Genomic DNA, 113,399 nt, shown 5'->3' with positions numbered 1-113,399 from the left:
TCAGGAATATTGGCATCGAACCACCGGGCAACCGGGGCCAGAACGGGATGCGCCAGATCTCGCTCCATCGCAGCCCAAACGCGCGGGATCATGGAAAGGTAATGCGGTTTCCCATCACGTTGTGACAAGCGCGTGAAAATGCCGACAATCTTGGCATTACGCTGCGCACCGAGGCGGGCGTAATCGCCTTCAAATTCGGTATCGCAATCGATGCCGGACCGATAATGTTCCAGCATCTTTCCTTCCAGTTCCTCGGAAACTTCCCTCCGCGCATCCTGCAGAAGCGACACCAGATCATAAGCACGATGGCCGACCAATGCGTCCTGAAAATCTATCAGGCCCTGTTCTCCGCGATACTCGCCTGCCGGACTGAGCAGCATGATGTTTTCTGCATGATAGTCCCGCAAAACCGTTACACCGGGTTGCTGGCGCATCAACAGCGGGCCAAGCGCCTCGCGCCATGCAGCCAGAAAACCCATCGAATCTACCTGAAGCCCTGCAGCGGGGCAGAACCAATCGGAAAAGAGGGAAACCTCACGCAAGTAAGTTTCAAGCGAATAGGGATCGAACGGCCCAGGCGGGCTCTGGTGCAATTGCACGAGTGCATCAATTGCATCGGCATAGGCCCGCTGTTCTTCGGCTGGATGATCATCCAGCCAGTCGCGCATGCGATCATTGCCGAAATCCTCGATCAGTACGAGGCCGCTCTGCGCATCCTCTGCATAAATCTTTGGCGCGCGAAGACCGTGTTCAGCGAGCCATTTCCCCACATGAATGAAGGGACGAGGGTCCTCATGCGGAGGCGGGGCATCCATCAACATGGCTTTTTGGCCATCGCGGCGGATGCGAAAATAGCGCCGGAAACTGGCGTCGCCCGCCAGCGGCTCGATCTGCGCCGCGCCCCAACCTGCATTTTCGAGGAATTCATTCAGCCCGGCGGGCATTTCACGTGTCATGGCAACCGCTCTAACCAGTCCTTGCCCGCAGTGACAATTGCCTTCCGGCCATCTTCCGCAATTTCCAGCGCAATTTGAAGGCATCCCGCCTCATGCGCGAAGCCGCCAGCGTGATCCGGCCACTCTGCGATCAATACGGCACCCTCGCGGTAGTCATCCAAACCAAGTTGCTCGACCTCGGACGGGTCTGCAAGCCTGTAGAAATCTGCATGTGCAACGGGCGGATCAAGCGCGTCATAAGTTTCAATTATGGTGAAAGTCGGCGACGGCACTTCGCCCTCATGGCCAAGAGCCCTGAGAATTGCACGGGCCAGCGTCGTCTTGCCTGTGCCCAAACCGCCAGACAGAGCTATCACATCACCTGGGCGAAGCTGTACTGCGATGCGCGCTCCGAAGTCTGACATGGACGCAAGGTCAGGCAGCTTCACGGAAGCATCACCGTTGCCGTCGTGCCTACACCCTTTTCGGACTGGATTTCCAATCGTCCGCCATGCGCCTCAATCAATTGCCGCGCCAATGGCAGGCCAAGCCCGCGCTTGCCGTCCCTGCCGTCGCTACCGGCAAGGCGATAACCGTCCAGCGCGCGTGCCAGTTCACTGGGCTTCATGCCATCACCATTATCCGAAATGATGATCCGCGCACCAGATTTGCGCCGCGACAGCGCCACAAGAATGCGCCCGCCATCAGGCGTTGCACCAATGGCATTGTCGAGCAGATTTCCTACCGCCCTGCCCAATTGCCGGCGGTCTGCATTCACACTGCCTGCACTCTTGTCGCCGCGTAGATCAAGAGTTAGCTTCTTGGCTTCGAGAGCTTCTTCACGGCTACGCGCAACATGGGTGGTGAATTCAAGCAGATCGACGGCTTCCGTTGCAATAGGTAGTAATCCGGCCTCGCTCTGCGTCAGGTCCAAAACACTTTCGATTTGGGTCGAGAGGCGTTCCACCGAAGAAAGGATTGCATCGACATATTCGCTGCCTTGCGGCGTCAATTCACCGGCAATGCCGGATTGCAGCAGCTCCGCAAAACCTCCGATAGAAGTTAGCGGCGTGCGGAATTCGTAAGACATGTTGGCAAGGAACCTGGTCTTCACCGCGTCCGCCTCTTCCAGTGCGGAGGCACGTTCCCGCAGCGCCTCTTCGGCCTTGGTCGAATCGGTTACGTCCATAACAGTCAGCAGGCCATTGCCGTCAGGCAACGGAACTCCGGCAAATTCCAGCGTGCGCCCATCGGATAGAACCACGCGCCCGCCCTGCCCTTTCCGGTCCAGCGTTGCAGCGCGCACAACTTCACCAATAGCCTTGCGCTGGCCGGGGCGGGCAAGACGATTCGATATCCGGTCGAGCAATTGATCGACGTGCGGGTGCTCGTCAAAAAACTCTTCTGGAACGCCCCAGATCGCGGGAAAGCTGCGGTTCCACAGCTGCATACGGCCATCGGGAGCAAATACCCCCAGCGATTCAAACAGCGAGTCAAACGTCGCTGTCCGGGTGCGGAGCAAAGTGTCGCGTGTGGCCGACAGGGCAAGCTGTTCGGAGCGGTCTTCTGCAACAAGAACAAGGCCACCATCAGGCATAGGCTGAGCGACGATACGCAAATGGGTGCTGTCCGGCAGAGGCCAGGATTCCTCGATCGGAGCGCTCGCCTGGAACCATCCGGCTAGTTCCTCCCGCCACTCCGGGAAATCGCGAACTTCGGGCAGCCGCGATGCGTCACGGGCCATATCGAGGAAACGTTCGAAGCGCGGAGATTCCAGTTGTGCAGAATTTGGTAGTTTGAATATCCGTCGGAAAGGCTGGTTGGCGAATGTCAGACGCCGCTCTTCATCAAATTGCGCCACGCCTACGGAAAGTTGATCCAGCATGGATCGCTGTGCAGCGCGGAACGCACGAAACGCCCGGGTTTCTTCTTCCAATTCCTCGATATCAATGCCGTAACCGCCAACACCCTCTGTCCCCAAAGGCAGATCGCTGACTCGCAATGTCCTGCGCTGGCTGCCGACCGTCGCCTGCACGATCCGCTCTATCGGCATGTCATGATCGAGCGCCTGCTTCGCAATTTGCGCAGCGGAAAGGCCATCCACGACCTCCACCAGCTCAACCTGCTTTTCTACCACCTCCGCAGCGCTTTTCGCACCCACGGCTTCTACATAGGCGGAATTGACGAGGCGCAGGCTCATATCCTGACCACGGAACCACATCGGCATCGGCGCCGCCTCGATCAGGCCAACCAAAGCCGCAAAATCATTCCGTGCTCTGGCAGTCTCGGATCTGAGCCGTGACAGCTCGCCCTGGCTTTCGGAAAAATCGAACCACCAGATCATAACCGCGCCGCCCGCGGCAACCGCTGCATTGGCGAGTTGCCCGCGCAGCGCGAGGCTCTTTTCAGATCCGCGCGGGGTGATCATCATCCGGAACGGTGCAGCGGTTTTCTGGGTGCGACGTACAGCATCGCGCAGCTGTTCCAGATCGCCCTCGCTCAACCCGGCCTTGCCGGTATCGAGTTCGGAGAGGAAGCCCGGTAGACTGTCCAGTCCAAGCCAGGCAGCCAGCCTGTCCGGTCCTTCTATCTTGCCATCAGCCTTTACCAGCAGCGGTATTGCTGGCGAATCGTCTATCATGCGGGAAAGGCGGCGGACCGTACTGCGGGCATTTCGCGCCGCACGTGCGCGCCGTAGTGAGCCGATAACCAGCCACACTGCCCCCGCTGTCCAAGCAGCTAGCAAGAGGCCCAGCAAGGCCAACGCGGTGGGCGACATTTCCATTGCTTTGTCAGCTATGTGAGCGCGCGCCGGGATGCAATGGGCGCGGTATGAATAGCCCCTCCCAATTACGGGAGGGGCCAATCAGATTAGTAGCGGTAATGCTCGGGCTTGAACGGGCCTTCTTGCGGCACGCCGATGTAATCGGCTTGCTGCTTGCTCAGTTTGGTCAGCTTCACGCCAAGCTTTTCGAGATGGAGCGCAGCGACCTTCTCGTCGAGATGCTTGGGCAGAACATAAACGTCGTTCTTATAGCTGTCGGCGTTGTCCCACAGTTCCATCTGCGCCATCACCTGATTGGTGAAGGAACAGCTCATCACAAAGCTGGGGTGGCCAGTTGCGCAAGCAAGGTTCACCAGGCGACCCTTGGCGAGCACGATGATCTGCTTGCCATCGGGGAACTTCACCAGATCCGTACCCGGCTTCAGTTCGGTCCACTCGTAATTGCTGAGCGCGCCGATCTGGATTTCGGAATCGAAGTGGCCGATGTTGCACACGATGCTCATGGGCTTCATCGCCTTCATGTGATCGGCGGTGATGACATCTTCGTTGCCCGTCGTGGTCACGAAGATATCAGCGCGGGTCACAGCGTCTTCCAACGTGGTGACTTCATAACCTTCCATCGCCGCCTGCAAGGCGCAGATCGGATCGATTTCGCTGACCAGAACACGAGCGCCGCCGTCGCGCAGCGATTGTGCGGAACCCTTGCCGACATCGCCGTATCCGGCAACGAAAGCGACCTTGCCGCTCAACATCACATCGGTAGCGCGGCGGATGGCATCGACGAGCGATTCACGGCAGCCGTAAAGGTTGTCGAACTTCGACTTGGTCACGCTGTCGTTCACATTGATCGCCGGGAAAGGCAGCTTGCCCGCCTTTGAAAGCGAGTAGAGGCGGTGGACGCCCGTAGTGGTTTCTTCCGAAACACCCTTCAGGTTCTTCACCGTGGCCGTGAGGTAGCCCGGCTTCTTTTTCAGGAACGCCTTCAGCGCGCGCTGCATTTCGATTTCTTCGTCATTGGTCGGATCCGGCATTTCTTCGCCAGCTTCGATGCGGGCACCCCAAAGCGCGAACGCGGTCGCATCGCCGCCATCGTCCAGGATGAGGTTGGCGGTCGTGCCATCGCCATCATTTTCCCAATCGAAAATATTGCCGACATAATCCCAATAATCGGCAAGGCTTTCACCCTTCACCGCGAAAATCGGAATTTCGCCAGCGGCCATTGCGGCGGCAGCGTGATCCTGTGTCGAAAAGATGTTGCAGGTTGCCCAGCGTACTTCTGCACCCAGAGCGGTGAGTGTTTCGATCAGTACCGCAGTCTGGATCGTCATGTGCAGCGAACCGGTGATCCGCGCGCCGGACAGCGGCTTGGTTTCGCCAAATTCCTCACGCGTGGCCATCAGCCCCGGCATTTCGGTTTCGGCAATGTTGATTTCAGCACGGCCATAATCAGCCAGAGTGATATCCTTGATGATATAGTCGTTGAATGCAGCGTCAGCCACGGGCACTTCTCCTGTCTATTCGGATGAAGCGTCGCCGGGGCTCCGTGCAACGCCGATATACTGCGGGCCATAGTCGGGGCGGATCAAACCGTAAACCCCCACTTTTGTGCGGTGCAACGGGCACTATCCTTGCGTAACATCGTTCCACGCTTATCTGAGCAACACCAATGATGTGGAGGAACACACAGTATGACGATTTCAAAAGGCGACAAGCTGCCCGTAGTAGACTTGGTGAAGGCCACCGCTGAAGGCCCGCAAAAGGTCAGTTCGGCTGAGTTTTTCGCTGGCCGCAAGGTTGCGCTGTTTGCCGTACCCGGCGCTTTCACACCGACGTGTTCGGCCAAGCACCTGCCTGGCTATGTCGATCATGCTGCTGATCTGAAGGCCAAGGGCGTAGACGAAATCGCCTGCACCGCGGTGAACGATGCTTTCGTGATGAACGCATGGAAGGAATCCAACAGCGCAGGCGACATTACGATGCTTGCAGATGGCAGCGCAGATTTCGCCAAGGCGCTCGGCCTCGATGCCGATTTCTCCGCCTACGGCATGGGTACACGTTCGAACCGTTATTCGATGATCGTCGATGACGGTGTCGTGAGCGAGATCAATGTCGAAGGCCCCGGCGAATTCAGCGTTTCCAACGCGGAAACGATGCTCGGCCAGCTCTGATCAAGCAACGAACGATAATAGAAAAGGCCCGCACGGAACAATCCTTGCGGGCCTTTTTCATGCGCGAAACAGATTACTCAGCCCTCGCGGAGCGAGACAATCGTTACGTCACCGTTCTCGTCATTGGTTGATAGCCATGTGCCATCCTCGTTCAGGGCGCTATTTGTGAAGCAGCCATCTGCCGCGCTTCCGCTTTCGACAGTGTAGCAATACTTGCCCGTTCCCGGCATTTCGAACGTGCCAGTCGAAGTCTCGTCACCCATTGTGAATGAGAAGCTGCCATCGCCGGTCAAGGTGATTTCGCCAATCGAACCGTCAGCATACACAAGATCATATGTGCCAGCTGATTCCTCCGCTGTAGAAAGTGCGGCTGGATCGAAAGCCACTTCTTCTACCGCGATTTCTTCTTGCGCCGCAGGTTCGGCCGCCTCTTCAGATCCCGAACAGGCCGCAAGCGAAGCAATGCAAGCAAATGCAAGAATTCTCTTCATAACTATTCCCCCTATTGTTTTGGAGGAGTACGAATATCCACTTAAGTAAAAATACTCAAGGCTCACCAATCACCTGCCAAATTGGCGCAGCAAAAGAGGAATGCAAATCTCTGCAATTGCAGTAATTTAGATCGCGCCTTAGTCCTCCCACCGGACATCGACGCCCAAACTGTCGATATTGTCGACAAAGTTTGGGTGCGCGCGGCGGATCGGGTCTGCGTCAAGGATGGTGGACTCGCCATCGATGGATGCAGCCACCATCAGCATCGCGATCGCAACCCGGATGATATACGGGCTGGTCACAGTTGCCGGGACCAGCTTGTCCCCGCCGAAGGTAATCAGGCGATGCGGGTCGCAAAGCAAAGTGTGCGCGCCGAACAGGCTGAGTTCCGTGTGCCATGTCAGCCCGCCCTCATACACCTTGTTCCAGAACATCGTCTGTCCGCGTGCTTTCACACCCAGTGCAATAAAAATCGGCAGCAAATCGGCAGGGATATATGGCCAAGGCGCGGCCTCCACCTTGGTTGTGATGTGGCTGGTAAAGTTTTGCTGCACAACCAGCTGTTCCGGCGCATCAAGTCGCGACCAGCCATCCTTATGCTCCACATGCGCGCCGAATTTCTCGAACGTGCGGTCGATCAGCATGAAATCCTCTGGCCGCGTATTACGCACGGATATATCGCCTCCAGTCACCGCCGCCAGCGCCATGAATGTAGCAATTTCGTGGAAATCCTCGACGAAAGTGTAATCGACCGGCTTGAATTCCTTACAGCCGTCGATGGACACCATTGAAGTGCCCTTGCCCCGGATCACCGCGCCCATCGCTTCCAGGAAGGTGCACATTTCCTGCACGTGCGGCTCACACGCAGCGTTCACGATCTGGCTGGTGCCATTTGCCGTCAACGCGCTGATGATGAAGTTTTCGGTCGTGGTGACAGAAGCGTATTCCAGCCACATGCGTGTGCCATCGCCGCGCCGTGCATTGCTGAAGACGATGTCTTTCTGTTCGTAGGACACTTCAGCACCAAAGGCCTTGAACACGGCGACGTGCGGGTCGATCTCGCGCGCGCCGAGTGTGCAGCCCTTCACTTCATGTTCCAGCCGCGCCTCGCCCAAGCGCGACAGCAGGCCGGGGATCATCATGATCGAAGCGCGCATCGCCTGCGGCAATTTGGCCTTCGCGCCCGAAGGTATGGTCGAGTGATCGATCCTGAACGTTTTTGCGTCCTTGTCCCACTCTACCGTGCTGCCAAGATCGCTGAAAAACGCATGGATACGCGTAACGTCGGTGATCTCCGGTACGTTGCGCAGCATTATCGGCGCATCGCTCAAAAGTGTGGAGCACAAAACGGGCAAGACGGCATTCTTGTTTGCCGATGGCTCAATCTTGCCTTTGAGCTTCTGCCCACCCCTTACGTACAAAGCGGTCATGTATGTTCCTTCAATTCTAAATCTTTACGCCAGAAGAAGTTACTCTCAATAGCCCATCAGGCTGAGCACTTCCTTGCGGCTCCGGTGGTCTTCCAGGAAACAGCCGTGCAGGCGGCTGGTGATCATACCCACCCCGGGCGTGCGAACTCCGCGGCCGGTCATGCAGCCATGCTGCGCCTCGATCACTACGGCAACACCATGAGGCTGGAGGTTATCCCAGATGCACTGCGCCACTTCGGCGGTCAGTCTTTCCTGGATTTGCAAACGCCGTGCATAGCCGTTCAGCACCCGCGCCAGTTTGGAAATGCCCACAACCTTGTCTTTCGGCAAATAGGCGATGGCAGCCTTGCCGGTGATCGGCGCCATGTGATGTTCACAGTGGCTTTGAAAAGGAATGTCCTTGAGCAGGACGACTTCGTCATAGCCACCCACTTCATTGAACACGCGGGACAGATGAACAGCGGGATCTTCCTGATAGCCCTGACAATACTCCAGCCAAGCCCTTGCAACCCGCTTTGGCGTATCGATCAGGCCTTCACGTTCGGGGTCATCGCCAGACCAACTGATGAGGGTGCGGATCGCGTCCTGCACATGCTCTGGTACCGGCGACTTGCCGCGCGCTTCATCGCTGTTGGGGTCCACAACATTTGTCATTTCAGCGCTTAGACTTTCTGCTCAATTTCGTACGGGCTTTTGCCAATAGGCTGCCGGCACGAAAAAGGCCATGGCGAGGCTTGCGGATTTCAAACAGCTCTTCCGGCTCTTCCGGATCAAAGGTCTGGCGCCCTGCCAGATCAGCCATAAAGCCTTCGTCCACATGCGGGTGAAACGGCTCCAGATGTCGGTGAGCCCTATCACCGGCAGCCTCAATCATCGCCGCCATCGATCCATATCGTTCTACCAGCTCCGGCACGGTTTCTTCGCGAATTCCCAGGTGTTCGGCGAGCAAGGAATGCCGCAGCATGGTTATCGTCGGCTGGGCGTTGTCGTTGCCCGGCCGGTCACAATCAATGAATACATCGCATTCGCTATCCAGCCCCATAGACCGGTTGTTCATATTCGCAGAACCAATCCGCAGCACGCGGTCATCGATTATGGTCAGCTTGGCATGAACGTATATCGGCGTTTCTTTGGAGTACGGCACATAAAGGTGAAAGCAATCTTTGGAATCGAGTTCTTCCAGGGCCTGCACCAGCTGCGCACGCGCCGGTGACATGGCCTGTTCTTCCAACCAGCCTTCGGCAGCTTTCGGCATGACGAAGATGAACTCCGGCGGATCTTCCTCCTGCAAGCGCTTCGCAATTGCCTCACATATCGTTCGCGAAGTCAGATACTGGTTTTCTGCATAAACAAACTGCTTCGCTGCAGCGATCTGTTTGACAAAAAGCTGCTCCACTTCGTCTATCTTGGGCATCCCGTCATGCGCAGCGCGAGTGCGGGCAATACCGACTTCGATATTCTCGAAATGCGGCTCCAGTCCATCCGGCCAAGCACTGCCCGGATCGGATTCAGGAGGCTTCAAGGCTTCACCTCCGGCAGCAATCCAGCGCTGCCGGCCAAGCTGATCAAGCGCGCCTGCCACGTCGCCCTCCATCATCATCGTCACATCGTGCCAGGGATCATACGGGGCTTTGTTCGGATGTTTCCGGCGCCGATCATTATCCTGGTGCTCACGCGTGTCCCAGCGTCCGCCAGTCAGATCGATTCCGCCGCACACTGCGAAATCATCATCGATCACTACGATCTTCTGATGGTGGGAGCAGCCAACGGGATGATTGGTATCGAATTTGAAATCGATCTTCCGGTGCGGCCACCACCGCGCGAGATCAATCATCATGGAGCCACGCCCGAGGAACTTCAGGACGCCATAGCTCCATTTCAGAATCCGGATTTCCAGATCGGGGCGATGACGGTTGAGCCAGAGGATGAAGCTGCCAAGGCGAGAGGGATAATCCCGCTTCCAGCCCTTTTGCCACCAGCGGCGGCCACGACTGAGGTGGATGCGGGTGTCGAAATCCCACCCGATCAGCAGTATTCGCTGGCGCGCCTTCAACATGGCCTGCTGGATCAGATCGAAATAGTCTTCCCCGTCGATCACCACACGAACGCGGCGGGCGTGAGCATACCGCCACACGCCCGCCTCTGTCGATTCATCGTCGAACCCTTCGACCCGGTCTGCGATTTCGTTCAAACGCCCCTCCGGACCGATAATTCAAACACGCGAAGGATCAGTCCTTGGCGTCTTCCATCTTTTCTGGCGTCATTTCGGCATCTGCCTTTTCCGCCTTTTTTCTGCGATCGAAGACACTGCGCATGTGCTCACGGTCTTCGTCGGTCAAGAGCTTGTCGAAGTCGGGAAAGTGGTCTTCCTCTTCTTCGTTGATGTGGTGGCGGTAGTCATGGTCTAGTGTCTTGAACTTCGCCATCCATGCGGGCGACGACATATCCGTCGCAGCCAGATCATTCAGCAGTTCTTCCAGTTCATGATGCTCTGCGACAGAATGCCGCGTGTCATCTGTCGATTTGGGCTTGCGGAGCATTGTCGAATACAGCGCCTGCTCCTCTGCAGCGGCATGGCCTTTTACTTCCAGCGTAAACTTCTCGAACAGCTCGCGCCGCTCTTCAGTGTCGCCGCTGGTTTCGGCAAGCTTGTCCAGAATTGCGCGGTGTTTTTCGTGATCTTCCTTGAGGCGGGAAAAAATGTCGGTGCTCATAAAATTCTCCTGATCTGTGTTTGGCTAACCAACGGGTTTGCCCGCACCAAAGTTCCATACGCTGGGAATTTACAGACCGAAGCCGACAGGATCAGGGAATATCTGCTTGGCAGAACCAATAAAGGCCACCCTTCTGGCGAAGGATGGCCTTTATTGGTGCGCCCGGAAGGATTCGAACCTCCGGCCCCCTGATTCGTAGTCAGGTACTCTATCCAGCTGAGCTACGGGCGCACTTGAGAGGCGGGCACATAAGGGGGGCCGCTATGCTTGGCAAGGCCCTATGGTGCGAAAGCCGCGATTTGTCGTAGCAATGCCCGGTCCATCGGAGCCAAATCGAGCTGTTCGGCCTTGGCTGGCGCAAACCAACCCCAGTTCTGTCCGTCATGTGCAACAGGATCACCGCACAGCTGGCGCGACGTGTAAAGAAACAGGACAATGTGCCGATCGCCCACTTCTTCCGCGAATGGGCCTGGTTGGAGCAGCGCTGGACTCAACGAAAGTGCCAGCTCCTCTTCAATCTCCCGCACCAGCGCGGACCGCGGAGTTTCGCCGCTTTCCACCTTCCCTCCCGGGAATTCCCATCGCCCGCCGTGATGCCGATCAATAGGTCTCTGCTGCATCAGCATGCGCCCCGCCTCGTCAAATAAAGCCAGGGCGACGACTGCCATCCATGTCGGATTATTTTCCACTTCCATGCTCCGCATCAACCAATTCTTAACCCCTAGCCATGCAATTCGGCATCATCGCGCTCTACCAATAGGGGACAATCCTGTGTCGGCTAAGAATTTCCTGAAGCAGCTATTGCAAGATGATCTGGGCGCGACGGCTGTCGAATACGGTCTCATCGCTGCATTGATCGTGATTGCCATGATTACGGCTCTTCAGGGACTCGCAACCGAAACGATTGCGATGTGGGAATTTGTTTCGACCAAAGTAAGCGATCCAAAATCTTGAGGCCGAATTAGGACTTTCTCAAGGAATGTCCCTTAATTGGGGAGATGTTCAATCTGGGAAACCAGGCGAACCGGGTACCGAAGACTTTAACCAGGAGACTATAAATGACTTTCTTCAAGAACATGATCCGTGACGAGCAGGGTGCAACCGCCATCGAGTATGGCCTGATTGCCGCTCTTATCGCTGTTGCCGCCATCACCGCAATGCAGAGCCTCGGTGAAGAACTCAGCACAACCTTCAACAACGTGAAGACCGAGCTGACCGAAGCGAACACTGCCAACGCCGACGCAGCAGCCTAATCGCTTCGCCTCACGGCAAGAAAAGAAGGGCGGCAGGGAAACCTGTCGCCCTTTCTTTTTGTCTGCAGCGCACACGCAGACATGGTCATTTTAGCCAATGTTTTGGCACGACTGATCCGCCGCAAACAATGCGAGGTGCGTTAGGAATTTTTCAAGGAAAAACCCTTAGTCGGGTTGCGTCGAATAAATACACCTAGTCGAAATGGGTATTGAAGACCAAAATCAGGAGACGACAAATGGCTTTCTTCAAATCTATCATCCGTGACGAGCAAGGCGCGACCGCTATTGAGTATGGCCTGATTGCTGCCCTTATCGCCGTTGCTGCTATCACCGCATTGCAGAGCCTCGGCGAAGAACTCAGCACAACCTTCAACAACGTGAAGACCGAGCTGACCGAAGCGAACACTGCCAACGCCGACGCAGCAGGCTAATCGCTTCGCCTCACGGCAAGAAAAAAGGGCGGCAGGGAAACCTGTCGCCCTTTTCTGTGTCCGCTATTTACAGACAGGCTGCAGATACGAGAAGGGCCACCCGGTAAAGAGCAGCCCTCCTGTAGTTCATCAAGGCGCGAATCCGCCGTCAGTTGGCGCGAACAACAATCTTGTATTGCTGTCCCGGCACAATCTGCCCCCCCGAACCGAGCCCGTTCAGCACGCGGAAACGTGCCTCCTGCCCATCGGTGTAAGCCATTCTGCGTGCCAGAGACGCGACAGTATCGCTTCGCGCTGCGGTGATGATGTCGATCCGGCGCGGAATTACGCTGCCAGCTTCGCTTGCCGTGATGCGGCGCATCGAATTAAACAGCGAATTGAACGTCCCGGCCTGTCCCGCAGGCGTAATTGCCTGGAAATGGAAGGCCTGGTTTGGTGAAAACTCGTATGCAAATACGGTCACATCCACTTGCTGCTGCCCATTGTTGACCGTTGCCGTGCCATAGGCTGCAGGCAGTCCGTTAATCGTCGTCCGCTGCACATTTGCCGGGGCAAGTTGCTGCTGATCACCGCCAATCGACTGAAAAACCGACCGCAAATAGCTATTCAAATCATTGTTATACGGGCCGGTCGTCAACTGCGCCCTGCCTGCATCGCCATTGATCGATACTGCACGGGTCCCGTTGACCATGTAGAAGCCCTGCGGTGCCGTGAAGCTAAGACGCAGCTCAGGGTGAATGAACTGCCGGCCCTCGATGACGCCTTGCGCAGGATCATCGCCGTAGACCATACCGTCAATGCGGCTGAGGAAAGTTTCGCGATTGGTTACGCCGGTGGCATTGCCGGCCAGTTGCGCCGCACTTTGCACGCGGCTGGCTGGATCGGGGTGCGTTGATGCCCATTCCGGGATTGTCGCATTGTCGCGGCCCTGCAATTGCGCATCGAGCTGATTTTGTGCGGCAAGACTTTGCAACAGCGTTGCCATTGCGCGCGGATCATATCCTGCACGGTTCAGATACTGGATGCCGAGCTGATCGGCCTCGAGTTCCTGGTTGCGCGAGTAACTCAGCGTGGCGAGCTGCGAACCCTGTAACGAAAGCTGCGAGAGCTGTTGGCCAAGCGGGTTGTTACCACCAAGCAAGACTGACGAGAGGATCGCCCCGCCAACACCAAGGATCTGGTTGCGCTGCGCGGCTGCCTGACGGCGGGCGGAATGACGTGCGGCGACATGGCCGACTTCGTGGCCCAACACGGCTGCAAGTTCTGCCTCGTTATTCATCAGATTGACGAGCTGGCGCGTGGCATACACATACCCGCCGGGAACGGCGAAGGCATTGTTAACGCTGGAATTCAGCAGGGTCACGTCAAAAGCATCACGGCTGTTCGCAAGTCCGGACTGGACGGCCACGTTGGCGCCGACCTGCTGGACATAGCTGGCATAAGGTCCGGTCATTTCGCCGCCAAATTCGGCCACAAATTGCGGGTGATACTGCGCGCCCTGCGCGGCTTCTTCTGCCGTTATCGGCGATCCTGGTGCAACGTTGGCACCGGGCACCGTGGCACAAGCAGAAAGCGCGAGCGATGCGGCGCCAGCAAAAGCGGCGGCCTTGATTTTGCGAGACAATGGATGCGGCATAGGTATTTCCTCCAACCCTTTCATATCGAACATGCTTTATGCCCGATGATCAGAGTGTGAACCCATCAGTCCCGTTCAATGTTCCCAATACAATTTGCAATCCTGCGTTTGCAGGTCAATTTGGCAAATCGCGCCCGATGGCCAGGAAGCGGTCCTCGCGCTGCCGGCGAAGCTGTTCCGCCGGAAGCACGCACAGCGCCTCCAACTCGTCATCAATGGCATCTGCAAGGCTAGCCACAGCAGCGGCGGGATCACGATGTGCACCGCCAATCGGTTCCTGAACGATCCGGTCTATCACCTTGAGATCAAGCAGGTTTTGCGCCGTCAGCTTCATCGCCTCTGCCGCTTGTGGAGCTTTTTCCGCCGTGCGCCATAGTATCGACGCACACCCTTCCGGAGAGATTACCGAATAGACCGCATATTGGAACATCAGCACACGTTCCGCGCTGGCAAGTGCCACTGCCCCGCCGGAACCGCCCTCGCCCACAATGGCCGCCACCATAGGAACACCAAGGCCAAGACAGGCTTCCGTGGAGCGCGCAATCGCCTCAGCCTGTCCGCGTTCTTCCGCTTCGATTCCTGGAAACGCACCAGACGTATCCACCAGGGTCACAACCGGCAGGCCGAATCGGTCCGCCAATTCCATCAGGCGAATCGCCTTGCGATAGCCTTCCGGCTTGCCCATGCCGAAATTGTGCCGGATGCGGCTTTCGGTATCATTGCCTTTTTCATGGCCGATCAGAACGACCTTGCGGCCCCTCAACGTTGCCAAACCGCCCATGATCGCCTGATCGTCGCCATAGAGACGATCCCCGCCAAGCGGCATGAAATGATCAAAGCCCAATGCCACGTAATCGTGAAAATGCGGCCGACTGGAATGCCGGGCAACCTGCGTTTTCTGCCACGGTGACAGATTGGCATAGGTGGATTCCAGCAGCCGCGCGCTTTTCAGCTCGAGCCGCTGCAGTTCGTTGGAAATATCGACATCGCCATCTTCACCAGCGGCAGATCGCAGATCAGCGATCTTCGCTTCAAGTTCGGCGACCGGTTTCTCGAATTCAAGGAATGAAGCCATTTCCTGCCGCTACCCCCCCGCGCCCTTGCCTGCAAGAGGATGTCGCTCGTTCACCAGCGCAACCAGCCGCGCGGAATCGACATGCGTGTAGATTTGCGTCGTCGCAATATCGGCATGACCGAGCAATGTTTGCAGCACGCGCAGGTCTGCGCCGCCTTCCAGCAAATGCGTGGCAAAGGCGTGACGCAAGACGTGCGGACTGACTTTGGCAGGATCAAGATCGGCGCGCGCGGCCAGTTCTTTCACCAGTTGATACAGGCGAATACGGCTGATGTGCCCTTTGCGAGATGGAAAGAGCTGCGGCGAGCCATCCTCCGCCCGTACGGCCATCCACCGGGCCATGGCCGACTGCGCGCGGCGGGACACAGGGACCATGCGCTGCTGCCCACCCTTGCCCGTAATCGTCAGAAACGGCGCATCACGCGGGACTGCGCTGACCGGGAGCGTAACCAGTTCACTCGCGCGCAAGCCCGAACCATAAAGCAATTCCAGCAGTGCCAGCGTCCGCACCGCTGCCGGTCGATCGCCAGCAGCCTCTTCCTCGGCGCGAATGAACATGCGTCCGACATCATCATGCGAGAGAATTTTCGGCAAGGGCCGCCGCGCTTGCGGGCGCGAAAGCGCGGTCGAAGGATCGTCATCGCGCAAACCTTCATCCGCGCAAAAGCCATAAAACTGACGTAAGGCCGAAATCTTGCGGGCGACAGTCGAGGGGGCCAGATCGGCCCATGCCCGGGTAAGCCCGGACAAATCGTCACGCGAAGCTGTCAAAAGATCGCCCACAACATTTTCGCTGCCATCAAGGTCACGCCGGTAAGCCTGCAAGGTATTGGCCGCCGCGCCGCGTTCGGCAGCGAGCATCGCCAGAAAGCTGTCTATTGTGGAAGGCATTGCGCGCACGCCCGGCTCTACCCGCGCGAAACAGCCTCTGCGGCGATCATGCGCGCTTCGGCTGAAAGACCCACCCGGGTAAGAGCGGACACGATGTGATAGAGTTGGCGCGGGGTCATCTGATCCCAGCTTGTGCCCTGCATCCCCACACCGGCGAGCAGCGCGACCAGCGCCTGATTATCGACCTGGGCCGCGCGACCAATCTTGTCACTCCAGGCGCTCGACCGCGAATAGTTCACGCCCAAATCATCGGCGAGATCCGCAAAGTCATCTGCTTCGAGCCGTCCAAGACCAGCAAGGCCTGCCACCAGAAATGCAGATTTGCGCTGCCCTTCGCTCAGGTCATCGCTGATAAAATCACTGACCGCGCCAGAGCTTACGGGGCCGCTGCGTTCTGGCTGCGCAATCGCAAGCAAGGCCCAGCCTTCGGTGCCCTCGGATACTACAGAACCCCATCGCATTGCACTGCGATCGAGACCGGCGGACAACATGGAGGCGATCAGCGGAGCGGCATCTTCGACCAGGTCCTGCCTCACCGGGAGGCGCGCTGCGGCATAGGCCGTCAACACGTGCCGCCCAAAAGTCTCATCGCCTTCCCACAGCTCACGCATTGCGGCGACGCGCGCGGTTACTGTTCTGGCAGCATAGGCCTGGCGTAGCAGCCCCGCCGCGATCTTGTCTTCCTGGGAATATTCATCACTGGCCCAGAACTGCGCGTAAAGATCGACCATTGCAGCAGATGACATAAGCCCTTGCCCACCAGCACGATCCGATGCCGCCACACGGTCCAGCAATGGAGACGCGGGGATCAAAACTTCGCTGTAATCCAGCATGGCGGAACCGCTGCTGCGCAATCCAGCGGGAATTTCCACCCCGAGCGCACGCGACAGAGCGAACCGCCATGGGGTGAGCTCTTCAACGCCGTCCCATTCGATATTGACCGCGCGGCCGCCTTCGCCAGCTGCGCCTGCAAAACGCTGTGCCAGTCGAACATCGATTTCCGGTGCAATGCCATTGCCCAGCGCCCTGCCCAATCTGCGATCTGCACCGCGCGCTTCACCCAGATAGGCAGAGCATATTGCCAGCATCAATTCCCACTCGCCATCGTCACGCTGGCTGGGTTGCAACCGCGCAACCGGACACATGCCGAGCAGGTCCGCTGAGGCGACATAGGAATTGAAGGCCGCATTGGTCAGCGCGTTGTTGTAATTGCCGCCATCGACATCCTGCACCAGCGCGCGGGCCACAACGGCCTCGCCCATACCGTTCAAGGCGCGTGCGCGAAGAGCAGCAAAATCGACAGGATCAAGACCCCGTGGCGTGTCCAACCGGCTCGCCAGGACGCGGCGCAACAGAATGTGGCCCCAGCGCGACACAACAGGACCATCACTGGCTCTGAGTGCAGCAAGCACCAGCCGCGCAGGCTGCCCGGCAAGCGAACCCGCCGCAAAACCGCCCTCGGCTTCCGAAATTACCCCGACCTCGGCCGCAGAACGCCGCGCGGCAGCGGGAATATCAAATTTGGGACGCAGGCCGAGGACCTCGTTGATCTCGTCCGCCTCCATCGATTCCAGCTCCCTCAGGCTCGGGAAACTGCTCGGCAAGGGCGAATCTCCGGAAGATTCACTTGAGCTGCCGCTGGTGCTGCTTCCGGTGGAAGGGACAGACTGCACGACGGGCGTGGACGTTGACCCTGCTGCCGGCGCCGACGGCGTAGCGGGCCGCGCAGCAGAAGCCGTAGGGGTTGGCGCGGGTGCAGGCGCAGGACTCGGCGTTGATCTTGGTTGCGGAGGCGGATTGCGAAAAGCGGGCGGCAAAAGGTCTTCCGGCCCAGTAGCCAGTGTACCGGTCGCCAACGCGCCAGCCGCCAAAGGAACGGTGGCGGTCAGCGCAAGCGCTGCACTACCCAGCAGAAATGTAATTCGCTTCACAGATTATTCTCCGGCACGCTTACAGGCTCCACAATTTGCCGCTGTTCCACGCGTCCGCCATCCAGCCAAGCTACCACTAGCAGCAAAAACAGCAAACCGCCGAAGGCAATCAGAATGAACAACAGGCGTTTCGACACCGTGTAACCGCTTCCCTATTTTCACATCGCCATCCGGACAAAATTCGGGACGACCTTGCCAGCGCGGTTAGCCCAACTATAGGCCATGCGGCAATGACCATTGCCCGTGATCTGCCTGATGAGACTTTGATCAGCTCCGTCCGTGCGCGCCTGCGCGGGCCGTTGGTGCTGGTTGGTATGATGGGTGTGGGCAAATCTACCGTCGGCCGCAAGCTGGCTGCGACGATGGGAATGGATTTCACTGATGCGGACGACGAGATCGTCGAAGCCGCCAATATGTCCGTCGCCGAAGTATTCGACAAATTCGGAGAGGATTACTTTCGCGATGGAGAACGCCGCGTGATCGCGCGGCTGATGGAGGAAAGCGGCAGTGGCAGCGTGATCGCAACTGGCGGCGGTGCCTTTCTGCAACCCGAAACGCGTGACCTTATCCTTCAGCAGGGCGTCGCTATATGGCTTGATGCGGAACTTGAAACCCTGGTCGAACGGGTCAGTCGGAATGATCGCAGGCCCCTGCTGCGCACCGGAGATATTCCCGCCAAGGTCGCCAAGATGAAGGCGGAGCGAGAGCACGCCTATTCGCAGGCGCCTATTCATGTGAAAAGCGATACCGGCCCGCATCACGTGGCTGTCGCGAGAATTGTGGAAAGTCTTGATCAATGGCTGACGTAAAAGTCCATCTCGCCGGTCGCAGCTATATGGTGCGGGTGGATGATGGCTTGCTGGACGACACAGTCGTGCAAGCTGGTGAATTCATCGAACGCTATCACGCAGGTGGATATGACAGCCGGCGCAAGATCCCCTTTGTAACCGACCAGAATGCGTTCGCGCATCACGGCGAAATTGTTGCCCATTCGCTCGCATCTGACGGTTACGAAATCGACTGGTTCATCACCGAGCCGGGCGAAGGTGCGAAAAGCTGGGAGGTGTTGCAAGAATTGATCGACTGGCTGCTCGAACGCGGCGTTGAGCGCGGTGATACAATTTTCGCGCTTGGCGGAGGCGTGATCGGTGACCTCACCGGATTTGCTGCATCGATCCTGAAACGCGGCTGCAAATTCGTGCAGTTGCCAACCACCTTGCTGGCACAGGTCGATTCGAGCGTTGGCGGCAAGACCGCGATCAATGTGGCGGCGGGCAAGAATCTTGTCGGCGCATTTCATCAGCCTTCTTTGGTGCTGGCCGATACTTCCGCCTTGCGAACCCTGCCCCTTCGCGAACTGCGCTGCGGTTACGCGGAGGTTATCAAATACGGCATTCTCGGCGATGCAGATTTTTTCGCATGGTGCGAGGAAAACGGCGCCAAGGTGCTGGATCATGACCGCGAGGCCGTGAAGTACGCTGTAACCTCCAGCATCGCCGCCAAAGCGCGGATTGTGGCGGAGGATGAGCGGGAGACCTCGGGCGCCCGGGCGCTGCTGAACCTTGGCCATACCTTCGGCCACGCGCTGGAGGCGGAGACCGGATATTCGGACCGCTTGCTGCACGGCGAAGCAGTGGCAATGGGGATGGTGCTGGCCGCACGATATTCGGCGCAGCGCGGGTTTCTGTCTGAAAATGATGCGGCGCGGATTACCTCTGCAATAGCTGCAGCGGGCCTCGCTACGGAAATTTCTTCGCTTGGGATGACATGCGACGGACAGGCGCTGGCCGATCACATGCTGCATGACAAGAAAATGGACGGCGGCACATTGCCCTTCATCCTGCTGCGCGGAATTGGCGACGCTTTCCTCGACCGCGAAGTTTCACTGTCAGACGTTGCTGCATTTCTGTCAGAACAGCTTGCAGCCGCTTAGGCCCCGCTCAGTCCTCGTCCGAAAAAATGCCGATTTCGTTCACGCCGTTGCTGTCGGCGCGGCCACGATACATGCCTGAGGTGTTGAAGGAAAACGCCGTCTCCCCCTGCGCCGACACGACAATTACGCCGCCACTGCCGCCAAGTTCTGCAACTTCAGCCATCAGATTATCGCCCGCTTCACGCGGTCCCATGCCTGAAAGGCGCATCAGATCGCAGATGGATTTCGCAACCACGGCACGGATGAAATACTCTCCTGTACCCGTCGCTGAAACAGCGCAGGCACGGTTATCGGCGTAGGTGCCAGCGCCAATGATCGGGGCATCACCGATCCTGTCCCAGCGCTTGCCTGTCATCCCGCCGGTGGAAGTGCCTGCCGCCAGATTACCTGCGCGATCACGCGCTACTGCGCCGACCGTACCAAAGCGGTGTTCATCATCAATCGCAGCCACTGCACGCGCGCGGTAACGCTCCAACGCTTCGAGACGGGGGACCGTGACAAACCACTCGCTTTCAGCTCGCTCAAGGCGGGTGCCATCGGCAAACTCTTCTGCCCCGTCGCCGCTCAGCATGACATGCCTGCCATCCTGCATCACCGCCTGGGCAAGCAGTATGGGGTGGCGCACGGTGGATATGCCCGCGATTGCACCCGCACTGCGATCAGCGCCGAGCATGAGCGAAGCATCGTGTGAAATCCCGCCATCCCAGGTCAGCACTGCGCCCCGGCCAGCGTTGAAAAGGGGATCGTCCTCAAGTGCGGTGATGACGGCCAGCACCGCGTCTTCCGATGTGCCGCCATCACGCAGGATCGCGGCGCCCGCATCCAGCGCCGTCTGGAGAGAGGCAGTGTACTGCGCTTCCCGCTCTGGCGTCATGGCCGCGCGGTCCAGCGTTCCTGCCCCGCCATGAATTGCAATCGACCATTCCGCCTCCACCGGATCATGCGCGGCAACGCTGACAGGAAGCGCCAAGGCTAAAAGGGGCAACAGGAAGCGACAAAAACATGCGCGGAGTAACATGGAAGTTCCTCTCTCCAATTCTCTTATTGCCGTCCTTCTGCGGGCAAGCGGCAGAGGATTCAAGTATGATGCGAGGCGCAATGCCAGCACCCCGCTTCACGCGTACGAAAGCGCGTTCATTCAATCCCCGGTGGCGGTGCGCGATCAGGTGCCTCGCGCAGGTGGGGGTAGATCACATACAATCTCTCATTGGCTTCGGGATTGCCGACGCCCTCCACTTCGAATTCGCCGCATGCTTCGCGATAGGCAATTATTTGCGGATTATCCTGATCAAGCGGGTTTGGCCCGGCCCAGGTCATGGTTTCGCCAAGGCGAGCGGCAATCTCGCCACTCACCCGGTTGATAAGAACAAAATATCCCTCTGCATCGACATCGAGACCCGTCTCTGCATGGAACCACGCCAGCTTTTCCGGATCGCCGTCGCGAAAGCCCTGCATGAACACGCATCCATCGCGCAAGAATATCCGGCCCGAAAATGCCGCCTCCATTTGCCACCCCGTACGGGTTTCCGTGGCAGGCCAAACGCGGACTCCCGCAAGCGCCGCTTCGCTTACTGACGGTGCAATCAACGGCTGCTGGAAGTACCAGCGGATATGCGGCGGAGCGGTCCAGACATTATCCGCAAGCCAAGTGTCAAATTCTTCGGCAGTCAGTAGCGTGTCGATGCTTTGGATAGGCGAGTCTTCGTCCTTGCCTGCAAGGCCAGAGCCCATCAGAGCACCGCGCTCTTCCAGCCGGGCAACCCACAAATCGCCAAGCTCCTTCGCGTCTGCAGGCTGGGGCGCAGTCGGTTCGCGAAGGGATTCGGCCTGCACCGACTGCGGTCTATTGGACAGCAAGGCAGCATAGTCCGGACTGGGCGCTTCCGCTTGTGTCGGATACTGGCGAATATCCGAACCCGGCTTGTTGCCATTACCAGCACTGCAGGCAGCAATCGCAATCAGTGGTAAAAGCATGATCTGGCGCATGAGTATCTCCATGCGCGATCATTCCATTTTGCGAATTGCGAAGGCCTGAATGTGCCGTTCAGCGCATAAGAACCAGCTCTTCCGCCATAGTCGGATGGATCGCGACTGTCGCGTCGAAGTCGGCCTTTGTCAGGCCAGCTTTCACGGCAATAGCCGCTGCCTGCATCATTTCCGGAGCTTCGGGCGCGATCATGTGGATGCCCACGATGCGGCCGCTATCGCCATCGCATATCATCTTGAAGAGTGATCGTTCGTTACGGCCTGCCAGCACGTTTTTCATCGGCCGGAAATCGGACAGATAGACTTTCACAGATCCGAGCGCGTTCTTCGCTTCGCCTTCCGTCATTCCTACAGCCGCAATTGGCGGATGGCTGAACACAGCACTTGGAACACAGGAATGGTCTACTGCCACAGGTTCCAGCCCGCCAAAAACAGTGTCTGCAAAGGCCTGTCCTTCGCGGATTGCAACAGGCGTCAACTGCACGCGGTCTGTTACGTCGCCGACGGCATAGATGTGATCGACGTTGGTCTTGCTGAACCGGTCGACCTTGATTTCGCCGCCCTCGCCTACTTCGATCCCGGCTTTGTCCAACCCGAGGCCTTCAATGTTGGGTACGCGTCCCACCGCCCACATCACTTGATCGACACGTTCTTCATCGCAATCAGACATTTTGACCAGGAAGCCGCCGTCATCGCACGGTTTGACGGTTTCGAACACGGTGTTGAATTTGAAGTCGATGCCCTTGGTCATAGAGATTTGCAGCAGACGGTCACGCACCGCCTCATCATAACTGCGTAGCAATGTGTCGCCGCGATTGACCAAGGTAACCTTGCAACCGAATTCATTGAAAATACCGGCAAATTCATTGGCGATATAACCGCCGCCCGCGATGACGATCCGCTCTGGCAACTTATCCAGGTGAAATGCCTCGTTGGATGTAATGCCGTGGTTCGCGCCCTGACATTCGGGCAGGCGGGGCCTCGCGCCGGTAGCGATCAGGATATATTTCGCCGTGACGACCTTGCCGCTAGCCAGCGTGATTTCGTGCGGTCCGGTAAGCTCTGCGCGTTCTTTGAAGATGGTGACATCGTGGTTGTCCAGCGTTTCCGTGTATGCACCCTCGATCCGCTTCACATCATCCAGTACGTTGTCGCGGAGCACTTTCCAGTCGAAGCTGCGCTCGCCAATCTCCCAGCCAAACCGCTTACAGTCTTCCAGGTCTTCCGCGAAATGGGCGCCGTAGACGAGCATCTTCTTCGGCACACAGCCACGGATGACGCATGTGCCGCCAACACGGTGCTCCTCTGCGATTGCAACCTTTGCGCCGTGCGCAGCAGATACGCGGCTGGCGCGAACGCCCCCCGATCCGGCACCGATGGTGAAAAGGTCGAAGTCGTAAGTGTCGGACATGCAAGCTGGCTCCTTTGGCGCGAGGTTTGCGCTATGGTCCAACACTATACGTCCCGCAACCGGGCATGGTTTCTAACTTTCCAGGAAAGGCGCGTAATCGCGCATCAATTGCCACGCGCGAAGGTCCTCCAGTGTGATGAGGCTTTCATCCTTGATCCCTGCCTGCCGCTTGAGCAGCCGCATCACAGCGTTGCGCTCCGTCGCGCTGGCTCCCGGCATGGTGACCAGGACATCGGGATTGTGTTCGAACGGCGCATCGAAAAGCATCGCACAGTTCATCGCATCAAAGCCAAAGCCGAGAAATACAAGCCGCTTGCCCTGTACCACTTCGCCCAGAACATGCCGCTTGAAACCGCGCTGTTCAGCGCGTTCCGTAGCGGTGTGAAGCTGTTCCACGACAGATGGGAAGTCTTCCGGTGCAACCTCGCCCCAATCGGCAATGGGCATTTCGTCCGTCTGCCATTCAAGTTTGCCGGGGACACCATAGACATGGATTATCCGCAGCTTTTCCGCGACCAGCGCGCGTGCTTCGGTCAGGCTCATGCCAAAAGCCATATGCATCGCCCACGGCAGATAATTTTCGACTGACCGGTCGTAGTTGAACGAAATGACGGAGAGATTGTCGAAGCAGCTTTCCGCCTTTGCACGGGGCACGCCGTTGAAAATCGCGCGGGATAGCTGGAACAGCCAGTTTTCGGTGCCACGCACGGGCAGATCGCCGGGATCGCGCGGCTCACTGCCCAGCGGAGATGCCGCCTCCGCCCCAAGAATGTAGTGCGCAATGGCGAGTTTGCCGACCGCCAACACCATTGGATTGTCGCCGTGCTGTTCAAGGATTGCGTCGATGGAATGGGAAATGCGCGCGGCAGATCGGATCACTTGCCCTGCTTCGAGCAAGTCATTCTTCTTTACGCGGGCCTTTTTGGCAATAGCGCCGATCTGCGCGTCCATGGCGGCGATATCTTCGCTTTCAAGACCGCCGCCAAGGCGCTGGAAGTCAAATCCCGCAGCAATACGTGCCAGCAATTCGCGGCCATCAGGGAATTGCAATTCACAACTGGCGCCCGCGCCGACAACCAACGTGGTCTTGGTTCTGATCATAACGCCAAAAGCTCCCCGGCATGAAACATGACGGGAAGCCTTGGGCTTCGATGCTTAATATTTGGCTATGATAGCGATCTGGGTCCGGAAAGCGCAAATTAACCAATTTAGGCCAATCACGTGGAATGGATACTCGGGTGTTTTTTGGCTTATTTCTCGCGCTCCACCTCGGCTTCGCGGTGGTCACACCGTCGTTTGACCTGGGCGGGGTTATTTACGCCGTATATCTGCAGTCATTATTGCTTGTGTGGCTCTTCCTGATTGCTGCTACCTTGCTGTTCTTGCGAGTTGCAGGCAAGCGCATGCAGCGGCCAACGGCAATCATTTTGCGTACCCTGAGAATGAACCGCGCCCACCTTGTGGAGGGCGCTTTGTTCCTCGTCGCGCTCAGCCTCATGATGCAGGTGTACATGGTCCTGAAGGTGTCCATTCCGGCCCTGATCCCATTTTACGCCGATCCATGGCTGGCCGATGCGGATGCATTGCTGTTCGGCAAGGACCCATGGCGTATTACCCATGCGCTTCTGGGTGAAAATGCTACGCGATTCCTGGATATGTTCTATGTCACACCTTGTATGGTCGTGACGGTTGGAATGACCCTGTGGGTGTGCTTTTCAAAGGATAGGGCGTTCAGCAGACGATCCACGCTGGCAATCATGATGTGCTGGTTCGTCATCGGAATTTGGGCCGCATTGCTTCTTTCCTCGGCCGGGCCGGTTTACATGCAGCATTTCTATGGCGATCCCCGTTTCGCCGATCTTACAGCAATACTACCGCCCGATCTGATAGCTGCACGCACGCAGGAGTACCTGCTCGAGAGTTTCGGCTCACCCGGATTTGGAAAGGGCATCAGTGCAATGCCGTCTATGCACAACGCCCTTTATCTGTTGCTGATCTGGATGGTGCATGACCGCTTCGGAAACGGCTGGCAGCTCTGGATTGCCATCGCATTCGAAGGTCTTGTCTTCGTAGCTTCGGTGCATCTTGGGTGGCACTATGCGCTAGACGCGATTGTGGCGTTGGTTCTGGTTGTACCTATCTGGCATATCGCAGGCCGGATCGAAAAGCTTCCGATGCCCGCCTTGCGGGTTTCAACAATCCGCGCTGGCGCAAGGGCAGCTACCTAGCGGGGCAAGGCGCCTAAGCCTTGCAGAGCAACCTTGCGCCCCGCCAAGTGACATAAAGCTGCTTCGCTCAGCCTTGTGATCGGCCGCGACCGCCCCCGCCGCCGCCACCGGGACGACCGCCACCGCCGCCGCCACTGCGACGACGATTGCCGCCCTGACCACCCTGACCACCGCTGCGCTGGCCACCCTGACCACCGCTGCGGCCGCCCTGCGGACGTCCACCGCCACCGGCGCTGGCACCGGAATGGCGACTACGTTCGGATGAACCACCGCGCGGCTTGGGCTTTACGCGCTGCTGTTGCTGCTTGGCGGCAGGCTTTGTCGGGCCGACACCTTCGACAACTGCGCGGAAGTTTTCCGGCAAGTCCAAACGTTCGAACTCGGCGTCGGTGTTGCGGCAGATATCCTTCAGATACTGACGCTCATCCTCTGCACAGAATGCGATGGCGATACCATCGGCACCAGCGCGCGCGGTCCGGCCAATGCGGTGAACATATTGCTCCGGCACATTGGGCAGTTCGTAATTGATCACGTGGCTAACGCCGGGAATGTCGATCCCGCGCGCGGCCACATCGGTCGCAATAAGGATCGGGGTTTTCGCCCGCTTGAATTCATCCAGGGCGCGCACACGCTGCGGCTGGCTCTTGTTGCCGTGGATTGCATTGGCGGGGATGTTGGCAGTCGCCAGCTTCTTCACCAACCGGTCTGCACCGTGCTTCGTGCGGGTAAAAATCAGCACCCGTTCGAACTTGCCGGGCGTGGGATGACGTTCGAGCAGGATCATTTCGAGCAGCGCCTGCTTTTCGTCCTGCTGGACCATATACAGATACTGGTCGATCCGCTCTGCGGTGGAGGCAGCCGGGGTTACCGAAACGGTGACCGGGTTTTTGCAATATTTGCTGACCAGTTCCTTGATCTGCTTCGGCATGGTGGCGCTGAAGAACAGGGTCTGGCGGCTATCAGGGACCAGCTCGCTAATGCGGCGCAGGGCGTGAATAAAGCCGAGGTCAAGCATCTGGTCGGCTTCGTCCAATACCAGCACTTCCACGCCGGAAAGGTTCAATGCCTTCTGGTCGATCAGATCGAGCAGACGGCCCGGTGTCGCCACCAGAATATCCGTGCCGCGGTGCAGCTTGTTGCGATCCTTGCCGACGGAGGTTCCGCCAACGATTGAATGGACCTTCATACCGGCAAGTGCGCCATAATCCTTGGCGGATTCGGCAATCTGCCCGGCCAGTTCACGCGTCGGGGCGAGAACAAGCATACGGCAGCTCTTGAAAGGAATCTGGTTGTCGGACTTGCGCAGATTATCGATGCTGGGAAGCATGAAAGCAGCGGTCTTGCCGGTGCCCGTTTGCGCAATACCCAAAAGGTCACGGCCCTGAAGAACCGCCGGAATGGCCTGCGCCTGAATTGGCGTAGGCTCTTTATAGCCCTTCATATCCAGCGCTTGCAGGATGGGCTGCGACAGACCGAGGTCTGTGAATTGAATAGTCATGTTGTGTAGTAAACTCGCATAATATGCGGCGCGCAGAGCAACAGCTCTCGCGGCGCGGGTGTCAAACGACCCGCGTGAAAAGGGAAGTCCATTAGAAGAACCGAAGGGCTGCTGGGGACTGTAGCTTTCTCACTACTGCCGCTTCACGCTAGCGCACGCCTCGATGCCGCCCATGTGGTGCAGCGCAGCATGAATGTCAAAGCATTTCGCGTGTCAGGTGTTAACAGGTCCGCCGAAAGGCTTGTTCAGCTGCACGATTTTCCAGTTCAGGATCGTCGCAAAGCTGACCCACACCAGATACGGCACGATCAGCCAGCTGGCGAGCACATCCCACTGGCGCAGGAACACCGTAAGCGCGAGGACGGAGAGCCACAGGAACGGCACTTCCCACAATGCCCAATCAGGCCGCCTTAGAGTGAAGAACACCGGTGACCACACGAAATTGGCGATGCCATTGATAACATAGAGCGTGATGAGGAAGCTGGCCTCACCCGCCGCCTCTGCCGCAGGATAGCTGCGCACGAAGGCCCAGCCGGAAAGCAGGAAGATCGTGGTCCACGCAGGGCCAAACAGCCAGTCAGGCGGCTGCCAGCTTGGCTTATTGAGGTCGAAATACCACTGCTCGATTTTCGTAAGCAGCCCTCCCCCGATAGCCAGAATGATGGCCCAGACGATGGCAAAGGTGAGTTGGAAGGTCATTTGGGAGGCTTAGGTGGTGTTGAGACCGGTGGCAAATGTAACGTCACGCCCCTCCAGCCGTTCGCCCTTCAACAAGCTTGGGGGCGAACGGACGTCGTAAGAGGCCCGCGAAATTTTAGACCACACTCAACCCAACCCAGCAGCCTTCAGCAAGGCCTCGGTACTAGCATCAAACCGCTCTCCGCCCTTTTCAATCTTGTTGGCGATTTCCTTGCCCAGTTCCACGCCGAACTGGTCGAACGGGTTAATGTCCATCAGCACGGCATTGGCAAAGGTGCGGTGTTCGTGGAAAGCCACCAGCGCGCCGAAAGTCATCGCGTCAAGATCATCACACAGGATCGTGGCCGATGGGCGGTTGCCGGGGTAGTTGCGATGCGGATCGTCGGAATGCTTGCCTGCCATCAGCGCTGCGCCTTGGGCAAAGCAGTTCATCAGCAGGATCGTGTGATGCGCCGCGTCCAAAGTGTCGCCCGCCTCCACACTCGCGATGAAATCGACAGGGATCAGATGCGTGCCCTGGTGAAGCAATTGGAACACCGCATGCTGCGCATCGGTGCCCACCCCGCCCCATGTGATCGGCGCCGTCGGGCCAGCAGGATGGCCGTCCACCGTCACGCTTTTGCCGTTCGATTCCATTTCGAGCTGTTGCAAGTAATCAGGCAGCAACCGCAGCCGTTCGTCATAGGCGAATACGGCGCGGGTTTGCGCGCCCTTGATGCGAGAGTAGAACAGATCCGCAAAGGCCGCACGCAGCGGCAGATTTTCGCGTCCGTTTGCGTCACGGAAATGCGCGTCCACACGCGCTGCACCATCCAGCATCGCCTGAAAATCGTCCCAGCCCACGGCCACTGCTATCGGAAAGCCGATAGAGCTCCACAGCGAATACCGCCCGCCCACGCTTTCCGCGAACGGCAGGATGCGCGTTTCATCGACTCCCCATTCCACGGCCTTTTCAGGCGCGGCGGTGAGCGCGATAACGCGGCCCGTGGGATCATCAACGCCGCTGTCCGCCAGCCATTTCAACACGCTTTGCGCATTGGTCATGGTTTCGATGGTGGTGAAAGTCTTGGAAGCGACGGCCACAAAGGTCGTCGCCGGATCGCACGCTGCAAACGCTTCTTCCAAAGCCACGCCGTCGATGTTGGAGACGACATGCACATCCACTACCGGCAGATCACGCGCCAAAGCATCAACCGCCAGCGCCGGGCCCAGCGCGCTGCCGCCTATGCCGACGTGAATGAGGTGCTTGATCTCTCCGAACGCGCCTTCGTGCAGCGCTGTAGTGAGCAGCTTCATCCGCTCCCGCAAGGCATCCGCTTCTTCAACGCTGGTATCGAGGCCCACGCCGCGCAGCGCGGTATGTTCAGCCGCGCGTCCCTCGGTCGGGTTGACCATTTCGCCGGCAAACATCTTTTCCCGCATGTCATCAAAGCCAGCGGCCTCTGCCAGCGCTTCAAAATCGGTCAGCAAATCTTCGGTCAGATGGGTTTTGGACCAGTCGAACAGGATACCGCAGTCGGCATCGCCCCCAGCCAGCCCGGTGGTCAGTTCAAGCCGTTTGGCGAACTTTTCTACCCGGTCCGAATCCTCTGAAAAAAGATCTTCCAGTGTGGGATCTGTATGCAGGGCGAGCTTGTTCCATGCTTCGTCGCGTGTCAGGGTCACCGGTAAGTCCTCTTTGTCGGGCGTTGTCGTGTTCACGCGCTGCCCCCTTGTAGCCCTGATTGCAACCCCGCAAATTCTCGCTCGTCCCTGCCGATTTGCTTGACGCGCGCCACTTCGCGCAACATGACCTTTGCCCGATGACGCAAGACCATATCAGAGAGATCGAAGAGCCCGCTTCTGGCAAAACTCAAACTGCCGGGGCCAATGCTGCCGTGGCGGACAAGCCGGAGGAAAAGGAAGACTGGAGGAGCTTTGGCGCCTTCCTGATCAAGCTGGTGATTGTGGTCGTGATATTCCGCACCTTCTTCTTCACCAGCTTCAACATTCCATCGGAAAGCATGATGCCGCGCCTTCTCGTCGGCGACTATCTGTTCTCGCAGAAATGGTCTTACGGCTATTCCCGCTTCTCGCTGCCGTTTGACGTAGACATGGGTGACGGGCGGATTCTGGCAAGCGAACCGGACCGCGGTGATATCGTGATCTTCAAACACCCGATCGACCAATCGGACTACATCAAACGCGTTATTGGCCTGCCGGGCGACAGCGTGCAGATGGTGGACGGTGTGCTCCATTTGAACGGTGAGCCGGTTGGTATGGAGCGAATCGAGGATTTCACTCTACCGATGATCCTTGGTGATGACTGCCGCGGTACACGTATTTCCGGCCCCGAGGGCCCGGTCTGTACCTACACGCAGTTCCGTGAAACTCTGCCTGGCGGCGTGTCATACAATATTCTCGACATGGGCGATCTTCCGCAGGACAATACAGCGCCTGTGATAGTCCCCGAAGGCAAGCTGTTCCTGATGGGCGACAATCGCGACAATTCGCTCGACAGCCGTTTCCGCGCAGAACCGGGCGGCGGAATCGGATTGGTGGGGCAGGACAATCTCGTGGCAGAAGCCAGCTTCATGTATTGGTCTACCGATGGAAGCGCCGAATGGGCGCTGCCCTGGACATGGTTTTCTGCCGCGCGCTGGAACCGGATGCTGCGCGGGATATGAACGTCCTTGATGCAGAAACGCGGGCCTGGCTGACGGGGCATGGTTTTGCGGTAAGCGATGAAGCCCTTTGGTGCGAAGCTCTTACCCACGGCAGTATTGGCGCGCCGCGCGATTATCAGCGTCTGGAATTCCTGGGCGACCGTGTTCTGGGCCTCACCATTGCGAACTGGCTATACGCCGATGGCAAGTCGGATGAGGGCAAGATGGCGCAGCGCCTGAACGCGCTGGTATCCAAAGGTGCCTGCGCGACGCGAGCCCGGGAAATCGGCATCGCGCCGCATGTCCTGATGGGCAAGCAGGCACGTGAGGATGGCGCGCAGGATAGCGACAACGTGCTGGGTGACATCATGGAGTCGCTGATCGGCGCGAATTTCATTGAAGCCGGTTATGATGCAACGCAGGGCCTTATCCGCAGTTTCTGGCAAGGCGCGGTCGACGGTGCGGACGGAAAATCCAAACATCCCAAAAGTGCATTGCAGGAATGGGCTGCGGGCAACCGCCGCAGTCCGCCGGAATACCAGGTCGTTTCGACTGACGGACCTGACCATGCGCGCCGCTTCACCGTGCAGGTGAGGGTCCACAAAGTCGGCGAAGTCGAAGCAACAGCGGGTGGCAAGCAAGATGCCGAAACAGAAGCCGCTCGGCTATTTATGGAGAAATTTGGGTGACTGAGAGCAATACCGAAACTGGCGCGAAGCCTGACCCGAAATGTGGTCTGGTCGCCGTGATCGGTGCGCCCAATGCGGGCAAATCCACGCTGGTCAACCAGCTTGTCGGCCAGAAGGTCGCGATCACTTCTGCCAAGGCGCAAACCACCCGGGCGAAGCTGTTGGGCGTTGCCCTGCACAAGACCGATCAGGCCGAAACGCAGCTTCTGCTGGTCGACACCCCCGGCATTTTCGAACCGAAGCGCCGGCTGGACCGCGCGATGGTGAGCGCCGCCTGGGAAGGCGCGCAGGCCGCGGATGCGGTGATACTGCTCGTTGATCCGGTGAAACAGCGGAGGCATGAACTGTTTCCGCTGCTGGAAGTGCTCAAGACCCGGCCCGAGCGCAAACTGCTGGTGCTGAACAAGGTTGATGTCGCGGTGAAAGAACCGCTGCTCGCACTGGCCGAGGAATTGAACGCGGCTGTCGATTTCGACGAAGTGTTCTTCGTCTCCGCATTAACAGGTGACGGCGTGCCGGAATTGAAGGATCGTCTGGCCGAATTGATGCCCAAGAGCCCGTGGCACTATCCCGAAGATCAGGTGTCAGACGCGTCTGAACGCCTGCTGGCCGCCGAAGTGACGCGCGAACAGCTGTATCGGCAACTGCACGAGGAATTGCCTTACGACGCCGCTGTGCGCCCCGAAAGCTACACCGTGAAGCCCGATGGCAGCGTGGAAGTGCGCCAGCAGATCGTGATCATGCGCGACAGCCAGAAACCCATCGTGCTGGGTAAAGGCGGCCGCCGGATAAAGGAAATCGGCGAGCTTGCGCGCAAGGAACTCAGCGAAATTCTTGGCGTGAAGGTGCACCTTTTCCTGCACGTGAAGGTGGACGATCGCTGGTCGGAGAACCGCGAAGTCTATGAGGAAATGGGATTGGACTGGGTTCGCTAACGCGGCAGGGCAGCGGCCTCTGATGGTGTCAGAAATCGGGCATTCTCAGCAATCAGGAAGCGAATGATACGCTGAAATTCCTCAAATCTAAGGGGATCTTGCACCCAGCTTTGTGGATGGCCCTGAAGCACCAGGACATCTGCAGGCGACGCGGCTTCAAAGCCGGCCAGAAAGCTATCAAAATCTGGCTCATGGACCGGGTCCTCGAGGCCGAGCCCCGGTATTCGGCGCAATTGGACCAGCGCGCTGGGAACGCGTTCGTCGTCCGTGTCCTTGAACATCCAGATCGCTATTCCGGTCGTCTGATCAAGAGCACGGGATGTATCTTCATCTGTGCTGTTATAGGGGGCTCCGAACGCGGCAAATGGTGCCCCGAAGTGCTGTTGAGCGAGCTCTTGTGTGCGTCGCAGACCGTCCAGTTGCGTGGCAAATCCAGAGTATCGGAATTCCCTCACCTCATCCTCGCCAGTACCTGATCGGCAATGGCAGTACCCGTGATTCCAAAGCTCGTTCCCGAGAGCTTGCTGGCCGCGCAGCCAAGCTATCGCATCTGGAGCAGGGTCCTCAAGACCGTCGCCGATGACTCCGATCGAGGCCGTCACATCATTTTCGTTGAGGAAAACGAACGCCTGCTCCCAGCCCGGGTTGGTCGAAGTATTTGCGCGGAAATCATCCAGCTTCAGGACAACAAGCGGCCTTTGCGCTGTGTCTCTGAAAACATTCTGATGATGTGTTGTGCACGCCGCGAGAAGGCCAAGAAAAGCAAGTCCCGCCATCCGTAACGCGCGGGCCACGACAGGGCGATCTGACCAACCGCGACTGCTCAACGCTTTTTGACCACTGCAATCTTGTTCTTTTTGGCGAAATCGCGCGTCGATTCCTCGCTTCGATTCAGCGCCTTGGCGATCTGCTTAAGACCTTGCCCCTTGGAAGCGAGCAGTTTCAGCTTGCCCGCTTCCTCGCCATTCCATGGCTGCTTGTGCCGCTCGAAATTTTCCTTGCCCATCAGGCTTCCTCCGCCTTTGTTTCAGGCGCCGCCTTCTTGGCCGCAGCTTTCTTCTTCGCAGGTGCCTTTTTCTTCGCTGCTGGCTTCTTTTTCGCCGGTGCCTTGCGCTTCTTTTTTACGGGTCCTTTCGCGGCTTTTTCTGCGATCATGACCAGCGCCTCTTCCAGCGTCAGCGCATCCTTGTCCTTGTCCTTCGGGATGGTCGCGTTGACGTTGCCATCGGTGATGTAGGGGCCGTAGCGGCCTTCCATCAGCTTCACATCGTCCCCTGCCTCGGTCTTGCCGAGTACCTTCAAGGGTTCACGGGCACCCCGCGCGCCGCCCTTGCGATTGGCAGCTTCTGCCAGCAGCGTGACGGCCGCATTCATGCCCGTGTCGAACACATCCTGCGTGCTGGAAAGCTTCGCATATTTGCCGTCATGCCGCAGATACGGGCCGTAACGACCGATGGCCGCTTCGATATCCTTGCCGGTTTCGGGATGCTGTCCGATGATGCGCGGCAGATCGAGCAGTTTGGCCGCCCATTCGATGTCGAAATCGTCCACGTCCTTCGGGATGGAGGCGCGCTTGGCTTCCTTGCCCTCGCCCATCTGCACATAGGGGCCGAAACGGCCCGACTTGCGCTCGATCGGCTCGCCGGTTTCCGGGTGATCGCCCATCTTGCCATCGTCGGAACCATCTTCGCTGCCGGGCTGGCCGAATTTGCGGCGGAAGTTGCATTCCGGATAGTTCACGCAGCCGATGAATGCGCCGAACCGGCCACCGCGCAAATGCAGTTCACCGCCATCACGGCCCTGCTCCGCACACAGCGGGCAGAAGCGCGGCTTTTCACCATCTTCACGTTCGGGGAACAGGAAGTCGGCGAGGAATTCGTCCAGCACCTCGGTCACTTCCGAAGGTTGGCGTTCCATCACCTCGTCGCTCTTCGGCTTAAAATCGCGCCAGAAGTTTTCGAGCAACGTTTTGTATTGGGCCCGCCCGCCACTGACTTCGTCCAGTTCGTCTTCCATGCTCGCGGTGAAGTCATAGGCGACATAAATGGGGAAGAAACGCTCAAGAAATGCTGTGAGGAGCCTGCCGGAATCCTCTGCAAAGAAGCGGTTTTTCTCCACCCTCACGTAATCACGGTCACGCAAGGTCTGGATGGTCGAGGCGTAAGTGGAAGGACGGCCAATGCCCAGTTCTTCCAGCCGCTTTACCAGCGATGCCTCGGAAAAGCGCGGCGGTGGCTGGGTGAAATGCTGGATCGCTTCCACATCCTTCTTTGCAGGCGCGTCGCCTTTGCGAATGATGGGGAGCAAATTGTCGTCATCCCCGTCGGCCGCATCGTCGAAGCTTTCGGAATACACCGCCAGGAAGCCGGGGAATTTGACGACCTGTCCGGTTGCGCGCAATTCATGCTTGCCAGTCGGGTCGCGCATTGTGATCGTGGTGCGTTCAAGCTGGGCAGTCGCCATCTGGCTGGCCATGGCGCGCTTGAAGATCAGATCATACAGCTTTGCCTCGTCGCCCGAACCGGCGCGATCCTTGCGGAAATCTGTCGGCCGAATGGCTTCGTGCGCTTCCTGAGCATTCTTTGCCTTCGTCTTGTAAAAGCGTGGTTTTTCCGGCTTGTACTGGGTATCATACCGCGCATCGATGGCATCGCGACAGGCCAGAATTGCGCTCATATCCATGCCCACGCCGTCGGTACGCATATAAGTGATCGCGCCCGCTTCATACAGCGACTGCGCACACCTCATGGTGTGGCTGGCGGAATAGCCGAGTTTGCGCGCGGCCTCCTGTTGCAGTGTGGAAGTGGTGAAAGGCGGTGCCGGGCTGCGCTTCAGCGGCTTGGTCTCGACATCCTCGACCGTAAAGCGTCCCTGCTCCACGGCAGACTTGGCAGCATCGGCCATGCCTTTTTCGCCGATGGTCAGGCGTTCGAGTTTCTGGCCGTCGAAACGCACAAGCCGTGCATCAAAGGCGGTGCCGTCATGCTCCATCTTGGCGGTAACGGACCAGTATTCCTGCGGATTGAAGACCTCGATTTCCCGCTCCCGCTCACAAATCAGGCGCAGCGCGACGGATTGGACACGGCCAGCCGATTTTGCACCGGGCAGCTTGCGCCACAGCACCGGGCTGAGCGTGAAGCCGAACAGATAATCCAGCGCGCGGCGGCCGAGATAGGCGTCGATCAGATCGGTATCGAGCCCGCGCGGTTTGGTCATCGCCTCCGTCACAGCGGCCTTGGTGATAGCGTTGAAAGTGACGCGGTCGACCTTTTCGGGGAGGGCCTTCTTCTTCTTGAGCAACTCCAGCACGTGCCAGCTTATCGCCTCGCCTTCGCGGTCAGGGTCGGTCGCGAGGATGAGGCGGGTGGACTTCTTCGCCGCATCGGCGATTGCCTTCACCTGTTCGCGGTTGCGTTTGTCGGAATAGACTTCCCAGTCCATCTCGAAATCTTCGTCCGGCCGCACGCTGCCATCCTTGGGCGGCAGATCGCGAACGTGGCCGTAGGATGCGAGGACCTTGAAGTCCTTGCCCAGATATTTCTCGATGGTCTTTGCCTTGGCCGGCGATTCTACGATGACAAGTTGCATAGTGGTGAAGTCAGTCCCTTACGTGTGTACGTGTGCGCGAGGGTGGAGCCTTCACGGGATACGTCAAGCCGATGATTGTGCGGAGGCTTCAGGTCAAGTGACTTCGATTGTTCTGGGGAGCGTGAGTCTGAAGCCCAGCAGATGGGCATGCGGCAAAATTCGATCTCAGCAAAGGCTGACCCGCCCCGCGGCATGTCTCACCAAACGTCCTGCGATCTCAAGCTCCAGCAGCGCCATTTGCACAGCCCCCGCGCTTTCACACGATTGCCGGATCAGTTCGTCCACAGAAACGGGCGCGTTGGTAAGCAGGCTTTCAACATCGGCGGACTCTGCCCCGGTCATGTCTTCAGTCGAATAATCGCATGCAGACGTAGTTTCGCGAAATGACGAGCGCGGTACGCCGTCAAAACCTGAGAGCAATTCGATCACGTCATCCGGTTCCTGCACCAGCATGGCACCTTCGCGGATCAGGTGATTACAGCCATGGCTGCGCGCTTCGAGTGGGCTACCGGGGATCGCCATGACTTCGCGCCCCGCCTCGCCAGCCAGCCGCGCGGTGATAAGCGAGCCGGACTTGGGTGCGGCCTCCACCACGAGCGTTCCCATCGCGAGCCCTGCGATGATGCGGTTGCGCTTCGGGAAATGCTGTCCGCGCGGCTCTGTGCCCGGCGCTTCTTCCGCGATCAGCAGCGCGTCATTGGCGATCTGTTCCTGAAGTTTGGTGTGCTGCGGCGGATAGGCGATGTCTATGCCGCTGGCGATCACGCCGATGGTGTGCGGCATGGATCCTTCATGGCAGGCGCCGTCGATGCCGCGCGCCAAGCCCGACACTACCGTAAAACCGCCTTCGCCCAGTGCCCGTGCGAAATCGCGCGCCAGCTTCACCGCAGCGGCAGAGGCATTGCGCGCACCGACCATGGCCACGCAGGGCTTGCTCGCCAGCGCCATGTCACCGCGCACGGTGATAATTGGCGGTGCGCTGTCCATCTGTGCCAGCAGCGCGGGATATTCAGGCATATCGTGGAAAACATACCGAGCACCAGCTTTGCGGGCGGCGGCAATCTCGCTTTCAATCCGGTTCCGCGCGGCGGGAGTGTAATTGCGTTTGGCACCGCGCGCCGCCAGGTCTGGCAAGGCCTCCAGCGCCTCAATCGCAGTGCCGAACCGGCGCAGCAATTGCGCATAGCTGACGGGGCCGATATTGGCGGAGCGCAGCAGCCTGATGCGGGCAAATGCCTCGTCCTGTGTCAGCTTTGTCTCGTTCACTTCTTGCTGCCGACCCTCGGTTCCTCACCCTTCATCAGGCGGGAGATATTGGCGCGGTGCAGCCAGATGATCAGCACTGCGATAACGATCAGCACTCCGGCGATTGACCAGAATCCCATCGCAACCGCAGCAATGGCAACAGCCGCCACCGCGCTCATCCCCGCAACTGAACTGATGCGGAAAATCGCCAGCACGGCGATCCACACCAATGCGTAAACGACGCCCAGCGGCCATGCTAGCGCGAAGGTGACGCCCGCATTCGTGGCAACGCCCTTCCCGCCCCTGAACTTCAGCCAGACTGGAAAACAATGCCCCAGCACAGCGCCCAGCGCAGCCAGTTCGACCGGCATAGGATACCAGAGCGGCGCGTCCGGTGTGCCGGGAAACAACGTCCAGGCGAAGTAAACCGGAACAAACCCCTTGGCAAAATCGAGGAGCAATGTCGCAGCCGCCAGCCACTTGCTGCCTGTGCGCAAGACGTTGGTCGCGCCGATATTGCCTGATCCGATGGAGCGGATGTCGCCTTTCCCCGCTGCCATAGCCAGCAGAAGGCCGAAAGGAATGGAACCGGACAAATACCCGATCAGCAATGCAAGAGCGTAATCCATGCTGCAATCCCTAGCCTCTGGTCAGAGCCTTGGGAAAGCACAAACTTGTCCAAAGTGGATGAACGCGATAACCGCCGCAGCCGCATGGACATTCTACCATCTTCACCAATCCTGTTGTTCGATTCGGGCCTTGGCGGGCTGTCGGTACTTGAGGAAGTGCGCAAGGCGGTGCCCGATGCGCCGATCATCTACGCTGCTGATACAGCTGGCCTGCCTTATGGCGAGAAGACCGAGGCGGAAATTGCTGCACGTGTTGCGGGCCTGCTTGGCCGCATGAGTGAGCGTTATGCACCGCGCCTGATCTGCATCGCCTGCAACACGGCCTCTACCATCGCGCTTGGGATGGTAAGGTCGGTCTTGCAGGTTCCGATTGTCGGCACAGTCCCCGCGATCAAGCCCGCCGCTGTCATCACCAGGACCGGAACGATCGGCCTTTTGGGAACTGCCGCGACAATCCGGCAGTCTTACGTCGATGATCTCGAAGCGCAATTTGCCGCAGACAAACGACTGATCCGCTACGCCGCGCCGGAATTGGTAGGCGCCGCCGAAACCAAACTGCGCGGCGGCAGGCCCGATGATGCCGTTTTCGCCAAGGCGGTCGCGGGCTTGCGCACGCAAGCTGGCGGTGAAGCAATAGATACAGTCGTACTGGCCTGTACACATTTCCCGCTGCTGGCCGACGAACTGCGCGCCGCGATGGGCCCCGATATTTCTTTCGTTCACGGAGCGGAAGGAATCGCCCGCCGAATCCGGTCTTTGACCATCGGGCAGGAGTTCGGGCGAGACCGCGATGACAGCGCTATTGTAACAGGGCCGGTCGATCCTGCGCTTTCTGCAGCCGTTTTCTCTTACGGGCTTAGGACGGTAGCTTCCCTCTAGCGATGCAGCTGTTGCGAATCCCTCGCAAACTTCGCTCTTCAAACGGACGCTGCAATTGACTAAGTCGCCCGCAACAGAACGCCGTTTTGCCTTGGGGCGCGGCGCAGCGCGGGCGGATGTTGTGAATTACGACCAGATCTTCGACCAGGCAATCGACCGGCTTCATTCCGAAGGCCGCTACCGCGTGTTCATCGACATCTTGCGCAACAAGGGCGCGTTTCCGAATGCACGCTGCTTTGCCGGGCATAACGGACCCAAGCCGATCACCGTCTGGTGTTCCAACGATTACCTTACCATGGGCCAGCACCCCAAGGTGGTAGAGGCAATGGAAGAAGCGCTGCACGATGTAGGTGCCGGATCCGGCGGCACGCGCAATATCGGTGGCAACACCCATTACCATATCCAGCTTGAGAATGAGCTTGCCGATCTGCACGGCAAGGAAGCCGCGCTACTTTTCACCAGCGGATATGTCTCCAACGACGCAACGCTTTCCACCTTGGCCAAGCTGCTCCCCGGATGCGTGATATTCTCGGATGAGCTCAATCACGCCAGCATGATTGCCGGCATTCGCAATTCCGGCTGCGAAAAGCGCGTTTTCCGCCACAATGATCTTGCCCATCTGGAAGAGTTGCTGGCGGCAGAGGATGAAGCGGCGCCAAAACTGATCGCTTTCGAAAGCGTATATTCCATGGACGGCGATGTCGCGCCGATCCATGCGATTTGCGATCTGGCCGACAAGTACAATGCTCTTACCTATGTCGATGAAGTGCACGCCGTGGGGATGTATGGCGCGCGCGGTGGCGGCATTTCGGAACGCGACGATGCGGCTGACAGGCTTGACCTGATCGAAGGCACGCTGGGCAAGGCATTCGGTGTGATGGGCGGTTATGTGGCGTCCAGCCGCAAGGTAATCGATTGCATCCGTTCCTATGCGCCCGGCTTCATCTTCACCACATCTCTCAGCCCGGTGCTGGTCGCTGGCGTTCTGGCCTCTGTTCGTCACTTGAAAGGTTGCAGCGATGAACGCGACGCGCAGCAAGCGAACGCGGCATCGCTCAAGCGTCACATGCGCGAAGCTGGTCTTCCGGTAATGGAATCGACGACGCATATCGTGCCGCTGATGGTCGGTGACCCTGTGCGGGCGAAGAAGATCAGCGATATCCTGCTGGCTGAATACGGCGCCTATGTGCAGCCGATCAATTACCCGACCGTTCCCCGCGGCACGGAGCGGCTGCGTTTTACGCCTGGCCCCGCGCATACCGAAGCCATGATGGTCGAATTGACCAATGCCCTGGTGGAAATTTGGGACCGGCTGGAGCTGGAATTACGCAAAGCTGCCTAGTTTGCTTTCGTCTGGACAGGCAAAAAAACTGTAACCGTTAGCGCGTTGGTAACCAAACTTCTGGCATAGCTGCATCGTGAAAAGCCGGATTAATCGGTCTAGGCGCAGCAACCAGGACGGTACATGACAGTCAGTGGTCTTCTCAAAGGGTTTGGACGGGGCAATGCTCCCCGGGGAACCTCGCGGGTTATTTCCGCCGACGACACGGTGCGCCGGCTGGAGATACTGGACGATTTCGAGCAGACAGGGATTTCCTGGATCTGGGCGACTGACAAGGACGATCACCTCATCTATTTTTCGCCTAGCGCTGACGGTGAGCTTGATGAAGGCGTTGGCCAGCTGGTCGATCATCCCCTGATCGAATTGTTCGAGATAGACCCGGAGAACGGCGAACGATCTGACAGGCCGCTCAACTTCCAACTTAAAATGCGTAACAAGATTGTCGAACTGCCGGTGCGGCTGATCAAGGAAGCAGCGCAAAAAAGTGGTGCCGAGCGCTGGTGGGCCCTCTCAGGCCACCCCAAATTCGACGAAGGCGGCAAGTTTCTGGGATATCGCGGCAGCGCCAAGAACATCACCACCGCCTATCAGCGTCAGCGGGAGGATTCGCGTCTGGCGGAGTATGACTCGCTGACAGGTCTTGCGAACCGGCATCGCATGAACCGCAAGCTGGAAAGCACTCTCTCAGCCTTCAGGTCTGCCAAACGGTCTTGCGCGCTGATGATGCTGGACCTCGACAAGTTCAAACAGGTCAACGACATGATGGGCCATCAGGCGGGCGATGATCTGTTGCGACAGGTCGCGGATCGTCTGACTGCCATCATTGGCAGCAAAGCCGAGATCGGACGCCTGGGAGGTGATGAATTCCAGATCATCCTGCTGGACGAGGATGATCGCGGCAGATTGGGAGATCTGGCGGACAAGATCATCCAGATGCTCACGTCGCCCTATCAGATTGACGGAAAACGAGCGATCATCGGAGCATCGGTTGGCATCTCTGTTGCCCCCTATGACGGCATTGAAGCCGACGAGATCATCCACAACGCCGATCTGGCTCTGTATGCCGCAAAGAACAGCGGACGGGGCACCTATCGCTTTTATTCGGCGGATCTGAAAGACGTTGAGCAGGAACGCCAGCTGCTGCTGGATGATCTGCGCGAAGCACTGGCAAACGGCCAGCTGCAGATGCATTACCAGCCCGTTGTCCGAACGAAGGATCACGCTGTTGTCGGGTTTGAGGCGCTGATGCGTTGGGAACACCCTGAACGCGGCCATGTCAGCCCCGGCGTCTTCATTCCGGCAGCCGAAGAAACAGATCTCATCAATCAACTTGGCCAATGGGCTTTGCAGCAATCCTGCCGGGATGCGCTTGAATGGCCGGAAAACATCCGGCTTGCGGTGAATGTTTCCGCCAAGCAATTCTGTAACAAGGGTTTCCCCGCGGTTGTGACACAAGTTCTGGCAGAAACGGGCATTACCCCCGACCGTCTGGAGCTGGAGCTTACCGAAACAGTGTTCATGGGGGACACAGACGCCACAACAGCCACATTCAAGACGCTGAAAAAGATCGGTGTGCGACTAGCCCTTGATGACTTCGGGACCGGGTATTCCTCGCTCAGCTATTTACGCAATGCTCCGTTCGACAAGATCAAGGTGGACAAGAGCTTCGTCGACACCTGCACCCAGAAGAATGAAAACAGCGCCAAGATAATCACCGCGATTATAGGCTTGTCCGAAGCGCTGGGGATGGAAGTGACAGTTGAGGGCGTAGAAGCCTTCGACCAGTTTCATCTGGTGTGCGAAAAAGGCGCGAAATACATCCAGGGGTGGATCTATTCCAAAGCCCGCCCACAAGCTGAGATCCTCGGCCAGATCGCCAGTGGCGGCTTCCTTATCGAACCGGCCGGACCAGAAACCTACCGCCCGGAACGACGTTCGGTTTTCCGCCGCATCGGCATTATTCACGAAGACCACCGCTATGACGCGGTGATGCGCGATTTATCACAAACGGGATCAAGGATCGAAGGCCTGGTAGGCGTTCCGCTGGGTGCGGGGCTTGTGCTTGATCTTGGCGGTGGGCAATTGGTGGTGTCCCGCGTTCGCCGCACGCAGGATGCGATGATCGGCGTTGAATTCGAAGAACCGCTGGTCAGTGATGGCGCTGGCGGACTTGTGACCCGTCACAGGGTATCACCCTATGCACTGGCGGCAGCCGGAATGCCGTTGGCTGCCCTTCCCCCGGGCAATTACCCCCTTCAGATTGGCGACGCAGACAAACCCAGAAGCACGCCGCAATTCCTGCAGGTCAGTGTCCAGCGAGGCTGAAACGGCGGGGGCGCCTGGACAGCATCCGAGATCAGGGCAATCGCTGCCCTTTTAATGCGGTTATCTCCGGTAAAGGTCCCTGGGTGTGCGTATCCCGCCACACACCCGCCACACAGGCGGCAGTGGGGACGCGGCACCAGGCCTCAGCGCAGGCTCACCACATTATCGCTAGCGCGCGGATCGGCGCGATCTCCGCGATACAGGCTCGCCATCGGCTCATCAGTGACAATCGCGCATTCGGTCGCGCCAAAGCCGTTGAAAGCAGTCTTCATCGCTGCGCCATAAGCGCCCAGCATCCCGATTTCGATGTAATCGCCAGCCTGAATATCTTCCGGCAACATGAAGGGACCCTGCATGTAATCAGCATCATCACAAGTGGGGCCGTAAAATGCGAATTCTGTAAGAGGCTTGATGAGATCATCTTCCAGCGCGCGCACCGGGAAACGCCAATCGACATGTGCGGCATCGAACAGCGCGCCATAGGCACCGTCATTGATGTACAGCTCATTGTCGCGGCGCTTTTCCACGCAAACGACAACGGACGAATATTCGGCGCACAGCGCTCTGCCCGGCTCCGCCCACAATTCTGCGGAATAGGAAATCGGCAGCGATTCAAAATGGCGGTGGATCAGCGCGAAGTAATCTTCCAGCGGCGGTGGTTCCATGCCCGGATAAATGCTGGGGAAGCCCCCGCCCACATCAACGATATCAACCGTCACCGCAGCTTCTGCAATGGCAGCGCGAACACGCTCCAGCGCCTGGACATAGGCAAACGGCGTCATTGCCTGGCTACCCACGTGGAAGCAGATGCCCAGCGCATCACAATGCTGGCGCGTGGCCTGCAAAAGCGGCGCTGCATCGGCCAGGTCAACGCCGAACTTCGCAGCCAGCGAAAGCTCTGAATGTTCAGACGAAACACGCAGGCGCACCAGCAGGCTCAGGTCCGCAGCTGCAGTACCGGCATCGTCGGTAGTCGCGCTGACGATTTTTTCCAGCTCTTCCAGGGTGTCGAGGCTGAACGTCTTCACGCCGTGATCGAAATAGGCTTCACGGATGGCACGAGCGGTCTTCACCGGATGCATGAAACACAGCACCGCATCAGGCAACATGCCGCGCACCAGCCGCACCTCTGCAATGGATGCTACATCGTAATGCTTTACCCCGTTCTCCCACAGGATCTGGATCAGATCGGGCGACGGATTGGCTTTTACCGCATACATTGATTTACCCGGAAACTTCTCTGCAAAGAAGCGGGCAGCGCGCGCCGCGGCATGCGGGCGAGTGATGATTACGGGTTCGTCCGGCGTCAGAGCGCGGACTACAGCCTTGGCGTCAGGAAATTCGTGCAATTCAAGGGACCCCCTAAGGCATTAAACCAACAAGTAGCTGCCTTGCGGAGGGTGTCCCATGGGGCAGCGAGAAGCGCGCATATATAGCGCAAAGTCTGAACTGCAAGTGAAAATGCTTGTTCCTGCGTCTCAGGAAAAATCCACGTTTGGCACCTGGTCGACAATGCCCTTCTCGCTGTCATCCAGCCGGTGGAAGTCAGCTTCCTGAAAACCCATCCCGCCTGCAAACAGCACTGCCGGAAAACTCTCCCTCCCGGTGTTGTAGCGGGACACCGCAGCATTCAAGGCGCGGCGTGATGCGGCAAGCTTGTCTTCCACATTGGAAAGCTCCCGCTGGAGTTCCTGGAAATTGGTATTGGCCTTCAGATCCGGATAGGCCTCTGCCAGTGCCAGCACCTTGTCCAGGGCCACGCGCAAGGCCGCCTCGTCCTGCGAATTCATGGGGCCGCTGGCGGCCTGATTGCGCGCTGCGATCACGGATTCCAGCGTGTCTGCCTCGTGCGAAGCATAGCCCTTCACCGTATTCACCAGATTGGGGACCAGATCGTGCCGCTGGCGTAATTGCGCGTCGATATCGGCCACGCCCTGATTGACGTTCTGCCGCAATGCGACAAGCCGGTTGTAGATACCGATAGCGACGAAAAACAGCGCGCCAATGATTACGGCCAGAATGATCAGTTCCATGGATGAAATCCTCCCCCTACCCCTGTTGCACCATTGTGTGCCATGAATGGGGCACCGCGAAAAGGGGCGATAGGGGGAACAGATGATCGAGCGTCCGGATATCGACGCGCTGATGGCAGGTCCGCTGGGGCAATGGCTTGCCGAGCAGGAAAGTGTGCGGATCGCGGCAAAGACATCCACCTGGAACCGGCGATTCATTGTCTTGCTGATACTGCTGCCGCTTGCTCTGTTTGTCTGGATCACGTTTCGATTGGAATTGATGCCGTTGGCTTGGGGCACATTTGTCCTGGGCGGAATCGGCTTCGCATGGGCCCAATTGCCGGTCAGCCGCGCAGTGAAAACCGTAAAGGTCGGTATCAACGATGCCATCGCTGAAGCCTTGCAACTGGATTACACGCATGATTGCAAGGCCGGACAGCCCTTTGCCTTGGCCAAGGAATGCAAGCTGCTGCCCAGCCACGACCGCGCCCGGTTTGAAGATCAGTGGAACGGCAATTTCGGTGATATCCCTTTCAGCTTGCACGAATGCAAGCTGGAGGAACGGCGCGGGTCAGGCAAGAACCGGCACTGGGTCACTGTATTTCGCGGTATCGTGATGAGCGTAGGCTATTCGCGCCGGTTTCACGGCACAACGCTGCTGCTTCGCAACAACGCCCACCGCGGTTTCTTCAGCGGCAAAAAAGCCACCATCAAGGTGATCGGCAAGCAACTCGACTACGCTGAAATGGTCCACCCCGATTTTGAAGACCGGTTTGATATTTACACCACCGACCAGACCGAGGCGCGGCATCTGATAGATCCGCTGTATGTGGAACGCCTGATCGCGCTGGAACGCAGTTACGAAGGGGACGATGTCACCACCATCTTCCACGAAGGGAACCTGGTCGTGACGCTGAAGGCAGGCAACATGTTTGAAAGCGGCAGCATCGAGGCCCGCGATGATCGCATGCGCATCAAGACTACGATCGACCAGTTCGTGCGCCTTTCGGATCTTGCCAAGGAATTGAACAGCCGCGAACCGCTAACGGGATACTAGTGTTTCAATGGCGAGGGTGGAGATGGCCAGCGCGGCAATCGCTCAAGTTTGCGGCGATTTGGCTGCCCATCTCCATCCCATGCGCGCCTAGGCCTTAGCGAACAGCTTTGCCCAGCGGCGCTTGTCGCGGGTTTTCCAGTGGCCGCGGTGGTACGCATCGCTGGCCAGCAGGGGCATCACGCTGCCCGCTTCGGCAAACACCATCTGCTCGATCCCGGTGTTGACCTTGCCCCAGCTCGCCGCCTCTTGCAGCGTGGAGGAAGAACACGCCCCGTCGCGCACATCGGCAACAGTAATCTGGACCGCATATTTGTGCACCGAGACGTCTTCATGGCCGAGAATTTCGGCGCAGACGACCGTGTCCTGGATGAAGTTCTTAGGCACGCCGCCGCCCACCATCAGCAGGCCGGAATCGCCAGAGGCGATCTTGATATCGGTCAGTTCGCGGAAGTCCGCCACCGCGTCGATCATCATATAGGCTTCGCCCTTGGCCATCTGATCGACCTGGTGCTTCACCAGGCCGAACCCTGCGGACGAATCCACGAAGGCCGGGCAGAAAATCGGCACGTCATGCTCGTAGGCGAGCTTCACGAGGCTGTTATCCTTCTTGCCATGTTCGACAAGATACTTGCCCATTTCCTTGATGAATTCGCGGCTGGAGTAGCCGCGGTGTTCAAGCGTATTGGCAATCGCATTGATGGTGAAATCGCAATCCTGCAACTGCTCTTCATCGATATATGTGTCGTAAATACGGTCGATATACAGGCTCCGCAGCGTATCGTCATCGGGCACTTCATTGGCCTGATAATGTTTGTGACCGAGCCCTTCGAAGAAATCCATGTCGACAATGGTGGCGCCTGTCGCAACGACACAATCTACCATGTTGGAGCGGATCAGTTCGGCGTATAAATCCATACACCCGCCAGCGCTGGTAGAACCGGCGATGACGAGGAAGATTGTACAATCCTTGTCTTCCAGCATCTGGTTGTAAATGCCGGTAGCGCGGCCGAGATCGCGGCTGGTGAAGCTCATCTTGCCCATGGATTCGATGATCGGGCGCGCATCGAAACTGGTGATGTCGATATGTTCGACCTCGGTTGAAAGCAGTTCCTTCTTGCGCATGTCGTTGATCTTCGAATTGCTCATGTCGATGGGTCTCCTGTTCGTGTGGTCCGTATAACGGCACTCTGCTTTCCCCGTTCCCCCAAATCGCTGCGAATTGGAAGCCGGGAATTTGCGCAGCTTTGCGAAAGCTCGCTCTTCCCCTCCTGAAGGAAAGGCGCAATTAGGAGCAAATGAGTACAACTTACCACCCCACTCGCGCTGGCGTTTTGGATGCGGCCAACAAGGTCGCTGCGATCCTGCCGGCAACTCCTCTGCTGCCGTTTGAACATGACGGGCGAACGATCTGGGCCAAGGCGGAATGTCTGCAACCGATGGGCGCATTCAAGATCCGCGGGGCCTGGCACAGGTTATCCGCTCTCTCTGATGCTGAGAGGACTCGCGGTGTTGTCGCTGTTTCCAGCGGCAATCATGCGCAAGGCGTTGCGTGGGCCGCGCGCAGGCTTGGGATTGAGGCCACTATCGTCATGCCGGCGGATGCCCCGCTGGTGAAACTGCAACGCACAAAGGAATTCGGCGCGGCAGTCATCACATACGACCGGCTGACCGAAAATCGTGAAGCGATTGCCGAAGGCATCGCCAGCGAAAAGGGAGCAACCTATGTCCACGCCTTCGGTGATCCGTGGGTGATAGAAGGGCAAGGCAGCGCCGGGATTGAGATTGCGGCACAGATGGAAGTGCAAGCTGGCAGAGAACCCACAAGGATCATCGCCTGTTGCGGCGGCGGCGGCCTGTCAGCCGGGTTGGCACTGGCTTGCCCTGAGGCGCAAGTCATTCCGGTCGAGCCTGAGGGCTGGGACGATATCTGCCGCAGTCTTGAAACCGGCGCGATCCAGAATGTCGGCAAGACACCCCCACCCACGGCATGTGACGCCTTGCAGACCTTCGCGACTTTCCCGCTCAACTTCGGCATTCTGCAACAGCATTGCCCCGAATGGGCGCGCGTGTCCGGAGCGGAGATTCGCACAGCACAACGCTTCGCATTCGCCAATCTGCGCCTTGTAGTCGAACCCGGCGGTGCCGCAGCGCTGGCCGCGGTTTTGGCGGGCAAGGTCGCAGTAGACGATACAACGGCAGTGATGATCACCGGTGGAAATGTCGACGCGGCCAGTTTTGCGCAGGTTTTGGATAACAGCAATTAGATTGCCAATTAAAAGCTGCTTCGCAAAAGACACTGGTACGTAAATCAAAAGGGAAAGTTTGGATGGCTTCACAAATACTTGCACCGGCGGCGGTGCTAATCCTGTGGTCGCTCGTGATGCTCATCTGGATGTCGGCGGTACGCCTGCCAGAACTGGCCAAGCTCAAGAAGAACGGCGGCTCAGGGAAGACCATGCGGGGTGGACGCGGACAGGATCTTGAGGGCCGCATTCCCGATCATGTGAACTGGAAAGCCCACAATTACGCGCACTTGATGGAACAGCCCACGCTATTCTATGCCGTTGTTGCCATTCTGGCCATTCTTGGCCCGACGCAGGACACCGTGATTGCCGCATGGTTTTATACCATCCTGCGCATTGTTCATTCCTTCTGGCAGTCGCTCGTCAACACGATCCCGTGGCGCATTGGCCTCTTTACGCTGGGCAGCCTCGCCCTGCTTTATCTCGCTATCCGTGCCTTGATGGTGACGCTGTGATTGCTCTGCTCCAACCTCTGGTTGTTCTGGCAGGCTGGACCATGGTCATGTGGCTGTGGATGTACGCGGCGCGACTGCCGGCAATGTCCAAGGCCAATATAGACCCGGACAGTCTGGCACGTGACCCGGCCATGTCTCTGGACCGCGTGCTGCCACCTGATGTCCAGTGGAAGGCACATAACTTCAATCACCTGCATGAAGCGCCGACAGTATTTTACGCAGTGATGCTGGGGCTTGCGCTGCTTTACTCAAGCGGCGAACTTACTGCGGGATTGAACATCGCCACATGGCTCGCCTGGGCATATGCGGGGCTGCGCATCGTCCATTCGCTGGTGCAGGCAACTATCAATAAGGTGGCGGTGCGCTTTGTTCTGTTCTGCCTGTCCCAAACCGCCCTATCGGCGTTAATCCTAATCGCGGTTCTCATTGCGTTTGGCCTGATCTAAGATACTGACTATAGGTGCTAATCCCTACGCTTCGCTTCAGCCATCTCTGACGCCAGCCTGCCATAACTGTGTGCAAGCCGGCCCACGGAGGAAGCGACAATGGCCTACATTCTGGTTGTAGATGATGATGATATAGTGGCCGAGCATGCCGCCAAAATCCTTATGGATGCAGGCCATGCCTGCGGCTGGGTGAGCGATGCAAAATCAGCCATGCACGTATTGGAAAAACGGGAGCCGGACCTGATCCTGCTGGATCAGAATATGCCGGGCGAAAACGGTACGGCATTGCTGCGCAAACTGCGCAACTCACCACGCCTTTACGATATTCCGGTCGTCATGCTGACAGGTGTGCAAGGCGTGCGCGAAGAACAGATAGCCTATTACAACGGTGCGCAGGACTATATCCGCAAGCCCTTCAGCGACAAGATGCTCACATTTCGCGTAAGGCAGGTGCTCCGCTCGCGAGAGGGGCGTGCCCGGAAGAGCATCCGGGCGAGGATGACAGAGTATGAAGACCAACCGCTCGAGCAAGCGCGCCCGGTCCGGATAGTTTGAATTGCTCCGTCAGCTAACGCGCGATTTCAGACAGGTCTGCGATGAAATTCTCTGTCCAGCGCTGGACGTTTTCATCCCGCACCGTAGCGATCAGCTTTTCATACCGAGTCTTGCGTTCTGCCAATGGCATGTCGAGCGCAAGGTTGATGTTGTGTGCCAGATCATCGGCGCTGTGCGGATTGATCAGCAAAGCCCCCTCCCCGCCGCAATCCATTTGCTGCGCCGCACCGGCAAAGCGTGACAGGATCAATACGCCTGGATCTTCGGGATCCTGCGCAGCGATATATTCCTTGGCGACCAGGTTCATCCCGTCACGCAGCGGAGTGACAAGCCCGATTTTGGAAGCGCGGTAAAAACCCACCAGTTCTTCCTGACTATAGCCGCGGTTGACGTAACGTACGGGCACCAGATCGACATCCGACTGCGCTCCGTTGATCTGCCCTGCCTTCTGTTCCAGCGTCGCGCGAATGTCCTGATAGCTGCCGATATCTTCCCGGCTGGGAGGTGCGATCTGGATATAAACCAGGTCGCGAACTCTGCTAGGATGGCGGTCGAAAAAGCGGGAAATCCCGTCAAGCCGTTCAGGCAGGCCTTTGGAATAATCGAGACGGTCAACACCGATCATCGCGGTACGGTTTCGCGTTGAGGCGATCAGCCGTTGCTGCGCTGCATCTGCTTCCGGCGTATCGATCTTGCTGGAAAAGAATTCGTAATCGATACCGATAGGGTAGGCCCGCGCAATCGTCTTCTTCCCGTCCAGGTCAATTTCCCCGGTCTGGTAATCGACGGTCGCGCCCAGCTCTTTCCAGCAATAATGCAAGAAGCTTTCGAGCCATGCATCACACTGAAATCCCAAAAGATCATAGTGCAGCATCGCCCGCACCAGCCGCTCATGATAGGGCAAAGAAACAAACAGATTGGTTGGCGGCCATGGCGTATGGAGGAAGAAGCCGATCTTGTTCGTCAGGCCCAGTGACCTTAGCCGCTCTGCGAGTGGCAGCAGGTGGTAATCATGGACCCAGACCTGATCTTCTTTCTCGATCAACGGCAGCGCGCTGTCAGCGAAACGTTCGTTGACCCGTTCGTACCCCTTGCCGAATTCGCGTTCGAATTTCGTCAGATCAATGCGGTAATGGAATAGCGGCCAGAGCGTGGAATTGGCGTAGCCGTTGTAATACTCTTCAACATCCTGGGGTTCCAGATCGATGGTTGCCGTCGTCACGCCATCGGCAGAACGCACGTAATTGATGCTGCCGGTAAAATCGCTTGTCTCCTGCCCGGACCAGCCAAACCAGATACCTCCGTTGGCCTTCAGGGCCGCGTTCAGAGCGCCTGCCAGTCCGCCTTGCGCACCGGCAACCCCGCGGGCCTTCGGTACGGCCACGCGGTTCGATATAACGACTAATCTAGGCACAATTCCCCTGACTGACCGCTTGTATCAGCGGACGGTGTTCCAACTCTTAGATAACAAGCCAGCGCAGTTGATTGTTCCGACCAGGGAATAGGTCTGCGGGAAGTTGCCCCACAATTCACCCGTTTCAAAGTCCATGTCTTCAGATAGCAGACCGGAGCCTGTGCGGTGGCCGAGCATGGTGCAGAACAGCTCGCGCGCTTCGTCCTTGCGGCCCATTAGTGCCAACGATTCTATCAGCCAGAATGTGCAGATGTTAAACGCAGTTTCAGGCGCGCCGAAATCGTCTTCAGCGGCGTACCGCAGCATGTGTTCACCGCGGCGCAGATCACGTTCGATCATGGCGAAGGTGGACTGGAAGCGCTCATCATCGGGGTCAATGAACCGCAGCTCCAGCAATTGCAGCAAACTGGCGTCGAGATAGTCGCTTTCGAAGCTGGCACCGAAATGGCCGCCCTTCCCGTTCGACTTCCATGCCTTGCTCTCGATCGTCGTGCGGATCGTGCTCGCGCGGTCCCGCCAAAGCTTCGTACGGTCCGCTTTGCCCAGAAATTCTGCGACATTGGCAAGCCTGTCACATGCGGCCCAGCTCATCACTGCTGAATAGGTGTGCACTTCCTGCCGGGTGCGGAATTCCCACAGGCCGGCGTCAGGTTGATCGTGCATCTTCCAGGCGGTTTCACCGACTTCTTCAAGGCTGGCAAAATCGGTTTCGTCGGCAATCCGAAGCAGGCGGCGGTCCAGGAACCCCTGCGCAGTTGGCAATACGATCTGGCCATAACAATCATGCTGGATCTGCTTGTATGCGGCATTGCCGACGCGCACCGGCCCCATCCCGCGGTATCCCGCAAGATAGGCCGCGGTGGTTTCATTCAGTTCACTTTCGCCCATCACCGAATAGAGCGGCTGGATCTGCCCGCCTTTCGATGCATCGACGATATTTCGCAAATATCCCAGATACTTCTCTAGCACATCCAGCGCACCGAGCCGGTTCAGGGCCTGCACCGTGTAATAGGAATCACGGATCCAGCAGTAGCGGTAATCCCAGTTGCGCTCCGAATGCGGAGCTTCCGGAATCGACGTGGTCAAAGCCGCAACAATCGCGCCGGTTTCTTCATGCTGACACAGCTTCAGGGAAATGGCGCAGCGGATAACCTCGTCCTGCCATTCATACGGGGTTGCCAACCCCCGCGACCAGTGCTGCCAATACTTGCGCGTCGATTGTTCCATCCGGCGGATTTCTTCACGCAGATTGCCGGCAAAGGGCTCGTCAGGGCCGAGGAAGAAATGCGTATCGCCTTCGATGCGGAAGGTGCGGTTTTCGGCAATGTAGCCGATGGGCGCATCGGTAGAGAGGCGCAGCGCCTGAGGACCGACAAGATAGCGAATGTGGTTGGTACCGGTGGTCGTTTCCGCCAGCGATGCACCGTAATTCTTCATCGGATTAAGGATCACACGGATACGCGGGTTGCCCGCGACGGGCCTTACAATGCGCGACCACGCAACTGGCCGGTACATACGGCCTGTAGATTCGTAGCGGGGGCAGAAGTCGAGTATTTCGACGGCACTGCCATCTTCAGCTTCAAGCCGCGTGAGCAAGATTGGCGTGTTGCGGATATATTCCTGCGTAGCGCTGGTTTGGCCATCCAGTTCAAATCGCCAAACGCCCGCATCCTGATTGTCGCCATTCATCAGCGCACAGAATACCGGATCGCCATCGACACGCGGGACACAGCCCCAGACGAGACCCCCTCGCCTGTCGATCAGGCCCGAGACCTGACAATTCCCAATGGGCCAGAGCTCTAGGCTGCTGACATGCTCGCTTTGTTCATTTGTGCTCACAGGTCCAACCAATGGTGCACTGCAGCAGGACACGCAAGGGCATATTTCGCATGGTCGCTTGGCCTTTCACCAACGGCGACGCCAAAACCGCCAAATTCTCCCGCCGCACGCATGCCGTCTTCGTCGGTAACATCGTCGCCAACGAAGATGGGACGCGAGCCACCGAAAGGCGCAGTTTGCATGAATGACCGTACAGCGCCTGCCTTGTCAGCCCCCCGCGCGACCAGTTCTATTACGCATTTGCCGCGCTTGACCTGGAGATCGTACTTGCCTGCAAGTGCTTGTGCAAAGATCAGTCCGTTTTCTTCGGCAGAGGGATTGGCGCGAAAATGCAAAGCAGCGCCGTGCGGCTTATCCTCCCGCGCAACATCATTTTCGGCCGCAAACATAGCAATTCTCTCAAGCACCTCCGCTGGCAGTGCACCCGGTGTATCGCCAATAGAGAGGCCGTCTGCGCTGCGGCAATCGCTGCCATGCGATCCAGCGCAGGCGATTTCAACAGGGCCAAGATGCCGCTCCAGATCGATAATCGCGCGGCCGCTTATCAGCGCAACGCGGCCATCAAACCGCTCTGCCAACGCTGCAAGACGCAAAGCCATGTCAGCCGGCACATGAATGCTGTCGGGCGTCGCTGCGATATCGACAAGCGTTCCGTCAAAATCGAGAAACAGCGATATCGGCCCGTCAGCTGCGAGCATCACCGGATCTGGCGGCGGCAGGAGATCGGGCATGGTCATTGCCGCAACGGTTGGACGATGGCGGCGGCGAGGTCAAATCCTGCTGGCTAAGGGGCTAACCTGCGCGGGAATAGGCCTTAGCCAACCAGCCTTTCACTTCATCGTCAAAATCCTGAACCGCTTCTAGTCGGACACGGTGGCTGCACATCGCGTTGTACATTTCCAATCGACCATCAAACTCATTGCCCTTCAGGGCCAGCCCAAGATCAATCCTGCTTTTTGTCGCAGGGGTAATCAGGGCGAACTGTTTTTTCCTTCGCAGGCTCACACTCGTCTTCTTTGGCGCAACCTCGGTGTCGGCCCCTAGACTTGCCGCGAACGCAATGATGGCGTCGTAAATCGGCTTCAGCTGCGTCCTGGCACCGGAATACTGTTCACCAACCGGATCGGCGGGCTGCGCACCTTCCAGTGATTTGCTCGCGATCAGATTGGCAAAGCCATGTGTTACGCCGTGATCCGCTTTCAAAAATTTCACGATCTGACCGTGCTTTTCGAGGCCCTGCGCCGATAGCAATTCAAGCCATCGATCGAGCGGCCTGCCAGTCTTCTGCGGCAAGTTCGCCAGCATGGTGGCCAATTGTTCTTCCGGTGTCGCCATCACTGCGTCCTCCCATCACAATGGTTATCAGAAATGCTGGCCCTGCTCCATCAGATGTCAGCCGCTGGGCCCACGGCATCCGGTACGATTATTGATCCAGATCAATGCCGGCGCCCCCGATCAGGCATATTTGCCAAACATCCCATTGTGGCAATCAGCGCTTTTTCGACGCTGGAAATAAGGAGACGGATTATGTTCAAGGTCACCAAGCGATCAGATAACAGGGTCGACATTGATTTTGATGGTCCACTTGATGCCGACGGCATGCGGATCGCGATGGAAGAACTTCTTGCGAAATCACAAGACGTGGAAAATGGCCGAATGCTGTATCGGATCGGTGATTTCAAGATGCCGACGCTGGGAGCACTCGCTGTGGAATTCAGCATGCTGCCCAGGCTGTTCGGCCTTCTGGCAAAATACGATAAGTGCGCCGTGCTGAGCGATTCCGACTGGGTCAGAAGGGCAACAGAGATCGAAGGCGCACTGATCCCCGGCCTTGAAATCAGAAGCTTCACTTTGAGCGAAGCGGAATCTGCAGAAGTATGGCTGGAGCTGTGATCGCTTGATCAATCCTGACGCGAACAGGATCGAGACAGAGAAACAATCCGGGCTGGCCTGCCGCAAGGAAGCGGGAGAGTTAAAGAAACAGCCACGGCAAGCTTCCGCTTACCGTGGCTGCAAATTGGTGCGTACTTCAGAGCGGAATAAAAGCAGCATGTGCTTTTGCCCTATATGTTTGCCCTGAAGATACGACCTGAAGATATGCCCGCCCGATCGAATACGGCCCAATCGAGCATGACCGGCAAGCGACCGAATTAGCGGCTGCGAGCTTCCGAAACTACAAGCGTGGCTGGCGCCGTGCTGCTGTCAAAAGTGCCCACCCAGATATTGTAGAGACCAGAGACGGGAGCAGCGAACGCAACATGCGCATTGAAACTGCCGCCTGAATCATCATCACAATACCATTCGCCGTTGGGGCCATTGATAACCAGAGTTGTATCGGCCTGCGAGAGCGTTGTGATCATCAGCGTTGTCGTTGTGCGCGAACGTGTGCTGTCATAATACACATCATAGTCAGGAGCCCGCGCAATCATGCCGTAGCACTCCGCATCAGTGGCTGCTCCAGCTGCGATACTACCACCAGCAGTCAATAATTGCTCGATAGCCGTGCCATTAGGTGCCGACAAATTGCCGCCCACAAGCTTGACCGATCCGAATGTTGCGGGAAGCGTCCAGTCAAGACCGCCGCCGGCAGGCTCAAGGTCAGGGCTGAACTCGATTGTCGCAGGGCAATCATTGCCGCTCTGCCATATATCGAGCCGCAACCCGAAGGCATAATCCCCGGTCCGGTATTGCCGGATTTCATTGGCGCGTGAAATCCCGGCTGGATTACCCGTATCGGCCCCTGTGTACTGTCCGGAATCATTGTACCAACATGTCAACGGATTGGTCTGCTGCGCCGACGCCGTCCCAGATACCAAAAACATCGATAAAACAAATACTAATATTCTCATTATTCCCCCCTCGAGATTGGCCGCCAAAGCTAACATAAATTAAGACGTTTCGTAATTTTATTTTATCGACGTGAAAAATTTGTACGCTGTTGTGTGCCCAAGGCATGCAACCAGGCTGGAGCCTGCAAGTCCGCGATTTGGTCATGCCTGCCTGAACTCCCAACGCAGCAATCGGCAAGACTGTCCGAACAGGCTGCTTACCGTCGGCATTCTCTGACTTTGCAAATCTGTGAAATGGTAGCGGAGGATGAACTGGTACCCCCGACACGGGAAAATTTATCGGCGGCACGCATCTTTAACCCGTAAACCGGCGAAGGTGCAGTGATTGGCAAATCCACGGTTTGGATGTTAGGCACGTTCCACCGGATCGCTAGCTTGGGGACATTGCAATGTTTAGAAAACTTCTCGCGATTTTGGGGGCTTTGTCGGCATTCGTCGTCGGCGGGCAATCTGTCGCCCAGGATGATGCCGGAAAATATCTTTACGTTTGGGTCGGTGATCGCGCCGGTGAGGGAAACGACTTCGTCACGGTCATTGATGCCGATCCGGAATCGGCGAACTACGGCAGGATTGTCACAAGCGAAGCCACTGACCAACGGAGCGTGAACGCGCATCATACCGAATACGAGATGCCGGCGAGCGGCATGCTGTTCGCCAATGATCATGACGCTAACAGGACGATCATTCTCGATTTGACGAACCCGTTGGAGCCACGCCAGGCCGCGGCATTTATGAACCTTGGCGGCTACAGCATGCCGCACAGCTTCGTTCGCCTGCCGAATGGCAATATCCTCGCGACTTTCCAGCACGCCGAACACCAGGCGGGGATGAACATGCCGGTCATGAGCGGCGGCATCGTGGAAATCAACGACAAGGGCGAGATGGTCCGTGCGGTCAGTAACGCTGATCCTGCATTCGCCGAAGAAGGCTTGCTACCTTATGGCCTGGCGATCCTCCCGGAGATTGATCGGGTGCTCGTCACCAACTCGCCTATGGGCGACGACTGGCTGATGACAAGCAACACCTACCAAGTCTTCCAGCTGTCAAATCTAGCACTTCTCGGAACGTATCGCCTCGATCCCGGCCCACGTCTCAATGGACATATGTCTCCGGAGGAGCCGCGGGTCGGACCAGATGGCACAGTCTATGTCCACACCTTGTCATGCGGAGTTCAGCGCGTGACCGGCCTCGACCGCCCAGTTCCACAAGCGCAGCTGGTACACCAATATCCGGGAAACTGGTGCGGCGTGCCCACGATTATGGGACGTTACATGGTGCAGGCCGTACCCGACATCCACGCCTTCATTGTCCTGGACATTTCTGAAGGCGCCACGCCAGTGGAGGTCTCGCGCCTCGAGATGGGAGACGATTTCCATCCGCATTGGACAGCTTGGGACCCCCAAACCCGCAGGCTCGTGGTCACCCCCGGCAGAGCTGGGCAACGGATGTATCTGCTTAAGCTCAATGAAACGACAGGTGCACTGACAATCGACGAAACTTTTCGCGGCGAAGACGGCGAGATCGGGTTCAGCTTTGGCAGTCGAAACTGGCCCCATGGCTGGACCGGCGAAGGCGCACCGCATGGTGCGGTGTTCTCACGCTGAAGGGATATTGATAGCGGAGAAGGAACTCGATCCCTCGACACGGGGGTATGATCGGATAGCTACCATCCGACCTCCGCTGGCCAGAGGGTGCTTTTCCCCTTGCCCGCCATCGATGCCGGGCGCGCTCCGGTAACCCCCACGAATGGCGAGATTTTTGGCATAAGCGTTGAGCGCAGCCTTGGCTGATGCGTAGCCAAAGCCGTTCATCGGTGACGCTTCGACGGGCTCGGCGCCTGATGCCGATGATATGCATAGGATCGAACCGCTGCCTTGCCTCCGCACCCCGAACTCGAGTTGCGAAGGCAATGGACAGCAGCGTCGTAAGGTCAGAAAGGCTGCGAAGCCGTGCTACATGGTCAACGGCGTATATTCGATGCGAGTGACGGTAAGCGGGTCGCCTGCGTCGCTCGTAATGTCCGCGCTTTCACCCACTGCAATCTCGGCCGGTGTCGTCCAGCACATCTGGCCCTCATCGTTCATCGCGCTGGTGAAACACTGCTTTGCGTCCGCCAACACATATGTGCCGTGATCATAATGCTCATCTCCGGCATTTGCGATGTAGTTGCCGCTCGCGTCGATTGACTCCATGATTTCCATGTCATCCATTACGAATGTCCAAGTCGTTTCGTTAAGCGACATGACTTCTGCAGGTGCCTCGGCATCGGCAACCGCTACGGTTTCTTCTGCCGGTTCCGCGCTTCCACAAGCAGCGAGCATCGCGGCACTGGTGATGACAATTAATTTCTTCATTGGAGCCCCCATTTAGTTGAGCGCAGAGCCTAACACTCTCAAGAAAACGACCCAAACGTTTTCTTTTGCCGCGCAGGAGCGCACCTGGGTCCGGTCTGTCCGACAAAGATATGCAGCAAGGTAGGGGCACGCCCCTCTCACACGCGGACTAATCCTCCGACACAAATTCTTCTCCGGATCAGTTGGTCACTTCGAGGACCATGTTGGTCGGCGTTTCCGCAGTCCGCCTCACATTGGCGAAGCCAGCCTGATTGAGCACCTCTGTCAGCCGCCTTTGGCCCGCCTGTGCGCCCAGGCCCAATCCCACTTCCTGCGCGAGGGATGTCGGTGTGCAAACGGTGGTAGAGAACGCATAATATATCTGGCCGAGAGGGTGCATGTTCTCGCTCATGCTGTCTCCGGCAACCGGTTCAACGAGCATGAAGGTACCCGTCGGGGACAATGATTGCCTGATATGCGCTGCCGCCCCCACTGGATCGCCCATATCGTGCAGGGCATCGAATATGCAGGCAAGATCAAATCCTGTCCCTTCAAAATCCTGCGCTCTGGCAACTTGAAACTCGACATTGGTAACGCCGGCACTCGCGGCCTTGGCCCTGGCCTTCTCGATCGATGGCGCATGAAAATCTATGCCGACAATTGTGGACTGCGGATAAGCCTCTGCCATCAGGATAGTCGATGATCCGTGTCCGCAGCCGATGTCGGCAACCTTTGCACCCGCTTTGAGCTTTTCCTCCACGCCGCCCAGTGATGGTATCCAGCTTTCAATCAGGTTCGCGGCATAGCCGGGCCTGAAAAAGCGATCCGTCCCGCAGAAGCAGCAATCGCTATGATCGCCCCAAGGCCTTCCTTCGCCGGACATGAAGGTTTCGACAGCCTTCGCCTGAGTTTCGTATTGTGAAACAACAGCCTGGAAAAATCCCTGCATGCACGCTGGCTGGCCCTCTCGGGTAAAGACAAGCGCCTGCTCCGGAGATAGCGAAAACCGCTCCTCTTCCGGGTGATAGGTTACATAGCCCGCCGCCGCGTTGGAGCCGAGCCACTGCAAAAGGTACTTTGCGTTCAGGCCCGTCTTTGCGCTGAGCTGATCGACGGTCACGGGGCCCGCACCATCCAGAGCTTGGTATACCCCGGCCTGATCGCCAATATACGCCATGAAGAGGCTTAAGGCACCGGCGACATCGCCTATGACCTTTCCCGCAAGCGCCTCAAGCTTCGTATCGTCTAATTGCTCCGTCATTTTCGCTGACTCCCAATCAGCGACCCTGCGGAGAAGTTATCACGCCTGGCGCAAAATTGACACTGCAGCACCATGTCATGGGCAAGCTGCTTGTCGAGATTAGGAAATTTGGTAGCGGAGGAGGGACTCGAACCCCCGACACGCGGATTATGATTCCGCTGCTCTAACCACCTGAGCTACTCCGCCCCGAAAGGCATTGACCGGCGGTGCTACGCAGCGCGGGGCAAGGCGGCGCATTTAGCAGCCGTGCGCCGCGGGTCAACCGCGAAAACGCCAGCTCTTCAGGTGATCCCACGGTCCGCCGCGATAGGTATGCAATGATAGACCTGCAAAGGCGAAATCACGCGGGGTTACAAGCGGGCCCAATTCAGCCTGCAAAGCCTTCGCTTCTTCAAGGCTGACCTTGTTCTGAATCGTGACATGAAGGCGCGGCGTATGTTCATCCTGCGGCGTCAGCAGGCCATGAAAGCGGTCTGCCAGCTCGTCACGCAATGAAAGCATCGCCTCGCTCTCCAACTTCAGAGCAGTGCCCTTCCCCAGCTTCATGATGCCGCACAGCCGCGCTGGGACCGGCGGATAATCGCGGGCAAACGCCGCGCAGCAATCACGCACCTCGCTCTCGCTGCTTGGCGGCAGCGCGTGGAACAGCGTCACATGCGCCTCAAGATGATTGCGTTCGGGCGGAAAATAATCGCGCCGCAGGCCGGTGGCCCAGCTGTGCAGATCGTCCGGCAGCATTGCCGTCAGGATAAGCGGAGCAGGACCAGATCGCTCCCCGGTCACATCTCGCCGCGTTCACGTCGCAAGGCGAACCAGCGTTCGACTGCGGCGTTATGCCCGTCGAGCGTGGAATTGAACTCATGCCCGCCGGAACCGTCTGCAACCATATAGATCGCATCGGTTTCTTCAGGGTTCAGCACAGCTTCAATGCTGGCGCGACCAGGGTTGGCGATGGGGCCATTGGGCAGGCCCTGCATCTGATATGTGTTGTATCCGTTGATCGCCTGAATTTCGGACTGGCGAATACGGCGACCCAGCGGGCGGCCGCGCGTGATGGGATAGATAATAGTCGGGTCAGCCTGCAGCATGATCCCTTGCCGGATGCGGTTGGAGTAGAGGCCTGCAACCATGCGCCGTTCTTCCGGGACGCCGGTTTCCTTCTCCACGATAGAGGCAAGGATCACGGCTTCCTGCGGCGTTGTCGCGACTGTGCGAGATGTCCGGTTTGGCCACAGCTCCGCAACCGTTTCGTCCATTGCGCGCTGCATCCGGGCGAGCACTGCAATGCGCTCTTCCCCGCGTTCGAAGTCGTAGCTTTCGGGAAGGACTGAGCCTTCGTCCGGCACCGGTATCTCGCCCACCAGCAGGTCTTCCGCCATCAGCAGATCATGCACGATCACAGAAGGGGTGCCCTCGGGAATGGTCACAAACCTGCGGATCACGTCGCCGCTCTGCAATGTGCTGAGTATCTTGGACCCGCTCGCCCCTGCTGCCAGCAGGAACTCGCCAGCCTTGATCGGATCGCTGCCGCCAAGAATTTTTGCGCGCAGCAGGAAGCCATCGGCAGAGGCAATGAGGCCTTCTTCCTCCAGCTTTTGCGCAACCGAAGTCAGCGAGGAGCCGGACGGGACAATGAAGGCCGTCTCCTCTTCAATCTCGGAGCCGCCATACCAGCCCGCAGCGAACCAGCCGCCCACGATCAGTACCGCCAGCAAGCCCAGCGCGACTATGCCCGCGAGCAATTTTTTCATGTCAGTCGACCCGCTTCATCACCAGGGATGCATTGGTGCCACCAAATCCGAAGCTGTTGTTGAGCACTGCGTTCACTTCCCGCTTTTTCGCGGTGAGCGGAACGAGATCTACGCCTTCGGTGCCATCATCGGGGTTGTGCAGGTTCAGCGTGGGCGGAACGATTCCGTCGCGGATGGCGAGGACGCAGAAAATGCTCTCTACCGCGCCAGCGCCGCCCAGAAGGTGCCCGATGGCCGATTTGGTGCTGCTCATGCTGGCACCGCCCAGATCGCTGCCGAGCACACGCCTTACCGCTGCAAGCTCGATTGTGTCTGCCATGGTGGAGGTACCGTGGGCATTGACGTAATCAATGTCTGACGGTTCCATCCCGGCCTTGCGGATCGCCATGCGCATGGCGTTTTCCGCGCCCAAGCCATCAGGATGCGGCGCGGTGACGTGATAGGCATCGCCTGACAGTCCGTAACCAACCACTTCGGCGTAGATTTTCGCGCCGCGTGCCTTGGCGTGTTCGTATTCCTCCAACACGACAACACCTGCGCCCTCACCCATCACAAAGCCTTCACGGTCTTTGTCATAAGGACGGCTGGCTTCGGTCGGGCGATCGTTGAAGCCGGTATTCAGCGCGCGCGCCTGAGCAAACCCGGCAATGCCGATCGGGCAAATGGTTGCCTCTGCGCCGCCAGCCAGCATGATGTCTGCATCATCGTCGCGGATCATGCGGGCAGCATCGCCAATGGAATGGGCACCGGTCGAACATGCCGTCACGACGGCATGGTTCGGGCCCATCAGGCCGTATTTGATCGATACCTGTCCGCTGATCAGATTGATCAGGCGGCCATGGACGAAGTGCGGAGACACGCGGCCCGGACCTTTTTCGGCCAGCACCCTGGATTCGCTCTCGATACCCGGCAGACCGCCAATGCCCGATCCGATGGAGCAGCCCGCGCGCAGTTTTGTCGCATCGTCCATTTCGGTCAGGCCCGCGTCTTCCAGCGCCTGCCCTGCGGCATCGATACCGAACACGATGAACGGATCGACCTGCCGCTGCACCTTGTGGTCCACGCGCTTGTTCGCGTCGAAGCCCCATGCATGATCAGCGGGCTTTACCTCGCCCGCGATGGTGCATTTCTGGTCAGAAGCGTCAAAATGGGTGATCTGTCCGATGCCGCTTTCGCCTGCGATCAGATTGGACCAGGTTGTTTCGACATCACCGCCAAGTGGGGTGACAAGGCCAAGGCCGGTTACGACGACACGCCGCATATTATCTCTCCGCAATCAAGAAAGGCCCAGCCATCTGGCTGAGCCTTCCATGCCCATCCGCGTCTGGCGGGACCGTTCGCGAACAGGGCCAATCCAGTCTTAGCTGGCGTTCTCTTCGATATACTTGTTGGCATCGCCAACCGTATTGATCTTCTCGGCAGCGTCGTCCGGAATTTCAACGCCGAATTCTTCTTCAAAGGCCATGACCAGCTCGACAATGTCGAGGCTGTCCGCGCCCAGATCGTCGATGAAGCTTGCCTCTGGGGCAACCTTGTCTTCCTCAACGCCGAGGTGCTCGACCACGATCTTCTTCACGCGTGCGGCAATATCGCTCATGTAATCCCTCTTCCTCTTGGGGGTGGCTTGATGCTTTCGCCCTAATGAACGCAGCGGGCAAGCGCAAGTACCCGCTTTGCGCCAAACGCGAGTAAACTTTTCGCCGGTGTAGCTCTAGCGAGACGCGGCGATCAAAGGTGCCGACGGATAGCGGAGCGCGAGGAGCCTTTCACGCCGGTCCAGCTGCCGCTCCGCCCGCAACCGCTGCGAAAGGCGGCGAAGGCCATCTTGTGCCTCGTCATCCGACCGGCTGGAGGACAGCGCCACGCGGTAGATGTCTTGCGCCGCGGCAAGATCACCATCTCGTTCCGCACAAAGGCCAGCGTTGAACACCAGCGAGGGCTGATCCGGATTGTCTGCACGCAGAGTTTCAAACAGGTCGCAGGCCGCGTTTTCGTCAGTATCGGTTAGCGCAACGGCCGTGCGGAACAGCGCACGATATTCTCCATCAAGGCCGCGCCGCCCTTCCATGATCCTAACATTGCTGGCGCTGGACCGGGGGGCGAGGCTCGACCGGACATGCGCTACGAACTCATCCACCCAGCCGGCAATGACAGGCTCGAAATCAGGAGCCTGATCGAATTCAGGACAAAAGCTGGTTTCGCTGCTGCGGCGAATATTGCTGGACCAGAGCATGCGCCCATCCAGCGTCACCAGACGCATTTGCGGCTCCAGGCTGACGCTGAGACGAATGCACTCTGTTTCCACATCACGATATTCGATGCAGACGTTTTCCGCATCCCTGCGCCTGCAGATGGTGCGCGTCGCGGGAAAGCGATATTCGGAAAAGCGCGCCTCAGCATAGCCGTCCAGAACACCGTCCGCGTCTTGGGCAAATTGGGGCGCGAGCACGGTGAACCATGGCTCACCGCCGATATCGACTCCACGCAATCTATCCTCAATCAGATAGGACAGGCGCGGGCCATCAGAACCGGCGAACCGCTCGACACTGATGGCCTCGATTTCTATCGCGCCATCGCTGGCCGCCGGATAAACGCCGGCGACACGCAAGGTTTCAGCCTGCGCGCCCGTTGCCGAGAACAAGAGTGCTGCACCGAGTGCAAAAAGCCCGCAATTCTTCATCCCGATTCCCCCTTTTGGTATGGATCGGGAATCACATTCGTTCAGTTTACCTCAACAAAACCTGAACAAAATTGCGTTTAGGACTGTTCTTTAGACGGTTCAATCGTGCGGATATGCACATCGCGGAGCGCCTTGGCGGATACTTCGCTGGGCGCGCCCATCATTAGATCCTGCGCCTTCTGGTTGAGCGGGAACGCGATGACTTCGCGAATATTCGGCTCATCCGCCAGCAACATCACGATGCGGTCAATGCCAGGTGCGGAACCGCCGTGCGGCGGTGCGCCCAGCTTGAATGCTTCGATCATGCCGGAGAAGTTCTCGTCCACGTCGGCCTTGGAATAGCCTGCGATTTCGAAAGCCTTGTACATGATATCCGGACGGTGGTTCCGGATTGCGCCCGACGATAGCTCATAGCCGTTGCAGACGATGTCGTACTGCCACGCCTTGATCTCGAGCGGATCGGTATTTTCCAGCGCCTCCATCTCGCCCTGCGGCATGGAGAACGGGTTGTGGCTGAAATCGACCTTCTTCTGCTCTTCGTCGTATTCGAACATAGGGAAATCGACGATCCAGCAGAATTTGAAGCAGCCCTGCTCGATCAGCTCCAGTTCCTCGCCAACGCGGGTGCGCGCGGCACCGGCCAGCTTGATGACATCCTTTTCCTTGCCCGCGGCAAAGAACAGGCCATCGTTTTCGCCAAGGCCCAGTTCGTCGTACAGCTTCGCCATTTCTTCAGGGCCGTGGTTCTTAGCAATTGGCCCGCCAAATTCGCCGCCCTTACGGGTGACATAACCAAGGCCGGAAAAACCTTCGCGGCGTGCCCAATCATTCATCTGGTCGAAAAACTTGCGGCTCTTCTCGACCGTGTTCGGCGCAGGGATTGCACGAACGACGCCGCCGCCGCCCACGATCTTTTCAAAGATACCAAAGCCTGATGTTTCGAAGTGATGGGTCACATCGCTGATGATCAGCGGGTTGCGCAGGTCAGGCTTGTCGGTGCCATATTTCAGCAACGATTCGGCGTAGGGAATGCGCGGAAATTCGCCCGCCGGAGTGACAGTCTTGTCGCCGGAAAATTCCTCGAACACACCAGCCAGGACAGGTTCGATTGTCTGGAACACATCTTCCTGCGTCACAAAGCTCATTTCGAAATCGAGCTGGTAGAATTCCGGCGAACGGTCGGCGCGCAGATCTTCGTCGCGGAAACATGGTGCAATCTGGAAATAACGGTCGAAGCCCGCCACCATCAGCAGCTGCTTGAACATTTGCGGGGCCTGCGGCAGCGCATAGAAACGGCCGGGATGCAGGCGGCTTGGCACAAGATAATCGCGCGCGCCTTCGGGGCTGGATGCGCCCAGAATTGGGGTCTGGAATTCGCTGAAGCCCTGATCGATCATCCGGCCGCGCAGGCTTGTGATGACGCGGTTGCGCAGCATGATGTTGGCATGAACCCGCTCCCGCCGGAGATCGACGAAGCGATATTTCAGGCGGGTTTCTTCCGGGTAGTCTTCGGCAGAGTTCACAATCAACGGCAGTTCGTCGGCATGGCTTTGTACATTTACACTGCGCGCAAACACTTCGATGGAGCCCGTTGGCAGATTGGCATTGACCGCTTCCGCATCGCGCGCCTTCACTTCGCCATCGATAGTGATGACGCTTTCCAGCCGCAGCGAATCGAGCAGTTGCAGCGCGGGCGAATCTTCGTCCGCCACGATCTGCGTGATGCCGTAATGGTCGCGCAGATCGACAAACAACACGCCGCCATGGTCGCGCTTGCGATGGACCCAGCCGGACAGGCGGACGGCTTCACCGACGTTACCTTGAGATAGCTGTGCGCAATTGTGGGTACGGTAGGCGTGCATGAGGACTCTTTCCATTTCGGAGGCTATGGAGCTATGGGGCGCAATGAAGCGCTCTGGGGCGCGTCAGCGCGCCGCACAAGGCTTTCTGCTTTATGCGCGCGCTAACAGGGTATGCACGGCGCTTTGTCAAGATTTACGGCCCGAATCTGTAAATCAGGAACACAGTGACGTGCGCAGGTCGGTGAACCGGCCAGAACAGAAAAGACGGACATGCAAATTCATCCCCTCATTACCGATACCGAAACTTTGGCTGCGCTGTGTGAACGGCTGGCGAAACATGAATTCGTGTGTGTCGACACCGAATTCATGCGCGAAAACACCTATTATCCGCTGCTATGTCTGGTGCAGGTCGGCAATGAAGAAGAAGCTGCTGCGATCGATCCGCTGGCAGACGGCATTGATCTTACTCCGCTGCTTGATCTGCTGTGCGAGAATGACGAGGTGCTCAAGATTTTCCATGCTGGTGGCCAGGATGTGGAAATCGTCTACAACCTTACCGGCAAGACGCCCTACCCCATTTTCGACACGCAGATTGCGATGATGGCGATCAGCCAGTCCGAACAGATCGGATATGCCAATCTGGTGGAAAGCTGGCTTAACAAGACCATCGACAAGGGCGCTCGTTTTACCGACTGGAGCCGCCGCCCCCTGACCGAACGACAGATCGAATATGCCATCGGCGATGTTACCTATCTGGCAACAATCTTCCCCAGAATGCTGAAAAAGCTCATCAAGACCAATCGCGGCCACTGGCTGAATGCGGAAATGGACAAGCTGGCGGACCCATCCAATTACGCCAACGATCTTGATCTGGCATGGCGCCGCATCCGTGCACCGGGCCGCAACCCAGCTGTGCTGGGTCGCCTGAAGGCGTTGGCCGCTTGGCGGGAAAGCGAGGCGCAGGATAAGGACATTCCGCGTGGCCGCATTATCCGTGATGAAACGATGGCCGACATTGCCAGCCACCCGCCGAAACAGCAGGCAGATCTCGCCAAGGTGCGCGGGCTTTCCAACGCTTGGAAAGAGAACGATATCGGCAAGCGCCTGATGCGCGTTATCAAGAATGCCGAGCCGTTGCCCGCGGAGGAACTGCCTGCCAAGGCAAAACGCGGAGCGCCTTTGGGCAAGGAAGGCGCATTGGTGGCCGACCTGCTGAAACTGCTGCTGAAAATCCGCGCCCGCGAAATCGACGTGGCCAGCCGGCTGCTGACCAAGTCCGATGAGCTTGAGGCATTGGCTGCGGGCATTCGCAAGCTGCCAATTCTGGAAGGTTGGCGATTCGAGATATTCGGGAAGGACGCGCTCGATCTGGTCGAGGGCAAACTGGCCTTTGCCGTCGAAAAGGGCCGTTTGAAAATGACCCATATCGATGATGTGAAGGCCGAAGCGGCTGGATCTGAGGTTGAAGATGGGACTGAAGCGGACGCTAAGTCTGCGGCGGAGGAAACGGTGGAACAGGCCGGGGCCGAGAGCCAGGACTAGGCATGTCCACATACCTCCCCACGATCAAGCAACTGCAATATCTTGTATCACTCCACGAGTATGGTCATTTCGGCCGTGCGGCAGAGGCGTCCTTCGTTTCGCAATCCACGCTTTCAGCCGGCATCCGCGAACTTGAATCGCTGCTCGGCGTAACTCTGGTAGAACGCAGCCGCCGCGTCGTGCGGTTCACCCCGCTGGGCAATAATGTGGTGGCCAAGGCGCACCGAGTCCTGCGTGAGACAGAAGAGCTGGCAGAACTGGTACAAGCGGCTGGCAAGCCGCTTTCGGGGGAGCTTCGCATGAGCGTAATCCCCACCATCGCGCCGTTCCTGCTGCCGCGCATCCTGCCGCGCCTGCGCAGGGAGCGCCCGCAATTGAAGCTGTTCCTGCGCGAGGAAACGTCGGATCACGCCATCGAATCGCTGCATCATGGCCGCGCGGATTGCGTGCTGCTTGCCCTGCCCTTCGCCACTGGGGAAGTGGAGGTAGAGGTGATCGCAAAGGATGAACTTTTCGTCGCCTTCCCCAAAGACGACCCGCGCGATCCACCTGCAGAAATCCCGCCCGGAATGATCGACGAAGGTCGCCTGCTGCTGCTGGAAGACGGGCATTGTCTGAAAGAACATGCCCTTGCCGCCTGCAATCGCCCCGAAATGCGGGCAAGCGCGACAATGATCGGCACAAGCCTGCACACGCTGGTGCAGATGGTGGATAACGGTCTTGGCCTGACTATGCTGCCGAAAATGGCGATCGATGCAGGCATTTTGCACGAAACCGATGTGGTCGCCCGGCCGTTGAAAGGTGGCAACACGCACCGAGAAATTGCGCTGGTCTGGCGCACAAACTCGCCCCGCTCCGACGAATTCCGCCTGCTTGCCGATGAATTGCGCGCAGGTTGATTTTTTGCCAGTTTATCGGCGAAAACAATGGCCTTGCGGCAATAGGCAATAATGATCCGATACCTGATACCTTTATTGATAGGCGCTCTGACACTGTCCGGCTGCAATGCGCCGGACGCTGATGGTCGGCAGGTCAATAGCGATAGCCTTGCTGGAGAGAACTCCGCGGAAACTGACCCTGAAATCAACCCTGAAATCAACGCTGAAATCAACTGGGCATTGGCGCTGTCGCGCGATGTGCTGGCGACGGAGATAGACCGGCTTGCACTGGAATTCGGCGGTTCGACCGGCATTGCCGTCATCGATATCAAGAACGGTTGGAGCACCGGATTCGAGGAAGAAAAAATCCTGCCCCAACAAAGCGTCAGCAAGTTGTGGGTCGCCATCACAGCGCTTGAACACGCCGACCGCGGTGAATTGAGCCTATCAGACAAAGTCCGGCTTACGCGCGATGATCTGGCCGTTTTCCACCAGCCAATCCGCGCCCGCATCCTGAACGAAGTAGCTGTCGAAATCGACATCGCAGAGCTGATCGAACGCGCTCTGACCGAAAGCGACAACACGGCCAATGATGCGGTGCTGAACGCAATTGGCGGCCCTGACGCTGTCCGCGCGATGCTGGCCAAGAAGGAGATGATCGGGATTCGCTTCGGCCCCGGCGAACGCATGATGCAAAGTGCAATTGCTGGACTGACGTGGCGGCAAAGCTATGCCTTCACAGGCATGGGCTTTTTCGACGCTCGGGAACTGGTGCCGGCAAATGAGCGCGAAATCGCCTTCAACAGCTATCAATCCAATCCGGTCGACGGCGCGACACCGCTCGCCATCGCTTCGGCACTTGCGCGCCTTTCTCGCGCGGAGATTTTATCGGCAGGCAGCAGAGACTGGCTGATATCCGTCCTCCGCCGTACAAAAAGCGGCCCGAACCGGCTTAAGGCTGGCGTACCCGATGGTTGGGAAATCGCCCACAAAACCGGCACCGGGCAATATTGGAATGGCCGGCAATCGGGATACAACGACGTTGGATTGTTGTTAGCACCTGATGGCTGCAACTATGCCGTGGCCGTGATGATCGGAGAAACACGCCGCGAAACGCCGGACCGGATGGAATTGATGCAAGGCGTAGCGCGCGCGGTTGCGGAATATCACAACACTCTCGCGGAAAATCGAAGCAGCTAGATAAGTTGCCGGATAGCGATTTTAATGACTTGTGCCCGGCTGCGAAGTGTTGGCATAGTCATTCAATTGGAAATTACTTCCTGGGGGGAACATCACCATGCAGACTATCGGATATGCCGCAAGAGACACAAGCGGAGAGCTTTCGCCGCTCAAATTTGATCGGCGGGATGATCTGGCGGCGAACGATGTCGCGATCGAGATTCTTTACTGCGGCATCTGCCATTCGGACCTGCATTTCGCCCGCGACGATTGGGGGATGACAACTTACCCGGTTGTTCCCGGACACGAGATCGTCGGGCGGGTAATTGCAACCGGCACCGATGTATCAAAGCACAGCGTGGGCGATACTGTAGCGATCGGCTGCATGGTCGATAGTTGCCAGCACTGCGACCAATGCGAAGCCGACCAGGAACAGTTCTGCCGTGAAGGCATGACGATGACCTACGGTTCGCCCGACGCCCATTCTGGCGGCATGACCCATGGCGGCTTTTCCAAGCACATTACCGCGCGGGAAGAATTCGTCCTGACAGTCCCGGCGAATCTTGACCCCGCAAAGGCCGCACCGCTGCTTTGTGCCGGCATCACGACCTATTCGCCGCTCAAGGCCTGCGGCGTAAAGGAGGGCAGCCGCGTTGCTGTCATCGGCCTCGGCGGCCTGGGTCATATGGCGGTCAAACTGGCATCGGCCATGGGCGCACATGTGACCGTTCTTTCACGAACACCAGACAAGGCAAAAGATGCAGATTCGCTTGGCGCGGATGCTTTCCTCCTCTCAACAGACGAGGACGCCATGGCAAAGGCTGCCAGAAGCTTTGACGTTATCGTGGATACCGTCCCGGTCATCCATGACATCAACCCTTACATCCCCTTGCTGGATATCGGGGGCGAAATTTCGATTGTCGGCCAGGTTGGCCCGATCGAGCAGCCCAACGCAGCGCTCATGATGTTCGGCAAAAACAGTATTTCAGGCTCTTTCATCGGCGGAATTGCCGAAACACAGGAAATGCTGGATTTCTGTGCCGACAAGCAAGTTATGCCGGATATCGAGATGATCCGCATGGATGAAGTGAATACTGCGTTCGAACGTCTGGAAAATTCCGACGTGCGCTATCGCTTTGTTATCGACATGGGCTCGCTTGCGCTCGACCAGGGTTAGAAAGGGTATCGGCCTCAATCCATGTGTTTGAGGCCGACCCGCAAATAATCCCAGCCTGTAATCACCGTCAGGATCGCCGCGCCCCACAGGGTTGTGAGACCGACTGTGTGCGGGACATTCGCGTCAAGGCTGCCTATCATGATTGTCCAGCCAGGCAGGCCTTCACCCAGAATAAGTGCGCCCAGGGCGATCAGCTGGAAAGTTGTTTTCCATTTCGCCAGTTTGCTGACCGGCATGGAAACTTGCAGCCCGCCCAGAAATTCTCGCAGACCGGACACAGCAATTTCGCGGATCAAGATGATGAGGCCGGCAATCACGTGCATGTCACCCACGTAGGGACCGCGCAAAATGCCCTGTGCCGCGAGAATCAGGATGACGGTCGCCACCATGATCTTGTCCGCTATAGGATCCAGGAAAATACCCAGTTTGCTGACTGCCCCGCTGGACCGCGCGAGCATACCGTCAAAGTAATCTGTGATGCCCATAAGCGAATAGAGCGCGAATGCTGCGAGGTACCCCACCTCCCATCCCGGCCACCACAAAAGGAAGCCAAGCAGCGGCAGCGCGAGAATCCGCGAAAGGGTGAGGATGTTGGGAAGGCTCCACATGGGGCCTCTCTAGCGCGTTAATGCATCGGGAAAAAGCATGGCTTACCTACTGGATTGACGATAAGCCCCATAAAGATTGCCCGCAGGGTGAAGAAAAAGGCCGCGCCAAGCACCATATGTTCACATCGACCCACCTGCTGAAGCAGCGTCGTTTCCTGCCGTTATTCGTGACCCAGTTGCTGAATGCGTTCAACGATAACCTGTACAAAACGACGATGGTGCTGTTCGTCGTATACGCGGTTTACAACTCGGCTGACGCGGAAACGATGTTCTCCGGGCTGGCTTCGGCGGTGTTTATCCTGCCGTTCTTCCTGTTTTCGGCAATAGCCGGGCAATTGGCTGATTTGAGCGACAAGGCAAAGATCATCCGCATGGTGAAGGCAGCCGAAATCGGCATCATGACCGTCGGCGCATTCGGACTTTTTCTCGCCTGGAAGGGTTTGGCGGTGGAGGTGATTGCCATTCCGCTGCTGATGCTGGCGCTGTTCGCGATGGGTGTGCACTCCACCTTCTTCGGACCGATCAAATACGCGATCCTGCCCCAGCACCTTGAAAAAGATGAAGTGCTGGCAGGTACCGGATTGGTAGAAGCAGGCACCTACCTGGCGATCATGACCGGCACGATCCTGGCCGGGTTCCTTGCAGAAATGATAGAAGTCGCCGCAGTCGCGGTAGTCGGTTTCGCGATTATCGGATATCTGACCAGCCGTCAGGTGCCACCGGCGCCGCCAATGGGCGAACCCGAGAAGATTAACTTCAATCCGTTCACTTCATCCTGGCGGATGGTGCGGGACATCACGCATAACCGCGAAGTGTTTTACGCTATCCTCGCGATCAGCTTCTTCTGGACCATCGGTTCGGTGTTGTTCATCCAGTTTCCGCCGCTTGCGAAGAATGTGCTGATGGCTGACCAAAAGGTCGCGAGCCTGTTTCTTGTGTTCTTCTCGATCGGCGTCGCGATCGGCTCTGTCGCCGTGAACATGTTGCTGAAAGGCCGTGTCTCCGCGCGCTACTCTCCGGTCTCGGTGCTCGGCATGGGCGCGATGGTGACGCTTTTTTACTTCGTCTGCCGCGCGTGGAACGCCATGCTGGTGGACGACACGCTGATGGATATCACTACATTCCTGTCCTACCCGCTGGCGTGGGCCGTGCTGGGAAGCTTGCTGATGATTGCGATTTTCGGCGGGATGTTCGTGGTGCCGCTTTACGCTTTTCTTACCACCAAGGTCCCCGCATCGCAGGCCAGTCGGGCAGTGGCGGCAAACAATATCGTCAATTCCGGGGCGATGGTTACGGGTTCGCTGTTCGCCTTGGGGTTAAGCGCTGTTGGCGTGCCATTGGCCGAACAATTGCTGCTGAGTGCGGCGATGTGTCTGATCTCTGCCTGGCTGGGCCAGCGGCTTTATCGGGCAGAAACCAACGCCGAAGTGGCATCGGATGTAGCGCTTTAGAACAATCAGGCGATGAAGGTCATCGTCGCGATAAATCCCGCGGCATAGGTTGCTGCCACGCTTTCCATTTCCTTGCGCGTCAGGCTGAGGCGCAGTCGCCAGGGCACCGTCCGCTCAATCTCGTTCGCACGAAGCAGAACGTGGGGCGGAAGGGAGGCCCGGAACGGATGCCGGGCCGACTCATCGGTAAGAACCAGTGCGCGTCTCATGGGCAGGGTTTTAAGCTTTTGGTAACCAAATGCGAAATCGCGCTATCAGGCCTGTCCACAGACGGGACGGTATCAGACAATCCACAACCAGTTGCTGCTGCAACCACTCGGCGCTAACGCTGAAGCCATGACCAGCCCAGAAGCCAGAACCGCATCACGCCTGCTCGTCGATTGTCTTGTTGAACAAGGCTGTGACCGTATCTTCACCGTCCCGGGAGAGAGTTTTCTTCCCGTCCTCGATTCATTGGCCGATTGCGCGGAGATCGAGACCATAACCTGCCGTCAGGAAGGCGGGGTTGCGTTCATGGCGTGCGCCGACGGCGCGATGACGGGAAAGCCGGGCGTGGCCTTCGTCACGCGCGGTCCGGGCGCAACCAACGCCAGCATCGGCGTGCATGTGGCGATGCAGGATTCCCAGCCGATGATCCTTTTCATCGGTGATGTCGATCGCGGCATGAAAGACCGCGAAGGGTTTCAGGAAGTCGATTTCACAGCCTTTTTCACGCCATTGGCCAAATGGGCAGCGCGGATCGACGATGCATCGCGTATTCCGGAATACATCGCCCGCGCATGGTCGACTGCCATTTCCGGTCGCCCTGGTCCGGTCGTGCTCGCCTTGCCGGAAGACATGCTGCACGAAGCCGCTGTTTTGTCTCCAGTACGGCCAGCGGTAACCCGGCCGGCCCAGGCGCCCTGCCCCGATGCCATGGGCACGATGATGCGCATGATTGGCGATGCCGCTGCCCCGCTGGCGATCGTCGGCGGCGCGGGCTGGCACGCGCGGTCCCGTCATTACTTCACCGAATTTGCCGAGAAGATCGGACTCCCTGTCGCGACCGCTTTCCGGCGACAGGACGCTGTACCGCCTTCCTCCGGCATCTATGCCGGCAACCTTGGTTACGGCCCCAATCCCAAGCTGACGCAGCGCGTAAAGGATGCCGATTTGCTGCTGGTCGTAGGCGCGCGCATGGGAGAGGCGACCACTGACGGATATGCGCTGGTAACTCCTGACCATCCCGATCAGGCTTTGATCCACATTCACCCCGATCCTGCAGAACTGGGCCGGGTTTACCGCACCGATCTTTCTTTGTGCGCAGATATGGCGGAATTCGCTGAAAGCGCGGCTTTGTGGGACACAGACGACATTATACCGTTCGACGCCGGGCCGCAGGCGCATGCCGAGTGGCTCGAATGGAATACACCCCGCGATGAACCGCAATTCGATCTCGATCTGGCGGTTGCCATGGGCACAGCGCGCAGGATGATCCCGCAGGACGCAATCATTTGCAACGGTGCGGGCAATTATGCTGGTTGGTGGCACCGGTATTGGCCCTATGCCGGCTTTCCGTCACAACTGGCCCCTACCGCCGGTGCGATGGGGTACGGCGTACCTGCCGCTGTCGCTGCCGCTGCGCGCTATCCGGAACGCTGCGTTGTCTCCGCTGCGGGAGACGGCTGCTTCCTGATGAACGGGCAGGAATTGGCCACCGCCGCACAGTATGGGTTGAACCTGCTGGTGATCGTGTTCGACAATTCCACCTATGGCACAATCCGAATGCATCAGGAACGCGAGTACCCGGGAAGGGAAGCTTCCACCCGCCTCGCCAATCCGGACTTTGCCATGATGGCGCAAAGTTATGGCGGTTGGGGCAAACGCGTCACCACCAATGCCGAATTTGACGCCGCTTTGGAAAAAGCGATGACGATGGACGGCATTCGTCTGCTTCACTGCATCACCGATATCGAACAATTGAGCGCCGGCGGCGCGACAATCAGCGGCCTTCGCAAAAGGTAATCCAAGCCTGCCGGGTGGCCGCGCTACCCTTTGGACATGGCGATAATCTTGTCCCATTCCTCTGGCGTCAATTTGGCGACCGACAGACGCGACAGGCGAACCAGTTCGATGCCTTCAAGGTCTGGATTGGCCTTGATCGCTTTCAACGTCACCGGGTTATCGACTGCCGCCACAGGCTTGATCTTTACGGTCGGCCATTTGCCTTCGGGATCGGTGGGATCGATCAATCCGGCTTCACTTACAGAAGCGATGCCAACAATTTCCAGACCTTTGTTGGAATGGTAGAAGAACACTTGGTCCCCCACCTCCATTGCCTTCATATTGTTCGCCGCACGGTGATTTCTCACCCCGTCCCAGATTGTCTCTCCGTCGCGGCCCAGATCATCCCATGAATATTTGAACGGTTCCGATTTCATCAGCCAGTGATTGGGCAAAAGTTCCTCCTTGATTTTTCGCCACCCGCCTAGCGTGTCAGATCGTCGCCGGCAATTAACCGAACATTGATCATAATGTCCGATAAGCCCGTTACATGACAGGGGACGGCGAAACTTTGGCAAAAGCATTGGACGACAAGAGCGGAACGTCTGGCAAGGCGTTGATGCCTGCAGACCGCGATATTCTTACGCTCGGCATCGCGATTGCAGCGGTGATCCTGTTTGTTGGGACAGGGGGAACGATCATGCCGCAAATCGTGCGCGCATGGATGGGCCTGGGCGATGCGCCCGACCTGTTGCTGACCAACGCAGTATTGCTGAATGTTGCGCTGATCATATTTGGCTGGCGCCGATACAATGAATTGCGCCGCGAGGTAGAAGAACGCCGCCGCGCTGAAGACCGCGCCCGGAAACTGGCAGAACGCGATCCGCTCACCGGCTGCCTCAATCGTCGCAGCGGCCCTGCTGCAATTGATGCGCTTTGCGCCGCTTCGCACGAAAAACAGCAGCAAATTGCGGTGCTGATGATCGACATTGATAATTTCAAGCAGATCAACGATCTGAACGGCCACCGTGCCGGCGACCGGGTCCTGACAACCATCGCCGACCGTATCGGCGCCCAATTGCCACAAGATGGCGTCCTGGTTCGCATCGGCGGCGATGAATTTGCCTGCGCCATTCCTTATTCCAGCAGCGCGCAAGACCGGGTCGATGCTCTGGTAAATTCCATCATCCGCAGTGTTTCCGCTTCGATAGAGGACGGCGAAGCTCGCATCGAAACGACAATTTCGGTCGGCATTGTCCATAACGCTGACGACGGCGAACATACCCTTTCCGCTGACCGCATGATCCACCGCGCCGACATTGCAATGTACCATGCCAAGAAACGCGGTCGAAACCGTCACTATTGGTTCGAACCGCAGATGGAAGATGAACTGCGTTTCCGAAGCGCCTTGGAGACCGGCATCCGCGAAGGTTTGAAGACGGGTGAATTCGTGCCCTATTACGAACAGCAGATCGATCTGGAGACAGGCGATCTGGTCGGCTTCGAAATGCTGGCACGCTGGCATTCGGCGAAATACGGTCTCGTCAGCCCCGAAGTTTTCATTCCCATTGCCGAAGAAATCGACGTGATCGGAGTTCTGTCAGAAGGCCTGATCCGTCAGGCCCTGAAGGATGCGAGTGCATGGGACCCGAAACTTTCGCTGTCCGTAAACATTTCACCGCTGCAATTGCGCGATCCGTGGTTTGCGCAAAAGCTGCTCCAGATGATCGTGGAAAGCGGGTTTTCCCCGCACAGGCTCGAAGTCGAAATCACCGAAAGCTGTCTGCACGAAAACATCGGCGCAGTCCGCTCGATTGTCTCCAGCCTCAAAAACCAGGGCATCCGCATCAGCCTTGATGATTTCGGGACCGGCTATTCCAGCTTGTCGCAATTGCGATCTTTGCCTTTCGACCGGCTGAAGATCGATCGCAGCTTCGTTACCGAGATTGCTTCGGAAGATGTCAGCGGAGAGCTGGTGCGCGCCATCGTTTCGCTCGGCAAAGGCCTTTCAATCCCTGTCACCGCAGAGGGCATCGAAAACGGCCACGTGCTGGACAAGCTCAGGGGTCTGGGAGAGATCAAGGGTCAAGGCTATCTTTATGGCCGACCGGAAGACGCAGAGACCACTTTGTCACGCCTCGCCAAACTTGATCTCCTGGTCAAAGCCCAGATTCCAGCCATCGTCAGCCCGGAACCTGCGACCAAACCTTTAGAAGCCGACCGCAAGGCCGGATAGGAAGTCCCGCACAAATACGGATGCACCATTGCGGTTCCCTGTGTGCGCCCCTAGTTGGCAAGCATGCGCATTCCCTTCGTCAAAATGCACGGTCTGGGCAATGATTTCATCGTGCTGGATGCGCGAGCTACTCCCCTGCCGCCTTTATCTCCGCCAAGCGTGCGCGCACTTGCAGACAGGAACGAAGGCATCGGCTGCGATCAGGTGATCGTTCTGGAACCGGACGCGGACGCGGCGTGCCGGATGCGCATCTACAATCAGGACGGCGGCGAGGTAGAAGCCTGCGGCAATGCCTCCCGCGCAGTCGGGATGCTGCTGGGCGAACCGGCCCGCATTATGACAAACTCCGGCATGATCAATACCCGCCCCGACGACAGCGGGATTGCCGTCGATATGGGTGAGCCCCGCTTTGAATGGGATGCCATTCCCCTCGCCTATGCCATGGACACGCTGGCCATGCCGCTTGGCTGGGAAGAACTCGAACAGCCCACCGCAGTCAATGTAGGCAATCCGCATGTGGTGTTTTTCGTGGAAGACAATGATGCAGTGCTGCTCGATCAGATCGGTCCGCAAATAGAGCATGACGAGCTGTTTCCAGAGCGTATCAATGTGAATGTCGCCAGCATTGAGGATCGCTCCACAATCCGCTTGCGCGTGTGGGAACGCGGTGCCGGGTTGACGCGTGCTTGCGGCACCGGCGCCTGCGCAACGGCGGTGGCAGCCATGCGGCGGGGTCTGGTTGACCGTGAGGTGACAGTGCACTTGCCCGGCGGCCCGCTCTTCATAACTTGGGGTGAAGACAACCGCATCACGATGACAGGCCCTGCAACAGAAAGCTTTCGTGGCACCTTCGAGTGGGGCGATTACGCTTGAGCCGCGCGGAAGTTATCTCGCTTGGTTGCCGCCTGAACATCGCTGAAAGCGAGCGCATTCGTACGCTGGTTGCAGGCGAGGATGTCATTGTGGTCAATAGCTGCGCGGTCACTATGGAGGCAGTCCGGCAAACCCGTCAGGCAATCCGCAAGGCCCGCCGCGCGCGGCCCGATGCGCGTCTGCTGGTGACTGGCTGCGCAGCCGATATCGAACGTGAACAGATCGCCGCGATGCCAGAGGTTGACGGGCTGGTACCGAACACGCAAAAACTGGATGCGCGCGCATGGAACGTGCCGGAACGCGCAGACCCTGCGCCCAAGACCCACACCCGCGCATTCATCGCCGTCCAGAACGGCTGTGATCACGCCTGCACGTTCTGTGTCATCCCGCAAGGCCGCGGACCGAGCCGTTCGTTAACGATCGCCCGGGTACTGGGAGAGGTTGAGCGCCATCTGGAACACGGCGCCCCTGAAGTGGTGCTGACCGGCGTGGACGTAACGAGTTGGGGGCATGATCTGCCCGGCGCGCCAGCGCTGGGCGAATTGGTCGCCGCCGTGCTCCGCAAATTTCCGCAATTGCAGCGCCTGCGCATGTCATCGGTGGACGGGGTCGAAATTGATCCGCTGTTGTTCGATCTGTTCGCGCATGAGCCGCGCATGATGCCGCATTTGCACTTAAGTCTGCAGCATGGCGCAGACCTGATCCTGAAGCGGATGAAGCGCCGCCACAGCAGATCGGATGCCGTTAATTTGGTTGAGCGCCTGCGCGAAGCTCGCCCCGATCTTGCCGTGGGCGCAGATATCATCGCCGGTTTCCCGACAGAGGATGCCGCGCATCACGCGGACAATCTTTCAATCATCGCCGACCTGCCCATCGTGCACGGCCATATCTTCCCCTACTCGCCCCGCCCCAACACGCCTGCCGCCCGTATGCCGCAGCTGGAAAAACCCATAATCAAGGCACGTGCTGCTGAATTGCGCGCCGCCGTTGGCGTAGTCCGTGCGAAGTGGCTGGCGAGCCTTGTGGGCAGCCCGCTTAAGGTCCTCGCCGAACGGGACGGCGCGGGCTATGCGGAAAACTTCGCGCGTGTCGCCTTGCCGGATGGTACGCAGGTAGGCAGCATAATCTCCATCACTCCCGAAGCTATCGAACAAGGCCTTCTCACGTGAGCGAACCCACCTGGTCAGACAAACTGTTCGGCGGCTTCCGCAAGACATCCGATCGCCTGTCAGACAATCTGACCAGCGTTGTTGGCACCGCGAAGCTGGATGATGCGACGCTGGATGATGTCGAAGACGCGCTGATCATGTCCGACCTCGGCCCGGCAGCCGCCGCGCGTATCCGTGCAAAACTGACTGAGAAGCGCTTCGGCCTCTCGATCACGGAACGGGAATTGAAAGAGGCGGTTGCCGAAGAAATCGCCGCAATCCTGCGGCCTGTCGCCATTCCGCTGGAAGTTACCGCCTTCCCTCGCCCGCAAGTCATTCTGGTGATCGGGGTCAATGGCTCCGGAAAAACCACGACCATCGCGAAGCTGGGCCATTGGTTGCAGGAAGATGATTATGAAGTGATGCTGGCCGCTGGGGACACCTTCCGCGCTGCCGCCATCGGACAGCTCAAGGTATGGGCAGACCGCATCGGCGCGCCCATCGTGACCGGCCCCGAAGGTGGCGATCCTGCCAGCATTGTGTTCGATGCGGTGAAGAAGGCGACCGATATCGGCACCGATGCACTGATCGTGGACACCGCAGGCCGCCTGCAAAACAAGCGCGAACTAATGGATGAGCTGGCAAAGATCCGCAAAGTTCTGGGCCGTCTCAATCCAGAGGCTCCGCATGATGTGCTGCTGGTGCTGGATGCCACCAACGGCCAGAATGCGCTCGGCCAGATCGAGATTTTCAAGGAAGTCGCAGGCGTCACCGGCCTGATCATGACCAAGCTGGACGGCACCGCACGTGGCGGCGTGCTGGTGGCGGCGGCAGAACAATACGGCCTTCCCATCCACGCCATCGGCGTTGGTGAGACGCTGGACGATTTACGGCCCTTCGATCCCGATCTGGTCGCACGCGTGATTGCAGGAGTAGCGTGATGGCCGAGCAGAAAAACGACAAGCCCAAATCCGGTTGGATGAATGTGGCAGTCGATTACGGCCCGCTGCTGGTGTTCTTCTTCGTCTACAAATATTTTTCACCTGAAGAGAGCGGCGACATGAGCGGCGAGATCTTCGCCGTCATCCGGGGCACAGGCGCCTTTATTGTGGCGGCCGTTATCGCACTCGCGGTCAGCAAATGGCGGCTTGGCAAGGTCAGCCCTATGCTGATGCTGTCGACCGCGCTGATTGTGGGCTTTGGCGCGCTGACCATCTACTTTCAGGATGAGCGCTTCATCCAGTGGAAGCCGACCATTGTTTACGCGATTTTCGCAGTCGTGCTGCTAATCGGCTATTACCGCGGGAAATCGCTGCTGAAACTGTTGCTGGAGGCCGCGTTTGAAGGGCTGAACGACGAAGGCTGGCTGAAGTTGTCGCGCAATTGGGGCGTGTTCTTCATTTTCCTCGGCGTGCTGAATTCCGCGCTGGTCTGGTTCGTCAGCTTCGAAACATGGCTGGCGGCGAAGTTGTGGCTGTTCCTGCCGCTGACGTTCCTGTTCACCTTCACCCAGGTGCCGATGCTGATGCGGCACGGACTGGCGCTGGGAGAGGAAGACGATGCGATTGAGGAAGCAGTCAAGAACGAGCCACCGACAGGTTGACGCGCATCACCCGGCAGCGCTGATAACAGAATCTTCGCCAGTTGCTGCACGTCTGCAAAACCAGCGGACTATCAGCCCTATAACCAGCAACACTCCGATCCAGAAGATCGTCTCGGCACCCGACCCATAGGTGGCATAGGCGATGAACAACAGGCCAAGCACCAACACAGGCCACCGCGCGGCTTTCTGGTTCTCCTTCATCGTCGCCAAGGCGGCCATCAGGTAGAAAACCAGCACGCCGCCGCTCGTCAACAGCACCATGAAAGTGAACATTCCGGTCAGCCCGCGCGACAGATTGGCCAGGATAAGCAGGGTTGAGACTACACCGGTCAGAAGCACTCCTATATCGGGCACCCCGCGTGCGTTGGTATGCGCCAGTGCCTTTGGCAATTCGCGCCGCAGTGCCATGGAATAGCTGCAATCAGCGCCGACAAGGATCAATCCATTCGCGCAACCCGTTACGCTGATAAGGATACACAGCGCCATCACGGTGCCCGTTACGGGACCGAAGAAAGCGCTCAACATGTCGGAAAATGGCGAATTGGACGCGGCGATTTCTTCCCACGGCACGACCATGACCATGCCCGTGCTCGCGGTGAGATATAGCGTGACGACCAGCAGCGTGCCGCCGATCAGCGCCAGCGGGATATTTCGGCCCGGATTACGGATCTTGTTGACGGGAACACTTGCCGCTTCAAAACCTAACAGCGCGAACAACGTCAGCGCCACCGCGCCAGAGATATTATCCAGATTCACCGGAGTGCTGGCCATCGGCTGCAGTTGTTCAGCGCCGGTCATGGCCCAGCCGAAGATGCCTGCAACCAGAACCAGCGGGACCAACTTTATTGCAACCGATATGACCTGAAATCGCCCTGCGGAACGCGTACCCGCCAAATTGACCAGCACCACGCCCCACAGCAGGCACAACGCCACGACGATGCTGACATATGGCTCCGGATCGTCAAACACGAGATCGGCGATTATCGATCCGCCAGCCAGACTGAGCGCCGCAACGGAAGCGAAACCGGCTGCCCAATATGCCCAGAGCGCAATGAAGCCCGGCAGTTCGCCAACCACACGTTCGATATTGTGCTGGATGCCCTCGCCCGTGCCATCCATCAGAAACCGGAATGTCGCAGCAAGGCAAAGCGCGCCGGTCCCGCTGACAAGCCAGCCGATGACAGAATTCCAGCCCAGCGGCGCGAGCGATGACGGGAGAAAGAATATCCCCGCGCCGATCATTGTGCCGACGACAAGCGAGATACTCATCAGCGGACCCATGGCCCCCTGCTCTTTACTTTGATTCATTGATGGCCCCCCATCGGCACAACAAGATCGTGTGCCACGGCGGGATGCTATGTCAGCGTAAGGGTTTGGTCAAATTTCCACTTGGCTTCCCAATTCCACCACGCGGTTTGTGGGCAGTTGGAAAAATTCCATAGGCGTCGCTGCATTGCGCATCATCCATGCGAACAATCGCTCTCGCCAGATCGCCATGCCAGGCTTGTCTGCGCTCAGAAGTGTCTGCCGGCTGAGGAAGAAACTGGTGTTCATCATATCAAATGGCCCGCCGCACATTTCACGGCTGGCAAGCGCCTTGGGCACATCGGTTTCTTCCATGAAACCATAGTGCAGGATCACACGGAAGAACCCGTCGCCCAGCTCCATGATCTCGCACCGCTTTGACGGATCGACATAGGGAACGTCGGCAATATCGACTGTCAACACCACGATCCGCTCATGCAGGACCTTGTTGTGCTTGATATTGTGCAGCAATGCAGAAGGCGTTCCGCTGGAACCGGAATTCATGAAAATAGCCGTGCCCGGAACGCGGGCCGTGCTGGACCGGGCAGACTTGGCGAAGATATCCAATGGCAGTCCCATTTCGGTCATCCGCGCCCGCATCAGCCCGCGGCCCTTCGCCCATGTGGTGAGCAGAGTGAAGGCAATCGCGCCGACCAGTAGCGGGAACCAGCCGCCATCGGGCACCTTGGTCAGGTTCGCCGCGAAATACGCGCCGTCCACAATCAGGAAAACCATCACAATGGGGATCGCAATCCACTTCGGCCATTTCCACACACCGATGAACAGCACCGCCATCAGCAGGGTATCGATCGTCACTGCTCCGGTTACGGCAATGCCATATGCGCTGGCGAGGTTGGACGAATTCTGGAAGGTCAGGACCAGAATGATCACCGCCACCATCAGCGCCCAGTTGACGAAGGGGATATAGATCTGGCCGGAATGTTCGTCGCTTGTGTGACGGATCGACAGGCGCGGCACAAAACCAAGCTGGATCGCCTGATGGGTGATGCTGAACGCGCCGGAAATAACCGCCTGACTGGCAATAAACGTGGCGCAAGTCGCCAAGATCACCAGTGGCAGGCGGTAGGCCTCGTCGGCGAGGAAGAAGAAGGGGTTCATGATTGCTTCTTCTGCCGCAGCTGGTGGCAAGCTCAGGATCAAGGCACCCTGGCCGAAATAATTGATCAGCAGGCAAGGCATGACAAAGCCGAACCAGGAGAGCTTCATCGGTCCGCGCCCAAAATGGCCCATATCCGAATACAGCGCCTCTGCGCCGGTGACTGCCAGAACCACGGAGCCGAGCGCGAGAAACGCAAACCATTTGTCCGTGATGAAGAACTGCACCGCGTACCAGGGGTTGAGCGCCCACAAGATTTCTGGCGAACCGAATATCTGAATGCCGCCCAGTATGGCGATAGTGACGAAGTAGAATATCATCACGGGCGCGAACATCGCACCCACTTTCGCCGTCCCGCTCTTCTGCAAAACGAACAGTCCGACCAACAGTACGAGGGCAATCGGGATTACGAATTTGTCGAGCCTGTGGTCAACGACCGTCAGCCCTTCGACCGCAGACAGCACTGAAATTGCCGGCGTAATCATGGAATCGCCGTAAAACAGCGCAGTCGCAAATACGCCGAGCAGAACGATCAGCCAGCCGTAGTTTGTCTTGCCGACACTGCGCGAAAGCAGCGCAACCAGCGCAAGACTGCCCCCTTGCCCGTTATTGTCGGCACGCATCAGGATAGTGACATATTGCAACGCCACCACCAGCACCATGGACCAGAAGATCAGGCTCACCACGCCCAGAATATGCAGATCATCGATCGGCATCTGGTGCGCACCGCGAAAGGTTTCGCGGAAGGCGTATAGCGGAGACGTGCCGATATCGCCGAAAACGATGCCAATGGCACCGGCGGCGAGTTTCAACTTGGCAGAATCGCGGTCCTGTGTGGCTGCGCTCATATGGATTTTCGGCCCATTTCGCTTAATCGCCCAGCGGCGAAACGCGCGCGATAGCAGCGCGGCAACCGCCTAGCAACATGGTGCGGCGCACAAACGTCTATTCAGTTGGTGCAGCAACAGGAGGTCCGCCCTGCGTCGCCTGCAATTCACCCATCGCGCCGAGCATTCCGTCGAGGCGGTTGAGCCTCTCTTCAAGGCCCTCTCGCCCCGCTGCATCTTCCGGGGCATTGGCAAGTGCTTCTGCCCAGATTCCGCGCGCTTCCATAAAACGGCCCTGCCGGATCAGCGCCACGCCAAGAAAATAGCCCGCACCCGGATGCGCCGGAGCCAACGTTGCGGCCTGACGATAGGCATAGAGCGCCGGCGCGGTAAGTACGCCGTCTGAATGTTCGACAAGGACATTGCCTAGCGCCAGCCATGATTCCAGATCGCGCGGATTCTCGTTGGTGACGCCGGACAGAAATTCCGACGCCTCCACGTAGCGGCCGCGCCGCGCCATGGCATCCGCCGTTATCAACCCGTTCGCCCGGCTACGCTCGCGCTCTGCAATGAATTCACGGCGCTGCTCGACAATATCGAAATCGCCTTCATTGGCGGTACGCTCTGCCGATTTGGGGGCAGAAGCAAGATCGGGATTCGCCTGCCAGGCGTAACCGGCAAGCCCGAAAACCAATGCCGCAGCAAGGCTTGTCCACAAACTGCGATCAAGCCGGAAAACAACTGCTGCGATGGCGAATGCGACAAGCGCCAGCAGGATCACGGAAATCCAGGTCATGCGGATTCACCTTTGCGCCCGACACGGCGCCAGAACATCAGGCCGCCGAATAATACCAGCAGCAGGGGTACAACAAACAGCGGCCACGTTGTCGCGCTGACTTGCGGATCATAGCTGACATAATCGCCGTAACGCTCCACAAGCCAATCGCGCACTTCATCGGGTGTTTCACCTGCCTGAATGCGGCTGCGGACCTGGTGCCGCATATCGCCCGCCATCGGCGCATCGCTATCGGCAATGGACTGGCTCTGGCACTTGAGGCAGCGCAGCGTTTCCATGAGGACGCGGGCAGCTTCTTCCAGAGCCGGGTCATCAAGCTGCTGATAAGCGTAAGGCGCAGGCGGCATCGTATCCTGTGCGGCCACAGGCGCAGCAAAAATCGCAGCGCAAAACAGGGCCAGTAAAGCTGTCAGAACAGTCTTCATGCCCCCGCCTTCCGCAGTTCTTCCAGCAATTCCGGCACGTGTTCGGGCCGGATATCGCCGATATGCTGATAAGTAATCGTACCGTCGCCAGCGATCACGAAAGTTTCTGGCACGCCAGACGAACCGATCGCAAGTTGCACTTCAGAAATGTCATCCCGGCCAATGCGGGTAAAAGGGTTGCCGTAAAGTTCGAGGAAGCGGTCGACGTCTTCGGTCCGGTCACGGATGGCAACAGCAACGATCTGCGCGCCCTCACGCTCAAGCGCTTCGAGCTGCGGAGCTTCTGCCGCGCAAGGTACGCACCAGCTGGCAAAGACATTGAGCAGTTTGGGGCTGCCATCGGCAAGATCGGCGCTTGTCAGTCCGGGCCTCGACGCGGTGGCTGCGGGCAAATCAAAAGGCGGGATTTCTTGCCCGACCAGCGCACTTTGCACAAATTCGTCACGCGGTTGGGTCAATTGGTAGCCGAACAGGCCGAACAGGCCCGACGCGATGAGAACGGCTGCCCAGAGCAGGATGCGCAGGGTTTTCATGACGCGGGCTGAACCTCTGGTTCCAACGGCAATTCATCGTGATCATCGACATCGGTTGCATAGCGGCGACGGCGCAGATCACCGATGACCCGACCAACCAGCGCAAGAGCACCGCCAAGAGCGATCAGTAGGCCGCCATACCAGATGAATGTCACAAACGGCTTCCACCACAGCCGCAGCTGCCAGCGGCCATCCTCCGCCTGATTGCCCACTGCCACATACAGCTGCCCATTCCAGCGGGTGAGCAAGGCCACCTCGCTCGTTTCCATCTGCGGCGTCCAGAAATTGCGCGATTGTGGCCGCGCCTCTCGCTCTGGCCCGCCATCATACGAAATCATCATATTCGCCTGCATCGCAGTCCAGTTCTGCCCGGCAAGTGCGTTCACACTATCGAGCCGGCCGGTCCACGGGCCAACTTCAACCACATCGCCCACGCTGGCCGCGACAAGCCGTTCCTTCTGGAACGCACTGTCGGCTGCCATACCGAACAGCGCCACCGCCACGCCGAAATGTGCAAGGCACATTCCCCAGACCGCCAACGGAGTTCGCAGCAGTGCGCGTTTGAACAGCGGTGCCCAGCTGGCGATGGCAAGACCTGCCGCCAACGCCAGACCCAGCACCGAAAGAATGCCGATGTCATTGAGCAACGCCACGCCGACCAAAACAGCCAGAACGATCGTACCGGCCAATGCCACAGGCTTGATAATGCGCGAAAATTCATCCCTGCGCCACCGCAGCAGCGGGCCGACCATCAGCACCAGAACCATGGGCAAGAAGAAAATCGCGCCGACCGGATTGAAATACGGCGGCCCTACGGAAACGCGCACATCAAAAGCCTCTGTCAGCAGCGGATAAAGCGTGCCCAGCAAGACAATTCCAAGAATCGCAGACAGCGCGATATTGTTCACTACCAGCGCGCCTTCACGGCTCACCAGACTGAACCGCTCGCCCTCTGCGATGGTATTGGCGCGCAGGGCAAAGATCACCAATGCGCCGCCAATGTAAAGTATCAGCAACCCGAGGATGAAGCTGCCTCGCTCCGGGTCAACAGCAAAGGCGTGGACGCTGGTCAGAATACCGGAACGTACAAGAAATGTGCCGACCATGCTCATTGAAAAGGCGATCACGCCCAGCATGATTGTCCACGTGCGCAGTGCGTCACGCGCAGCCAGAACGCTGGCGGAATGCAGCAGAGCGGTAGCCGCGAGCCACGGCATCAGACTGGCATTTTCGACCGGGTCCCAGAACCACCAGCCGCCCCAGCCAAGCTCGTAATACGCCCAGTAAGATCCGGCGGTGATACCGATGGTGAGGAATATCCACGCAGCCAAGACCCATGGGCGCATCACGCGCGCAAATTCTGGCGTCACGGCGCGTGTCAGCAATGCGCCAACCGCGAAGCTGAAAGCGACCGACAGACCGACATAGCCAATGTAAAGGGTTGGCGGATGAAAGGCCAAGCCGATGTCCTGCAACAGCGGATTGAGTCCGTTGCCTTCTGCGGGCACTTCCGTCAGCCGCTCGAACGGATTGGAGGACAGGATAAGGAAAGCGTAAAAGCCAAGGGCGACAAAGGCCTGCGCCGCCAGCGTCGCCATCATGGTGCGTTCTGCAAGGCGCCGCTCGATCAGGGCGATCAGGCCTCCCGCCATAGCCATCACTGTCACCCACAGAAGCATGGATCCTTCGTGATTGCCCCATGTGCCGGACAGCTTGAAAATCATCGGCTTCATGGAATGCGAATTGATCGCGACAAGCCTTACCGACAGGTCGGTGACGGCGAACAGATAAACCAGCGACAGGAACGCAATCGAACACAAGAAGGCCTGCAAGGTCGCGGCAGGCCGCACAAGCGCGGAGAGAGGAGCTACACCATCGGCAGCGCGTGCGCCGGCAAATCCACCCAGCAATTGCAAGACGGCAAGTGCGGCAGAAAGCCACAGGGCGGCAAGTCCGATTTCAGCAATCACTGGCTCGATCCTGATACCGTATCCTGCATTTCCTCGCGCATTTCTGCGGTCGTCATACCTTCCAGTTCGCGTGGCATGTAATTTTCATCATGCTTGGCCAGCAAATTGTCGGCAACGAATGTCCCGTTGGCGTCCATACGGCCATCAGCGACCACGCCCGATCCTTCAACGAACAGATCCGGCAGGATGCCGGTGTAGCTTACGGGAACGCGCGCCTCTCCGTCCTCGACGATGAACTGAACCGTGACCCCGTCTGCCTGCGTCGTGATAGAGCCTGTTTCCACCATGCCGCCAAGGCGGATCGCCTGGCCTGGTTCCGGCGGGTTGGCCGCGACGTCGGCGGGAACGTAGAAATAGCTCGCCTGATCGCGCAGCGCATAAACCGCCAGCAGAGTTGCCCCGATCAGCGCAAGCAGCGCCACTACCAACAACGCCAGGCGTTGGTGCTTCGGCTTCAATCCCGTGGTCATTTGTTCTTTGCCCTGTCACGCCGCGCCTCTGCGGCCTTCATCGCGAACCAGCTTTGCGCCACCAGCGCCAGCGTGCCCACCACGGTCACTCCGTAAGAGGCATAAACGAACAGCATCTGGTCGAGTGCTTCCCTCACGCCGTCGCTCCATCACTTTGCAGATCGGCATTCATGTCGGCTTTCTGGGCCTTTCGGCGCAACCGCGCCTCTGCCTGGATATCGGCCAGAATTGTGCGCATCCGCGCCAGCACCACGCCGCCGAACAGCAGCGAAAAGCCGATCGTTGCCGCCAGAAGCGGCCACAGGAAAACGGGATCAATCGAACTTTGTCCGATGGTGATGCTGGGCGGCTGGTGAAGCGAATTCCACCACACCACCGAACGGTTGATAATCGGCACATTGATTGCGCCGACAAGCCCGAAGATGGCGGCGATGCGACTGGCCTGCCCTTCGCGCGCAAGCGACGAGGACAAGGCGATGTAACCGAAGTACAGAAACAGCAGCACCAGCATGCTCGTTAGCCGGCCATCCCAAACCCACCAGGTTCCCCATGTCGGGCGGCCCCAAATGGAGCCGGTGGCAAGACATATGGCGGCGAATACCGCACCTGGAACTGCGGTAGCTCTAGCCGCAATGGCGGCGAGCGGATGGCGCCACACCAATTCGACAAGGCTGGCGACGGCGATTGCAGTCCATCCGCCCATGCCAAGCCAGGCGGCGGGCACATGCACAAACAGGATGCGGACCGTATCGCCCATCAGCCGGTCAGGTGGAACCTGCGTAAATCCCCACAGCAGCGCGCTGCCAGTCAAGACCAGCCCGCTCACCAGCAACAGCGGAGTGAGCCACTTCGCGATCCGCAAGAATCGGGCGGGATTGGCGTAAATATGCATCGTCAGGCTTGGATAATTACCACCCGCCTTCAATGGCAGGTGGGGCGGCGGGCGACAAGCCTTCCCTTAGGTCCAGCACACCAATTCTTGCGCCGAAAGCTTATCCGCGCCCAATCAGTTCCATTGCCATCGCGTCCGCCACCTCGTTCGATGGCAGACCTTGCGCCGCACTGGCATCCCAGATCGTCTGCAAACGGCCCGGTATCTGCGCAATCCGCTGGCGCACTTCGTTGATATCGCAGGCCTTGCCGTCCTGGCGGCACAGATATTCCAGGCTGACATTGATGATGCCGCCAGCGTTGATGACGTAATCCGGCGCATACAGAATGTCGCGCGCGTGCAGTTGCCGACCATGCTCCGGCCGCGCGAGCTGGTTGTTCGCGCCGCCCGCCACAATGGCGCAATCGAGCCGCGCGATGCTTTCATCATCCAGAATCGCGCCAAGCGCATTGGGGCTGAACACATCGCAAGCGGTGCCAATGACCATATCCGATTCGACAGCCTCGCCGCCGATTTCGCTGGCGAGTGCCTGAGCCCGCCCACCATCGATATCGGCCACAATCAGATCGGCGCCATCTTTGGCCAGAAGGCGTGCAACGCCGCCGCCAACAGATCCACAGCCCTGAACTGCAACGCGCACGCCCTGCATGGAATCCTTGCCCAGCTTGTGCGCCACAGCTGCCTTGATGCCGTGATAAATGCCCATCGCTGTGAACGGTCCAGGATCGCCGCCTGCATCGCCTTCCAGCGCGGGCAGTCCGCAAACATGCGCGGTGCGTTTGGCAATGGCGACCATATCGGCCTCGCTCGCGCCGACATCCTCGGCAGTTACATAACGTCCAGCCAATGCCTCTACTGCATCGCCGAAGGCCTCCAGCATGGCGGGAGTCTTCGTTCCGTCCTTGTCGAGCAGTACAACAGCCTTGCCGCCGCCAATCGGCAGGCCAGCCATCGCGTTCTTGAAGCTCATCCCGCGTGACAGGCGCAACGCATCGCGCATTGCACCGGAAGGTTCCGCATAATGCCAGAAACGGGTGCCGCCGGCAGCAGGGCCGAGATGGGTTGAATGCAGCGCGATAATTGCGGTCAGGCCCGATGCGCGGTGGTGAACCACCTCTACGCGCTCATGCTCGTCCCAATCCGGCTCGGTCCAAAATGCCGACATATATGCCCTGCCCTTATATAATCAGCGGCAAGGAAGCTGGAGGAAATGGGGCGATCGAGGGGTCTTGAACCCCCGACCTCCGGTACCACAAACCGGCGCTCTAACCAACTGAGCTACGATCGCCACACCAACAGCACGCATGCCAAGATGCGCGGCTGTACGGACCTGCGCCTGCCGGTCAAGCGGCTTCCAACGCGGGACCGGGCCAATTGCACAAGCAGGCCGCGATGCAAAGCAAAAAGTTCGCGCAGACGGAATTCGCGAAAGATTGTTACGCGCCCCCTTTTTTTGCAGCGCGCTGCGTTCTATCGAAATCTTCATGTCGACGCCAATTCCGAACCTGGCCGCGAATCCGGCACCAAGTGCCGCCTCACGTGCCAAGCCGACTCCGGGAGAGAGCAGCGCAGCGATTCTCTTGCGCCACCAGGGGATGCGCCAGTTCCCCTCGCCGAGACTGACATTGCTCGATTGCCCCGGGTTTCTCCCGCCGCAATTGTGCGCAGACCTCATCACCCTGATCGACAAGGACCGCCGCCCTTCCACGATCGCGGATAGCGACGGCGACAGTTATTTCCGCACCAGCGAGACCTGCGACCTGGAGGCGAGCGAGCCCGCCGTGCAGGATCTGGAGGCCCGTCTGCTCGCGCTGAACGGTATAGACCCTGCGCATGGGGAACCTGTTCAGGGCCAGCGCTATGCCGAAGGGCAGGAGTTCAAGGCACACACAGATTTCTTCGAGCCGAACGGTGTCGACTTCGCAAAATATTGCAGCACTGCAGGCAATCGCACGTGGACCTTCATGATCTATCTCAATGCGGTGGAGGCTGGCGGCGCAACCCGCTTCAAAGTGGCGAAGAAGACTTTCCAGCCAGAAACCGGCAAGTTGATCTGCTGGGACAACCACCGCGAAGACGGCTCGCTCAATCCGGCTACGCTGCATCACGGGATGAAAGTGCGCAAAGGCGTGAAATATGTGATTACCAAGTGGTATCGGGAAAAACCGTGGGTGTGATCCTATCATGACGCAGCAACGCCAGGGCGGGTGCCATTGCGGTGCCGTTCGTTTCACGCTCGATATGCCGGAAAACCCCGTGATCCGGCGGTGCAATTGCACCATCTGTGCGATGAAGGGCGTGGTAATGCTGGATGCGCCGATGACTTCACTGACGATTACCGCAGGCGAAGATTCGCTTTCACTTTATACTTTCGGTTCTGGTCAGGCGCGGCACCGGTTCTGTTCCAGATGCGGTATCCACACGTTCCACCAACTGCGCTCTGAACCCGATCACTACGGGATCAATGTTGCCTGCATAGACGGAATGTCGATCTATGACTTTGAGGAAACTCCGGTTTTTGACGGACAGAACCATCCTGCCGACACAGGCCAGTATCAGTACATCGGCGTGATGAAATTCGAACGGACGCCGGGCTGAACTGCCGCATTTGCGCAAACCGCATAACCGGCGTAGCTTTTCCTCACATTAGAGTTGGGGGGGAACCAATGATCCGCATAATAAAGGCCGCACTGGTGGCATTCATCGGGCTGCATGCCCTGTTCTACGCGATCCAGAATATCGCCAATCTTGCACAGGCGCATGGGGCATTGCTCTATGTAATCTCTCTGGCAGACCATGAAGTCTATCCGCGCACCGCATTTTTCGCGCTCGCCAATCCCGCATTGGCATGGTTCGCGCTTGGCGCGGTACTCATCGGCGAATTTGCCGTCAGCTTCTTCGGAATCAAAGGCGGCTGGGACCTGCTGCGTGCACGTACTGCCGATCCGGCCACATTTCACGCCGCGAAAAAAGCCGGTATCATCGCCGCAGGTATCGCCCTGCTCACTTGGTTCGGCCTGTTCATGACATTTGGCGCAGCTTTCTTCCAGATGTGGCAAACCGAAGTAGGTACAGGCTCCATGGAAGGGGCCTTCATGTATGGCGTGGCATCGGCCGTAGTGATGCTGTTCGTCTGTCTTACTGCCGACGACTGACCACGAAAAAGGGCGGCCCGATCGGACCGCCCTTTTTGAAATTTGCCCTGAAGGTGGCTGATTAGCCTTCCTTCTTGCCGCCAATCTTGAGGCCACCGAAACGCTGGTTGAACTTGGCAACGCGGCCACCGTCCTGCAGACGCTGCGGGCCACCGGTCCATGCCGGGTGGCTGGTGGGGTCGATTTCAAGATTCATCGTATCGCCCTCTTTACCCCAGGTGCTCTTCGTCTGGAACTCGGTACCATCGGTCATTTTGACGTTGATGATATGGTATTCGGGATGCGTATCGGCCTTCATGGCGTATTGTCCTTCTAAGCATAGGCCCGGTTCCGACCGGACAAGCTGTTAAATGAGATGGCGCGCGGTTAGCGCCGCAGTGCGCCAAGATCAACCTTATTCGGGCGGGTCGGCAATCATCGCCGTAAAGCTGACATCACATGTCACCTTGCCATCAACGCTGGCCTTGCCTGCGAATTTGCAGATATTCCGGCGCTGCTGCGTGAACTCCACGTCCAGCGCCAGCAGGCAGCCCGGTTCCACCGGTGCGCGGAACTTCGCGTTCTCGATGGCCATGAAATACACAAGCTTGCCGCTTTCGGCCAGATCGAGCGTTTCAATGCCGAGAATGCCGGCAGCCTGCGCCAGCGCCTCTATCTGCAGGACACCGGGCATAATCGGTCGACCGGGAAAATGGCCCTGGAAGAAACCTTCGTTGAAAGTCACGCCCTTGACCGCGCTGATGCTTTCGCCCTTCACCAGATTGGTGACACGGTCGACCAGCAGCATCGGGTAGCGATGCGGCAGAGCCTTGAGAATACGCGGAATGTCGTAAGCGTCGCTCATGGCCCTGCCTCTATCTTGGTGTGCTTAACGGCCAGTCGCAGCCGGTGCAGGCTGTGCGGCGACGGCGGCAGCTTGCTGTTCACGCAATTCGCGCGGCAGCCAGCCTGCTGGGGGCACGAGCTGTGCGGCAGGGATCAGGACATTGAGCTGCTGCAAAACAGCTTCGTTCAAATTGTGATTCGCTTCGGCGTGAAGAACCACGTCGGGGCTGATCACCAGGGTCACGCCTTGTGTCCGTGCCGCGTTCTGGATGGCTGCCTGGAGCTGATCCTGGATCTGCTCTTCGACATAGGCCTGGCTCAAAGCCACGGGGCCGAGGATCTGTTGCAGTTCTGCTTCGCCCTGCTGACGCAGCTGCTGTATCTGCAAAGCCTGCTGCTGCAACGCGGCCTGATCGGCAGCGGGCTGCTGACGCGCGGTGTTGAAGGCGGTGATCAGCGGCTGGATCTGCGCGTTCAGCGCGGTCTGACGGCTTTCGGCCTGCTGCAGTTGAGGAGCATATGTCGTCTGTCGCTGGGTCTGCGCAGTCTGGTAAGCGGTGGAGTTGACCACAACTGCCGGAATATTGACTACGCCGATTTGCGGGGCCGCTTGGGCCATCGCAGGTGTAGAAATCGCAGGTGCGGCAAATGCCGTCACGGCGAGAGCGGCGGCAAGCGCCGGCTTCAGAATAGTTTTCATTAGAATTGTGTTCCTACGTTGAACGAGAAGAGTTTTGTTTCGTCACCGCGCTCTTTTAGCAGAGTCGTGGCGACATCGATCCTGAACGGACCGAAGGGTGAGTTCCAGTTTACGCCAATCCCGACCGAAACACGCGGCGAAGGCGAATCGCCGACGAATTCCTCGACGAATGGTGGCAGTTGCGAACCGACAGGCTGATTGTTCAAGCCATCGGGCCCGATCGGGTTTGTCACGATCTGCTGTCCGACAACTGTGCCGGTCGAATCGCGGATGAACTGCTGGAACAGGGCGTTGCCGTCGCCATCACGCTGCGGAATGAACAAACCGTTGGGCAGCGGGCTTTGCACCAGTTGCGGCCGATCGACATCGAACACCGAACCCACATCGACAAAAACCGATGGCCTCAGCCCAAGTTCACGCGCGCCCGCCCCAAGCGGAATTTCGATTTCTGCACGTGCGAGGTAATATGCATTACCGCCCAGCGCATCATCCTGATTGCGTTCATCCCCCAGGTCCAGCAGATCATCTTCTGTCAGAACGCCGTCGCCATTTTCGTCGACGTAGAAGCGCCGCACCACGCGCGGGCCAACGCCGCGGATGTCAAAGCCGCGGAATTGCCCTTCGCCAAGGAAACTACGTTCTGTCAGCAGGACGCCCTCGTCCCCATAACCGTAAATGTAACCACCTTCGAGCGAGAGCGAGCCGATGAAGCCGCTGCCAAGGTTCCAGTAACGCGCCGCATTGACGCGGGCGCGCACATATTGCGTATCGCCGCCCAGACCGGCCCAATCGACCGACAGCGCAGCGTTGCTGCCGCTTGTCGGGCGCACCCGGCTGTTGAGGTTGTTGTAGGACAGCGACGCGCCGAGAATGGATTGCAACCGGTCACCCAGCGCATCGCACAGATAACGGCCCGCCAGCAGCGGTTCGCACTGTGATGTGCCGTCACCATCGAAATCGGCGAAGAACTGGTTCTCGTCGATCGTAATCTGCTGATAATTGAGCGTGTAACGACCCAGGAAGCTGACATATTCGGTCAACGGCACGCCCACACGCACGCCGAAGCCGGTCGTCGTCTGTTCGTACGTCGCCTGGTCGCGGTCGAAATACCCGTTGTTGAAATCCTGGCGGTAAATATCGAAACCCAGCGCGATATCGCGGTCGAACACCTTCGGTTCGGTGAAGCTGATGTTTGCCGAGCGCGAGAAGCGTGAATAGTTCACACCCAGCGCGACCGTCTGCCCACGGCCACGGAAATTGTTCTGCTGGATGGAGCCGTTGAAGATGAAGCTTTCCAGGCTGGAGAAGCCGGCGGAGAGCGTGAGCTGGCCAGTCGGTTCTTCCTGAACATTCGCCTGCAGGATGATGCGGTCCGGGCTGGAACCTTCCACCTGTTCGACTTCGAAGTTTTCCTGAAAATAGCCCAGCGAATTGATCCGGGCCGTGGTCCGGCGGACTTGCAAGGTGCTGAAAGCATCGCCTTCCGCGATACGGAATTCGCGCCGTATTACCTTATCCTGCGTCAGCGTGTTGCCGTTGACTTCAATCGCCTCGACATAAACGCGGTCCGCTTCGGCGACGGTGAACGTCACATCCATCGTGCGGGTTTCGGGATTGCGGATGATGCGTGGGCGCACGTCTGCAAAAGCGTAACCGAATGCACCGGCGGTTTCCGTCAGGCGTTCAACCGTGTCGTCGACCGTTTCGGCATTGTACCAGTCGCCGTTTGCCATCGACAGGCCGGCGGACAGCGCCTCGCTTGAGAAATCACGCAGCTGGCTGACAACTTCGACATCACCGAAGGTATAGCGCTCGCCTTCTTCCACCACGTAAGTGATGATGAAGTCTTCCCGGTCTGGTGTCAGCTCTGCGACGGCAGAGATCACGCGGAAATCGGCATAGCCTTCTGTCAGGTAAAACTGCCGCAGCTTTTGCTGGTCGAACACCAGACGATCGGGATCGTAGCTGGTGTTGGAACTGAAGATCGCAAGCAGGCTGGCTTCCTGCGTCGCCATCTCATCTTTCAGATCGCCGTCGGAGAACACTTCGTTCCCGATGATGTTGATCTGGCGGACCTTGGACTTCGGCCCTTCCGAAATTTCGAAAATCACGTCCACACGGTTCTGGTCAAGCATGACCATCTGCGGCTCTACCGTGGCTGCAAAACGGCCCTGCCGTTTGTAAAGTTCGATAATGCGGGCAACATCGGCGCGCACCCGGCTGCGTGTGAAAATCTGGCGCGGGGAAAGGTTGATTTCGGGCAGAATCTCGTCCGCGTCTACGCGGCGGTTTCCTTCCAGAATGATGCGGTTGATAATCGGGTTTTCCTCAACCTCGATCACCATCGCACCGGTACCTTCGTTGAAGGTGATCCCGAAATCGGCAAACAATTCCGTATTGGCAAGCGCGATCAACGCGGAGTCAGCCGCGGCAGCGCTGTACACATCCCCCGGACGCAGCTGAATGTAGCTGACGATCGTCTCCGGCTCCAGACGCTGTGCGCCCTGAACCGCGATCGAGCGTATCACCTGCCCCTGCTCGGGTGCCGGTGCCGTTACAGGCACAGGAACATCCTGTCCGGGCGGCGGCACTGGCGCGCTGCCATCCTGAGCGTGAGCATTCAGCGGGAGACCCGCCAACATAGTGCACCCCAAGAGGGTGGCAGCATAGCGTGATGCAGTGATAGTTTTGGCCTTATTGGAACCCATTATCCGTCCACTCTAGTCGACACCAGCGCCCGAAGCGATCAAACCGTCCGGTCCTGCCTGCTTCGGGCCTGCAATCGGTCTGTTCGATCGGTCATCAGCGCGAAAAAGCGCCATTGCCCGATGCTAGCGTGGCAATCAAGCGACCTTCCGGAATTTCGCCCCGAATTTGCGCCGATGCCGTTTAACTTTCCACGCCTAACCGCCCCACAGGGGCAATTTGGCGATATCGATAACCGTCACGAACAACATCAGCGCCAAAACGATGGCCATACCAGTGCGGAACGCGAGTTCCTGACTGCGGGGGCTGGCGGGTTTGCGGCGAATTGCCTCAACCGCGTAAAACGCCAGATGCCCGCCGTCGAGCGCCGGGATTGGCAGCAGGTTAATGAATGCCAAGTTAATTGAGATGAGAGCGGCAAAAGAGGTGAATTCAAGCCAGCCCAAACTCATCCGTTCTCCGGACACCTTTGCAATCGTAATCGGCCCCCCAAGCTCCTGAACCGATCGCTCACCTGCAAAAATCTGCTTTATGCCCAGCACAATGATGCGGAACATGTCTGCAGTTTCCTGCGTGGCAAGCCCGACAGAAGATGACAGGCCTACGGGTTCAAATCGTGTTTCGGTAGGATTTGTCTCGATCCCGATCCGGCCGATTATGGCCTTGTTACCGAACGAATCCTCTATTTCGGTGGGGCGCGACGTGACATCGAAGGTTTGCTGCGAACTGCCGCGTTCGACCGTTACAGCAAAAGTACGGCTCGGGTGCAGCATGACGGCCTGCTGCAATTCACGAAAAGCGCTCATCGGCTCGCCATCTATGGCCACAACACGGTCGCCGATTTCAAGCCCGGCTTCACGCGCCGCGGATTCTTCCGCAAAGGCAGCGATATAATTCTCGTCATTCGGATCAGCTGGCAACGGCTGGCCAAAAGACATGAAAAAGGCCGTATAAATGGCAATTGCCACCAGCACGTTCGTTACCGGCCCGGCAGCGACAATCAGCGCCTTTTGCCAGAGAGGCCGTGTCTGGAAAGCGTCGGCCGGCGGCGGATTGTCTGGATCGGGCATACTGGCCGGATTCATGTCCCCCTTAAACTGAACATACCCGCCAAACGGTAACATGGACAGCTTCCAGCGGGTGCCGCGCTTGTCTGTATAGCCAGCGATTTCCTTGCCGAAACCGACAGAGAAAGCCTCTGCACCAACGCCAAACCATCGCCCGACCAGATAATGGCCCAGTTCATGCACAACCACGAGCGGGCCCAGCATCAACAGGAAGCCGGCAATATACATCCAGAAAGGCAAGCTTGGGATATCCACTCAGACAGGCTCCAGCATTTGCGCAGCGCGCGCCCTCGCCTCGGCATCGACAGCCAGCACGGCATCGAGTGTCTCGGGCGCAGACGGCGCATAATTTTCCAGGGTTCTGGCAACAATTGCCGAAATTTGCGTGAACTTTACCTGACCGGCAAGGAAAGCGGCCACGGCTACCTCGTTTGCAGCGTTGAGCACAGCAGGTGCAGCGCCGCCCGCATGGACCGCCTCTCGCGCCAATTTGGTGGCGGGAAAGCGCTCCTCGTCAGGCGGAAAAAATGACAGCTCCCCAATGGCCGCAAGGTCAAGCGGCTTGAGGTCCGTGCCCATTCGCGCCGGATGGGCCAACGCAGAGGCGATGGGTACGCGCATGTCGCTTGGCCCAAGCTGCGCCAGCGTGGAACCATCACGGTATTCGACCATGGAATGAATGACGCTTTGCGGATGGACAATGATGCGAAGCCGGTCGAGCCCCACGGGGAACAGGTGGTGCGCCTCAATGAATTCCAGCCCCTTGTTCATCATCGTGGCGGAATCGACACTGATCTTTGCGCCCATATCCCAGTTGGGATGCGCCACCGCCTGCGCAGGCGTGGTCGACTCCAGCTCGGCGTAGGTCTTCGTGCGCAGTGGTCCGCCACTGGCAGTGAGCGTGATCCACTGCACATCGGCAATGTCGTTGCCCTGAAGGCACTGGAAAATGGCGTTGTGCTCTGAATCGACGGGCAGCAGCGTGGTACCGTGTTTGTCCACCAGCCGCGTCATCACGCCGCCTGCGCTGACCAGCGCTTCCTTATTGGCGAGCGCGACGGTCTTGCCCTGTGCAATGGCTGCCATCGTGGGTGCAAGTCCCGCGCAGCCCACGATAGCGGCCACGGTAATGTCAGCGCCGCGCGCAGCAGCATCGCACAGCGCCTTCGCGCCGCCAGCGGCCTCTACACCCGTGCCGGACAGGTGCTGGCGAAGCTCGGGCAGACAACCCTCTTCGCCCACGACAGCAATTTCTGCGCCGAATTCGATCGCCAACCTGGCCAGCTTTTCCGCCGAACAGTTGGCAGTAAGCGCAATGACGCGCCAATGGTCACGATCATTGCGGATCAGGTCCAGCGTGGAATCACCGATGGAGCCGGTTGCTCCGAGGAGAGAGATAGAACGCGTCATGGATGGACACGGTACCACAATTCGGCCGAGACGATAGCAACCGGCAGCAAACCGTCGATCCGGTCAAGAATGCCGCCATGTCCGGGTATGAGATTGCTGGAGTCCTTGATCGCCGCCCGGCGCTTCAACCAGCTTTCCAGAAAATCGCCTGCCTGCGCAACAATGGCTAGCACGGCGCCGATTGCGAACGCCGCCAATCCGATAACCGTGAACGCCCCGCCGCCGTTCGACACGAAGAAGCCGAGCGACACGAGGCCAGCCGCCAACATGCCGCCGCCAAGGCCAGCCCATGTTTTTGACGGACTGATACGCGGCGCAATTTTCGGACCGCCTATGGTTCGTCCCGAGAAATAGGCGCCCGTATCGGTGGCAATCACGACCGCGACGATGCCGAGAACGACCTCCTGCGGCAGTCCCCCGAGGCGATATGCCGCCCATGCGATGTAAACGCCGCCAATGAAGAATGTGGCAGCCTGGACCGCCTTGTTCTGGCTCATCCGGCCCGCAATGCGGACCAGTTCAAAGAAGCCGGCAAGCGCAATCAGCGCGATAAAGATCTGCCAGACCAAGCCGCCAATCCACAACGCTCCGCCCGCAACTGCGATCATCACCACAGCGCTGGCCGCGCGCTTCGGAAGGTCCCCGGTGCGGACCGACAATGGCACTGCGGCGAGCTTCTTCACGCCCGCTTTCAGCCGGTCACGCCGACGTTCGTCATGGATATTGTCACCGTCCGCCAAAGCGCCGCTCCCGTGTGGCAAATGTTTCGCAGGCTTCGCGCAAATGGTCCTCGCTGAAATCAGGCCAGAGCACATCCATGAACAGCATTTCGGCGTAAGCCGATTGCCACAGCAGGAAGTTGGAAAGCCGCACTTCACCGCTTGTGCGGATCAGCAGGTCCAATGGCGGAAGGTCGGCAGTGTAGAGATGCCTTGCGATGCTGTCAGGGTCAATCGTGCCCTCCTCGGCTGCAAGGCGCGCCGCGCGGGCGATTTCGGCTTGCGCGCCGTAATTCAGCGCCACGGCCAACGTGCGCGTCCCATCCTTTGTCCGCTCCAGCGCGTCTTCCAGTTTTTCGACAATGTCGGGGGCAAAAGCTTTGTAATCGCCGATGATTTTCAGCCGCACCTTGCGCTGGATCATATCCTTCAGATTGGCTTCGATAAACCTGCGCATCAGGTTCATCAGGTCTGAAATCTCGCCTTCCTCCCGCTTCCAGTTCTCGCTGGAGAATGCATAAAGCGTCAGGCATTCAAGCCCGAGATCTTCCGCTGCCTGCACGGTTTTTCGGACAGCCTCCCCGCCCTGCCGATGGCCGAAAGCGCGCGGCATACCGCGCTTCTTCGCCCAGCGGCCATTGCCGTCCATGATAATGGCGACATGGCGGGGATAGTTTGGTTCAGACATCAAAAGAAATCCTGCAGGCCTTACTGCGTCATGATTTCCTTTTCCTTCGCTTCTGTCGCAACATCGGTTTCGGCGACATATTTGTCGGTCAATTCCTGCACTTCGGTCTCTAACCGCTTGCGGTCGTCCTCCGAAATTTCTTTCTTTTTCTCGTCTTCCTTCAGCGCTTCATTCGCATCGCGGCGGACGTTACGGATGGCGATCTTGGCCTTTTCGGCATAAGTGCCCGCCAGCTTCGCCAGTTCCTTGCGGCGTTCCTCGTTCAGATCGGGCATCGGCAGGCGGATCGTCTGGCCATCGGTCATCGGGTTCAGCCCGAGGTTAGCCTTGGAAATGCCCTTCTCCACCGCGCTCACGTTCGATTTGTCCCACACCTGCACGCTGAGCATGCGCGATTCAGGGGCGGAGACGGTGGCGATCTGGTTGATCGGCATCATGGAGCCATAAACCTCGGCCACAACCGGATCGAGCAGCGCGACATTGGCGCGGCCCGTGCGCAAACCGCTCAGATCGCCTTTCAGGCTTTCCACAGCGCCCGCCATCCGGCGTTCTACATCGGCCTTGTCATACTTCGGCATAGTCTCAGTCCTTTTGTACTATCGTTTGCACGCCTTCGCCCGCCAGCACGCGCGCAACGTTGCCCCTTTCGCGGATCGAGAAGACCACAAGAGGAATATCATTATCGCGGCACAGTGCCACGGCGGAAGCGTCCATCACCTTCAGATTGTCTGCCAGCACCTTGTCATAAGTGACAATATCGAACCGCTTGGCATCCGGATTGCTCTTCGGGTCGGAATCGTAAACGCCATCCACGCTGGTGCCTTTGAACAAGGCATCGCAGCGCATTTCAGCAGCGCGCAAGGCAGCGCCGGAATCGGTGGTAAAATATGGCGCGCCGACACCGGCAGCGAAGATCACGATGCGGCCCTTTTCCAGGTGCCGTTCCGCCCGGCGGCGGATCACCGGCTCGCATACCTGATCCATCTGGATGGCACTTTGTACGCGGGTGTGGACGCCTATCTGTTCCAGCGCGCTCTGCATCGCCAGCGCGTTCATGACCGTGGCAAGCATGCCCATGTAATCAGCCTGCGCCCGGTCCATGCCCTGGGCTGCACCGGCCATACCGCGAAAGATATTTCCGCCGCCAATGACAAGGCAGATTTGCAGGCCGGTATCGCGCGCAGCCTTCACCTCTTCGGCAAGGCGCAGCACATATGCAGGGTCAATCCCGTAATCCTGTTCCCCCATCAGCACCTCGCCCGAAAGCTTGAGAAGGATACGCTTGGAATTGGGCAGCAGCATTTCGGGTAGCATCCTCTCAGGTGGCGGTTCGCGCGGCTTTAGAACGGGGCGACGGCGAAGCCAAGGGCTCCGCGATGCTTTTGCGAAACTGGGCTTTTGCGCGAGCGGCTTGCCAGAACCGCTGGCTAACCTATGCCTTTGGCGCATGGGGCGATTACATACATGGCTGGTGCGGCGCTGGAAGCTGGTGGCAATGTTTGTGCTGGTTTGCACCGCTTTGCTTGGCTGGAAGGCTTGGTCGGACACGATGGACGATCCGGTGGTCCTGCGCACGCAGGTTGCCCTCCCCGGTCTACCATCTGGCGGAGAGCCGATTACCGCCGCGCTGATATCCGATATCCACGTTGCCGGACCGGATATGCCGCCTGAACGGCTGGCGCGGATTGTGCAGCAGATCAACGCGCTGGAACCCGATATCATCTTCATCGCAGGCGACCTTGTTAGCGAGAAGCGCACCGGAACGCATATCTACACGCCGCAGGAGATCGTCGCGCCGCTGGGCCAGCTTCACGCCCCGCTTGGCGTAGTGATCACGCCGGGCAACCACGACCACTGGTTCGGATGGGACGCGCTGAAAGCAGAGCTGGAAGCCCACGGGATCAGCGTGTTGCAGAACGAGGCCGCGCAGATTGGCCCGCTGGCCGTGGGCGGAGTTGATGATGCCTACACGAGGCGCGATGATCTCTCGCTCGTGCTGGATCAAATGCGCGAGCTTACCGGCGGGCGGCTGATCGTGACACACAGCCCGGACATCACGCCGCAGGTTCCAGCAGAAATTTCACTGGTGCTGGCAGGCCATACCCATTGCGGCCAGATCAGCCTGCCGCTGATCGGCGCGCCTGCCTATATGTCGCAATATGGCGACCGCTACGCTTGTGGTGCGATGGTAGAAAACGGGCGCACAATTATCGTGGGCGCAGGACTGGGGACGAGCCTTCTGCCGATCCGCTTCGGCACGCGAGCCGAGATTTGGTTGGTGGAACTGAGCGGGGTTTAGTCTCGCTCCCAAGGGGCGATGCTGGACGCTGGCCGCCAGCACGCCTCCAATGACTGTGCAAATTGGACAGCCCATTCACCCGGACTTTCGGGAGCAGCCCACCCATAATATGTTGTTTCAGAAAGATAGCTGCCCCTGTGAACGAAGCGAATCTTGTCCGCGTGAAGCGCCAGCTGCGGTATACCCTCGCTCGGCGTGAGTTGTGTGGCAAAGAAAGACAACACCGGGTCTGCTTCCAACAAGGCCATTGCGGGCTCGCAGCCGGACACATCTGTCTCCAGCCACTCAAGCTGATAGCGGGCCAGCGCGTCGCGCAGGGCCAAGTCATCACCAACGCCTTCGTCGAACAGATAGCCGAACAATACCTGGCCCCGATTTCGGGGGCGTAATGGTTCCCCATCAAAAGGCGCGCGCACCATGCGGGCGATCAAGCGATTGCCGCAGTTTCTTCGGGCTTCGCCTGTATCATCGCTCGTGCAGCCTTTTTGGATAGCGATAGAATAGACCGGGAAGCCGTAATCATCACCGGAATAGATAATTTCCATCCATGGCCTTGTGCCTTCAGGAAAGAAACGCTGTGGATCGAAAGCCAGCTCTCTGGTGCGTTCACGATAGTCGTAATCATTATCCGCGTGCTGGGCCTGCGCCGGGGATGATAGGACGGCTGCGAATATGCAGAGAGTTACGGAAAGCAGGGGAAGCTTTTTATCGTACATAGGCCAAGTCTACGCGAAAGTATCTTGCTGTAAAGGCCCGTCAAACAGACATTAGATAACAACCATACAAAAGCCGACACAAGCTACGACAGCCTACCGCTTTCCTACATCGCCACCCCTTCGCCAGTGTCGCGGCGGCTCTTTGTTATCGTTGGCTCCCCTCTCTCTGCCTGAGATGCGTCATGTGAGACGCATTCGGCAAAGTGTCACCCTATTCACTGACCCAAAACCGCGCAAAACCAAGCGGATAGCAAAACGGCCAGGGTGACACTGTCACCCTGGCCGTTTTGTTTACAGGTTCGCTGAACTACAGGCGATTAAACGCCAGCGGCAGCGGCAACTTCTGCTGCGAAGTCGCTTTCTTCCTTCTCGATGCCTTCACCAAGCTGGAAGCGAACGTAATCGACCAGTGTGATCGCGGTGCCGGCTTCCTTGCCAGCGGCGGCAACCACGTCTGCGATGGGCGTCTTGTTGTCCATCACGAAAACCTGGCTGAGCAGGGCGTTTTCCTTGGCGTATTTCTTGATCGCACCATCAACCATCTTTTCCTGGACAGCTTCGGGCTTGCCGCTTTCGGCAGCCTTTTCGGCAGCAACCTTGCGCTCACGCTCGATGACTTCCGCGTCCAGATCTTCAGCGGTCAGCGCCTGCGGGAATGCCGCGGCGATGTGCATGGCAAGCTGCTTGCCCAGCGGTTCAAGAACGTCTGCAACCGCTTCGCTTTCAAGCGCCACGAGGACGCCGATCTTGCCGAGGTTCGGTGCCTGCGCATTGTGCATATAGGGCACGATCATGCCGTTTGTGACAGACACCGTCTTCATCCGGCGAACCTGCTGGTTTTCACCGATGGTGGCGACATTGTCGGTCAACTTGTCTGCAACAGTGCCGCCGTCTGGATAGGCAGCAGCCTTCAACGCATCGACATCGTCGCTGCTCTGCTCGAGCGCTACAGCGGTCGTGTTGCGGACGAAAGTCTGGAACTGGTCGTTCTTGGCAACGAAGTCGGTTTCGGAATTGACCTCGACAGCCACGCCCTTGGTGCCGGAAACAGCAACGCCGACCAGACCTTCAGCAGCCGTACGGCTGGACTTCTTCTGTGCCGTGGCAAGACCCTTGGCACGAAGCGCGTCAACCGCAGCTTCGATATCGCCTTCTGCTTCGACGAGCGCCTTCTTGGCGTCCATCATGCCCGCGCCGGTTTTCTCGCGCAGGGCTTTCACATCGGATGCGGTAAAAGCAGCCATAGTATTGTCCTTTTTGAAATTGCTTATGCACCGGGCCTCTGGGATGAGGTCCGGCGCGATATAATGAAGTTGTGACGCGCGGTTGACTGGTCAACCGCGCGCATCACAAAGTTCAGGCGTCAGCCTTGGGGGCTTCAGCGGCTGGTGCTTCCGCTGCCGGTGCTGGTGCAGCTTCAACAGCTGCGGCTTCGGCAGGTGGTGCATCCATGGCGCCGATATCGGTACCGGAATCGACAACACCCTTTTCCTTGCCAGCGCGAACGGCATCGGCAATCGCATCGCAATAGAGACGAATTGCGCGGCTCGCATCGTCGTTACCGGGGATCGGGAAGGAAATGCCTTCAGGATCGACATTGGTGTCGAGCACAGCGACCACGGGAATGCCAAGAACGTTGGCTTCCTTGATGGCGAGGTCTTCCTTGTTTGCGTCGATCACGAACATCACGTCAGGCACACCGCCCATATCGCGAATACCGCCGAGCGAAAGCTCCAGCTTGTCCTTCTTGCGGGTCAGCTGAAGGATTTCCTTCTTGGTCAGACCGCTAGCGCCGCCAGAAAGCTTCTCTTCAAGCGACTTCAGTTCCTTGATCGAACCCGAAATCGTTTTCCAGTTGGTGAGCATGCCGCCCAGCCAGCGATGGTTGACGAAGTGCTGGCCGCAAGCGCGCGCAGCTTCAGCAATCGGCTCTTGCGCCTGACGCTTGGTGCCCACGAACAGAACCTTGCCGCCTGCACGGCTTGTCTGCTGAACGAAATCGAGAGCGCGCGCAAAAAGCGGCACGGTCTGCGACAGATCGATAATGTGGACACCGTTGCGGCTGCCGAAAATATACGGCTTCATCCGCGGGTTCCAGCGGTGGGTCTGGTGGCCGAAGTGTACGCCGGCCTCAATCAAATGCTGCATCGTGACGGTAGGACCCGCCATAAGTAATTCCTTCCGGTTATACCTCTGGATGGCGGGGAACCGGCCGCGACATTGTGGTCGCAGGCGGCACCGGTATGTGTGCCATCCATGTGAATTTGCCGAGCGGTCACCCCTGCGAGGATTCGAAGAAAGTCTCCCGGCGGACGCGCAGCTAGCGGAGGCGGAGCCAGAAAGCCAGTGCAAAGTTCTCGGATCGCCGTCGACATGACCTGAACATACCCGTCCGGCTAGGCAATCATAAGAACACAATGAGAACAAAGTACTTGACGCGGCGGAACATCAGTGGAACAAAAGGGTCACGGAAGGCGAAAACGGGAACCCGCTGGCGCTTTCTGAATTTATGCAGCGTTACCGCGCTACCTTACAAGGACGTTCAAGATGACACTGGCAATTGTGATTTCATGCTTCTTCGGCTTCGTCGCCGCAGTGTCGCTTGCGTCATGTCAATCGTCGTTGCGCAAGGCCTTTGGTCATTACCTCGCTATTCGGGCCGAACTTACAGCCTTGGATCGCTATGGTTCTTATCAGCGTCCAACAGTGATCTCTCCACTTCGTCGACCCCAAGAGGCTTTCGCTCGGGCGATACTGGGTTGAGCTTCGCACGCCGGGCCGTTTTCACCTTGGCATAGCGCATCAGGCCGAGCGGCATCATCGCAAGATAAACGATGCAAATCCCCGCCAGCGTCCACCACGGCTCGCTGAGCAATCCGGCCACGATCATGGCTATGCCCGCGATTGCCGCGATCCGTAGATCGCTTGAGGGACGGATCGAATTCCAGCTGAGTGTCGCGATATTGGAAATCATCAGAACCGCAATCACAACGGCCCAGATCGCCACCAGCCAAGGCTCCCTGATCGCTTCCCATTCGCCTTCACTGGCAAGCCACAGGAAAATCGGAAGAAATACCAACCCTGCCCCTACCGGCGCAGGGATGCCGGTCAGAAAGCCTGCGGATTTGTGCGGCTGCTCCTCAACATCAATCTGCGCATTGAAGCGCGCCAGTCGCAAAGCGCAGCAAATTGCAAAGCCCAACGCAGCGAACCACCCGAGGCGCTGCAGGTCCTGCAAGCTCCACAGAAACAGGACAATGGCAGGTGCCATGCCGAAACTGAGCGAATCGGCCAAACTATCCAGTTCTGCCCCGAAACGGGATTGCGCCTTGAGAAGCCGCGCAATGCGGCCATCCATGGCATCAAGCACGCCCGCGATCAGGATTGCGTACATGGTCTTTTCCCACTCGCCCTCGATCGCAAAGCGGATTCCCGTCAGGCCGCAGCATAGTGCGGCAGCGGTGATGGCATTCGGCGCCATAGCGCGCAGCGACAGGCCTTTTCCGCCCCTGGAGCGGGTTACGCGCTCATGCTCGCTCGCCTTGGGGCCAAGCCATGCAGGGCCAGGCGTTGCTGTCGCATCCTCGTCGAAATCGTGATCGTCATCGAAATCGCCATTACCGTTACCGTTGCCGGACTGATCCGCGCTCATTGATTTACGCCTTCCAGAAGGCCCTGCGAGCCAATTTCAGCCAACACCGTCTCACCCGCAATCACACGCTGACCCAACAGCACCTTGGGTTCGGTCCCAGCCGGCAAATATACATCGACCCTGCTGCCAAACCGGATCAGCCCGACCCTTTGTCCCGCTGCGACGATATCGCCCGGCTTGATAAACGGCACAATGCGCCGCGCAACAAGACCGGCGATTTGGGTAAACCCGATCCGCGTCCCGTCGGCCCGCTCCACCAGAATATGCTGCCGCTCGTTTTCTTCGCTCGCCTTATCAAGGTCAGCATTCATGAATGCACCGGGAATGTAGACAATCCGGCGAACAGTGCCGCCAATGGGGGAGCGATTGATGTGGACATCGAACACCGACATGAAGATCGATACACGCACAACGGGCTGTGTCCCCAGGCCCGGTCCGCCATCATCATCGCTGCCCTGCAATTCAATTGGCGGCGGAACCTGTGCAATCAGCGAAACCTGCCCATCCGCCGGAGAGATAATCAGGCGGTCTTCTTGCGGTACGACACGCTCAGGATCACGGAAAAAAGCAAACACGCCGCCCGACAACGCCAGCAGCGGCCAACCAAGCCACGCGGTTTCGAACAGCAGCAGAAACAGCAGGGCCACCCCTACCGCAATCATTCCAAACTTGCGGCCTTCGGGATGGATTGCGGGAAGTCCCCACTCTGCATCTCCGCGTCCGCGATTATCTCTTAGTTCACCGGCCATGACCGATACCTAGGCGCTGCTCCCCCTGCCCACAAGCGCGCTAATGGGCGCTAATAGTGGAAATTGGCTTCGCCTCGCCCGGATTACTCCATCGAAAAATCGAATGGCACACCGCTTTCTCGGAACCGCGCTGGCACGATCTCGCGGCCCACTGGCGGGGCCGAACGCGCAATACAACGCGGGCGGTGGCACATTCTGCAGGCGACACCGATAGGCGTCGGGTCGCCGCTTGCCACCACATCTCCATAGGTCAGTTTGTCCAGATGGGTTGCCGAACACGCAATAGCGACTGAACGTGTAACGCTTGGCACACCATAAGCGCCGCCACCGCCGCGCACAGTGCGCGCTATGGAGACGTAGCGTTCGCCATCGGGCAATTCGATCAACTGTGCATCGACGACTGCCGGTCGATCAAAAACCGTGTGCACGTTCCACAAGGGGCATCCTCCGCCATGCCGCGCCAAGGGGAAGCCCGCGCCGTCCAGCCGCTTGGAAACATTGCCAGCCCGGTCCACCCGGAGGAAGAAGAACGGCACGCCCTCTTCTCCGGGCCGCTGGAGCGTCGTGAGCCGGTGTGCCGCCTGCTCGAAACTTACGGCAAAGCGCGAACACAGCGCCTCCACATCATAGCGCGATTCTTCCGCTGCACGGGCGAAGGCGCGGTAGGGCATCAGCAGTGCGGCAGCCCAATAGGATTGCAGCGCGCGGCGCACCAAACGCTTGCCATCTTCACTGACCAGGCGGCTTTCGGCGACGAGTCCGGCAATCGGCTCTTCCTGTTCGAGAATGGCAATCTGCAGCGCGGCTTGAAATCGCCGCCCAGCCTGATCGATCCGCTCCGATATGTAGATGCGGCGGCGGTGATAATCATGCCAGCGTAGCGCGCCGCGCAGCAGGCCATCATCAGTCAACCGCAAATCGAGCTGGTGGTTTTCGGCCAGGTGATCCTTCATGGCGGCAAATGAATCGAGCGACTTGGCCAGCATGGCGGCACTATCGTCCAATGCCGGGAAACAGTTCCGGCGGGCAGCCAGAAAGGCGCGGGCTTCCCCGACAGGATCGCTGGCCCCGGCGCCGGCTTCTGAAATAACATCGCCACCTTCGCGCCGCTCCGCCAAGGCCAATTGCTCTTCACCGAAGGCTGTGTGAAGCCGCAGCAGCGCCTCTGCGATGCCAGGATAACTGGTGGCAATGTCTTCGATATCGAGCGGCTCAATAGCAATGTCCGCAAAAATCGGGTCGCGCAGCGCGCCCAGAAGGCGGGCCGAAGTCTCGTCTGCATCCTCGTCGGCCAGTTTACCGACATCGATGCGATAGGTGGACGCGAGCTTGATCAGCATTTCAGCAGTTACCGGGCGCTGGTTGCGCTCCATAAGAGCGATATAGCTGGACGATATGTCCAGATCGCTGGCCATATTCGCCTGCGTCAGGCCGAGGTCACGCCTAAGCTTCTTCAACCTTGGGCCGAGGTATAGAGCTTTTCCGGCCATAATCTGATCTCCTGCACAACAATCGCTGTTATCTTCATTACATCCTTACAAGCATTTCTTGTAAAGTTTGACAAGATGACACTTCGGAAAGCGACAGGGTGAATTTGCATAGTCATAAAGGCTTCCAGAACAACATTGTTTCCCCACGGAGCACACATGACCTATTTTGCCGAAATCCACCGCCAAACCGGTATCAAGCAGCGCGAGGGCGCAAATTGGCAGGGCATCGACCCTGAATTTGCCGCTCGTCTGCGTACCCAGAACCGCTTCCAGAGCGGTCTCGACATTGCGCGTTACACTGCGAAAATCATGCGCGAAGATATGGCAGGCTATGATCGTGACCCCGCTGCCTACACCCAGTCGCTGGGCTGCTGGCACGGATTTATTGGTCAGCAGAAGATGATTTCTATCAAGAAGCACTTCGGCACCACCAAGGGCAAATACCTTTATCTGTCGGGCTGGATGATCGCCGCGTTGCGCAGCGAATTTGGCCCATTGCCCGACCAATCCATGCACGAAAAGACGACAGTTCCTGCCTTGATCGAGGAACTTTACACTTTCCTGCGGCAGGCAGACGCCCGTGAGCTGGGCGGCCTGTTCCGCGAACTCGATAACGCCCGCGAGACCGGCGATGAAGCCGCAGCCGCGCAGGCGCAGAAGGCCATTGACGGCTACCAGACACATGTCGTGCCGATCATTGCCGATATCGACGCTGGTTTTGGCAATGCCGAGGCAACCTATCTGCTGGCCAAGAAGATGATCGAAGCTGGCGCCTGCGCGCTCCAGATCGAAAATCAGGTGTCCGACGAAAAACAGTGCGGTCACCAGGATGGTAAGGTCACCGTGCCGCATGAAGACTTTCTGCAGAAGATCCGCGCAATCCGTTACGCCTTCCTTGAACTTGGCGTGCCCGAAGGAATCATTGTTGCCCGGACCGACTCGCTTGGCGCAGGTCTGACCAAACAGATCGCTTTCAGCAAAGAGGCGGGCGACATTGGCGACCAGTACAATTCCTTCCTTGATTGCGAGGAGGTCGATACGGCTGACATCGGTACGGGAGAGGTATTGATCAGCCGAGAGGGCAGGCTTTTGAAGCCAAAACGCCTGCCCTCGAACCTGTTCCAGTTCCGCGCTGGCACCGGGGAAGATCGCTGCGTACTCGACTGCATTACCGCCTTGCAGAATGGCGCCGACTTGCTGTGGATCGAAACCGAGAAGCCGCATATCCAGCAAATCGCAGGAATGGTTGACCGTATCCGCGCCGTCGCGCCACATGCAAAGCTGGTCTACAACAACTCGCCCAGCTTCAACTGGACTCTTAACTTCCGCCAGCAAGTGTATGATGCATGGTCAGAAGAAGGCCGTGATGTGTCCCACTTCGAGCGGGATGCGCTGATGAGCCAGCACTATGATGACACACCGCTGGCCAAGGAAGCCGACGAACGTATCCGGACCTTCCAGGCCGACTCCGCGAAACGTGCAGGTATCTTCCACCACCTGATTACTCTGCCAACATATCACACGGCAGCGCTGAGTACGGACAATCTGGCCAAACGCTACTTCGGGGAGGAAGGAATGCTGGGCTACGTAAAGCAGGTTCAGCGAGAAGAAATCCGCCAGGGCATCGCCTGTGTGAAGCATCAGAACATGTCGGGATCCGACATCGGTGACGATCACAAGGAAGCCTTTGCCGGGGAAGCAGCACTCAAAGCTGGCGGCAAGCACAATACGATGAACCAGTTTGCGGCTTAATCAGACCCAAGACATCAACTGAAGGAGTAATGACAATGCCGACACCAACACTCGCTCGCCCCGTGTTCTCCAACGAGGACTTCGGCCTTATTCGCAACGCAATCGCTATCGCCATTCGCAATGGCGACGATACTGCCGAGACGCGCAAGCTGGTCAATCTGCACCACCGGCTGGGGCGGTTCGCACGATGACGGAAGCGGCCCTGGCAGAGCTCGACCGTGCTGACGTCGGTGCGGAAAAAGACGTTTGTTATCAGCAGCACGCGCAATTGCGCGTAGCGGCTGAACTGGCTTCTTTTGTCGAGGACGAGGTGCTTCCGGGCACTGGACTCGCGCCTGCAAAATTCTGGCAGGGCCTTGCATCCCTTACCGATACTTTTGTGCCGCGTGGCCGCGACCTGCTCGAAAAGCGGGCTGTTTTGCAGGGCGCGATTGACGAATGGCACAGATGCCATCCCGATACCGCCAGCGGCGCTCCTGTGCCCTTCCTGCGTGAAATCGGATATCTTGTGCCAGAGCCGGAAGGCTTCACCATCGGCACGCAGAATGTCGATAAAGAAATCGCACAAATCGCAGGGCCGCAACTGGTTGTGCCAGTACTGAATGCGCGTTTCCTGCTTAATGCGATTAATGCGCGCTGGGGCAGCCTGTATGATGCTTTTTACGGCACCGATGCAATGGACGGCGAGGCACCACCCACCGGCGATTATGACACCGCGCGCGGCGCGCAGGTTGTTTCGCGCGCAAAGGCCTTTCTGGATGACGCAGTCCCACTAAAAAGTGGCAAATGGGCGGACTGGACAGGCGGCATCCCTCCTCTAGCTAATCCTGACCAATTTTTGGGCACGACAGGCGAAAACCTGATCCTGGTCAACAACGGACTCCACATCGAAATTGTTATCGATGCTGACCACCCAATTGGTCGCACCGACCCTGCGAGTATCGCAGACATCCGGCTGGAAGCGGCGCTATCCACCATCGTCGACCTGGAAGATTCTGTCGCCGCCGTCGATGCGGCTGACAAGGTTGCAGCCTATCGCAACTGGCTGGGCGCCATGCGCGGCGACCTGGAGGCGAGCTTTACCAAAGACGGCGAGCATTTGACGCGCCGCGCCAAATCTGACCGCACTTTCATTGATATGGAGGGTAACGCGTGTGCTCTGCGCACCCGCAGCCTGCTGTTGGTGCGCAATGTCGGTCATTTAATGACCACGCCCGCAATCATTCTGCCCGACGAAAGCGAAATACCCGAAGGCTTGCTCGATGCCGCGATCACTGTTGCGATAGGCATGCACGATCTGCGCAGACTCGGCCGGTTACAGAACAGCCTTGCCGGCAGCATATATGTCGTCAAACCCAAGATGCACGGACCGGAAGAATGCTCTTTTACCAATGATATATTTAACGCAGTTGAGGAAATGCTTGGGCTCCCTCAAAACACGGTGAAAGTAGGTGTGATGGACGAAGAGCGGCGCACAAGTGCCAATCTTGCCGCCTGCATTCACGCGGTAAGAGACCGCATTTTCTTCATTAACACCGGTTTTCTGGATCGCACTGGCGATGAAATCCACACCTCCATGCTCGCAGGCCCGATGCTGCCCAAGGCAGAAATCAAACAGGCTGCATGGATCACTGCCTATGAAGATCGCAACGTACAGATCGGACTTGCCTGCGGCTTTGCTGGCCGCGCGCAGATCGGCAAGGGTATGTGGGCTGCGCCTGACAAAATGCACCAGATGCTGACCGAGAAAGCCAGTCACCCCGCCAGCGGCGCCAGCACGGCGTGGGTGCCCTCGCCTACCGCTGCCGTTCTCCACGCGGCCCACTACCACCGCTGCCAGGTGGCAGAACGCCAGCAGGAACGCAGCCGCGAACCCATTGCCTCACTCGACAAGCTGCTGACCGTCCCGCTGGCAACCGACACAAGCTGGTCTGCCGAACACATCCGCGAGGAATTGCGCAACAATGTGCAGGGCATTCTGGGGTATATGGTGCGCTGGATCGATCACGGGATCGGTTGTTCCAAAGTGCCCGATATCCACGATGTTGGCCTGATGGAAGACCGCGCGACCTTGCGCATCTCAAGCCAGCATATTGCAAACTGGCTACAGCACGGAATTGTCACCCGGCTTGATATTGATGAGGCGTTGCATGAAATGGCGGCCATTGTCGATGCCCAGAACGCGGGCGATCCGTCCTATCAACCCATGTCCAGCAACCCGCGTAGCTCCATCGCGCTCGCTGCAGCGCGGGAGTTGATTATTACCGGAACGCACCAGCCATCTGGCTACACCGAGCCGGTTTTGCACCGGGCAAGAGCACGCGCCAAGGCGGCGATGGGCTAAGTGGAACCTGGATGAACTGCCGGATAGATTGTGGCGCGAGTTGCAAGTATCCGGCGGATTTCTGCCACTTACCAAGCCTGCGGATGCGAATTATGCGCAGGATTGCCCCAGCGGTCCTGCCTCCTACTCCTCCATACATCGCCCTGGCACATTCCTGTGCGTATCTCTTGGTGATGGAATGATGCGTTTGGTATTGGCCATAGCGCAGTCGAACGTCCGATAGTTATCATCGCCGAGCGAGCGACTGGAGAGCTTGGCTTTCCGAACAGCCTGCCAATCATGTTATTGAGCATCCGACCAATATTCTCTGGACACCTAATCGACCATTGAGAGTTGAAAGGGATAAGGAGGCCCCAACTTGACCCAATCGATTTCCGTAAACGGTGCGCAGCACCCCATTCCGAATGACCCCCGCGTTACGCTGCTGGATTTCCTCAGGCACGATGCAGGACTGACCGGAACAAAAAAAGGCTGCGACCATGGTCAATGCGGTGCCTGTACCGTGATCGTGAACGGCATTCGGATCAACAGTTGCCTGACGCTCGCTGCGATGCATGACGGCGACAGTGTTACAACGATCGAAGGGATCGGGACCACCGACAATCCATCCGCCCTCCAGCGCGCGTTTATGGAGCATGACGGATTTCAGTGCGGCTATTGCACGCCGGGGCAAATCTGCTCCGCAACTGCGATGTTCGAAGAGCTGGCGAATAACTGGCCAAGTGATGCAAGCGGACAGCTTGAAGGCAAGATCGAGATTACCGGAGAGGAAATTCGCGAGCGGATGAGCGGCAATCTATGCCGCTGCGGTGCCTATGCAAACATAGTCGCAGCCATTCAGGCAGTCGCGACGGAGAAGGGATCATGAGGCCGTTTCAATACAACCGGGCGCGTTCCCTGGCCGATGCATCGGGAATCATTAGCGATAAAGGCGCGCTGGCAATTGCAGGCGGTACAAACCTTCTGGATCTGATGAAGTTGCAGGTCGAAATTCCTGAACAGCTGGCTGACATCAATCATCTGGGCATGGCAGAGATCGCAGACACTGAAGACGGCGGATTGCGGATTGGCGCGCTTGCCACCAACACCGCAGCGGCAGTCCACCCGCGCGTGAGATCAGACTACCCTGTGCTGGCCCGCGCTATCCTGGCAGGGGCGACGCAGCAGCTGCGCAACAAGGCGACAACGGGCGGGAATCTGTGCCAGCGCACGCGCTGCTTCTATTTTACGAACGTCGACCAACCTTGCAACAAGCGCGAACCGGGTAGCGGCTGCGGTGCGATAGATGGCATCGCCAAGCTGCATGCAGTGCTGGGAACAAGCGACCAATGTATCGCCACCTATCCTGGTGACATGGCAGTGGCGATGAGTGCGCTAGGTGCGGTCGTACATATCGCGCATGAGGACGGGGAAGAGCGCACAGTCCCCGTAGCCGATTTTCATTGCCTGCCCGGCGATACGCCGTGGCGCGAAAATGTGCTTGAACCCGGGGAAATCATCACTGCCGTTTCGCTGCCTGCCAAGGTGGCAGGCACCCAGATATACCGCAAGGTGCGTGAGCGATCTTCCTATGCGTTTGCTCTC

General features: G+C 58.3%; 112 protein-coding genes and 3 tRNA genes (2 of these 115 only partly in view). 40 read left to right on the top strand and 75 right to left on the bottom strand.

The genetic code is table 11. The features are described from left to right. The 4 genes from AB731_RS11980 to ahcY form a co-directional block, all read right to left on the bottom strand. Positions 1 to 956, bottom strand: partial view of an aminoglycoside phosphotransferase family protein gene (locus AB731_RS11980; RefSeq protein WP_047094608.1) — the 5' portion only. The gene continues 37 nt to the left of window position 1, outside the view; only the first 956 of its 993 coding nucleotides appear in the window; it begins with the start codon at positions 954 to 956; the stop codon falls past the left edge of the window. After that, positions 953 to 1,384, bottom strand: coding sequence for a tRNA (adenosine(37)-N6)-threonylcarbamoyltransferase complex ATPase subunit type 1 TsaE (tsaE, locus tag AB731_RS11975; protein ID WP_082126476.1), 432 nt, complete (start codon positions 1,382 to 1,384; stop codon positions 953 to 955). Before tsaE ends, AB731_RS11980 begins: the two co-directional genes overlap by 4 nt. Then, complete coding sequence (locus AB731_RS11970) at positions 1,381 to 3,720, bottom strand: PAS domain-containing sensor histidine kinase (protein ID WP_047094609.1); 2,340 nt, start codon at positions 3,718 to 3,720, stop codon at positions 1,381 to 1,383. The genes tsaE and AB731_RS11970 overlap by 4 nt, the downstream gene beginning before the upstream one ends. Before the next feature lie 86 nt (positions 3,721 to 3,806). Continuing rightward, positions 3,807 to 5,219 (bottom strand): adenosylhomocysteinase, encoded by a 1,413-nt coding sequence (ahcY, locus tag AB731_RS11965; protein ID WP_047094610.1) that lies wholly within the window; start codon positions 5,217 to 5,219, stop codon positions 3,807 to 3,809. Positions 5,220 to 5,408: 189 nt separating this feature from the next. Here ahcY and AB731_RS11960 point away from each other — a divergent pair, with 189 nt between their 5' ends. Beyond that, positions 5,409 to 5,888, top strand: coding sequence for a peroxiredoxin (locus AB731_RS11960; protein ID WP_047094611.1), 480 nt, complete (start codon positions 5,409 to 5,411; stop codon positions 5,886 to 5,888). A 77-nt stretch (positions 5,889 to 5,965) separates the two neighbouring features. On the opposite strand, the gene AB731_RS11955 is transcribed toward AB731_RS11960, so the two are convergent. The 7 genes from AB731_RS11955 to AB731_RS11925 all read right to left on the bottom strand — a co-directional run bounded on the left by AB731_RS11955 (position 5,966) and on the right by AB731_RS11925 (position 11,219). After that, complete coding sequence (locus AB731_RS11955; RefSeq protein ID WP_047094612.1) at positions 5,966 to 6,379, bottom strand: hypothetical protein; 414 nt, start codon at positions 6,377 to 6,379, stop codon at positions 5,966 to 5,968. A gap of 138 nt (positions 6,380 to 6,517) precedes the next feature. Further along, positions 6,518 to 7,810, bottom strand: coding sequence for a UDP-N-acetylglucosamine 1-carboxyvinyltransferase (locus tag AB731_RS11950; RefSeq protein ID WP_047094613.1), 1,293 nt, complete (start codon positions 7,808 to 7,810; stop codon positions 6,518 to 6,520). A gap of 45 nt (positions 7,811 to 7,855) precedes the next feature. Then, the gene (gene folE / locus AB731_RS11945) at positions 7,856 to 8,464 is read right to left on the bottom strand and encodes a GTP cyclohydrolase I FolE (protein ID WP_047094614.1); all 609 of its coding nucleotides are present in this window, start codon (positions 8,462 to 8,464) and stop codon (positions 7,856 to 7,858) included. A gap of 1 nt (position 8,465) precedes the next feature. Then, on the bottom strand, positions 8,466 to 10,001 hold the full coding sequence (locus AB731_RS11940) for a phospholipase D-like domain-containing protein (protein ID WP_047094615.1): 1,536 nt from the start codon (positions 9,999 to 10,001) through the stop codon (positions 8,466 to 8,468). Between the two features lie 37 nt (positions 10,002 to 10,038). Beyond that, positions 10,039 to 10,524, bottom strand: a complete 486-nt coding sequence (locus AB731_RS11935; protein ID WP_047094616.1) for a hemerythrin domain-containing protein — start codon at positions 10,522 to 10,524, stop codon at positions 10,039 to 10,041. Positions 10,525 to 10,678: 154 nt separating this feature from the next. Beyond that, positions 10,679 to 10,755, bottom strand: a tRNA-Arg gene (locus tag AB731_RS11930). Positions 10,756 to 10,802: 47 nt separating this feature from the next. Further along, entirely contained in the window at positions 10,803 to 11,219 is a 417-nt protein-coding gene (locus AB731_RS11925) for an NUDIX domain-containing protein (RefSeq protein ID WP_047094624.1), read from the bottom strand. Here AB731_RS11925 and AB731_RS11920 point away from each other — a divergent pair. The 3 genes from AB731_RS11920 (at position 11,218) to AB731_RS11910 (ending at position 12,208) form a co-directional block, all read left to right on the top strand. Then, a complete protein-coding gene (locus AB731_RS11920) occupies positions 11,218 to 11,478 on the top strand; it encodes a Flp family type IVb pilin (RefSeq protein ID WP_173425766.1) in 261 nt (86 codons plus the stop codon). The genes AB731_RS11925 and AB731_RS11920 overlap by 2 nt on opposite strands. Before the next feature lie 104 nt (positions 11,479 to 11,582). After that, positions 11,583 to 11,777, top strand: a complete 195-nt coding sequence (locus tag AB731_RS11915; RefSeq protein ID WP_047310224.1) for a Flp family type IVb pilin — start codon at positions 11,583 to 11,585, stop codon at positions 11,775 to 11,777. A 236-nt stretch (positions 11,778 to 12,013) separates the two neighbouring features. Beyond that, positions 12,014 to 12,208, top strand: coding sequence for a Flp family type IVb pilin (locus AB731_RS11910; protein WP_047310223.1), 195 nt, complete (start codon positions 12,014 to 12,016; stop codon positions 12,206 to 12,208). A 148-nt stretch (positions 12,209 to 12,356) separates the two neighbouring features. Here the strand turns inward: AB731_RS11910 and AB731_RS11905 are convergent, their stop codons facing one another. The 5 genes from AB731_RS11905 to AB731_RS14020 form a co-directional block, all read right to left on the bottom strand. After that, a complete protein-coding gene (locus AB731_RS11905; protein WP_407921648.1) occupies positions 12,357 to 13,868 on the bottom strand; it encodes a M48 family metalloprotease in 1,512 nt (503 codons plus the stop codon). A gap of 91 nt (positions 13,869 to 13,959) precedes the next feature. Beyond that, positions 13,960 to 14,919 (bottom strand): acetyl-CoA carboxylase carboxyltransferase subunit alpha, encoded by a 960-nt coding sequence (locus AB731_RS11900; protein ID WP_047093956.1) that lies wholly within the window; start codon positions 14,917 to 14,919, stop codon positions 13,960 to 13,962. A gap of 9 nt (positions 14,920 to 14,928) precedes the next feature. Beyond that, positions 14,929 to 15,810 carry a tyrosine recombinase gene (locus tag AB731_RS11895; protein ID WP_047093957.1) on the bottom strand — a complete coding sequence of 294 codons (882 nt, stop codon included), beginning with the start codon at positions 15,808 to 15,810 and terminating at the stop codon, positions 14,929 to 14,931. A 17-nt stretch (positions 15,811 to 15,827) separates the two neighbouring features. Next, positions 15,828 to 17,414, bottom strand: a complete 1,587-nt coding sequence (locus AB731_RS11890; RefSeq protein WP_231638936.1) for a hypothetical protein — start codon at positions 17,412 to 17,414, stop codon at positions 15,828 to 15,830. Between the two features lie 323 nt (positions 17,415 to 17,737). Then, the gene (locus AB731_RS14020; RefSeq protein WP_156167452.1) at positions 17,738 to 17,878 is read right to left on the bottom strand and encodes a hypothetical protein; all 141 of its coding nucleotides are present in this window, start codon (positions 17,876 to 17,878) and stop codon (positions 17,738 to 17,740) included. Between the two features lie 93 nt (positions 17,879 to 17,971). Between AB731_RS14020 and AB731_RS11885 the strand changes: the two genes are divergently transcribed. Both AB731_RS11885 and aroB read left to right on the top strand, forming a co-directional pair. Then, positions 17,972 to 18,550: a shikimate kinase gene (locus tag AB731_RS11885; protein WP_047093958.1), complete on the top strand. Its 579-nt coding sequence runs from the start codon at positions 17,972 to 17,974 to the stop codon at positions 18,548 to 18,550. Beyond that, entirely contained in the window at positions 18,538 to 19,674 is a 1,137-nt protein-coding gene (gene aroB / locus AB731_RS11880; protein WP_047093959.1) for a 3-dehydroquinate synthase, read from the top strand. Before AB731_RS11885 ends, aroB begins: the two co-directional genes overlap by 13 nt. 7 nt (positions 19,675 to 19,681) lie before the next feature. Here aroB and AB731_RS11875 read toward each other — a convergent pair whose 3' ends face one another. The 4 genes from AB731_RS11875 to AB731_RS11860 form a co-directional block, all read right to left on the bottom strand. Next, the gene (locus tag AB731_RS11875; RefSeq protein WP_231638935.1) at positions 19,682 to 20,644 is read right to left on the bottom strand and encodes an isoaspartyl peptidase/L-asparaginase family protein; all 963 of its coding nucleotides are present in this window, start codon (positions 20,642 to 20,644) and stop codon (positions 19,682 to 19,684) included. Positions 20,645 to 20,808: 164 nt separating this feature from the next. Continuing rightward, positions 20,809 to 21,672, bottom strand: a complete 864-nt coding sequence (locus tag AB731_RS11870) for a hypothetical protein (protein WP_156167451.1) — start codon at positions 21,670 to 21,672, stop codon at positions 20,809 to 20,811. Between the two features lie 46 nt (positions 21,673 to 21,718). Continuing rightward, positions 21,719 to 23,071: a glutathione-disulfide reductase gene (gorA, locus tag AB731_RS11865; RefSeq protein WP_047093961.1), complete on the bottom strand. Its 1,353-nt coding sequence runs from the start codon at positions 23,069 to 23,071 to the stop codon at positions 21,719 to 21,721. Between the two features lie 72 nt (positions 23,072 to 23,143). Next, on the bottom strand, positions 23,144 to 24,172 hold the full coding sequence (locus AB731_RS11860; protein ID WP_047093962.1) for a hypothetical protein: 1,029 nt from the start codon (positions 24,170 to 24,172) through the stop codon (positions 23,144 to 23,146). Between the two features lie 341 nt (positions 24,173 to 24,513). Here AB731_RS11860 and AB731_RS11855 point away from each other — a divergent pair, with 341 nt between their 5' ends. Continuing rightward, complete coding sequence (locus AB731_RS11855; RefSeq protein WP_162199477.1) at positions 24,514 to 25,299, top strand: phosphatase PAP2 family protein; 786 nt, start codon at positions 24,514 to 24,516, stop codon at positions 25,297 to 25,299. Between the two features lie 67 nt (positions 25,300 to 25,366). Here AB731_RS11855 and AB731_RS11850 read toward each other — a convergent pair whose 3' ends face one another. The 3 genes from AB731_RS11850 to pgi form a co-directional block, all read right to left on the bottom strand. Further along, a complete protein-coding gene (locus AB731_RS11850) occupies positions 25,367 to 26,797 on the bottom strand; it encodes a DEAD/DEAH box helicase (RefSeq protein WP_047093964.1) in 1,431 nt (476 codons plus the stop codon). A 213-nt stretch (positions 26,798 to 27,010) separates the two neighbouring features. Continuing rightward, on the bottom strand, positions 27,011 to 27,496 hold the full coding sequence (locus AB731_RS11845; RefSeq protein WP_047093965.1) for a TspO/MBR family protein: 486 nt from the start codon (positions 27,494 to 27,496) through the stop codon (positions 27,011 to 27,013). A 126-nt stretch (positions 27,497 to 27,622) separates the two neighbouring features. Next, positions 27,623 to 29,161: a glucose-6-phosphate isomerase gene (gene pgi, locus AB731_RS11840; RefSeq protein ID WP_047094239.1), complete on the bottom strand. Its 1,539-nt coding sequence runs from the start codon at positions 29,159 to 29,161 to the stop codon at positions 27,623 to 27,625. Between the two features lie 137 nt (positions 29,162 to 29,298). Here pgi and lepB point away from each other — a divergent pair, with 137 nt between their 5' ends. From lepB to era, 3 genes are read left to right on the top strand one after another with little or no spacing between them, the layout of a single operon-like run. Further along, on the top strand, positions 29,299 to 30,162 hold the full coding sequence (gene lepB, locus AB731_RS11835; protein WP_047093966.1) for a signal peptidase I: 864 nt from the start codon (positions 29,299 to 29,301) through the stop codon (positions 30,160 to 30,162). Next, entirely contained in the window at positions 30,159 to 30,830 is a 672-nt protein-coding gene (rnc, locus tag AB731_RS11830; protein ID WP_047094240.1) for a ribonuclease III, read from the top strand. Before lepB ends, rnc begins: the two co-directional genes overlap by 4 nt. Continuing rightward, positions 30,827 to 31,765 carry a GTPase Era gene (era, locus tag AB731_RS11825; RefSeq protein ID WP_047093967.1) on the top strand — a complete coding sequence of 313 codons (939 nt, stop codon included), beginning with the start codon at positions 30,827 to 30,829 and terminating at the stop codon, positions 31,763 to 31,765. Before rnc ends, era begins: the two co-directional genes overlap by 4 nt. Here era and AB731_RS11820 read toward each other — a convergent pair. From AB731_RS11820 to plsY, 5 genes are all read right to left on the bottom strand, one after another. Then, complete coding sequence (locus tag AB731_RS11820; RefSeq protein WP_047093968.1) at positions 31,762 to 32,541, bottom strand: DUF2334 domain-containing protein; 780 nt, start codon at positions 32,539 to 32,541, stop codon at positions 31,762 to 31,764. The genes era and AB731_RS11820 overlap by 4 nt on opposite strands. Positions 32,542 to 32,588: 47 nt before the next feature. Beyond that, entirely contained in the window at positions 32,589 to 32,771 is a 183-nt protein-coding gene (locus AB731_RS11815; protein ID WP_047093969.1) for a hypothetical protein, read from the bottom strand. Beyond that, positions 32,771 to 35,353 (bottom strand): type I DNA topoisomerase, encoded by a 2,583-nt coding sequence (topA, locus tag AB731_RS11810; RefSeq protein WP_047093970.1) that lies wholly within the window; start codon positions 35,351 to 35,353, stop codon positions 32,771 to 32,773. The genes AB731_RS11815 and topA overlap by 1 nt, the downstream gene beginning before the upstream one ends. 165 nt (positions 35,354 to 35,518) lie before the next feature. Then, entirely contained in the window at positions 35,519 to 36,619 is a 1,101-nt protein-coding gene (gene dprA / locus AB731_RS11805) for a DNA-processing protein DprA (protein WP_047093971.1), read from the bottom strand. Then, positions 36,616 to 37,227: a glycerol-3-phosphate 1-O-acyltransferase PlsY gene (plsY, locus tag AB731_RS11800; protein WP_047093972.1), complete on the bottom strand. Its 612-nt coding sequence runs from the start codon at positions 37,225 to 37,227 to the stop codon at positions 36,616 to 36,618. Before plsY ends, dprA begins: the two co-directional genes overlap by 4 nt. 84 nt (positions 37,228 to 37,311) lie before the next feature. Here plsY and murI point away from each other — a divergent pair, with 84 nt between their 5' ends. The 3 genes from murI to AB731_RS11785 all read left to right on the top strand — a co-directional run bounded on the left by murI (position 37,312) and on the right by AB731_RS11785 (position 41,773). Beyond that, positions 37,312 to 38,106 carry a glutamate racemase gene (murI, locus tag AB731_RS11795; protein ID WP_047094241.1) on the top strand — a complete coding sequence of 265 codons (795 nt, stop codon included), beginning with the start codon at positions 37,312 to 37,314 and terminating at the stop codon, positions 38,104 to 38,106. A 121-nt stretch (positions 38,107 to 38,227) separates the two neighbouring features. Then, on the top strand, positions 38,228 to 39,448 hold the full coding sequence (hemA, locus tag AB731_RS11790) for a 5-aminolevulinate synthase (RefSeq protein WP_047094242.1): 1,221 nt from the start codon (positions 38,228 to 38,230) through the stop codon (positions 39,446 to 39,448). 123 nt (positions 39,449 to 39,571) lie between these two features. Then, positions 39,572 to 41,773, top strand: coding sequence for a putative bifunctional diguanylate cyclase/phosphodiesterase (locus AB731_RS11785; RefSeq protein ID WP_047093973.1), 2,202 nt, complete (start codon positions 39,572 to 39,574; stop codon positions 41,771 to 41,773). A gap of 143 nt (positions 41,774 to 41,916) precedes the next feature. Here AB731_RS11785 and AB731_RS11780 read toward each other — a convergent pair whose 3' ends face one another. Further along, positions 41,917 to 43,122 (bottom strand): type III PLP-dependent enzyme, encoded by a 1,206-nt coding sequence (locus AB731_RS11780; protein ID WP_047093974.1) that lies wholly within the window; start codon positions 43,120 to 43,122, stop codon positions 41,917 to 41,919. 129 nt (positions 43,123 to 43,251) lie between these two features. Next, entirely contained in the window at positions 43,252 to 43,806 is a 555-nt protein-coding gene (locus AB731_RS11775) for a LemA family protein (RefSeq protein ID WP_173425754.1), read from the bottom strand. Between the two features lie 82 nt (positions 43,807 to 43,888). Between AB731_RS11775 and AB731_RS11770 the strand changes: the two genes are divergently transcribed. Continuing rightward, positions 43,889 to 44,842 (top strand): DUF3137 domain-containing protein, encoded by a 954-nt coding sequence (locus tag AB731_RS11770; RefSeq protein WP_082126473.1) that lies wholly within the window; start codon positions 43,889 to 43,891, stop codon positions 44,840 to 44,842. Between the two features lie 87 nt (positions 44,843 to 44,929). Here AB731_RS11770 and AB731_RS11765 read toward each other — a convergent pair whose 3' ends face one another. Beyond that, positions 44,930 to 45,988: a 1,9-bis(guanidino)-5-aza-nonane synthase gene (locus AB731_RS11765; RefSeq protein ID WP_047093975.1), complete on the bottom strand. Its 1,059-nt coding sequence runs from the start codon at positions 45,986 to 45,988 to the stop codon at positions 44,930 to 44,932. A 149-nt stretch (positions 45,989 to 46,137) separates the two neighbouring features. On the opposite strand from AB731_RS11765, the gene AB731_RS11760 reads away from it, so the two are divergent. The 4 genes from AB731_RS11760 to AB731_RS11745 all read left to right on the top strand — a co-directional run bounded on the left by AB731_RS11760 (position 46,138) and on the right by AB731_RS11745 (position 48,601). Beyond that, positions 46,138 to 47,106: a threonine ammonia-lyase gene (locus AB731_RS11760; RefSeq protein WP_047093976.1), complete on the top strand. Its 969-nt coding sequence runs from the start codon at positions 46,138 to 46,140 to the stop codon at positions 47,104 to 47,106. Positions 47,107 to 47,168: 62 nt separating this feature from the next. Then, positions 47,169 to 47,600: an MAPEG family protein gene (locus AB731_RS11755; protein ID WP_047093977.1), complete on the top strand. Its 432-nt coding sequence runs from the start codon at positions 47,169 to 47,171 to the stop codon at positions 47,598 to 47,600. After that, positions 47,597 to 48,046, top strand: a complete 450-nt coding sequence (locus AB731_RS11750) for an MAPEG family protein (protein WP_407921646.1) — start codon at positions 47,597 to 47,599, stop codon at positions 48,044 to 48,046. Before AB731_RS11755 ends, AB731_RS11750 begins: the two co-directional genes overlap by 4 nt. Positions 48,047 to 48,145: 99 nt before the next feature. Next, a complete protein-coding gene (locus AB731_RS11745; protein WP_047093978.1) occupies positions 48,146 to 48,601 on the top strand; it encodes a response regulator in 456 nt (151 codons plus the stop codon). Positions 48,602 to 48,614: 13 nt separating this feature from the next. Here the strand turns inward: AB731_RS11745 and AB731_RS11740 are convergent, their stop codons facing one another. Genes AB731_RS11740 through AB731_RS11725 form a run of 4 tightly spaced genes read right to left on the bottom strand, consistent with a single transcriptional unit; the run spans position 48,615 to position 53,189 of the window. Further along, positions 48,615 to 50,015, bottom strand: a complete 1,401-nt coding sequence (locus AB731_RS11740; RefSeq protein WP_047093979.1) for an alpha,alpha-trehalose-phosphate synthase (UDP-forming) — start codon at positions 50,013 to 50,015, stop codon at positions 48,615 to 48,617. Positions 50,016 to 50,039: 24 nt separating this feature from the next. Further along, positions 50,040 to 51,854 (bottom strand): glycoside hydrolase family 15 protein, encoded by a 1,815-nt coding sequence (locus AB731_RS11735; RefSeq protein ID WP_047093980.1) that lies wholly within the window; start codon positions 51,852 to 51,854, stop codon positions 50,040 to 50,042. Then, a complete protein-coding gene (gene otsB / locus AB731_RS11730) occupies positions 51,851 to 52,591 on the bottom strand; it encodes a trehalose-phosphatase (RefSeq protein WP_047093981.1) in 741 nt (246 codons plus the stop codon). Before otsB ends, AB731_RS11735 begins: the two co-directional genes overlap by 4 nt. A gap of 55 nt (positions 52,592 to 52,646) precedes the next feature. Further along, positions 52,647 to 53,189: a DUF4287 domain-containing protein gene (locus tag AB731_RS11725; protein ID WP_047093982.1), complete on the bottom strand. Its 543-nt coding sequence runs from the start codon at positions 53,187 to 53,189 to the stop codon at positions 52,647 to 52,649. A 33-nt stretch (positions 53,190 to 53,222) separates the two neighbouring features. Here AB731_RS11725 and AB731_RS11720 point away from each other — a divergent pair, with 33 nt between their 5' ends. Beyond that, entirely contained in the window at positions 53,223 to 53,747 is a 525-nt protein-coding gene (locus AB731_RS11720) for a SpoIIAA family protein (protein WP_231638934.1), read from the top strand. A gap of 257 nt (positions 53,748 to 54,004) precedes the next feature. Here AB731_RS11720 and AB731_RS11715 read toward each other — a convergent pair whose 3' ends face one another. Further along, the gene (locus AB731_RS11715) at positions 54,005 to 54,676 is read right to left on the bottom strand and encodes a hypothetical protein (protein WP_052769020.1); all 672 of its coding nucleotides are present in this window, start codon (positions 54,674 to 54,676) and stop codon (positions 54,005 to 54,007) included. A 416-nt stretch (positions 54,677 to 55,092) separates the two neighbouring features. On the opposite strand from AB731_RS11715, the gene AB731_RS11710 reads away from it, so the two are divergent. Beyond that, positions 55,093 to 56,307, top strand: coding sequence for a hypothetical protein (locus tag AB731_RS11710; RefSeq protein ID WP_156167450.1), 1,215 nt, complete (start codon positions 55,093 to 55,095; stop codon positions 56,305 to 56,307). Between the two features lie 348 nt (positions 56,308 to 56,655). On the opposite strand, the gene AB731_RS11705 is transcribed toward AB731_RS11710, so the two are convergent. The 9 genes from AB731_RS11705 to aspS form a co-directional block, all read right to left on the bottom strand. Continuing rightward, on the bottom strand, positions 56,656 to 57,057 hold the full coding sequence (locus AB731_RS11705; RefSeq protein ID WP_047093984.1) for a hypothetical protein: 402 nt from the start codon (positions 57,055 to 57,057) through the stop codon (positions 56,656 to 56,658). A gap of 178 nt (positions 57,058 to 57,235) precedes the next feature. Continuing rightward, positions 57,236 to 58,297, bottom strand: coding sequence for a class I SAM-dependent methyltransferase (locus tag AB731_RS11700; protein WP_047093985.1), 1,062 nt, complete (start codon positions 58,295 to 58,297; stop codon positions 57,236 to 57,238). A 109-nt stretch (positions 58,298 to 58,406) separates the two neighbouring features. Further along, positions 58,407 to 58,483: transfer RNA gene (locus AB731_RS11695), tRNA-Met, on the bottom strand. 72 nt (positions 58,484 to 58,555) lie between these two features. Next, positions 58,556 to 59,080 (bottom strand): 2'-5' RNA ligase family protein, encoded by a 525-nt coding sequence (locus AB731_RS11690; RefSeq protein WP_331386706.1) that lies wholly within the window; start codon positions 59,078 to 59,080, stop codon positions 58,556 to 58,558. After that, positions 59,077 to 60,048, bottom strand: coding sequence for an endolytic transglycosylase MltG (mltG, locus tag AB731_RS11685; protein WP_047093987.1), 972 nt, complete (start codon positions 60,046 to 60,048; stop codon positions 59,077 to 59,079). Before mltG ends, AB731_RS11690 begins: the two co-directional genes overlap by 4 nt. Before the next feature lies 1 nt (position 60,049). Beyond that, positions 60,050 to 61,309: a beta-ketoacyl-ACP synthase II gene (fabF, locus tag AB731_RS11680; RefSeq protein WP_047093988.1), complete on the bottom strand. Its 1,260-nt coding sequence runs from the start codon at positions 61,307 to 61,309 to the stop codon at positions 60,050 to 60,052. A gap of 99 nt (positions 61,310 to 61,408) precedes the next feature. Continuing rightward, entirely contained in the window at positions 61,409 to 61,645 is a 237-nt protein-coding gene (locus tag AB731_RS11675; RefSeq protein ID WP_047093989.1) for an acyl carrier protein, read from the bottom strand. Between the two features lie 114 nt (positions 61,646 to 61,759). Next, positions 61,760 to 62,728: a tetratricopeptide repeat protein gene (locus tag AB731_RS11670; protein WP_047093990.1), complete on the bottom strand. Its 969-nt coding sequence runs from the start codon at positions 62,726 to 62,728 to the stop codon at positions 61,760 to 61,762. A 77-nt stretch (positions 62,729 to 62,805) separates the two neighbouring features. Beyond that, positions 62,806 to 64,590 (bottom strand): aspartate--tRNA ligase, encoded by a 1,785-nt coding sequence (gene aspS / locus AB731_RS11665; RefSeq protein WP_047093991.1) that lies wholly within the window; start codon positions 64,588 to 64,590, stop codon positions 62,806 to 62,808. A 210-nt stretch (positions 64,591 to 64,800) separates the two neighbouring features. On the opposite strand from aspS, the gene rnd reads away from it, so the two are divergent. The 4 genes from rnd (at position 64,801) to AB731_RS11645 (ending at position 69,306) form a co-directional block, all read left to right on the top strand. Beyond that, positions 64,801 to 66,072: a ribonuclease D gene (gene rnd, locus AB731_RS11660; RefSeq protein WP_047093992.1), complete on the top strand. Its 1,272-nt coding sequence runs from the start codon at positions 64,801 to 64,803 to the stop codon at positions 66,070 to 66,072. A 2-nt stretch (positions 66,073 to 66,074) separates the two neighbouring features. Then, on the top strand, positions 66,075 to 66,971 hold the full coding sequence (locus AB731_RS11655) for a hydrogen peroxide-inducible genes activator (RefSeq protein WP_047093993.1): 897 nt from the start codon (positions 66,075 to 66,077) through the stop codon (positions 66,969 to 66,971). A 51-nt stretch (positions 66,972 to 67,022) separates the two neighbouring features. Next, positions 67,023 to 68,150, top strand: coding sequence for a serine hydrolase (locus AB731_RS11650; protein WP_047093994.1), 1,128 nt, complete (start codon positions 67,023 to 67,025; stop codon positions 68,148 to 68,150). 97 nt (positions 68,151 to 68,247) lie between these two features. Beyond that, positions 68,248 to 69,306, top strand: a complete 1,059-nt coding sequence (locus AB731_RS11645; protein ID WP_047093995.1) for an NAD(P)-dependent alcohol dehydrogenase — start codon at positions 68,248 to 68,250, stop codon at positions 69,304 to 69,306. A gap of 14 nt (positions 69,307 to 69,320) precedes the next feature. Here the strand turns inward: AB731_RS11645 and pgsA are convergent, their stop codons facing one another. Continuing rightward, a complete protein-coding gene (gene pgsA, locus AB731_RS11640; protein ID WP_047093996.1) occupies positions 69,321 to 69,914 on the bottom strand; it encodes a CDP-diacylglycerol--glycerol-3-phosphate 3-phosphatidyltransferase in 594 nt (197 codons plus the stop codon). A gap of 116 nt (positions 69,915 to 70,030) precedes the next feature. Between pgsA and AB731_RS11635 the strand changes: the two genes are divergently transcribed. Continuing rightward, positions 70,031 to 71,365: an MFS transporter gene (locus AB731_RS11635; protein WP_047094248.1), complete on the top strand. Its 1,335-nt coding sequence runs from the start codon at positions 70,031 to 70,033 to the stop codon at positions 71,363 to 71,365. Positions 71,366 to 71,370: 5 nt separating this feature from the next. Here AB731_RS11635 and AB731_RS11630 read toward each other — a convergent pair whose 3' ends face one another. After that, positions 71,371 to 71,574: a hypothetical protein gene (locus AB731_RS11630; protein ID WP_047093997.1), complete on the bottom strand. Its 204-nt coding sequence runs from the start codon at positions 71,572 to 71,574 to the stop codon at positions 71,371 to 71,373. 127 nt (positions 71,575 to 71,701) lie between these two features. Between AB731_RS11630 and AB731_RS11625 the strand changes: the two genes are divergently transcribed. Further along, positions 71,702 to 73,369: a thiamine pyrophosphate-binding protein gene (locus AB731_RS11625; RefSeq protein WP_047094249.1), complete on the top strand. Its 1,668-nt coding sequence runs from the start codon at positions 71,702 to 71,704 to the stop codon at positions 73,367 to 73,369. Between the two features lie 23 nt (positions 73,370 to 73,392). On the opposite strand, the gene AB731_RS11620 is transcribed toward AB731_RS11625, so the two are convergent. Next, complete coding sequence (locus AB731_RS11620) at positions 73,393 to 73,785, bottom strand: EVE domain-containing protein (RefSeq protein WP_047093998.1); 393 nt, start codon at positions 73,783 to 73,785, stop codon at positions 73,393 to 73,395. Positions 73,786 to 73,898: 113 nt separating this feature from the next. Between AB731_RS11620 and AB731_RS11615 the strand changes: the two genes are divergently transcribed. The 5 genes from AB731_RS11615 (at position 73,899) to AB731_RS11595 (ending at position 79,208) form a co-directional block, all read left to right on the top strand. Next, on the top strand, positions 73,899 to 75,584 hold the full coding sequence (locus AB731_RS11615) for a putative bifunctional diguanylate cyclase/phosphodiesterase (protein ID WP_231638933.1): 1,686 nt from the start codon (positions 73,899 to 73,901) through the stop codon (positions 75,582 to 75,584). A gap of 63 nt (positions 75,585 to 75,647) precedes the next feature. Beyond that, positions 75,648 to 76,457: a diaminopimelate epimerase gene (gene dapF, locus AB731_RS11610; RefSeq protein WP_047093999.1), complete on the top strand. Its 810-nt coding sequence runs from the start codon at positions 75,648 to 75,650 to the stop codon at positions 76,455 to 76,457. Beyond that, positions 76,454 to 77,626 (top strand): MiaB/RimO family radical SAM methylthiotransferase, encoded by a 1,173-nt coding sequence (locus AB731_RS11605; protein ID WP_047094000.1) that lies wholly within the window; start codon positions 76,454 to 76,456, stop codon positions 77,624 to 77,626. Before dapF ends, AB731_RS11605 begins: the two co-directional genes overlap by 4 nt. Then, a complete protein-coding gene (gene ftsY, locus AB731_RS11600; RefSeq protein WP_047094001.1) occupies positions 77,623 to 78,546 on the top strand; it encodes a signal recognition particle-docking protein FtsY in 924 nt (307 codons plus the stop codon). The genes AB731_RS11605 and ftsY overlap by 4 nt, the downstream gene beginning before the upstream one ends. Next, a complete protein-coding gene (locus tag AB731_RS11595) occupies positions 78,546 to 79,208 on the top strand; it encodes an inner membrane-spanning protein YciB (protein WP_047094002.1) in 663 nt (220 codons plus the stop codon). Before ftsY ends, AB731_RS11595 begins: the two co-directional genes overlap by 1 nt. A 6-nt stretch (positions 79,209 to 79,214) precedes the next feature. On the opposite strand, the gene AB731_RS11590 is transcribed toward AB731_RS11595, so the two are convergent. From AB731_RS11590 to AB731_RS11545, 11 genes are all read right to left on the bottom strand, one after another. After that, positions 79,215 to 80,477, bottom strand: coding sequence for an APC family permease (locus AB731_RS11590; RefSeq protein ID WP_162199479.1), 1,263 nt, complete (start codon positions 80,475 to 80,477; stop codon positions 79,215 to 79,217). Positions 80,478 to 80,585: 108 nt separating this feature from the next. Then, positions 80,586 to 82,478: a potassium transporter Kup gene (locus AB731_RS11585; protein WP_047094004.1), complete on the bottom strand. Its 1,893-nt coding sequence runs from the start codon at positions 82,476 to 82,478 to the stop codon at positions 80,586 to 80,588. 97 nt (positions 82,479 to 82,575) lie between these two features. Beyond that, positions 82,576 to 83,253 (bottom strand): tetratricopeptide repeat protein, encoded by a 678-nt coding sequence (locus AB731_RS11580; protein ID WP_047094005.1) that lies wholly within the window; start codon positions 83,251 to 83,253, stop codon positions 82,576 to 82,578. Further along, positions 83,250 to 83,678 carry a cytochrome c-type biogenesis protein gene (locus tag AB731_RS11575; protein WP_047094006.1) on the bottom strand — a complete coding sequence of 143 codons (429 nt, stop codon included), beginning with the start codon at positions 83,676 to 83,678 and terminating at the stop codon, positions 83,250 to 83,252. Before AB731_RS11575 ends, AB731_RS11580 begins: the two co-directional genes overlap by 4 nt. Further along, positions 83,675 to 84,211, bottom strand: coding sequence for a redoxin family protein (locus AB731_RS11570; protein WP_047094007.1), 537 nt, complete (start codon positions 84,209 to 84,211; stop codon positions 83,675 to 83,677). The genes AB731_RS11575 and AB731_RS11570 overlap by 4 nt, the downstream gene beginning before the upstream one ends. Further along, on the bottom strand, positions 84,208 to 86,181 hold the full coding sequence (locus AB731_RS11565) for a heme lyase CcmF/NrfE family subunit (protein ID WP_047094008.1): 1,974 nt from the start codon (positions 86,179 to 86,181) through the stop codon (positions 84,208 to 84,210). The genes AB731_RS11570 and AB731_RS11565 overlap by 4 nt, the downstream gene beginning before the upstream one ends. Beyond that, complete coding sequence (ccmE, locus tag AB731_RS11560) at positions 86,178 to 86,651, bottom strand: cytochrome c maturation protein CcmE (protein ID WP_047094009.1); 474 nt, start codon at positions 86,649 to 86,651, stop codon at positions 86,178 to 86,180. The genes AB731_RS11565 and ccmE overlap by 4 nt, the downstream gene beginning before the upstream one ends. Further along, positions 86,648 to 86,788 (bottom strand): hypothetical protein, encoded by a 141-nt coding sequence (locus AB731_RS14150; protein ID WP_164474697.1) that lies wholly within the window; start codon positions 86,786 to 86,788, stop codon positions 86,648 to 86,650. Before AB731_RS14150 ends, ccmE begins: the two co-directional genes overlap by 4 nt. Next, positions 86,785 to 87,543, bottom strand: coding sequence for a heme ABC transporter permease CcmC (gene ccmC, locus AB731_RS11555; RefSeq protein WP_047094010.1), 759 nt, complete (start codon positions 87,541 to 87,543; stop codon positions 86,785 to 86,787). Before ccmC ends, AB731_RS14150 begins: the two co-directional genes overlap by 4 nt. Before the next feature lie 100 nt (positions 87,544 to 87,643). Continuing rightward, positions 87,644 to 88,708 (bottom strand): Leu/Phe/Val dehydrogenase, encoded by a 1,065-nt coding sequence (locus tag AB731_RS11550; protein WP_047094011.1) that lies wholly within the window; start codon positions 88,706 to 88,708, stop codon positions 87,644 to 87,646. A gap of 46 nt (positions 88,709 to 88,754) precedes the next feature. After that, positions 88,755 to 88,831 (bottom strand) — tRNA-His (locus tag AB731_RS11545). A gap of 307 nt (positions 88,832 to 89,138) precedes the next feature. On the opposite strand from AB731_RS11545, the gene AB731_RS11540 reads away from it, so the two are divergent. The 3 genes from AB731_RS11540 to AB731_RS13715 all read left to right on the top strand — a co-directional run bounded on the left by AB731_RS11540 (position 89,139) and on the right by AB731_RS13715 (position 90,698). Then, positions 89,139 to 89,720 carry a prolyl hydroxylase family protein gene (locus AB731_RS11540; RefSeq protein ID WP_047094251.1) on the top strand — a complete coding sequence of 194 codons (582 nt, stop codon included), beginning with the start codon at positions 89,139 to 89,141 and terminating at the stop codon, positions 89,718 to 89,720. A gap of 7 nt (positions 89,721 to 89,727) precedes the next feature. After that, positions 89,728 to 90,141, top strand: coding sequence for a GFA family protein (locus tag AB731_RS11535; protein WP_047094012.1), 414 nt, complete (start codon positions 89,728 to 89,730; stop codon positions 90,139 to 90,141). 68 nt (positions 90,142 to 90,209) lie between these two features. After that, complete coding sequence (locus AB731_RS13715) at positions 90,210 to 90,698, top strand: DUF2165 family protein (protein WP_052769021.1); 489 nt, start codon at positions 90,210 to 90,212, stop codon at positions 90,696 to 90,698. Positions 90,699 to 90,759: 61 nt separating this feature from the next. On the opposite strand, the gene rpmE is transcribed toward AB731_RS13715, so the two are convergent. The 10 genes from rpmE to pyrH all read right to left on the bottom strand — a co-directional run bounded on the left by rpmE (position 90,760) and on the right by pyrH (position 100,115). Next, entirely contained in the window at positions 90,760 to 90,996 is a 237-nt protein-coding gene (gene rpmE / locus AB731_RS11525; RefSeq protein ID WP_047094013.1) for a 50S ribosomal protein L31, read from the bottom strand. Between the two features lie 96 nt (positions 90,997 to 91,092). Then, on the bottom strand, positions 91,093 to 91,542 hold the full coding sequence (fabZ, locus tag AB731_RS11520) for a 3-hydroxyacyl-ACP dehydratase FabZ (protein WP_047094014.1): 450 nt from the start codon (positions 91,540 to 91,542) through the stop codon (positions 91,093 to 91,095). Positions 91,543 to 91,566: 24 nt separating this feature from the next. Then, positions 91,567 to 92,223, bottom strand: a complete 657-nt coding sequence (locus AB731_RS11515; protein ID WP_047094015.1) for an OmpH family outer membrane protein — start codon at positions 92,221 to 92,223, stop codon at positions 91,567 to 91,569. Then, the gene (bamA, locus tag AB731_RS11510) at positions 92,223 to 94,865 is read right to left on the bottom strand and encodes an outer membrane protein assembly factor BamA (protein WP_231638932.1); all 2,643 of its coding nucleotides are present in this window, start codon (positions 94,863 to 94,865) and stop codon (positions 92,223 to 92,225) included. Before bamA ends, AB731_RS11515 begins: the two co-directional genes overlap by 1 nt. 261 nt (positions 94,866 to 95,126) lie before the next feature. Further along, a complete protein-coding gene (gene rseP, locus AB731_RS11505) occupies positions 95,127 to 96,200 on the bottom strand; it encodes an RIP metalloprotease RseP (RefSeq protein WP_231638931.1) in 1,074 nt (357 codons plus the stop codon). Between the two features lie 51 nt (positions 96,201 to 96,251). Further along, positions 96,252 to 97,406: a 1-deoxy-D-xylulose-5-phosphate reductoisomerase gene (locus AB731_RS11500; RefSeq protein ID WP_047094018.1), complete on the bottom strand. Its 1,155-nt coding sequence runs from the start codon at positions 97,404 to 97,406 to the stop codon at positions 96,252 to 96,254. Next, on the bottom strand, positions 97,403 to 98,167 hold the full coding sequence (locus AB731_RS11495) for a phosphatidate cytidylyltransferase (protein WP_231638930.1): 765 nt from the start codon (positions 98,165 to 98,167) through the stop codon (positions 97,403 to 97,405). The genes AB731_RS11500 and AB731_RS11495 overlap by 4 nt, the downstream gene beginning before the upstream one ends. Continuing rightward, on the bottom strand, positions 98,133 to 98,813 hold the full coding sequence (gene uppS, locus AB731_RS11490) for a polyprenyl diphosphate synthase (protein WP_047094019.1): 681 nt from the start codon (positions 98,811 to 98,813) through the stop codon (positions 98,133 to 98,135). The genes AB731_RS11495 and uppS overlap by 35 nt, the downstream gene beginning before the upstream one ends. A gap of 20 nt (positions 98,814 to 98,833) precedes the next feature. After that, positions 98,834 to 99,391, bottom strand: coding sequence for a ribosome recycling factor (gene frr, locus AB731_RS11485; protein ID WP_047094020.1), 558 nt, complete (start codon positions 99,389 to 99,391; stop codon positions 98,834 to 98,836). Between the two features lie 4 nt (positions 99,392 to 99,395). After that, complete coding sequence (pyrH, locus tag AB731_RS11480) at positions 99,396 to 100,115, bottom strand: UMP kinase (RefSeq protein WP_047094021.1); 720 nt, start codon at positions 100,113 to 100,115, stop codon at positions 99,396 to 99,398. Positions 100,116 to 100,260: 145 nt separating this feature from the next. On the opposite strand from pyrH, the gene AB731_RS11475 reads away from it, so the two are divergent. Further along, complete coding sequence (locus AB731_RS11475; protein WP_082126469.1) at positions 100,261 to 101,112, top strand: metallophosphoesterase; 852 nt, start codon at positions 100,261 to 100,263, stop codon at positions 101,110 to 101,112. On the opposite strand, the gene AB731_RS11470 is transcribed toward AB731_RS11475, so the two are convergent. The 6 genes from AB731_RS11470 to AB731_RS11445 all read right to left on the bottom strand — a co-directional run bounded on the left by AB731_RS11470 (position 101,109) and on the right by AB731_RS11445 (position 107,722). After that, positions 101,109 to 101,828: a hypothetical protein gene (locus AB731_RS11470; RefSeq protein ID WP_047094022.1), complete on the bottom strand. Its 720-nt coding sequence runs from the start codon at positions 101,826 to 101,828 to the stop codon at positions 101,109 to 101,111. The two genes, AB731_RS11475 and AB731_RS11470, sit on opposite strands and share 4 nt — an antisense overlap. Before the next feature lie 317 nt (positions 101,829 to 102,145). Then, positions 102,146 to 103,072, bottom strand: a complete 927-nt coding sequence (gene tsf, locus AB731_RS11465) for a translation elongation factor Ts (RefSeq protein ID WP_047094023.1) — start codon at positions 103,070 to 103,072, stop codon at positions 102,146 to 102,148. 112 nt (positions 103,073 to 103,184) lie between these two features. Next, positions 103,185 to 103,997: a 30S ribosomal protein S2 gene (gene rpsB, locus AB731_RS11460; RefSeq protein WP_047094024.1), complete on the bottom strand. Its 813-nt coding sequence runs from the start codon at positions 103,995 to 103,997 to the stop codon at positions 103,185 to 103,187. Positions 103,998 to 104,493: 496 nt separating this feature from the next. Beyond that, the gene (gene pssA, locus AB731_RS11455; protein WP_064971826.1) at positions 104,494 to 105,480 is read right to left on the bottom strand and encodes a CDP-diacylglycerol--serine O-phosphatidyltransferase; all 987 of its coding nucleotides are present in this window, start codon (positions 105,478 to 105,480) and stop codon (positions 104,494 to 104,496) included. Beyond that, positions 105,477 to 106,229, bottom strand: coding sequence for a phosphatidylserine decarboxylase (locus AB731_RS11450; RefSeq protein ID WP_047094025.1), 753 nt, complete (start codon positions 106,227 to 106,229; stop codon positions 105,477 to 105,479). The genes pssA and AB731_RS11450 overlap by 4 nt, the downstream gene beginning before the upstream one ends. An 83-nt stretch (positions 106,230 to 106,312) precedes the next feature. Beyond that, positions 106,313 to 107,722 (bottom strand): helix-turn-helix domain-containing protein, encoded by a 1,410-nt coding sequence (locus AB731_RS11445; RefSeq protein ID WP_407921647.1) that lies wholly within the window; start codon positions 107,720 to 107,722, stop codon positions 106,313 to 106,315. A 153-nt stretch (positions 107,723 to 107,875) separates the two neighbouring features. Here AB731_RS11445 and AB731_RS11440 point away from each other — a divergent pair, with 153 nt between their 5' ends. From AB731_RS11440 to AB731_RS11425, 5 genes are all read left to right on the top strand, one after another. Next, positions 107,876 to 109,471, top strand: coding sequence for an isocitrate lyase (locus tag AB731_RS11440; RefSeq protein ID WP_047094027.1), 1,596 nt, complete (start codon positions 107,876 to 107,878; stop codon positions 109,469 to 109,471). A gap of 35 nt (positions 109,472 to 109,506) precedes the next feature. Then, a complete protein-coding gene (locus AB731_RS14145) occupies positions 109,507 to 109,662 on the top strand; it encodes a hypothetical protein (protein WP_162199476.1) in 156 nt (51 codons plus the stop codon). Next, the gene (locus AB731_RS11435) at positions 109,659 to 111,815 is read left to right on the top strand and encodes a malate synthase G (protein ID WP_082126468.1); all 2,157 of its coding nucleotides are present in this window, start codon (positions 109,659 to 109,661) and stop codon (positions 111,813 to 111,815) included. Before AB731_RS14145 ends, AB731_RS11435 begins: the two co-directional genes overlap by 4 nt. 358 nt (positions 111,816 to 112,173) lie before the next feature. Then, complete coding sequence (locus AB731_RS11430; RefSeq protein ID WP_052769023.1) at positions 112,174 to 112,683, top strand: 2Fe-2S iron-sulfur cluster-binding protein; 510 nt, start codon at positions 112,174 to 112,176, stop codon at positions 112,681 to 112,683. Beyond that, positions 112,680 to 113,399, top strand: the 5' portion of a protein-coding gene (locus tag AB731_RS11425) for an FAD binding domain-containing protein (RefSeq protein ID WP_047094028.1). 267 nt of this gene lie beyond the right edge of the window; the window shows 720 of its 987 coding nt (coding positions 1–720); the start codon lies at positions 112,680 to 112,682; its stop codon lies beyond the right edge, outside the window. The genes AB731_RS11430 and AB731_RS11425 overlap by 4 nt, the downstream gene beginning before the upstream one ends.

Source organism: Aurantiacibacter marinus (assembly GCF_001021555.1).
Classification (GTDB): Bacteria; Pseudomonadota; Alphaproteobacteria; order Sphingomonadales; family Sphingomonadaceae; genus Alteraurantiacibacter; species Alteraurantiacibacter marinus.
Note: the sequence above shows the minus strand (reverse complement) of the source record. Positions and strands in the feature narration are given on the sequence as shown.

Excerpts from the sequence above, each read along its gene's own strand:
- AB731_RS11970 (WP_047094609.1), bottom strand. The coding sequence starts at position 3,720 with ATGGAAATGTCGCCCACCGCGTTGGCCTTGCTGGGCCTCTTGCTAGCT.
- AB731_RS11960 (WP_047094611.1), top strand. The coding sequence starts at position 5,409 with ATGACGATTTCAAAAGGCGACAAGCTGCCCGTAGTAGACTTGGTGAAG.
- AB731_RS11955 (WP_047094612.1), bottom strand. The coding sequence starts at position 6,379 with ATGAAGAGAATTCTTGCATTTGCTTGCATTGCTTCGCTTGCGGCCTGT.
- AB731_RS11950 (WP_047094613.1), bottom strand. The coding sequence starts at position 7,810 with ATGACCGCTTTGTACGTAAGGGGTGGGCAGAAGCTCAAAGGCAAGATT.
- folE (WP_047094614.1), bottom strand. The coding sequence starts at position 8,464 with ATGACAAATGTTGTGGACCCCAACAGCGATGAAGCGCGCGGCAAGTCG.
- AB731_RS11935 (WP_047094616.1), bottom strand. The coding sequence starts at position 10,524 with ATGAGCACCGACATTTTTTCCCGCCTCAAGGAAGATCACGAAAAACAC.
- AB731_RS11920 (WP_173425766.1), top strand. The coding sequence starts at position 11,218 with ATGCTCCGCATCAACCAATTCTTAACCCCTAGCCATGCAATTCGGCAT.
- AB731_RS11925 (WP_047094624.1), bottom strand. The coding sequence starts at position 11,219 with ATGGAAGTGGAAAATAATCCGACATGGATGGCAGTCGTCGCCCTGGCT.
- AB731_RS11915 (WP_047310224.1), top strand. The coding sequence starts at position 11,583 with ATGACTTTCTTCAAGAACATGATCCGTGACGAGCAGGGTGCAACCGCC.
- AB731_RS11910 (WP_047310223.1), top strand. The coding sequence starts at position 12,014 with ATGGCTTTCTTCAAATCTATCATCCGTGACGAGCAAGGCGCGACCGCT.
- AB731_RS11905 (WP_407921648.1), bottom strand. The coding sequence starts at position 13,868 with ATGAAAGGGTTGGAGGAAATACCTATGCCGCATCCATTGTCTCGCAAA.
- AB731_RS11900 (WP_047093956.1), bottom strand. The coding sequence starts at position 14,919 with ATGGCTTCATTCCTTGAATTCGAGAAACCGGTCGCCGAACTTGAAGCG.
- AB731_RS11895 (WP_047093957.1), bottom strand. The coding sequence starts at position 15,810 with ATGCCTTCCACAATAGACAGCTTTCTGGCGATGCTCGCTGCCGAACGC.
- AB731_RS11885 (WP_047093958.1), top strand. The coding sequence starts at position 17,972 with ATGACCATTGCCCGTGATCTGCCTGATGAGACTTTGATCAGCTCCGTC.
- aroB (WP_047093959.1), top strand. The coding sequence starts at position 18,538 with ATGGCTGACGTAAAAGTCCATCTCGCCGGTCGCAGCTATATGGTGCGG.
- AB731_RS11870 (WP_156167451.1), bottom strand. The coding sequence starts at position 21,672 with ATGGAGATACTCATGCGCCAGATCATGCTTTTACCACTGATTGCGATT.
- gorA (WP_047093961.1), bottom strand. The coding sequence starts at position 23,071 with ATGTCCGACACTTACGACTTCGACCTTTTCACCATCGGTGCCGGATCG.
- AB731_RS11860 (WP_047093962.1), bottom strand. The coding sequence starts at position 24,172 with ATGATCAGAACCAAGACCACGTTGGTTGTCGGCGCGGGCGCCAGTTGT.
- AB731_RS11855 (WP_162199477.1), top strand. The coding sequence starts at position 24,514 with ATGAACCGCGCCCACCTTGTGGAGGGCGCTTTGTTCCTCGTCGCGCTC.
- AB731_RS11850 (WP_047093964.1), bottom strand. The coding sequence starts at position 26,797 with ATGACTATTCAATTCACAGACCTCGGTCTGTCGCAGCCCATCCTGCAA.
- AB731_RS11845 (WP_047093965.1), bottom strand. The coding sequence starts at position 27,496 with ATGACCTTCCAACTCACCTTTGCCATCGTCTGGGCCATCATTCTGGCT.
- lepB (WP_047093966.1), top strand. The coding sequence starts at position 29,299 with ATGACGCAAGACCATATCAGAGAGATCGAAGAGCCCGCTTCTGGCAAA.
- rnc (WP_047094240.1), top strand. The coding sequence starts at position 30,159 with ATGAACGTCCTTGATGCAGAAACGCGGGCCTGGCTGACGGGGCATGGT.
- AB731_RS11820 (WP_047093968.1), bottom strand. The coding sequence starts at position 32,541 with ATGGCGGGACTTGCTTTTCTTGGCCTTCTCGCGGCGTGCACAACACAT.
- AB731_RS11815 (WP_047093969.1), bottom strand. The coding sequence starts at position 32,771 with ATGGGCAAGGAAAATTTCGAGCGGCACAAGCAGCCATGGAATGGCGAG.
- topA (WP_047093970.1), bottom strand. The coding sequence starts at position 35,353 with ATGCAACTTGTCATCGTAGAATCGCCGGCCAAGGCAAAGACCATCGAG.
- plsY (WP_047093972.1), bottom strand. The coding sequence starts at position 37,227 with ATGGATTACGCTCTTGCATTGCTGATCGGGTATTTGTCCGGTTCCATT.
- murI (WP_047094241.1), top strand. The coding sequence starts at position 37,312 with ATGGACATTCTACCATCTTCACCAATCCTGTTGTTCGATTCGGGCCTT.
- AB731_RS11785 (WP_047093973.1), top strand. The coding sequence starts at position 39,572 with ATGACAGTCAGTGGTCTTCTCAAAGGGTTTGGACGGGGCAATGCTCCC.
- AB731_RS11775 (WP_173425754.1), bottom strand. The coding sequence starts at position 43,806 with ATGGAACTGATCATTCTGGCCGTAATCATTGGCGCGCTGTTTTTCGTC.
- AB731_RS11770 (WP_082126473.1), top strand. The coding sequence starts at position 43,889 with ATGATCGAGCGTCCGGATATCGACGCGCTGATGGCAGGTCCGCTGGGG.
- AB731_RS11765 (WP_047093975.1), bottom strand. The coding sequence starts at position 45,988 with ATGAGCAATTCGAAGATCAACGACATGCGCAAGAAGGAACTGCTTTCA.
- AB731_RS11760 (WP_047093976.1), top strand. The coding sequence starts at position 46,138 with ATGAGTACAACTTACCACCCCACTCGCGCTGGCGTTTTGGATGCGGCC.
- AB731_RS11755 (WP_047093977.1), top strand. The coding sequence starts at position 47,169 with ATGGCTTCACAAATACTTGCACCGGCGGCGGTGCTAATCCTGTGGTCG.
- AB731_RS11745 (WP_047093978.1), top strand. The coding sequence starts at position 48,146 with ATGGCCTACATTCTGGTTGTAGATGATGATGATATAGTGGCCGAGCAT.
- otsB (WP_047093981.1), bottom strand. The coding sequence starts at position 52,591 with ATGACCATGCCCGATCTCCTGCCGCCGCCAGATCCGGTGATGCTCGCA.
- AB731_RS11725 (WP_047093982.1), bottom strand. The coding sequence starts at position 53,189 with ATGGCGACACCGGAAGAACAATTGGCCACCATGCTGGCGAACTTGCCG.
- AB731_RS11720 (WP_231638934.1), top strand. The coding sequence starts at position 53,223 with ATGCTGGCCCTGCTCCATCAGATGTCAGCCGCTGGGCCCACGGCATCC.
- AB731_RS11715 (WP_052769020.1), bottom strand. The coding sequence starts at position 54,676 with ATGTTTTTGGTATCTGGGACGGCGTCGGCGCAGCAGACCAATCCGTTG.
- AB731_RS11710 (WP_156167450.1), top strand. The coding sequence starts at position 55,093 with ATGTTTAGAAAACTTCTCGCGATTTTGGGGGCTTTGTCGGCATTCGTC.
- AB731_RS11705 (WP_047093984.1), bottom strand. The coding sequence starts at position 57,057 with ATGAAGAAATTAATTGTCATCACCAGTGCCGCGATGCTCGCTGCTTGT.
- AB731_RS11700 (WP_047093985.1), bottom strand. The coding sequence starts at position 58,297 with ATGACGGAGCAATTAGACGATACGAAGCTTGAGGCGCTTGCGGGAAAG.
- mltG (WP_047093987.1), bottom strand. The coding sequence starts at position 60,048 with ATGAAAAAATTGCTCGCGGGCATAGTCGCGCTGGGCTTGCTGGCGGTA.
- fabF (WP_047093988.1), bottom strand. The coding sequence starts at position 61,309 with ATGCGGCGTGTCGTCGTAACCGGCCTTGGCCTTGTCACCCCACTTGGC.
- AB731_RS11675 (WP_047093989.1), bottom strand. The coding sequence starts at position 61,645 with ATGAGCGATATTGCCGCACGCGTGAAGAAGATCGTGGTCGAGCACCTC.
- AB731_RS11670 (WP_047093990.1), bottom strand. The coding sequence starts at position 62,728 with ATGAAGAATTGCGGGCTTTTTGCACTCGGTGCAGCACTCTTGTTCTCG.
- aspS (WP_047093991.1), bottom strand. The coding sequence starts at position 64,590 with ATGCACGCCTACCGTACCCACAATTGCGCACAGCTATCTCAAGGTAAC.
- rnd (WP_047093992.1), top strand. The coding sequence starts at position 64,801 with ATGCAAATTCATCCCCTCATTACCGATACCGAAACTTTGGCTGCGCTG.
- AB731_RS11655 (WP_047093993.1), top strand. The coding sequence starts at position 66,075 with ATGTCCACATACCTCCCCACGATCAAGCAACTGCAATATCTTGTATCA.
- AB731_RS11650 (WP_047093994.1), top strand. The coding sequence starts at position 67,023 with ATGATCCGATACCTGATACCTTTATTGATAGGCGCTCTGACACTGTCC.
- AB731_RS11645 (WP_047093995.1), top strand. The coding sequence starts at position 68,248 with ATGCAGACTATCGGATATGCCGCAAGAGACACAAGCGGAGAGCTTTCG.
- pgsA (WP_047093996.1), bottom strand. The coding sequence starts at position 69,914 with ATGTGGAGCCTTCCCAACATCCTCACCCTTTCGCGGATTCTCGCGCTG.
- AB731_RS11635 (WP_047094248.1), top strand. The coding sequence starts at position 70,031 with ATGTTCACATCGACCCACCTGCTGAAGCAGCGTCGTTTCCTGCCGTTA.
- AB731_RS11630 (WP_047093997.1), bottom strand. The coding sequence starts at position 71,574 with ATGAGACGCGCACTGGTTCTTACCGATGAGTCGGCCCGGCATCCGTTC.
- AB731_RS11625 (WP_047094249.1), top strand. The coding sequence starts at position 71,702 with ATGACCAGCCCAGAAGCCAGAACCGCATCACGCCTGCTCGTCGATTGT.
- AB731_RS11620 (WP_047093998.1), bottom strand. The coding sequence starts at position 73,785 with ATGAAATCGGAACCGTTCAAATATTCATGGGATGATCTGGGCCGCGAC.
- AB731_RS11615 (WP_231638933.1), top strand. The coding sequence starts at position 73,899 with ATGACAGGGGACGGCGAAACTTTGGCAAAAGCATTGGACGACAAGAGC.
- dapF (WP_047093999.1), top strand. The coding sequence starts at position 75,648 with ATGCGCATTCCCTTCGTCAAAATGCACGGTCTGGGCAATGATTTCATC.
- AB731_RS11595 (WP_047094002.1), top strand. The coding sequence starts at position 78,546 with ATGGCCGAGCAGAAAAACGACAAGCCCAAATCCGGTTGGATGAATGTG.
- AB731_RS11590 (WP_162199479.1), bottom strand. The coding sequence starts at position 80,477 with ATGAGTATCTCGCTTGTCGTCGGCACAATGATCGGCGCGGGGATATTC.
- AB731_RS11585 (WP_047094004.1), bottom strand. The coding sequence starts at position 82,478 with ATGAGCGCAGCCACACAGGACCGCGATTCTGCCAAGTTGAAACTCGCC.
- AB731_RS11580 (WP_047094005.1), bottom strand. The coding sequence starts at position 83,253 with ATGACCTGGATTTCCGTGATCCTGCTGGCGCTTGTCGCATTCGCCATC.
- AB731_RS11575 (WP_047094006.1), bottom strand. The coding sequence starts at position 83,678 with ATGAAGACTGTTCTGACAGCTTTACTGGCCCTGTTTTGCGCTGCGATT.
- AB731_RS11570 (WP_047094007.1), bottom strand. The coding sequence starts at position 84,211 with ATGAAAACCCTGCGCATCCTGCTCTGGGCAGCCGTTCTCATCGCGTCG.
- ccmE (WP_047094009.1), bottom strand. The coding sequence starts at position 86,651 with ATGACCACGGGATTGAAGCCGAAGCACCAACGCCTGGCGTTGTTGGTA.
- ccmC (WP_047094010.1), bottom strand. The coding sequence starts at position 87,543 with ATGCATATTTACGCCAATCCCGCCCGATTCTTGCGGATCGCGAAGTGG.
- AB731_RS11550 (WP_047094011.1), bottom strand. The coding sequence starts at position 88,708 with ATGTCGGCATTTTGGACCGAGCCGGATTGGGACGAGCATGAGCGCGTA.
- AB731_RS11540 (WP_047094251.1), top strand. The coding sequence starts at position 89,139 with ATGCGCCAGTTCCCCTCGCCGAGACTGACATTGCTCGATTGCCCCGGG.
- AB731_RS11535 (WP_047094012.1), top strand. The coding sequence starts at position 89,728 with ATGACGCAGCAACGCCAGGGCGGGTGCCATTGCGGTGCCGTTCGTTTC.
- AB731_RS13715 (WP_052769021.1), top strand. The coding sequence starts at position 90,210 with ATGATCCGCATAATAAAGGCCGCACTGGTGGCATTCATCGGGCTGCAT.
- rpmE (WP_047094013.1), bottom strand. The coding sequence starts at position 90,996 with ATGAAGGCCGATACGCATCCCGAATACCATATCATCAACGTCAAAATG.
- fabZ (WP_047094014.1), bottom strand. The coding sequence starts at position 91,542 with ATGAGCGACGCTTACGACATTCCGCGTATTCTCAAGGCTCTGCCGCAT.
- AB731_RS11515 (WP_047094015.1), bottom strand. The coding sequence starts at position 92,223 with ATGAAAACTATTCTGAAGCCGGCGCTTGCCGCCGCTCTCGCCGTGACG.
- bamA (WP_231638932.1), bottom strand. The coding sequence starts at position 94,865 with ATGTTGGCGGGTCTCCCGCTGAATGCTCACGCTCAGGATGGCAGCGCG.
- rseP (WP_231638931.1), bottom strand. The coding sequence starts at position 96,200 with ATGCTGGGCCCGCTCGTGGTTGTGCATGAACTGGGCCATTATCTGGTC.
- AB731_RS11500 (WP_047094018.1), bottom strand. The coding sequence starts at position 97,406 with ATGACGCGTTCTATCTCTCTCCTCGGAGCAACCGGCTCCATCGGTGAT.
- uppS (WP_047094019.1), bottom strand. The coding sequence starts at position 98,813 with ATGTCTGAACCAAACTATCCCCGCCATGTCGCCATTATCATGGACGGC.
- frr (WP_047094020.1), bottom strand. The coding sequence starts at position 99,391 with ATGCCGAAGTATGACAAGGCCGATGTAGAACGCCGGATGGCGGGCGCT.
- pyrH (WP_047094021.1), bottom strand. The coding sequence starts at position 100,115 with ATGCTGCTGCCCAATTCCAAGCGTATCCTTCTCAAGCTTTCGGGCGAG.
- AB731_RS11475 (WP_082126469.1), top strand. The coding sequence starts at position 100,261 with ATGGGGCGATTACATACATGGCTGGTGCGGCGCTGGAAGCTGGTGGCA.
- AB731_RS11470 (WP_047094022.1), bottom strand. The coding sequence starts at position 101,828 with ATGTACGATAAAAAGCTTCCCCTGCTTTCCGTAACTCTCTGCATATTC.
- tsf (WP_047094023.1), bottom strand. The coding sequence starts at position 103,072 with ATGGCTGCTTTTACCGCATCCGATGTGAAAGCCCTGCGCGAGAAAACC.
- rpsB (WP_047094024.1), bottom strand. The coding sequence starts at position 103,997 with ATGGCGGGTCCTACCGTCACGATGCAGCATTTGATTGAGGCCGGCGTA.
- pssA (WP_064971826.1), bottom strand. The coding sequence starts at position 105,480 with ATGAGCGCGGATCAGTCCGGCAACGGTAACGGTAATGGCGATTTCGAT.
- AB731_RS11450 (WP_047094025.1), bottom strand. The coding sequence starts at position 106,229 with ATGGCCGGTGAACTAAGAGATAATCGCGGACGCGGAGATGCAGAGTGG.
- AB731_RS11440 (WP_047094027.1), top strand. The coding sequence starts at position 107,876 with ATGACCTATTTTGCCGAAATCCACCGCCAAACCGGTATCAAGCAGCGC.
- AB731_RS14145 (WP_162199476.1), top strand. The coding sequence starts at position 109,507 with ATGCCGACACCAACACTCGCTCGCCCCGTGTTCTCCAACGAGGACTTC.
- AB731_RS11435 (WP_082126468.1), top strand. The coding sequence starts at position 109,659 with ATGACGGAAGCGGCCCTGGCAGAGCTCGACCGTGCTGACGTCGGTGCG.